Source organism: Mesorhizobium sp. M1329, from assembly GCF_040318035.1.
Taxonomy (GTDB): Bacteria; Pseudomonadota; Alphaproteobacteria; order Rhizobiales; family Rhizobiaceae; genus Mesorhizobium.
This window is the reverse complement of sequence record NZ_JAMYLN010000028.1, coordinates 1-85506: the sequence shown is the minus strand read 5'-3', so window position 1 is coordinate 85506 and position 85506 is coordinate 1. Positions and strand designations below refer to the sequence as shown.

The following is an 85506-nucleotide window of genomic DNA, read 5'->3' as shown; positions in this document are numbered from 1 at the left end:
GGAACGCTACTACGCCATGTTGGATGAACCAGCCATAGCCGCGTGACTCAAACGAAACGGCCTCCGGAAAACCCGGGGCGGTTCAGTTCACCACCGCTGAGATGGAAAAGATGCGGGCCTTTATAACCTTGAGCTATGGCGACGATGACGAGCCAGAGGACGAGGACATTATCACGAATCCGTTCATTTCGGCAGAATTTTTACTGGATAGGCTGGATGAGATAGGTGACAAAAAAGGCGCCGATCTGTCGGTTTTCAAGGCCATCCTCCGGGCGCTTCGGTTCTTGCCAGACATCGATGCAGTCCGACTGCTCGATAAGCATGCTGACCTGCTTTATTATGTACCCCGCGAGTATTGCCTCGCCCTGAGCGCGGCGTCAAAGCAGGATAATTTCCCTGCCGAGCTCGTAAAGGCCAGGGTTATAGCGTTGCTTGCTATGTCACCCTATTCGGACCTTGCTTATGTCAGATCGTGGCTGTTGAATCTGTTTGTTGACGGCTCACTGCCGGTTTCTCTTTCCGACTGGCAGTCCTACGATTTCAACAGGAGCATAATCGAGCGTCGTTCGAATTTCTTTTTCCGGGGTCTGGCGAACGACCGTGCATATTTCCGAGCACTTAAGACGCAGCTCGGCTCGCTTAGCGAATGGGACAAGCCAGCCGCTCTAATGGCGGGGATGTGTTTGCCCTTAGACGAATACAAAAACTGGCTGGCGGTCGCGCTGCCGCAGCTCACTACCCCATTTGCAGCCACATATGCCGCTTGGCTGAAGGACCGTCACGGCACACTGCACCAGTTACTTTCGGAGCCGCATGAGCCTGTGTGCACGTCCCTCTAGGCTCTCCAGCGGCGCATTACCCACGCAATATAAACCGCTGGTAGGCGTTCAAAAGATCATTGCAGGTCATGTCCGCTAGCTCGAGGCTCGTGACGGCGATTGAGGTTGGCCCCATGGCGTTGCGGATGTCCCTCTCAATGACGCGCTTATTGGAATGGGACAGTCCAAAGCTGGTGCCGAGTACGTGCCTTGGCGTAACTTCCTCTCGGATGCTCATCAGTTCCATGTTCATGTCGCCGTAGGAAAAGCCCAATAAACGACCATTTCGGCTTCCGCGATAACTCCGCGCATTCGCTCAAGCATCGTGTCATCGTCCACGCGCTCGGTGAATGTCCTTATCTGAGCGGCTATTTCTACAAGGTTTGCTGAGTGCGGTAGCGCCCCATACGGCACACCTTGTCCGGCGTTTGTTTGCCACGGCAGCCTACCAACCTGTCCGTAGGGATGAATGATATTGACACGGTTCACCAAGGCCTGTGCCTCATTGTGTGGCATACGCAAGTAGTTGGCCAGCGCCTGAGCTAGATAATGCTCGATGCAGCGATCATAGTTGAATGTTATGAAAGCCACATCGTCGAACATATTTTCAATGTTGGAACGCTTCACATTTTCCATCAGAATCTTGCAAAAGGTTGCGTGCCAGCTTTCAGGTATGCTGCCGAAGAGGATTCTATCGCTCACCTGAGGGTTGCAGAAAATCTTGCTCCCTTTTTCGGCGTGCAGGATCGACATGGCGATCCCGAGCTTGCCCATAAGCACGACCTTCTCGTCGTCGCTGTGGGTGTTTAGGTAATTGTCGATTGAGGGGGCCTGCGGCATCCCATCGGCAATGCTCCAACCCGCGTGAAGATAAGGGTTGATGTCATTTTTTCCAGTAGCGGCAACTATTTTGCGAAGCGCGTCGCTTATGGTAAAGTCGCCCGCCGATTGTTCATAGCCATTCTTGAATTGTATTCGCACTTTCTCTGCAATGATGCCTTTGAGTTCCTCGCCCATGGGCAAGCCGACCTCGCGACTGCCGCCGGCACCGACTATAAAAACAGTTTTTTTACTGAACACCCCAAAAGCCCCATAGTAAGATTAGAACGTTCGATCGGCGAGTTGCCGCTCGCTAGAATCGTATAGCAGTCGAGCAATTTTTTAGATTGAGTTTTGGCCATTTTCCCCATCTTACCGTTTCGCCCGGCGCGCTCCCTCCACCGCATCCAGCCGTTCCTGCAAATTCCCATTCAGCACGATCATCTCCTTGAGCGCCTTCACCGCATCGCCCTTATGCTGGGCAATGAACCTGTCGGCGATTGCCTGCAGCGCAGCCTCCTGGCGGCTGTCCAGTGTCACGATGTGGTCCATGGCGGTGCCTCCAGCGTTCCTGTTGAAATTGAACAAAACGGGAACAAAAATGTCAAGAGCGAATTGACTCTGCGAGGAATGCCTTCCTATTTGTCAGTGGGTGGGGCGGTTGCTCACAAATCGAGGAGAGCCGCGATGGGCAGACGAAAAAGCCGGTTTGACAGGCTGTCGGCGAGGGATGCGGAGGCGATCATCAGGGACGCTTTGAGCCTGCGCCGGACGGTGCTGTCGTCGCAGCTGCATCTGAAGGCGCATGGCGAGCTGTTCTGGCAGCTTTGCGGGCTTGTCGAGAAGTTGCACGAGGTGCTGGCCAGCGTAGCGGAGAAGGAGCCCGATTATCGGATGGCGGAGCTTGGCCTGCTTCCCCTGCCCGAGGATTACTCGACCCAGAAATGAGCCATGGCCGGGCCGATGGACAGCGTTGGACGTGCCGCCAAGGCCAACATGCTGCTTATCGTGGAGTGCGGCCACTGCTATCATGTCGGGCGCTTCAGGGCGAATGACGTGGCCCAGGTGGTGGGCTGGAACAAGCCGCTGGAAGCGATCAGGTTCAGGTGCAAGCGATGCAGCCGCAAGGACACGACGGTGAGGACGCAGTTCATCGACCAGGACCATCCGCCCAAGGGCTACATCTGGGTGCTGCAGAAATTCAAGCGCTAAAACAATGAGCCTTGCGCCGGCGCCTGCTGCGGAAACTTGATCTGTGTCGCCGGCTTGTCGACGATCACCAGCGCATCATCGGGCGCCGTGCGCTGCAGGTGCCTCGCCTCCGACCACGGCGCGGTGAGCCAGGTCTCGGTTTCTTCCGGCGTGGTCAGGATCACCGGCATCGCCTTCTCGTGGATCGGCGCGACCAGCGCGTTGGGCCTGGTCGTCATGAAGCCATAGACCTGGTGATCGCCGGGGCCGTCCTTGACTTTGCGAATGCCCTGCCAATGCGTCCACAGACCGGCAAAGAAGAACAGCGGGCGGTCCTCGCCGAGGGCAAACCAGTAGTTGCGCTGGATGCCGGTCTCGGGGTCCTTGTCGCCGGGCGTCGGGCTGGGCTCGGCGAAGCTGGTGACGGGCACCACGCAGCGGTTCTCGATGCCGAGATATTGCTGCCAATGGCCGTATTGCGGATTGCGGATGTTGGTGGTGCCGTAGTCGGCCTTGCCCTTCACCCGCTCCAGTGGCGTCGGCATGCCCCACAGCAGATTGGCCAATTCGCGTTCGCCGTCCGGCGCGTTGCGCACCACCGGGCCTGGCTGGTTGGGATAGATGTCGATGGAGGGTTCGAGATTGCCAAGGATGTCACGCAGGGCGCGTGTCCACTGGCGGATGGCCTCCTGGCTGGTCGTGATATTGTAAAGATTGCACATTTCAGGCCGTTCCCGGATGCTCACGCATCTTGTTGGAAACGGCCCGGAATTTCCAGCGCTGTCCGTTGGGTTGCTGACACGGCAGGCCGTGTCAGCAATGTTTGTGAGACCTACCGCGCCGATTGTCTCATGGCTTGTGCGGCTACCGCCGCCAGAAAAGCCCTCGCCGCGGCATCGCAGGCCGCTCGAGACGGGCCTTTGGCGAAAAGAAGAAGCTCGGCGGCTCGAATGTTGAGCCCGTGCTTCCTTGCGAATGTGGCTAGATCGTAAGGCTTGTTGTCGTAAGGTTCGTCGTCGTCGTAGTCGATCGTCAGATCGTAGTTTTCTTTCATTTTCTTCCTCCCTTAGCGATCTCCCCCCTCCAGTCGCTAACGCAAAATTAACGTCGATGGCGGCGGGCGAGTCCACCAATCAGAGATTGTGTAAAAAACGTACGAGCTCGGATGCTCGCCCTCGCAACGGGCCGCGAGCAATCGCCGCGGACCGGACCGGTCGAAAGAGCCGATTATGATGGCAACGTTGGAAAAGCCTGCCACGGCCTGGCGCCACGGGGGTGTCCGCGACGCCTAGCGTGCCTAATGGCCGTCATTTTCATCTTCCAGGCCCGGTCCGCAAGCCGGCCTCGTTGGGTTCGGCTAAAGAATAAATCCGGCCAATAGCACCGTAAGGAGCAGCGACAGCGGAACGGCCGCAAGACACCAGATCTCCAACGTGTTGTTTTGCAGCGGGTCCATCCTCAGCCTCACTTTTTAGTTTGTCACTGTGACACTAACGGTTGGCCGGAGGTAGCGGTTCCAAGCGACGCCGTTCATAGAGCACTGCCTGTGCTGCATATTAGCAACAGCTTGACGACCGCTGAGCCCGTACCGCTTGGACAACTTCACTTGGCGCCGGTGGATGCGTATTCCGCAGGACAAGTGCCCCTCCGCATCAGTCGTGCGGGGATCGATCGCCGCCCATGATCAGCGCCGAGCCGGTCATGCCCCGGAACCAATGGCTGCGTCGACCTCCGGCCGAGTTTCGCTACCACCGAGCCGATCCGATGTTCACTCACAGCCAGCGATGCCCGTTTATAGGACCTAAGTCTGACCTGCCTGCGCAATGGTCTCGTGTACGGCCGGCGTCGGGAACAACTGCGGCCGTTTTCAGTTGATGGCGTCACCTCCTCGAGGAGAGATCGGCGCAGAATCAGTCCCTTCATGCGCTGATTAGGGTCTGCCTGCCATAGCTGGATTTGGCAGGCGGACCCTTGGTTCCGTACGCTCCAGATGCAAAGCGGGTAAGCTCTGGATCACTCATCATCCCAGAAATCCTGCAGAGAGGCATGGCGGAGGGCTCCTCGCCCCTGAGATGGTTGGCCTTGCATCCGGCACGACGGCCAGAATGCGCGCAGCGGGGTCGCCCTCAGCCTTCCAGCGCCTCGTGCTGGTAAAGCTCGTCCATGCTGAGCGTCGCCAGCGCGGCGAACGGCGCCTGCTTCTTCACCCGGCCGTGGCTCAGGATCACCACGTCGTCGCAGAACGAGATGGTGCTGCGGTGATGGCTGATGACGATGGTGGTGCGGCGGCCGGCGCGCGACTTCAGCGTCTCGACGATTGCTGCTTCCGACAGGCCGTCCACCGCATTGGTGGCTTCGTCGAGGATGAGGATATCGGGATCGCGCACCAGGGCCCTGGCCAGCGCGATCCGCTGCCGCTGTCCGGCTGAAAGGTTGACGCCGCGGTAGCCTACAACGGTCCTGTAGCCTTGCGGCAGTTGCTCGATGAAGCCATGCGCTTCGGCCAGTTTTGCCGCGCGCTCGGCGTCGTCGGCCGAGGCCGCGTCCTGGCCGTAGATGATGTTGTCGAAAATCGTGCCGTCGACCAGTTCCAGCTCCTGGCTGGCGAGCGCGATGTGCTGTCGCCATTGGCTGGGGTCGATCCGGTCGAGAGGCGATCCATCGACGAGGATCCTGCCGCTATCCGGTTCGACGAAGCGGCACAGGAGATTGACGATCGTCGTCTTGCCGGCGCCCGACCGGCCGATCAGCGCGGTCGAGCGGCCGCTGTGCAGGTCGAAACTCGCCGCATGCAGCACCACCGCGCGCTGTTCCTCGCCGGTATCGGGGCCGGAATAGGTAAAGGTGACGTCCTCGAACTTGATGCCTTGGCTGAGCCCGGGGAACGCCGCGTCGCCTTGCGGCGGCTGGGGCTTGCCGGATGGGTCCAGCATCCACGTCACCTCTTCAAGCGATCCGCTCAGGCCCTGCAGCTGGCTCCAGGCCATTTGCAAAGACCGCATATAGGGCTGCAGCCGGTAGAGCAGAATGACGAAGGCGACGATCAACGGGAAGCTGACATTGGCGAACCAGGCGCCGATCACCACCGCCAGGAACAGCATGGCGTGCAGAACCTCGGTCAGCGGCGGCAACGCCCCCTGGCGCGTCAAAAGCACGAACGCCGCCCGGCGCACCGCATCCGATGCCTGGTCGAAGGCCGCCTTCTCGCGTTGCTCCTGGCCGAAAATGCGGATCAGCCGCCCGGCATGCACCAGATGCAGCATCTGCGATGCGAGCTGGCTGTTGCGGGAGGCGACGCTGCGGCTCGGCGCCTTCAGATTGGCCGACAGCATGGCGTGCGCGACCTGCACCAGCGCCAGGCCCAGCGTGACCAGCAGCGTCATCTGCCACGACAGGAGCAGCAGGAAGGTCAGGAGGATGATTGCGGCCGATGCGTTGACGATTGCCCCAAGCGTGATCTGGATGGCATCCGACGCCCGCCAGGATTCGTTGGAGATGATGTTGAGCAGCCGTCCAGGGCTTTGCTGCAGAAAGAACGGGTAGCCTACCCTAAGCAGCTGCTCCGACAGCGCGCTGCGAATCGAATGACTGGCCTTGCCGTAGATGAAGGTGGTCAGCAGCGTGTTGGCGTAGGCGAACAGGTTCTTCAGAACGATCGAGCCGAGGATGGCGACCGATATGACGATCAGCCGGTCGCGCTCGCTCAGGCTCGCTCCGACATGCTGGAAGACGGCGGAAAAGCCGGCCATGCCGGTCTGCCCCTGCCCCATGATTATGTTCAGCAACGGGATGATCAGGCCGATACCAAAACCTTCGAGCGCGGCGCTGAGCAGCCCGAGCACCACCACGGCGGGAAGCAGCCGCAACTGCTTTTGCCCGAGCGCACGGCGCAGCATCGGCAGGCTAGGCGGCATCATTCGCATGATAGCGGATCACCTCGCCTCGGCATTTGCCTGTTGCTCCTGTCGCATTTCCGTTGTCTTTGGCGATTTCGCCAGCAAAAGCACCGCGAACTTGGCCGCGCCGAGCAAATTCATGCCGATGATCGGCCAGTGCGACAGCTTGAGTTCGCGATCGAACAGCGGGCCTTTCCTCAGTTCGCGCAAGGCCGCCCTCATAGACCAGTAGAAATGCCGAAGCAGCCACGGCGCATGGCGGACATGTTTCAGGCAAAGCCCGCCATTGCCCATGCTGTAGTCGCGATGCAGCTTTTCGATGGCTTTGCGGTCGCGTCGGCCGTGATGGTGATAGATGGTCATGTCGGGCACATATTCGACCGGAATGCCGAGCAGCACCGCCCGGACGAGATAGTCCGTATCTTCCGCCGAGCGCAGCGGGCCGCCGGCGCCGAAGCGTTCGTCGAAACGCCCGATACGGGCGGCGACATCGCGGTGCATCGTCATGTTGCAGCCAAGCACGAAGCCACCGGGATGGACATCCGGCGTAAGCCGCGCGCGCACCGGCGACCGCTTGATGGTGAACGGCAGGTCGCGGGCATCTCCAATCTCGACGCGGCCGCCGCGGATGACCCGTTCGCCGGCCGCATAGTGCCGCTGCAGATCGCGCAGATAATCCTTGTGGACCGCGCAATCATCATCGACGAAGACCAGCACGCGGCCCCGCGCGCGCTCGAGCCCGGCATTGCGGGCGGCCGCCAATCCGGGTCGTGGTTCGCGAATAGCCGTGAACGGGATGTCCGAAAGTTCGGCGATGCTGGCCAGCCGTTTGGCCGTGCTGTCGGTCGAGCCATTGTCGACAACCACCAGCTCGGCGGCAAAGTCAGCATGGGCGGCACGCAGCCTGGATCGACTTTATGCAAGGCTCGAGCACGCTGACGCGGTCGCGTGTACAGACGATGAAGCTGACCGCCGGCGCCGGTCCATGCTGCGGCCGCGGCGACATGGCCGCCGGTACCGTCGAGTGGCCGCGCTGCTGAAGCTGGTGCGATTTGACGAACATGCGTTGCTAGCTCAACTCAAGGGAAGGCAAAACCGCCGCGGCCGGCACGGATTGCAGATAACGCGACAGGGCATCCACCTGCCTGGTGACCGACATCGAGGCGAGGCTGAAGCGCGGCGCGAAGGCACCGGTTCGAAACACGTATTGCTCGCGGCGCCGGATGAGCTTCCATTTCGCCGTCCGTGTCAGGAATTCGTGCATCAGCAGCGGCTGTCTTTCTCCCGATATCAGCTGATAGAGGAAATAGAACAGGTTCAGTGTGCCGGCCTGGTAGCTCGGCCGCGTCTCGGCCGGCAGGGCGGCAATCCTTTCTTCCAGCGCAAGGATCCATTCGGCGGCACGGCGAACCGTGCCAATCGACAGGACCTCACCGATGTCGCGGAGGCCTTGCGTCTCTTGTGCGAGCCCTTCGCGCTCTAGGTTCTCGGCGACGATCTTCAAATGCGTCCTGCGCATTTCGCGCTTGTGCCTGTTGGTCACGCTGTCGTCGTGGATACGATAGGCGATCAGGCTTTCGGGGATCATGGCCGCCGGGTAGCGGTCGGTCAGCCGCCTGAACAGGTCGAAATCCTCGGCATGCTTGTAGCTCGTGTCATAATATAGAACGTCTTCTTCTATGACATTCCTGTTATATACCACGGTGGAGTGCATGAAGATCGTGAAGAACATCGACAATATCCGCAAGCTATTGTCCTGGAATATCGGATCGGGCGAACCCCTGACGACGCGGTTGCCGAGCAAGGTGTCGAAGCCTGCACCGCACAGCGCAAGGTCAGGCTGCTGGTTAAATAGCGCGACCTGCCGCGACAGGCGCCGGGGATAGGCAATGTCGTCGGCATCCATCCTGGCGACCAGATCGCCGCGGGCCACCGCCAAGCCTTCATTGAGCGTTGCGATCAGGCCACGGTTTTCGCGTGAGATGATCGAGATGCGGCTGTCGGCCTGGCGATATTTCTGCAGGATCTGCAGCGAGTTGTCCGTCGAGCCGTCATTAATGGCGATGACCTCCACACGCTCGTAATCCTGGCGCAGGATGCTGCCCAGCGCAGCGGCGAGGTAAGGTCCCGCATTGTAGATCGGCAGCAGAACTGACACCAAGGGAGCAGCCATGATCAGCTCCTATCGGTTCGTTGCAGCTTGCGTGGCAACGGTGAAGTGCCACCATCAAGCGGCCTGCCCAGATATGCTCCCGCCGCGAGCCATCCGGCATTGCCCACGTCGATGCCTGCCGGGGTGGCGCCGCGGCCTTTTCGAGCAACATAGGGGAAATGGCGCTTGAGGCTGTTGAGCGGCTTCTCGAAAAGCAGCCACGAGACCAAGGCCAGCATGAGCGTCGCCGCTCCCGCGACCAGGAACCGTCCCGGCCCTTGTTCCGAGACGTTGAGCGGGATCCAAGGCTGCGATTTGACGGCGAGCGACAGCACTATGGGATGGTAGAGATAGACGCCATAGCTGATGCGGCCAAGGCCAAGCAGCGGTGGCAGTTCGAGAAGCTTTCCGATATAGCCGCCAACGCCTGTCGAACAGCTTGCAACGATGACCACCAGCGGCACGAGAGGCAGGATCTGCAACAGCAGCCAGCGGGCCCATTCCTGCCCCGGATTTGCCGGCGCCGGCGCAAACCACTGCAGAACGAAAAACGCCGCAGCGAGCCCCGGCCAGCCAACTCGAAGCCATTGCGGCAAGCCAGCAGCTCTTGACCGGTAGGCGGCAAGCAGCGCACCGGACGCCAGCGCGTCCATCGACGCCGGCGGCAGCAGGTCGCGCGCCAGGCTGGGCGTTCCAGCGATCGGCCAGTAAAAGCGATAGGCCAGCGACAGCAGTATGACGCCGGCGCAGATCGCTTCGAGGCGCCGGCGCGGCGCCAGCAAAACGATCAGCGGCCAGGCGATGTAGAACTGCTCCTCGATGCTCAGGCTCCAGAAATGGCAGAGCAGCCACGGCGTCCATTCATTCTGCGCTGCGTACCAGAAATTCGACAGGTAGAGCGCATGCCAGACCAGCGAACCCCTCGACTGCTCCAGGTCCACCAGCCAGACGAAACCCAGCACGGCGAAATAGGGCGGGAATATCCGCAGCGCCCGCCTGACATAGAAGGATTTCAGCGCCGGTCCGGTTTCGAATTCGGCGGCCGATCTGGCTTCGAGCAGCAGGCGGGTGATCAGAAAGCCGCTCAGCACGAAGAAAAGACGCACGCCGATATGGCCACAGAACGAGGACCCGCCCGCCGCAAAGAAATGGGAGTACAGCACCATCGTCACGGCGATGGCCCTCAGCGCGTCCAATTGGGTGTCGCGCGCGTTTCCCATTAGCGGCGTATGCCGGCGGGACGGCGAAACTGCCAATCGGTCAACATGGCGGCGTCGTTCACGGCGCATTTCCAATCGGAAGCGCCCCCCTCACGCAGAATAGGGCCACCGTTGTGCAACGCAACACAAAAAGTTGACACATTTGAAACAGGAACGTGAGGTGCGGCTAATAAAGGCCAAAAAACTGCAGGAAACAGCCCGAATTGTCCATTTTTGACGATTTTCGCGCGCTGCCTTGGCTCGCCGATATCGGCGGCAGGGTGCTGCGATGCAACATGTTCGCCGCCCGTACGGACCGATCCGATGCTCGGCGACCTTTCTGCTGCGCTGGCGCGGCAGCTGTTAGCGCAACAACAGCGGGAGCAAGCGCGCGAGCCTCCAGCCCGCCTCCGAGTTACGCCTCCTTGCTCGCGTTCGCGAGCGCCACTGTGCGACGCTCCGGGAGGCCCATTCCGACGAGCGCGCCGGCGAGCGAGAGCAGAGCGGAGACGTCGATTGCCGAGGTGAAGCCATCACTGAACGCGTCGGTGGACGCGAAGCTTCCGGTCCCGGCGAACACCGCACCGGCGATGGCGATCCCGGACACGCCGCCCAGAAAACGGAATGTGTTGAACGTGCCGGCGGCCTTGCCGACTTCCGGTCGCGCAACCGCATTGAGGACCGCGTTCTGCGCGGCCGGCATAGCCATCGACACGCCGGCACCGGTAATGATCAGCGGCGCGACTAGCTGGATATAGGGCAGATCAGGTGCTGCGATCTGCGCCAGCCAAGCCATTCCGGCTGCCTGCAGGATCAATCCGACCACGACAAGCCAGCGCTCGCCGACGCGGTTGATCAGGCTGCCGGCGATCGGTGCGACCACGAAAAGCGTGGCGGTCCAGGGCAGCAATCCCATGCCGGCGCCGAGCGGCCCACGGCTCTGGGAAAACTGCAGAAACTGCGGCAACAGGAATACGAGGCCGTACATGGCGGCGCAGAGCAGCAAGTTCGCCCCTACGCCCGAGGAGAATGCGCGCGCCCGAAAGAACCGCAAAGGCAGCATGGGCTCACGGGTACGCAACTGCCAAAGGACGAATGCGATGGCGAGAAGCAGTCCGGCAGTCAGCGCCGTCAGCACTTCAGAGCCGCTCCAGCCCACGATGTTGCCGCGCATCAGACCCCAGACCACTCCAAATGCCGCCGCAGTGACCAGCACGACGCCAAGGACATCGATTGCCGTGCCCGGCCCGTGACTCTCCGGAATTCGACGCATCACCAGCGGGATGAGAACGATGCCGACCGGGACATTGAGCCAGAAGATCCAGTGCCAGGAGAGGCCTTCGGAGATTGCACCGCCCGCCATCGGGCCGATGATCAGGGCCAGTCCGGTGATGCTGCTGAAGATACCCAGCGCCTTGCCTCGTTCCTCCGGGGGAAAAGCGACGCTCAGCAGCGCCATTGCCAGCGGCATGACCATTGCGGCACCCGCGCCCTGAACCGCGCGGGCCGCAATCAGCAATCCGGCATTTCCAGCGAGCGCGCAGGCAACGGACGCTGCGACGAACAGCGCCAATCCGGCGATGAAGATGCGGCGTCGGCCGAACCGGTCACCGAGCGCCGCCCCGGTCATGAGCAGGACGGCAAAACTCAAATTGTAGGCGTTCATCGTCCATTGCAGCGTCTCCAGCGAGGCATCGAGTTCGACCCGCATCGTACTTAATGCGGTCGCCACGACCATCGCATCGAGAACGACCATCAAGGAGCCTATCGACGTGAGGGCGAGAACCCAGACCTTCGTTGATGCCGCGCTTTGCTTGCTCATGACTATGGATGCCTCCGGCTTGAACAGAGGGCCCGCCAGGTTCGCGGGCCCACGATGCAGAGACGCGTAGGCACCACCAAAGGATTCCAGCTAAAGAAAGTTTTTTCGACCGAATCCTTTTGCCATCGTCGAGCGTCTATAGGACGCTGCGCCCGATGGCGGGCGCCTCTGCCTGGGAGATACGCATGAAATCGACCCTTGTGCGATGACCGGATCCGCAATCGGCACGCCAGAAGGACGGGAGCCGTTTGACCGGCTGCTCGGCGAATTGCGGCCGAAACTGCACCGTTATTGCGCCCGCATGACAGGTTCGGTGATCGATGCCGAGGATGTCGTTCAGGAAGCTACGGTCAAGGCGCTCGAGGCGTTCCCCGGGACCGGGCCGATAGCCAATGTCGAGGGCTGGCTGTTCCGCATCGCGCACAATGCAGCACTCGACCACCTACGCCGTCGCGCCAGGGTTGATGCCGCGCATGCCGTCGAGGATATCGACACGATACCTGACCCCGGCATGTCGGCCGAGGGCCGGCACACTGCAGCCGCAAGCCTGCGGACCTTCATGCGCCTGCCCGCAGCGCAGCGTAGCAGCGTCATCCTCATGGATGTGCTCGGCTATACGATCGAAGAGATTGGCAACATTATCGACAGCAGCGTTCCGGCGGTGAAAGCCGCACTGCATCGCGGCCGTCTGCGCCTGCGCGAAGTCGCCGGCGAGCCTGACGATCGGCCTGTGCCGGTGTTGGCCGAGCCCGAGCGGGCGCGTCTGGCAGCCTACGTGGAGCGGTTCAACGCCCGCGACTTCGATGCGATCCGCGACATGCTGGCCGAGGACGTGCGGCTTGACCTCGTCAACCGGCTCCGGGCGAGCGGCCGCACGAAAGTGGGCCGGTACTTCCACAATTACGCGGGTATCCACGATTGGCGGCTGCTTCCAGGCCTGGTCGATCGGCACCCAGCCATTCTGGTGATCGATCCGGATGACTCGGCCGGAGGGCCAAGATACTTTATTCTGCTGGAATGGGCGGGCGACAGATTGGCGAGAATTCGCGATTTCCGCTATGCGCGCTACACGCTTGATGGCGCCGAGGTGGTGGCCCTGCAAGCATAGCAACTCTCTTTCAGAATATCGAACCGAGCACGGGCCAGCCCGCTTTCTTGGAACGCACCAGCTATTTTGGATCGCGGCCGCTTGCCATCCAAGCGGCCGCCCTTTTCCGCCGATCCGGCTTTAAGCCGGTTGCAACTCCCTGCGCGGCAGCGGCGGGAAGGCGATCGCAATCGCCATCGCGCCAAGCCCGACAAGAGCCGAGCCGATGAACAGCCAAGAATAGCTGGCATAGGCATCGAACACCATGCCGCCGGCGAGCGGGCCGAAAGCCATGCCGAGGCTGGACAGCATGGTTACGGCACCGAACACCGTGCCGAGGATGCGCTGGCCAAAATATTCGCGCGCCAGCACCGCATAGAGCGGCATGACGCCGCCATAGGTGGCGCCGAAGATGACAGCGAGCGTGTAGAATTGACCAAGCTCGCTGACCGCCAGATAGGCTGCGATGACCACGGCCTGTATGGCCAGCCCGGTGATCAGCACCGGTTTGACGCCCAGCCGATCGGCAAGCACGCCGTAAAGCAGCCGGCCACCTAGCCCTGCCAGGCCCTCGATGCTGTAGATGCTGACCGCCGCCATCGGCGCTATGCCGCACAGCATGGCATAGCTCACCATATGGAAGATCGGCCCCGAATGCGCTGCGCAGCAGGCAAAGAAGGTCAGTCCCAACACGATGAATTGAGGCGAGCGCAGCGCCTGCGGAACCGTCATGCCGGCGCCCTCGGCGGCAACGCTTGGGGCAGCGCCGTCGGCAGCGGGCTTGGGCGGTTGGCGCACAAGAAGCGCGGCCGGCAGTAGCAGCACCCACGCCGTTATGCCGATATCGAACATTGCGGTACGCCAGTCGTAGGCCGAAATCAGCCAGCGGGCGAAGGGCGAGATGGTCATTGGCGCCACGCCCATGCCGGCCGAGACCAGCGAGACGGCGAGGCTGCGGTTCGTGTCGAACCAGGCGGATGTGAGCGCGATCATCGGCGCGAAGAAGGCGCTTGCCGCGAGGCCGACGAGCACGCCGTAGGCCAACTGGAAAACGAGCAGCGAACCGGTGCGGCTGGCCAGGACCAGCGCCAGGCCGAGCAGCACGGCGCCGGTCATGACGACGATGCGGGCGCCGAAGCGGTCGTAAATGGCGCCCCAGGCGAAGCCGCCGAGACCCATTACAAGGAAGTTCAGCGTCATGGCACTCGATATGCCGGCGCGCGACCATTGTGTGTCGAGCGCCATCGGTTCGAGGAAGATCGCCAGCGAGAACATCGCCCCGAGGGCGACACAGGTCATCAGCGCGCCAGCCGCGACGATAACCCAACGATAGGGAAGGCTCATTTCAAGTTTCTCCCATGCCGGAAGCGTTGATACGGCACGACCTTTTCGAGCTTCGCCGAGCCGCTTGCGTCCGAAGGACGTTGGACAACTTTTGAATCCGACAATCCGGTTGCATTTTTTATCCAGTCAGGAAATTGCGCCGCTCAATTGTTCCATTCCATTGACCGTGCATCGTCCTGAGCTAGATTTCCAGCCTGGCGATCAGGAGCTATCGGGCATGGAACTTCATCGCGGCCGTCTCATCGACCACATCCAGTTGGTGGTCAGGGATCTTCCGGCCAGCCGGCGCTTTTACGAGGCGGTTCTCAACGTGCTCGGCGTACCGATCGGTGGCGCCGGCAATGATTATTTCTGGGCCGACGAGCTGTTCATCTCCAGCCCCGACAGCCCGGCAGCCCAGGGAAAGCTGACCGGCCGCCATCACCTTGCCTTCCAGGCAAAGGACCGTGCGATGGTCGATGCCTTCTACAAGGCCGGGCTTGAGGCCGACGGCACCGACAATGGTGCGCCGGGCGAGCGGCAGCACTATCACCCCGGTTACTATGCCGCCTTCCTGCTCGATCCCGACGGCAACAATATCGAGGCCGTCCATCACGGCCCGGCCAACCGCAGCGCCGAGTCAGTGAAGATCACGTTCTGATGATCGGGTGATGGGGGCAAGAATCTTGCTTGCGACGGCGTCGGATCGGCTGCGGAGGCCATTCCGCCCCGCCCTATCGCGTCAGTGCCGCCATTTGGCCCGCCAGGAAGTCGACGAACAGCCGCGCCCGGACCGGCAGCTGCCGCCCGTAGGCATGGACGATGTGCACCGGCATGGTCGGCATCGCCACCTCGGGCAGGATGCGGACCAGGCGGCCCGCGTCGAGATCGTCCTGCACCGCAAACCGCATCAGATGCGCGATGCCGGCGCCAGCAAGTGCCGCATTGCGGATGGCGCCGCCGTCGTCGGTGTCTAACCGGCCATCCGGCACGATCATCGCGCCATCGGCAAACGTGACCGGATAAGGCCGGCCTGCCATCTGGTGGCGGACGAAATCATGATCCCGTAGGTCCTCGACCGATGCCGGACGGCCGCGCCGCTCGACATAGGCTGGCGATGCCACCAGCACGATCGGCAGATTGGCGATCTTGCGGGCAACCAGCCCGGTGTCCGACAGCGCCCCCATGCGCACGGCAACATCATAGCCTTCGCGGATCAGGTCGGCGTGACGGTCGGTGACGCTGAGCTCGAGTTTCACTTCGCCATGCTGCGCAAGGAACGCCTGCGCCCATGCGGCGATCAGGCCGCGCCCAAGTTCGACCGGCGCCGTAACGCGCAGCAGGCCGCGCGCCGTATCGGCCATCTGGACGATGTCCTCGGCATCATCCAGCGCCCTGAGCAGCGGCGCCACCCGCTCGTAGTAGGCGAGGCCTTCGCTGGTGAGCCCGAGCCGGCGCGTCGAGCGCTGGATCAGCCTGACGCCGAGCCGGCGCTCGAGCCGCGCCACGCTTTTCGACACCGCCGACGGGCTGGAGCCGACCAGCCGGCTGGCGGCATGGAACGAGCCGGCATCGACGGTTCGGACGAAGGCGACGAGACCGGCGGTCTTTTCGAGGATGGTGGTCATTCCGGAATTCCAGGCACGAAAGAACGGAGCGTAGGCATCCTAATACGCTTTTTGATCACCATTAGATACCGCTCATCGTCGACAAGGAGAGATTGATGAGCAAGCTGAACGGCAAGGTCGCCATCGTCACCGGCGCATCCAAGGGTATCGGCGCCGCCATTGCCAAGAGATTTGCCACGGCCGGCGCCGCGGTGATCGTCAACTACGCCTCGTCGCGAGAAGGCGCCGAGCGGATCGTCGCCGAGATCGAGGACCGTGGCGGCCGCGCCCTCGCCGTCCGAGGCGACGTGTCGCAAGCGGCCGACGTGTGTCGTCTTTTCGAAGTGGCAAAATCGGAGTTTGGCGGTCTCGACATACTGGTCAACAATGCCGGCGTCTTCGCATTCGAGCCGCTGGAAGCGGTGACCGAGGCCGAGTTTCACCGTGAGTTCGACACCAATGTGTTGGGCATCATTCTGACCACGCAAGCAGCAGTGAAGCATTTTGGCCCGGGCGGCGGCAGCATCATCAACATAAGCTCGGTCGCCAGCCGCAATCCGCAGCCGAATTCGCTTGTCTACGCCGCCGCCAAGGGTGCGGTGGACACGATCACGCTGTCGATGTCGCGGGAGCTCGGCGCCCGCAATATCCGCGTCAACGCCATCGCGCCCGGCGGTGTCGATACCGAAGGCCTCGCACGCATCGGCATCGTCGGCAGCGAATTCGAGAAGCAGATCGTCGCCATGACCCCGCTCGGCCGCTTCGGCCTGCCCGACGACGTCGCCCGCGTCGCGGTGTTCCTCGCTTCCGACGAGGCGTCATGGCTGACCGGCGAGCGCATCACCGCCTCGGGCGGCTGGCGATAGGCATCGAGGGCCCGGACCTGCCGTTTCGCGGACCATGCCCACGCCGCGCGACGCACTGCAATCGATGACGAGAGCGATCCAAGCCCTATGTTGGGGCGAGGGAGGAGCGCCGTGCGCTATCGATGACCGCGAGATGCCAAGGAGATAACGGATGACGGACGACGAAAAAGCAATCCGAACGCTGGTCGGGACGTGGATGGATGCGAGCAAGCGTGGAGACATCGCGACTGTCCTCAGCTTGATGACGGACGATGCGATCTTCATGGTTCCCGGCCGGGAACCCTTCGACAAGGAGATCTTCGCGGCGGCCGCGCAGGAGACGGCCGGCGTTCATATCGACGGCACCAGCGATATCGTGGAACTACAGCTTCTCGGCAATTGGGCCTTTATCCGCAGCCGCATCGACATGACCGCGACCCCGCCGAATGGCGAGCCGGTCCATCGATCGGGATATGCGCTGACGCTCCTGCGCAAGGAGGCCGATGGTGAGTGGCGGCTCGCGCGCGACGCGAACCTGCTGACCCTGCAAGGCTAGAGCCGGTCTCCGGCATCTCTGCATCGGAAGGCGCGCCAGGGGGAGCGATAAGGTGGCGAAGATGCGTTCAAGGTCGCCCTGAACAGCATACCCCTCCTCCATCTGATCACACCGGCAAGAGGGCATTCGGCTTGACATCGGCGATGGAGGCGAAAGTGTGTGTTTCGCGCACGCCGGGCAGAGGCAGAATAACCCGCTGCAGGAAATCCTGGAACACCGCCATTTCAGCGATCCGCGCCTTGACCAGATAATCGAAACCGCCAACCACCATATGGCACTCCAGAACCTCCGGAGCTTTCGCCACGGCTTCGGCGAAGCGGTCAAAGACATGCGGCGCCGTGTGGTCAAGCCGGACCTCGATGAACACCAGCGTTCCCCTGCCGACCTTGCGCGGATCGAGCATAGCCCTGACCGCGGTGATGAACCCGTCGCGGAACAGGCGCTTCACCCGCTGGCTGGTTCCGGTCGGCGACAGCCCGACACGCCCGGCAAGATCAAGCGTCGTCCGGCGCCCGTCCTCCTGCAGCAGCCGGAGCAGGCTGCGGTCTATCTGGTCGAGGTCGTCCATTCACAATCCACTCTATCTCAGGGATTTATGTGCTGATTTCACGCAGAGATGCCAAAATCAACGTATTTCATCACATCAAACTTCGCAATAGCCTGCGCTTCCCTCACCCACTCAAAGCAGATGTGGTGAGCCGATTTCGACGAACACAGGAGTGCAGGATGACCAGGGAAGCGTTCAGCCAAGCCGGCAAGAGTGCGGCGGAAATCAGCAAGGGAGCAACCGAGATCCTGGTGCTGAGCGAAGCCGACGTGATGGCGTGCATCGACCTCAGCCAGCTTCTCGATGTTCTAGAAGACGGCTTCAAGGCGCTGTCACAAGGCAAGGTCGTCAATCCACCCCGACCACAGCTCGACATCCCCGGAGCCGGCTACAGCCTCGCCATGCCGGCCTGGATGGAGGGCATGAACCTGACCGTCAAGGTCGTCAATGTCTTCGAAGCCAACCTGGCCAAGAACCTGCCCAGCCACCTCGCCACCATCAGCCTGTTCGATCCGCTGTCCGGCCTGCCGGTCTGCATCATGGATGGCACCTTCATAACCGCGGTGCGAACCTCCGGCTCCGCCGTGCTGTCGGTGCGCGCCCTTGCCCGCCGGGATGCCAGGATAGCGACAGTGATCGGCGCCGGCGTGCAGGCCAACCAACACCTGCATCTGTTGCCGCTGGTGCGCGACTTTGCCGAAATTCGGGTCGCTTCGAAGAGCTTCGACGATGCGGCAGCACTTGCCCGGCTGCATCCGTCGGTGGTGGCGGTCGCCGACCTCGAGGCGGCAGTGCGCAGTTCCGACGTGGTGTGCCTGGCGACCCACTCCTACCAGCCGGTGATCGACGCAGGCTGGGTCCAGCCGGGCACGCATGTCTCGTCGGTCGGGGTGGCACCGCCCGGCGGTGAAATGCCGATCGAGCTCATCGGCAAGTCCAGTCTTTTTGTCGAAACCAAGGATGCGTTCAAACCGACCCCGGTCGGTTCCTGCGAGCTTGCCGGCTTCGACCCGGATTTCGGCACCGAGCTTGGCGCCATGCTGCTCGACCGCGCGCCGGGTCGCGTTTCCAATCAACAAATCACCACCTACAAGGCGATGGGCATTGCGATGGAAGACATGGTCGCCGCCGATCTCGCCTATCGTTGCGCCAAGCGTCTGCGCAAGGGAAAGCTCATCGAGCTGTAGGCGCGTTGCCGCGAGCCAGGCGGGATCGACCTTCCTGACAATGGCCCCCTCGCGGAAGCGGCCGGACTAAAGGCGGCCTCTCAGGCCGGCTCGCGCTTCAGCGCCTGCGCCATGCAGTGGATGCCGCCCCCGGTCTTCGAGATTTCGCTCATATCGATGGCCGCCACCTCGAAGCCGCGCGCCTTGAGCTGGCCGATCAGCGTCTGGCTGGACGTCGGCGCGATCACCCGGTCCTTGCCCAGCGACATGAAGTTGCAGCCGAGCGCCATCGTGTCCTGGAACGGCACGTCGATGATCTCGTGGCCCTTGCCTTTCAGCCAGTCGACGATGCCCGGCTCCGTACAGGCAAGGCAGACGGCGGTCAGTTTTTCAGCGATCGGCACCACCATCAGGTCGATATGGACGTAATATTCGTCGATAAAGGCGATGCGGGTCTCCCAGCCCTCCTTGTCGAACCAGGCCTGCACCTGGCGGGCGCCCTCCTCCTGCGTGCGGGCGCCGCCGCAGCCGATCAGCACCACGCCATCCTCGATGACATTGAAGTCGCCGCCTTCGAGGGTGCCGGCGGTGACCATGTCGTAGATCGGGATGCCGAGCTTCTCATAGGTGCGGATCGCCGCGTAGTTCTCGCCGCGCCGCCACCACTGGGCCATGGCCGTGATGATGGCGCCGTAGGGCGTCATGACGCTGGAATCGCGCGAATAGACCTGCATCGGCAGCTCCGGCGTCGGCTCGTGCCAGTGGATGTTGACGCCGAAATGCTCGTAGGCGGCGGCCAGGTCCTTGTGCTGTGCCTGCGCGATCTGGACGTTGCAAGGCGCCTCGCGCAGATGTTTTCGCGACAGCGAGCTGGTCGAGAGATGGCGCAGGAAATTCGGCGAGCCGAGCAGCACGTCGGTCAGCACGTCGGTCTCGTTGGCGAAGCCCCAGGCGGTCAGCGGCTTGGTGCCGCCGGCCGGGTTGCGGCGCTGCAGCGAAAACGGCTCGGCGACGATGCGGTCATGGACGGTCATAGGGTTCTCCTCGTGAAGGGGGCGGCTTGGTTGATCATGCGGCTTGGTTGCCTGGTATCCACCAGTCCCGTCCGCGCGGGGTGGTGATGTATTCCGGCCAGCGAAATCCAATCGGCGGCTCGTAGTCGCAGAGCGGCGCGATCCAACTCGTGCCGCCGATCCCGCCGCCGGTGCGGGCGACGAATTCGTCCATCGCCGCATCGCGGGCGGCCTTGTCTTCCAGCAGGCGAAGTGCCGCGAGCGCGATCGTCTTTGCTGCGCAGGTGACCATCGGGTCGATGGTGACAGAAATGCCACCCAGCGCATTCATCGCCCAGGCCGGATAGGCGTGACCATTCTCCGAGCGCAGTGCCGGGCGGGCTACATAGAACCGCGCCGTCGGCGTGTGCCACGACATGTCGGTGTAGTCGTCTGAGGTGGAATTGAGCTGCGACGGCGGCAGGTCGCGGCGCAGCAGCGCCTCGGCCACCTGCGGCGCAATCAGCCGCTCCAGTTCATAGATGAATGGTTCCTCGGTCGCCTCGCCGCCGGCATTGACCTGGATTTCGCGGGCGATCGCCTTGGCCGTCTCGTCCCAACGCGGCGGCCCGACCGCCGCCAGCGCGTCGAAGGCAATGCCGGCCATGACGTGATTGGCCAGCCCCGGTCGCGACTTCGACACCCAGTGCCGCTCATGGCGGCAGCCGCTCATCCTGGCTGCGGCTTCCGCATTGCGGTCGAGCACGGCGGTGACCTGCTCGGCCATCGCCAGCGTCGGCGCGCGGATCATGTACTGGATCTCGCCCAGCCCGGCCGGCAGATTGTCGGCAGTCGCCTGGCCCGCCGTCAGGATCGCCTCGCTGATCGACCAGCCGCCCTGGTGCGGCAGCATGGAATCGCGCAGCGCCTTGGAGGCCATATACATCATCATGAGCGCGTCGTTGGCGCCGGGCGCCCTGACCGCCGAATGCGCCTGCGGGATGGGTGCTGCGGTGCCTGCCGCGCTCGCCCAATGTTCCGGCTCGTCGCAGATGAAGCGGTAGATCATCGCGTAGGCCGCACCGCAATGCGTGTCCCAGCGCGCCGTATTGCACAGCGGCAGCATGTAAAAAGGATGGAAGGAGACCATGCCCGCCAGCCCATCATAATAGCCCTTGGCGGCATGGATCGGCTTCGATCCCCTCACCTTCTCCGCCGGTTCGCCGGTGAAGCGCAGCGTGCCTGATATGCCGTGGCGCTGCATCGCCGCCTTGGTCGCCAGCAGCCCGCCCAAGCTGGCAATGCCGAGCCCGGAATGCGGATCGGTGTGGCCGCCGGCCTGTTCGCCGAGGCCCGGACGCGGTCGCTTCACCGTCGCCGCATCCTGGCAATTGCCCGGCACCGCGTCGTATTCGGCATACAAGCCGATCGTCGGGCCGGTCCCGTTGGTCCAGTGGGCGCAGAAGGCGGTCGGCATGCCGCCCGAGCCCTCCTCGACCGAAAACCTTTCGTGTTTCAGATGCTCGACATACCAGGCGGCCGACTGGTATTCGCGCCAGGCGGTCTCGCCGAAGTCGAAGATGGTCCGCGTCCACGCCGACAGCGACGGCTGGATGTCGTCCAGACAGGCAAGCGCGGTCGCTTGCGCCGAGGTCACCGGTTTCTCCATGGCGGAAAGAAAGCAGTGAAGCGCCCCGCCAAAAAGTGATATGTTTTCCCGGCTCATGCAAATTCGGTTCACCTCTTGAGAATTCCCTCGACGCAGGCGCTGCGCGCCCTCGACAGTTTTGCCCGCCACGGCAGCGTCTGGCGCGCCGCCGACGAACTGCATCTGACCCGCAGTGCCGTAAGTCATCAACTGCGCCTGCTCGAGCGCGATCTCGGCTTCGACCTGCTCGAGCGCATCGGCAAGGGCGTAGCGCTCACCCCGCGAGGCCAGCGCTATGCCAGCGATGTGCGCAAGGCGCTGACGGTGTTGGGTGACGCGGTGACGCGCCATGCCGGCACCGGCGTCGGCGGCTCGTTCAGCGTCAGTTGTACGCCGGGTTTCGCCTCGCTGTTCCTGTGCACCCATATCGGCGAGTTCCGGCAGATGTATCCCGATGTCGCGCTGCGCATCCTGACGCCGCGCCGCCTCGACGACGTCAGCAATGCCGAGGCCGACGCCTTCATCGCCTTCGGCGTAGGCAATTGGCCCAACCGCGCGGTCGAGCTGTTGTGCGAGATCTCGTTCACGCCGCTGTGCAGCCCGACGCTGCTCAACAAGATCGGCGGCTTCTCCAAGCCGGCAGACGTGCTGCCCGCCAATCTCCTGCATCTCGGCGATACCGAGGACTGGGCGCGCTGGCTGGCGCTGTCCAAGGTCGAGAACCCCGACCCGGAAGGCGGCATCTTCTTTTCCGACATGAACCTGGTCTTTTCGGCGGCGATCGCCGGCCAGGGCATCGCCATGGGCGACGAGCTGACCAGCGGCCGGGCACTGAGCGAAGGCCGGCTGGTGCGCCCCTTCGACATCGCGATCAATTCACCGCGCTCGTATTTTCTGGTTTCCGAGCACGCCAAGGCGGCGCATCCGGTGCTGGAAGCGTTTGGGCGGTGGCTGAGGTCGAAGCTGTCGGAGAACCAGCGTTAATCTCCCCCCGGAGGGGGAAGATTGGGGCATAGATGAATCAAATTTGCCGATCAGGCGAAAACTATTCGGTTGCGGTGAGCCGCCGCCCTGCCTACGATTTCGCCTACGCTAAGGAAAGGGCAGGATGCAGCAACCCGGCCGGGCCGCAGAGATCAAGGCAATCGGGATCGGCAAGAGCTTCGGCTCGTTCCGTGCGCTGGACGATCTGACGCTCGATATCGGCCGTGGCGAGTTCCTCACCCTGCTCGGCCCCTCCGGTTCCGGCAAGACTACCTTCCTGATGATCCTTGCCGGCTTCATTCAGCCGACCGACGGTCGCCTTTACAGCGACGGCGTCGACATCACCGAGCGGCCGGCCGAGCAGCGCGCCGCCGGCATGGTGTTCCAGGGCTACGCGCTGTTCCCGCATATGAGCGTCGAGGCCAACATCGCCTTCCCGCTCAAGGTGCGCAAGAAATCGGCGGCTGAGATCAAGCGCCGCGTCGGCGAGATGATCGAGCGCGTCGGGCTTAAGGGCCACGAGAAGAAACTGCCGTCGCAATTGTCCGGCGGCCAGCAGCAGCGGGTCGCGCTGGCGCGGGCGCTGGTGTTCGAGCCTGGTGTGCTTTTGCTCGACGAGCCGTTTTCGGCGCTCGACAAGGGCCTGCGCGGCCAGATGCAGGCCGAGATGAAGCGGCTGCACCAGGAGACCGGCACCACCTTCGTCTTCGTCACCCATGACCAGAGCGAGGCGCTGGCATTGTCGTCGCGCGTCGCCATCTTCAATCATGGAAAATTGCTGCAGGTCGGCGCGCCGGACGAGGTCTACGACCGGCCGGACAACCGCTTCGTCGCCGAGTTCCTAGGTGAGATCAACATGCTGCCGCTGAAGGGCGTGCGCCCGGCCGACAATGGCTCGACCGGCCTCTGCGAAGACCGCGCGATCAGCATGCGCTGCAAGGCCGAGAAGGTCCGTGGCGACGCCATCCTGGCGATCCGGCCCGAATACATGTCGATCGCGCCGGAAGCGGCCGCGGGCGAGAACGGCATTGCCGCCACTGCCGTTGCCTCGACCTATCTTGGCGCTGCGACGCGGCTCGATCTGACGACGCGCCAGGGCGCCAAGGTGACGGTGTCGGTGCCGAACGAGGTCGCCGCCTCCGCGCTCAGCAAGGGCAATTCCGTCTGGCTGACCTGGCCGGCGGAGAAAGGCTTCCTCCTTCCGAACGGAGGACAATGACCATCGGCGTGGCGAAGTCGCCAAGCTGACTTTCAGGAAATATCAACGACAAAAAAGGGGAACTGACATGACAAACCAAACCAAGAAAAATTCCATCGAGGCGCTGTCCGCCAGGGCAGTGCGCGGCGAGATCTCGCGCCGGCAGTTCACGCAGCTGGCAGCGCTGGTGCTGGCCGGCACGCCGATGCTGCTGCGCTCGACCGGCGCCTCTGCCGCGGCGAAAGAACTGGTGCTGGTCAACTGGGGCGGCGACGCCATCACCGCCTACGACGCCGCTTACGGCCAGGCCTTCACCAAGGAGACCGGCATCACCGTCAAGATGGACGGCTCCGGCCCGACGGAAGGCGCGATCGCGGCGCAGTTCAAGAGCGGCGCGCCGACCTGGGACCTGGTCGACGTCGATCCGTTCTCGGCGATCACGCTTGGCGCGCAAGGCATGCTCGAACCGATCGATTATTCGATCGTCGACAAGAAGAAGATGCGGCCGGGATTCGGCTGGGAATACGCAGCCTCGACCTATTTCTTCTCCTATGTCATCGCCTACGATGCCGAGAAATACGGCAGCCAGGCACCGACCGGCATGGCCGACTTCTTCGACGTGGCAAAATTCCCCGGCAAGCGCTCGCTCTACAAATGGGGCGTGTCGAGCTGGGAAGCGGCACTGCTTGCCGACGGCATCGCGCCGGCCTCGCTCTATCCGCTTGACCTGAAGCGCGCGCATGACAAGATCGCTGCCTTCAAGGAGAACGTCGTCGCCTATTGGGGTGGCGGCGCCGAAAGCCAGAGCGTGCTGCTCAATGGCGAGGCCTCGATGGCGATCGTCTGGTCGACCCGGGCTTCGCTTATCGAGCAGGATTCCGGCGGCAAGATCAAGTTCATCTGGGACCAGGGCCTGATCTCGCCCGGCGCGCTCGCCGTGCTCAAAGGCAATCCCGGCGGCAAGGACGCGGCGATGAAGTTCATCGCCAGCACGCAGGACCCGGAGAAGGAACTCATCATGTTCGAGAAGCTCGGCCAGGGTCCGGCCAATCCGGCCGCCGACGCGCTGATCCCTGCCGACAAGAAGCGCATCAACCCCGTCGATCCCGAGAACATGAAGAAGCAGATCCCGCTCGACATGGATTGGTACGCCAAGAACTACGGGGCGGCACTCGACGAATACACGAAGATCATCTCCGCCTGACAAGCCGGGATAACCGGATGAGAGCATACCTCTCCGACAGGATGGGCGCGGCGCTGTTGATGGCGCCGCTGCTCCTCTTTCTTGTGCTGGCCTACGCCTGGCCATTCCTTGGCGTGGTCAAATGGAGTTTTACGCTGCCCACGCCGGGGCTGGGGCAGTACAATGCGCTGCTCACGGATCAGTTGGTGCAGTCGGTCTTCATCCGCACGCTGCGCATCGCGGCGATCGTGACGATCGTTTCAGTTGCCGCCGCCTACGCCATCACCGTTGTCTGGGTGCGCGGCACGCCCGTGCAGCGTGTCGTGGCCGAATTCTGCATCCTGGTGCCGTTCTGGATCTCTGTGCTGACGCGCGCCTTCGGCTGGGTGGCGCTTTTGTCCAATCGCGGCCTGATCAACACCTGGCTGCAGGCGGTCGGCTTCATCTCGGAGCCGCTGGCGCTGGTGCGCAACGAGTTTGGCGTCATCGTTGGCATGACGCATTTCCTCATCCCCTTCGCGGTGTTTCCGCTGGCCTCTTCGATGCGCAGCCTCGACGACCGTGTGCTGCTGGCGGCGCGCGGCCTCGGCTCCAGCCGCATGCGCACCTTCTGGTCGGTGTTCGTGCCGATGACCCGCTCCGGCATCATCGGCTCGGCGCTGATCGTCTTCGTCTTTTCGCTGGGCTTCTTCGTCACGCCGGCGATCCTCGGCGGTGGCCGCAGCGTGATGATCGCCGAGCTGATCTATCTCCGCATCTTCCAGAGCCCGGACTGGGGCCTGGGTGCTGCGATCAGCGTGGTGCTGGTGCTGTTCGTCGGCGCGCTGATGGCGCTGCTGTTCCGCTATATCAGGCCAAAGCAACTGGTGTAGCGCGATGCCGACCTACCGCCCCGGTCCCATCTCGCTGATCCTCGCCGCCCTGGTCGCGCTGTTCCTGCTGCTGCCGCTGCTCGCCGTCATTCCGGTGTCGCTGACGCCGAGCCGCATGCTGGCGATGCCATCCGGCGAACTGTCGCTGCGCCATTACCGGGCGCTGATCGAGGATCCGCGCTGGATCAATTCGATCCTGCTCTCGATCAGGATCGGCGTCGTCAGCAGCGCCTTTTCCACGGTGCTGGCACTCTGCTTCAGCCTCGGCGTCTGGATGTTCCAGCCGCGCTTCACGGCAGCATTGGTCGGCTTCGTGCTGCTGCCGATGGTGGTGCCGCCGGTGGTATCGGCAATCACGCTCTATTTCCTGCTGACCTCGATTTCGGGGTTCTCGTCGTTCTTCGGCTATGACACCTGGCTCGGTGTCGCCATGGCGCATGCGGTGATGACTGTGCCCTTTGCCACGGTGCTGATCCTGGTATCGCTCAGCCAACTCGACCGCCGCATCGACCTCGCTGCCCGCGGCCTCGGCGCGACCGTGTGGGAACGCGCCACCCGCATCATCATGCCCAACATCAAGTTCGGCATCGTCACCGCGGCACTGCTCTCCTTTGTGCTGTCCTGGGAAGAGATCGGCGTCACCCTGTTCATCACATCGGTCAACGCCATCACGCTGCCGCGCTTGATGTGGATGGGCCTGCGCGACAACATCGACCCGGCGATCGCCGCACTCTCGGTGATCCTGATCGTCATTACGGTGCTGGTGCTTGTGGCGCGCAGCGTCGTGGTCAGGCTGCGCGAGGCGCAGTGAGGGCGGCCTCACGCCGTGGTGACTGGCGCGAATGAAACCTTGCGCTACGATTTTCGTTATAGGTAGTTCAACACGTCGAAGGCTTCGCCATGAACCAAGGATGGTTTTCCAAGCCGGTTGCGGTTGCGGTCGGCATCGTGGGAGATATCCGCAACATTTCCAACGCACGGCAGGCTGTCGAATTGCTGGAGGCCCATTGGCGCGACGCCGGCAGCGCCAAACACGGCTTGGCACTGCGCACATGCCGCCGCGCCATGAGCGACGACCGCTGGACCGAAGCCGCCAGGGACGCGTTCATCGAGGCCGCGCGGGAGGCGCATGTCCTGGTCGAGCGAGCCGTCGAACCGGAGGGTCGATCCCGGCAGCAGGGGCCGTGATCGCCACTAACCCATCGCATGGCGGATGGTCTTGGACAGGCGGCTCAAAAATGCCGGCCTCGACGACGCGTCAAGCTTCCACGACAGGACCGCGGTCGCCATTTTCCGCGGCAACACCCCGACCGACAGGAACCACGCGGCAAGGATGGCGCGCCGCCGCAGTGACGCGGTCATTTCAAGGCTGGCGACGGCGCCAGCCGCCCCGAGCGCCAGCCGGGAATCGTCGGCCACAGGGTGTCGGTCTCTGTCGGCGCAAAGCGACGCCAGCCGCTCTTCCAGGTGGACCGGATCGTGGCGCACGGCATCCGAGGGCACGATGGTCAGGCCGATCCCGGAGGCCTGGTCCGACAGCGCCTGCATGCGGCGGAAATCGTGGGTTACCCGCCAGCGTGCCCGCTCGGCGAGCTTTTCACCGAAGACCGAATGGTTGGCGCCATGGATCCGGTAGGCGCCGAGGCATTCGTCGATCGATTGGACATGCCCGTACATCGGCGCCAGCGTTGCCAGATAGCCGTCGGCGCCCTGGCGGAACTCCGGCTCCGGTATCGGCATGATCGATTCCAGGGTTGCACGGTCAAAGGCGAGCCCGCTGGTCACGGTGGTCTGATAGCGGCCTTTGTGCAGAAGTTTCGGCATGACGTCGCCACTGTCGAAGGGCAGTTCGGGCGGCGGAAAGACATCCTTGATGCGTTGCCCCTCGTCGACGATATGCAGTCTGGACTGCACCTGGGCGGTTGCCTCGTCCCAGGTGTCGACAATGGTGGAGACGGCGGTCGGATAGAGATAATCGTCGGCGTCGAGGAACAGGACGATCTTGCCCGAACTCGCCGCAAAGCCGGTGTTAAACGCCGCCGCGTGTCCGCCATTTTGCGCTCGCGGGCATGCGAGGATCTCGTCGCGATACGATTCCATGATTGTCGTGGAATTGTCCTGCGATGCATCGTCGACGACGATGACTTCAACATCCGCGTAGTCCTGCTCGAGGGCGCTGTCGATGCTGCGTTTGAGGAACCGCGCATAGTTGTAGTTCGGGATGATGATGGATACCGGAATCCTGTTTTGGACAGACTGCATCGCGTTTGACCTCGCATCTTGCTTTGGTTCGGCAAAGGCCCGCTCATGGGCCTGCCCCTCTTCAAGCGCCCCTCTTGGCGCGCAACGAGTTCCCTGGGAGAAAGCCTGCGCTTTCCACGAGGAGACCGGTCACGTTTCGCTTTGCGACTTCGTACTGAGGCCGCCATTGCCTTCGAGGCTGCTGCCATGGTCAGGGGTCGGCGGCAGCAAAAGCTCCGACGATTTCGGCAAGGATGAGATGCAACCGAGCCCGACGGAAATGTCTCGCCTCGCGATCAGGTCGGGAGCGAAGCGGACGGTGCCATGAAGGCATGGCGGATACTGGCCTTCAAATGCGGCTGGAACAAGCCCCGCGTCGAAAACAGAGCCACTTCAGGTTGCGTTTCAGGCGGCATGCCACGACCGCCGGTGCTTTTGCCCGGAGCCGGCGAACCGCCTCCGGGCTTATAGTCATGTGGCCTAAACAGTCAGGCGGCCTGCAAACCCGGCAGCGACAGGTCGACTTCCTCCGGCAAGTCGCCGGCCATGGCGGCGGCAAACTTCGTCTGGTCGAGTTCCCCCTCCCAGCGCGCCACCACCACTGTCGCCACGGCATTGCCGATGAAATTGGTCAGCGCCCGGCATTCCGACATGAAGCGGTCGACGCCGAGGATCAGCGCCATGCCGGCGACCGGTACGGTGGGTACGACCGAGAGCGTCGCCGCCAGGGTGATGAAGCCGGCGCCGGTGATGCCGGCGGCACCCTTGGAGCTCAGCATGGCGACGGCGAGCAGCAGGATCTGGTCGCCGTAGGTGAGCGGCGTGTCGGTCGCCTGCGCGATGAACAGCGCCGCCAGCGTCATATAGATGTTGGTGCCGTCTAGATTGAAGGAATAGCCGGTCGGGATGACCAGGCCGACCACCGAGCGGTTGCAGCCGGCGCGCTCCATCTTGGCCATGAGACCCGGCAATGCCGCTTCCGAGGACGAGGTGCCGAGCACCAGCAGCAGCTCTTCCTTGATATAGCGGATCAGCGCCAGGATCGAGAAGCCATTGTAGCGGGCGACCGCGCCGAGCACCACCAGCACGAACAGCAGCGCGGTCAGGTAGAACGTGCCGATCAGCATGGCGAGGTTGGCGATCGAGCCGATGCCGTATTTGCCGATGGTGAAGGCCATGGCGCCAAACGCGCCGATCGGCGCGGCCTTCATCAGGATGGCGACCAGGCGGAAGATCGGCGTGGTCAGCGCCTGCAGGAAATCGACGACCGGACGGCCGCGATCGCCGACCAGCGCCAGGGCGACGCCGAACAGCACCGAGAAGAACAGCACCTGTAGGATGTCGCCCTGTGCGAAGGCGCCGGTGATGGTGTCGGGGATGATGTTCATCAGGAAGCCGACGATGGTTGTGTCGTGCGCCTTCTCGGCATAGGCGGCCACCTTGGTGGTATCGAGCGTCGCCGGATTGATATGCATGCCGGCGCCGGGCTGGACGACATTGGAGACGACCAGGCCGACGACCAGCGCCAGCGTCGAGAACACCAGGAAATAGATCATCGCCTTGCCGGCGACGCGGCCGACCTTCTGCAGGTCGGAAACGCCGGCGATACCGGTCGTCACCGTCAGGAAGATCACCGGCGCGATCACCATCTTCACCAGTTTGATGAAGGCGTCGCCGAACGGCTTCATCGCCTCGCCGGTTTCGGGATAGAAATGGCCGAGCAGCACGCCGGCGGCGATCGCCGCCAGCACCTGCACATAAAGATGCCGGTATAAGGGTACTTTGCCGCGCGGCTCGGTGGCAGCGATTGTTGTCTGCATGACGTCCTCCATGGCGCCCCGATCGAAAGCTCGACTCCCCGGGGCAGTTGTTTTGACCAGCAGCCTCGCGACTGCTGAATTCGTGTTTGCAACAGCTGTGCCAGATACGCAGAAGAGCTTTTCATCATTGATTTTGTTGAGCATTCGCAAACGACTGCAGTGCGGGACGCATGGGCAAGTGCGAATCTCCGCATAGGTCGAATTGTGCTTTGTGCGAATTCATGCACAAATGGGCGATGCTGCAACGCCCCGCCGGTGCCTTGTCTTCGACCCCCGAGCAACTCGCCAGGCGGGCGCGCCGAGCCTGGCTGCTGTTTGCGGCCGTCGCCCTGCTGATCGTCACGGCAGCGCTCTATGGCGCCGGCCTTTACGGCCGCACCGCCGAGATCGGGACCCTGGCGGCGCAGGGGCGTACCGACGCCAATCTGAAGGTCGCGCTGCTGCGCGCCGTGCTCGAAAGCCCGCGCGCCCTGCCCCTGCTTCTGTCCGCAGACCAGCAAGTGCGCGACGCGCTGTCGCAAAAAAATGCCGCGGCAATCGATGTGCTGAACCGCAAGCTCGAGGGGCTGGTCTCCGGCACCAAGGCGTCGGTACTCTATGTCATCGGCACCGACGGACTGGCGATCGCCTCCAGCAACTGGCGCGAGCCGATCAGCTTCGTCGGCAATGACTACCGTTTTCGCGATTATTTCTCCGGCGCGATGCAGGCCGGAACCGCCGAATATTTTGCACTCGGCAATGTCAGCAAGCGTCCCGGCCTCTACATTTCGCGCCGCGTCGGCGATGCAGCCGCACCGCTCGGTGTCGTCGTCGTCAAGATGGAGTTCGACCAGCTCGAAGCCGACTGGCGCGAGGCGAACCGCCCGGCCTATGTCAGCGACGAGAATGGCGTCGTCCTGATCACCAGCGTGCCGTCCTGGCGCTTCATGACAACCGCGCCGCTGGCCGCACCTGAGCAGGCCGCAATTCGCGACAGCCAACAGTTCGGCGACGCGCCGCTTGTGCCGTTGCCGATCATGCACCCGCAGGCGCTCAGCCCGGATGTGTCGATTGTTCACGCGGTGACGCCCGGCGGCAGCGACGCGGAGTATCTCAGCCTTTCCACGCCGGTTCCTTCGACCCCCTGGCGGCTCGACTATCTCATCCCGGTCGAAGGGCCGATCGCCGCCGCCGTCCGCGAAATGCGGCTTCTTGCGCTCGGCGTCGTCGTCCCGCTGCTCGGCCTTGCCGCCTATCTGTTGTGGCGCCGGCAGTCGGCGCAGATGCGGATTGCCGCCGAACAGGCGGCCCGCATCGAGCTCGAACGCCGCGTCGTCGAACGGACCGAGGATTTGAGCCGCGCCCGCGACCGGCTGCAGGCCGAGATATCAGACCACCGCAGCACGGAAGCCAAGCTCCAAATCGTGCAGCAGGATCTGGTCCAGGCCAACCGCCTCGCCATCCTCGGCCAGGTCGCCGCCGGTGTCGCCCATGAGATCAACCAGCCGGTCGCCACCATACGCGCCTATGCCGACAATGCCCGCACCTTCCTCGACCGCAAGCAGACCGGGCCGGCCGAGGAAAACCTCGGCGCTATCGCAGCCCTTACCGAACGTATCGGCTCAATCACCGAGGAGTTGAAGGCATTTGCCCGCAAGGGCCGCACCGCCGCCGAGCCTGTCGAATTGCGTGGTGTCATCGAGGGCGCGGTCGTGCTGTTGAGGAGCCGCTTTGCCGGCCGGCTCGACGCATTGGCCATCGACCTGCCGCCGCCGAGCCTCAAGGTCATGGGCAATCGGGTCCGGCTCGAACAGGTGCTGATCAACCTCTTCCAGAACGCACTGGAGGCGCTCGACGGCCGCGACGACGCTCATGTGCAGGTTTCGGTCGAAGAGACCGCGGACGGCGTCACGGTCGGCGTGTCCGATAACGGACCCGGCATTCCGCCAGGGATCCTCAAATCGCTGTTCACGCCGTTCAACACCTCCAAGGAAAAAGGCCTTGGCCTTGGCCTCGTCATCTCGAAGGACATCGTCGCCGATTATGGCGGCCGTATCGAAGTTTCGAGCGACGACAGCGGAACCCGCTTCACCATTCATCTCCAGACAGCAGCGTAAGCCATCATGACGAACGACAATGCCGCGCCGGTGATCCTGATCGACGACGACCGCGATCTCCTCAAGGCCACCGCGCAGACGCTGGAGCTTGCCGGCTTCTCGGTCTCGGCCTTTGCGGTGGCCGCCGAGGCGCTGGCCAGGCTCGACGCCGGTTTTGCCGGCGTCGTGGTGTCCGATATCCGCATGCCTCAGATCGACGGCTTGCAGCTTTTCAACCGCATCCTACGGCTGGATGCCGACATTCCCGTCATCCTCATCACCGGCCACGGCGACATCGCCATGGCCGTCAAGGCGATCAAGGACGGCGCCTACGACTTCATCACAAAGCCTTTCGCCGCCGACCGGCTGGTGCAGAGCGTGCGCCGCGCGGCTGAAAAGCGCCGCCTGGTGATGGAGAACCGCGCCTTGCGCGAGGCGGCCGGAGAGGCGCAGGACGGCCTGCCGCTGATCGGTCAGACGCCGGCGATGGACAGGCTGCGCCGCACACTGCGCCAGATCGCCGACACCGACGTCGATGTACTGGTCACCGGCGAGACCGGCTCCGGCAAGGAAGTGGTGGCAAGCCTTCTGCATCGCTGGAGCCGCCGCGCCAAGGGCAATTTCGTCGCGCTGAATTGCGGCACGCTGCCGGAGACCGTCATCGAGAGCGAGTTGTTCGGCCATGAGGCCGGCGCCTTCACCGGCGCGCAGAAGAAACGGATCGGCCGCATCGAGCATGCCAGCGGCGGCACGCTGTTCCTCGACGAGATCGAAAGCATGCCGGTCTCGACACAGGTGCAGATGCTGCGTGTGCTGGAGATGCGCGAGGTCACCCCGCTCGGCACCAACGAGGTGCGGCCGGTGGATCTGCGCGTCGTCGCCGCCGCCAAGGTCGACCTCGGCGATCCGCGCCAGCGCGGCGCTTTCCGTGAGGACCTCTACTACCGGCTCAACGTCGTGACGATCTCGATTCCGCCGCTGCGCGAGCGCCGCGACGACGTAGCCCTGCTGTTCTTCTATTTCGCCGAGCGCGCCGCCGCCCGCTTCCACCGCCAGGTGCCGGCAGTGCCGGCGACGGTGCATCGCCATCTCAGCGACCATGACTGGCCGGGCAATGTGCGCGAACTGGCGCATTTCGCCGAGCGGTTCGTGCTTGGATTGGAGGAAGGCGCCGAAGCCCCTGCCCCGACCCAATCGAACACCGCCATGAAGCTACCGGAGCGGCTGGAGCGCTACGAGGCCGACATCATCCGCGAGACGCTTGGCCGCAACGAGGGCGACGTCAGGCGCACGATCGAAGCGTTGGGGATTCCGCGCAAGACCTTCTACGACAAGCTCCAGCGCCACGGCATCGTCCGCAGCGATTTTTCCAGGTAACCGCCGCCGGGCCTCGACCGGGCGGCTCGGTTACTTGGCGTCGTGGAAGATAATACCGACAGTGTGGCGCATGCCGGAGCGAAGCCGGCTGACGCCGTGCCTGAGATTGACCCGGTAATTGCCTCGTGTGCCCTGGACCGGACGATTGTGGACCGCGAAGGCGACGGCATCGCCCTGGCGCAGCGGCACCACCTCGACGCGGCTTTGCATGCGCGGACGCTGCTCGGTCAGCACGAACTCGCCGCCGGTGAAATGCTTGCCCGATTCGGACAACAGGATCGCCACCTGCAGCGGGAAGGCAAGATCGCCGTAGAGATCCTGGTGCAGGCAGTTGAAGTCGCCCGGGACATATTGCAGCAAGAGCGGCGTCGGCCGCGTCTGGCCCTGCTCGTGGCATTGCCTGAGGAACGCGGCGTGTTCGTCGGGATAGCGCTGCGCGATACCCATGCGCGCGTTCCAGTCGTTGGCGACCGCAGCGAGGCGCGGATAGAGCGCGGTGCGCAAGCCGCCGATCAGATCGGGCAAGGGATAGCGGAAATAGCGGTACTCGCCCTTGCCGAAACCATGCCGTGCCATCTGGACATGGCTGCGGAAATGGCTCTCGTCCGGATAGAGCCCGGCGATCTGCCGGCACTCCTGCGGCGTCAGCAGCTTTTCCATCACTGCGCAGCCATAGCCGCTCAGTTCATCGGCCAGCGTCCGCCAGTCATATCCGGCAACGCGCACCTCAGCCGATTTGACCGCCGCTTTCGCGCCTATCGAATGGATTGTCATGGCTCCGCCTCCTGTGGCTTCTCTGTCATTGAGATGGGTGAAACGGCGCGCGCGGACCACCCGTTTCTTGCAGGGTGAGCTCGTTAGCGATTGTCTCGCGGATTTCGTTGAATACAATGCAGCTGGACTTGCCGCGATGGGGGGCGAATTGATCGGACGGGTTCGACAAAGGGACGGGGCAGTCCCGCAATTCCTCGTTTGCCTCGTCGCGATACTGGTCTCGGCGCTCCCGGCCTTGTCCGCCAGCAGCGACTGTGTCAGCGATGACGAGGTCGAGGCAAGCACGCGGATCGCCGCCTGCACGCGCATGATCGAGGATCCCACGGAGCCTGTGGCCAACCGCGCGACTGCCTACTACAAGCGCGGCGAGGCACGGGCGTCACAAGGCGACTACGACCGCGCGATTGCAGATTTGGGCCAGGCTATCGACCTCGATTCGACATTTGCTGGTGCTTACTATGTCAGAGGCATCACAATGGTCGAAGAGGGCGAAAATGATCGCGCCATCGCCGATTTTGGCCAGGTGATCAGCCTCGACCCGACAAACCCCGAGGCGTACAACAGCCGAGGTGTCGCCTGGGAGCACAAGGGCGACTACGACCGCGCCATTACAGACTATGATCAGGCCATCAGCCTCGATCCGAAGCATTCCGATGCCCACAGCAACCGGGGTAACGCCTGGGCAGACAAGGGCGACTACGATCGTGCCGTCGCCGACTACGACCAGGCAATCAGCCTCGATCCTAAAAATGCGGGAGCCTATAACAACCGTGGCGTTGCCTGGAAACAGAAGGGCGAATACGACCGAGCCATCGCCGACTACGAACAGGCGATCAGTCTGAATGCGGAAGACGCCAAAGCCTACAGCAATCGTGGTGCTGTCTGGGTACTAAAAGGCGACTATGACCGCGCGATTGCAGACTATGATCGTGCGATCAGCCTCGAGCCGAAACATGCCGACACTTATGGAGATCGTGGCATCGCTTGGACACGCAAGGGCGACTATGACCGCGCCATTGTAGATTATGATCGTGCGATCAGCCTCGACCCGAAACATGCCGACACTTATGGAGATCGTGGCATCGCTTGGGCACGCAAGGGCGATAATGATCGCGCCCTTGCCGACTACGATCAGGCAATCGGCCTAGGTCTGAAAGAGGCCAGCACCTACTACAACAGAGGCGTGGCCTGGGCACGCAAGGGCGACTACGACCGCGCCATTGCGGATTATGACCAAGCGATCGGCCTCAATCCTCAGGACGCTAGTGCTTACAACAATCGAGGCGTTGCCTGGAAACACAAGGGCGATTACGACCGCGCTATCGCGGATTATGACCAAGCGATCGGCCTCGATCCCCAGGACGCCACCGCTTACAACAACCGTGGCATTGCCTGGAAGAAGAAGGGCGACGACGACCGCGCTGTCGCCGACTACACGCAGGCAATCAGCCTCGACCCAAAAAACGTTGATGCCTGGTACAACCGGGGCCTCGTCTGGTCTGACAAGGGCGACTATGACGGCGCCATCGCCGACTTCAGCCAGGCGATCACGCTCGATCCTAAAGACCCAACTGCCTACGACAACAGAGGCAATGCCTGGGCACACAAGGGCGACGATGACCGCGCCATCGCCGACTACAGCCAGGCGATCGTGCTCGATCCAGGACATGCCAAAGCCTTCAGGTACCGAGGCCGTATCTGGCACAAGAAGGGCGACAATGACCGCGCCCTTGCCGACTACGACAAGGCGATCAGCCTCGATCCGAAAGACGCCCGTGCTTACAATGGCCGGGGCGTTGTCTGGTCGGCAAAGGGCGACTACGCCCGCGCGACCGCCGACTACGATCGGGCAATCAGCCTCGATCCGAAATATGCCTATGCCTATTTGGGCCGCGGCATTCTCTCCTTCTATTCGAGCGCGCTGGCCAAGGCGCAAGCCGATTTCGAACACGCGGCCATGCTCAAGCCCGACAATGCCTATTTTGCGATCTGGCTGGAGATGACCGAGCGGCGCAACGGTGCGGTGAGCCACTTGCAGGAAGCGACTGAAAAGCTCGACATGACCAAATGGCCGGCGCCAGCGGTTCGCATGCTGCTTGGAGAACTAACGCCGGCCGAGGTGCTGGCGGCAGCCGACGACGTCGACCCGGCCAAGAAGCGTGGCAATTCGTGCGAGGCGAACCTGTTCATCGCCGAACTCGATCGGCTGCAACGCCATGACGACGAAGCCTTGCGGCTCTACCGGGTCGCTGCCAGCGATTGCCCTGGGGACTATTACGAATACGTTGCGGCCAAGGCCGCTCTGCACGAGTTGGGCGCGGTTCCGTGACGACAATTTCCAAGAGTTTTGATGACCCGAGGAGCGAATTGACCGGACCGGTTCGAGAACGGCACAGGTTTTTCTGGCGCACGCTGGCTGGTCTCATCGTCCTGCTTGTCACGGGGCTTCCGGCCTTGTCCGCCAGCAGCGACTGCGTCAGCGACGACGAGGTCGAGGCAAGCACGCGGATCGCCGCCTGCACGCGCATGATCGAGGATGCGACAGAGCCTGTCGAAAACCGTGGCATTGCCTATTTCAAGCGCGGCAATACCTTAACGGAACGAGGCGACTACGACCGCGCCATTGCCGACTACAGCGCGTTCATCGGCATCGCCCCGACCGTCGCCAGCGGCTACTATAACCGGGGCATCAGCTGGGTCTTCAAGGGCGACTACGACAAGGGCATCGCCGATCTGGACAAGGCGATCAGCCTGGACCCGAAATATGGCGATGCTTACTACAACCGCGGCGTCGCCTGGACCTTCAAGGGCGAGAACGACCGGGCTTTGGCCGACTATGACAGGGCAATCAGCCTCAATCCCGGAGACGGCAGAAATTACCACAATCGCGGGCTGATCTGGTCACGCAAAGGCGACGACGACCGCGCGATAGTCGACTTCGATCAGGCCATCAGGCTCAACCCGAACGACGCCGGGTCCCTGAACGATCGAGCCGATGCGTTGACCAGCAAGGGCGATGCAGCGCGCGCCCTGGCCGACTATGACAAGGTGATCGGCCTCGATCCGAAAAACGCGCATGCCTACTACCGGCGCGGCAACGCCCGGCTGACGGACGGCGATTTTGACGGCGCCATCACCGACTACAACCAAGTGATCAGCCTCGATCCGAACGATGCGAGCATCTGGTACAACAGAGGGGTGGCCTGGTCAGGCAAGAGCGACAATGACCACGCCATCGCCGACTACGACAAGGCGATCAGCCTCGATCCGAAAGACCCCAAAGCGTACTTCAATCGAGGTGTCGCCTGGGCTAGCAAGGGAGACAATGATCGCGCCATCGCCAACTACGACCAGGTGATCAAGCTCGACCCGAAACAGGCCCTCGCATATAATAATCGGGGCTTGGCCTGGATGGCAAAGGAGAACGATGTTCGCGCCTTCGCGGACTACAGCCACGCAATCGATATCGACCCAACACTTGCCATCGCCTATAGCAACCGAGGCTTTCTCTGGAACAAGCGAGGTGATTACGATCAGGCCATCGCCGAATACGACCGGGCGATTGGTCTCGATCCGAAAAATGCAAGAATTTACCACAACCGCGGCGTTGCCTGGATGGCAAAGGCCGGCGACGGTCGAGCCATTGCTGACTTCGACCAAGCGATCCTGCTCGATCCGAACTATCCGTACAGCTACTCAAACAGGGGTGTTCTCTATTTCTATTCTGGCTCGCTGGCCAAGGCGCAGGCTGACTTTGAAAAGGCGGCCGCGCTCAAGCCCGACTACGCCTATTTTGCCATATGGCTGGATATTGTTGAACGACGCAACGGTGCGGCGGGCCATTTGCGGGAGGCAGCTTCTAAGCTCGACATGACGAAGTGGCCGGCGCCTGTGGTTCGAATGCTGCTTGGCGAAAAGACGCCGACCGCGACATTGAACGACGTCGATGACTCGGATCCAACCAGGAAACACGGCAAATTTTGCGAGATCAGTTTCTATAGCGCGGAACTCAGCCGGCTCAAAGGGCACCGCGATCACGCCCTATGGCTTTACAGGCATACCGTCAGCCATTGTCCAAAGAGTTTTATCGAATACCGTGCCGCCAACGCTGCATTACGCGAGTTGGGTGTTTCGCCGTAACTCTGCCCGACGGATGTTCGTTTGCTAAGAAAACTAAGCCGAACAACACGATAGAGGTGCATTCTGCCAGACTGATTCAGGCTGTGCCGCGTCCGTATGTCAGGAGCCTTCGCCAGCGCGATTCCGGTTTTCACTGGCCCGCGCTAGACTGGCAGCAACCTTAACCGGGCCACCTCCATGATCGTCCAGACCTGCATCAATGGCGCGCGCAGCGCCGACTTCCACCCCAACCTGCCACTCGACGCGGAGGCCATGGCGCGTGACGGCGCGGCCTGCGTCGCTGCCGGTGCCGCCGAGCTGCATGTTCATGCCCGCGGGCTGGACGGTCGCGAAAGCCTGGCTCCGATGGCTATGGACCGGACGGTGCTGGCGCTCCGCCGCGCCTGCCCGGGGACGCTGATCGGCGTGTCGACCGGTGCCTGGATCGAGAACGACGACCAGCGGACACTGGCTGCGATCGCCGGCTGGGGCGAACTGCCCGACTACGCCTCGGTCAATCTCAGCGAAGACGCCGCCCCCGCCGTCATGGAGCGTCTGCGCCAGCGCGGCATTGGTATCGAGGCCGGGCTCGCCTCGGTCGCCGATGCCGAGCGGCTGGTGAGCCTCGACCATGGCAAACGCGTGCTGCGCATCCTGATCGAAATCTCCGAGCAGGAGCCGGACGCTGCGCTGGAGATCAGCGACGATATCGCCGCCGTGCTCGACGGCGCCGGAATGCGCCGGGCAATCCTGCTGCACGGCGCCGACGCCACGGTCTGGCCTTTCGTGCACCGGGCGGCGGGACGCCGTTGGTCGACGCGCGTCGGACTGGAAGACGGCAAGGAGCTTCCTGATGGAACGGTAGCATCCGGTAACGCCGCGCTGACAGCGGCAGCCGTCGCCATCTTCGAGGCCAGCCGTTAGCGCGGGGAAGCGTTGATGACGGCCAATCTCCTCTTCACGGGGAGATGCCAAGTTTTTGGCAACGAGGCAGGACAAAGTCGGGCGAGCCCAAGTGTGGCCGCGCGCCAATTTCAGTAAAACTTATCTAAAACTTTATATATTAATTAAACCAGCAGTTAATCAGCACACCAACGATCACGTGTGTTAAAGCTCTCCCGCACCGGGGACCATTTTTGATGAACATCATTCCACAGAATGATCACGCTGCGCCGCGTCGGGTTCAACAATATACATCGATACAGGTCCTGCGCGGGCTAGCAGCCCTCATGGTTGTTATCTATCATCTTCCGGCCGCACTGGGCATGCTCGATCTGCGTATTCCCGTTCTAAACAGTGGCGTCGACCTGTTTTTCGTCATCAGTGGTTTTGTCATGATTCTCTCGACGGAGAACAGACGTCGCGACCACCGAGCATTTTTGATGCAGCGGTTCACGCGCGTCGTTCCGTTCTATTGGGTCATGACCTTCCTCATGGTCGCCGCACTTTGGTTGTTTGCCGCTCGTGCAGTGTCTCTTGAGCAGATCAGCAATAGCCTGCTTTTCATACCCTATCTCGATACGGTCACAGGCTTTGTCCAACCGGTGCTTGGCGTGGGCTGGACGCTCAATCTGGAAATCCTGTTTTACATTCTGTTCGCGGCGACTATGCGTTTTGGCAGGTTGACGCAAATGGCCGCGGTCGGCGTTGTCTTTGCAATCGCCGTGGCGGCGCGCATCATCTTCAAACCCGCCGCCGACACTGTGCTGTTTTTCTATACCACGCCAATCCTGTTTGAGTTCCTTGCCGGCATGGCTCTCGGCCACCTGGTCGGCAGACTGGCGCGTTTGCCTGCCGTCCCGGGTGTCTCGGCAATCGTGTTCGGCATCGTGTCCATGCTGGTGATGGTACTTGGCTTCAACTTGCCGCGAACCCTTGCTCAGGGAATCCCGGCGTTGATCCTTGTCGCGGGTTGCATCAGCCTGGAAAGCTACTTCCGGCTTTTTGCTCCTCGCGTGCTGGCAAGGTTGGGTGACGCTTCCTACTCTCTCTATCTGACGCATCCTATTGTGCTGCTTGCGACTGCTCCTGTCGTTGCAAGCGCCAATGTATCACCATGGCTTGCTGGCATGGTGATTGTCGCCGCCTGCATTGCCGTCTCCCTGGCCAGCTACAGTTTTATTGAAAAGCCGGTTTTGGCCATTTCGCGGATGAGCCTCTCCGCCCGTCACGTGAAGGCATGAGTTGCAGCTGCGCCCCGCAGAACGACGCTATCCCGCCAACCTTAAACCGGCGGCGCTGAACCTTCAAAAGATCCGGAAACAAAAAACCCGCCTCGGGCGGACGGGTCGTTGGAGCCAATTGGCACCACACCCAAATTAGTAGCATAGCTGCCGGCACAAAGCAAGAACAAAATGTGGCATCTGCGACGAAACTACCGACAGGCACAGAGCCACGGCGGATGACATGGCTCTTGCCGTTGTTAAAAATCTCTCATAAGGTATTTTCATATCCGAAAGAAAATCCAATCGTTTCTTTCCCTTTATGAAAGCCTGAGCGTTTGCGGGAACATCTCGATCAGACCGACCGGCGACTGGTCAAGCTGCTGTCGCAGGATGCGCAGCTTGGCGTCAACCGCCTTGCCGAGAAGATGGCGATCTCGGTGCCGACGGTGCGCATGCGGCTGCGCAGTCTGCTCGACCGCAACCTGCTCAAGATCGTCGGGCTGCTCAACCTGACCGAGCGCCCCGAACTGATCTCGGCGATCGTCGGCATCAATGCGCAAGGGCGTGGTCGGGCGCGAGAACTGGCGCAGCGTATCTCGGAATTGCCTTTCGTGAACTCGGCCGCCGTCGTCACCGGGCGCTTCGACATCATCGTCGACGTGACCGTGGCCGGTGATGTCGCCGATCTCTACCGCGTCACCAGCGAGCTGATCCCCGGCGCCGGTGAGCCGGGCGAGGTCGTGCGCAGCGAGACCTTCGTCGTCATGGCGTCCTGCAACAAATGGGTCAGCCTGCCCGAAGGCTGCTGGTCGGACGAGACGCGAAAGGAAATGGCATGAAGATCGCGGTTCTCGGCGGCCTCGGCCTGCAAGGCCGGGCGGCGATCGCTGACCTCGTTGCCAGCGATGGTGTCGAGCAAGTGGTCTGCGTCGACACTACAACCGACGGCGCTGCACGGCTTGGCGGCCTGACCAACCTTGCCCGGGTGCGTTTCGTCGTGCCGCAGGGCGCGATCGGTCCGGCATTGGCCGATGTGATGACGGACGTCGATGCGGTCATCGACCTGTTGCCGCAACCGCTGATGCGCGAGGCGGTGCAGGCGGCGATCGCGACGCGCACGCCGCTGGTCACCACCAATTACGGCAAGGCGATCGCCGATCTGGCGCTGGAGGCCGAAAAGGCCGGCGTGTCGATCGTGACCGAATGCGGGCTCGACCCCGGCATCGACCTGGTGCTCTACGCACGCGCCGCAAGCCAGTTCGACACCATCACTGCGATCGATTCCTACTGTGGCGGCATTCCCGAGCCGAAAGCGGCGGTCGAGCCGCTGCGCTACAAGGTGAGCTGGAATTTCGACATGGTTCTGATCAGCCAGAACCGCGACAGCGTGCTGGTCGAGGACGGCAAACGGGTCGACGTGCCGGCCGCCCGCCAGCACGACAATCGCTTCATCCACGAAATCGAGGTGGCCGGACTGGGCAGGCTCGAAGCCTTCCCCAATGGCGACGCGCCACATTATGCCGGCATGCTCGCCGCCGCCAAGGGGCTGCAGCGCTCCGGCCGCTATTCGCTGCGCTGGCCCGGCTGGTCGGCGTTCTGGGTGCCGCTGAAGCGGCTCGGCTTCCTCTCCGAGGACAAGGTGCCCGGCACCGGCGTCAGCCCACGCGAATTCCTCGGCCGGCTGCTCGGTCCGCAACTGCAATATGGCGCCGACGAAAAGGACCTTTGCGTCATGCGCAACGTCTTTGTCGGCAGCGAACGCGGCCGCCGCAAGACGGTGACCTCGGAGCTGGTCATCGAACGCGACCTCGCCTCCGGCCTGTTCGGCATGAGCCTCGGCGTCGGCTATCCCGCCAGCATCGTGGCGCAGATGCTGGCACGGCGCGAGATCGCTACGCCCGGCCTGCTCAACCCGCTGCTGCATGTGCCGGATGGCCGCTTCCTCGATGAGCTGGCTAGGCGCGGCATCAAGGTTGCCGAAACGGTGAGCTGGGACTGAAGGATTTTCGAACGGTGGTTGCTGCCGGCAACGGCGCTGCCGCTCAAAAAGCACCTCGATGGGGTGAAACAACAAGTGGAACAACAAACGACAACAAGGAGGAATGCCCAAATGAAGATTGCCAAGCTTTTCATCGCCGGACTTGCGCTCGCCGGCCTCACCGCCGCCGCCAGCGCCGGAACGCTCGACGAGATCACCAAGCGCGGTGAGCTGCGCGTTGCGGTGCAGACGCAAGGACCGCCCTTCTCGCTGGTGGGTGCTGCCGGCGAACGCACCGGCAGTTCGGTCGAACTCGCCGAATTGATGGCCAAGGAAATGGGCGTCAAGATCACCTTCCTCGACTTCGACTGGGATGGCCTGATCCCGGCGCTGCTGTCGGGCAAGGCCGATCTTCTGGTCGCCGACATGACACCGACGCTGGCGCGTGGCATGAAGGTCGCCTTCACCAAGCCTTACATGTACACGGGCAGCACCGTCTTCACCAAGGCTGGGACCGCCTTCAAGTCCACCGAGGACTGCAAGGCCAAGGGCACCAAGATCGCCGTGCTGCTTGGCGCCACCGGCGAGAAGGAAGCCAAGGCCGCCTTCCCCGATGCCGACATCAAGAGCTACAAGGGCGGCGGCCCGCTGTTGCTCGACGCCGTCAACAACGGCCAGGCCGATTGCGGCGTCAACGACGTCTCGGCGGTCAAGGGCCAGTCGACCGCTTACCCGGCCGGCAGTTTCACCATCATGCCGGACATGCTGTCGAAGGAGCCTCTGGCCTTCGCCACGCGCTATGACGAGCAGGATCTGTTGACCTGGATGAACCTGTTCCTCGACCAGGTCAGCCTCGACGGCCGCCTGCAGAAGAACCTCGACTACTGGGTCAATTCCGACGCCTGGAAGAAGGATCACTGAGGAGAGTGAGTAGGGAGTAGGGAAGCGCGTCCGGGATGGCCGTTTCCCCTACTCCCCTACTCCCCTACTCCCCTACTCCCCTACTCCCCTACTCGCCATTCACCGCCACACCCATGCTCGAAAACTTCAGCTTCCGCACCATCGTCGAATATCTGCCCCTGTTCGGGCAGGGCCTCGTCACGACCGTGTGGCTGTCTGTCCTCTCCTTTGCCGGCGCGCTCGCCGTCGGCATCGTGCTCGCCGCCATGAACCTGCAGCGCGGCCGGCTGTTCCGCGTCCCGGCCAAGGCCTATATCGACGCCGTGCGCGCCACGCCGCTGCTGGCGCAGCTTTATTTCCTCTATTTCGGCCTGCCGCGGCTCGGCTTCGTCCTGCCCGAGCTCGTCGTCGGCATCCTGGCCCTGTCGCTGAACAGCGGCGCCTATGTCGCCGAGATCATCCGCGCCGGCATCCTGTCGATCCCGCGCGGCCAGGTCGAGGCCGGCGTCGCCTCGGGCATGACCTATATCCAGCGCATGCGCCTCGTCATCCTGCCGCAGGCGTTCAAGGTGACGATCCCTCCGTTGCTCGGCCAGGCGATTGTGCTGGTCAAGGATTCCGCGCTGTTGTCGCTGATCTCGGTCGCCGAGCTGACGCGCGCCGGACAGTTGCTCGCCTCCGACCGCTTCATGCCGGCCGAAGGTTTTATCACCATCGCCGCCTTCTACCTGCTGCTCTATTACGGGCTGAAGGGACTGGCGGCGCTCTCCGGGCGCTGGCTCGGCCTGGCGGGGGCACGGACATGATCTGGCAGCAGCTGCAAAGCATCGCCGGCAGCTATCCCCTCGCGCTGCGCGGCCTCGGCATGACCGTGGTGCTGTCGCTGATCAGCCTGGTGCTGGGCACGCTGCTCGGCTTCGGCCTTGGCATTCTGCGCACCCGCGGCAACCGGCTGATCAGCGGCGCGATCGGTGCCTGGGTCGACCTGATCCGCGGCACGCCGTTCCTGGTGCAGATCTTCCTGATCTTCTTCATCCTGCCGGAACTCGGCATCGAGCTCGACGCCTTCACCGCCGGCATCATCGCGCTGACCAATCTGGCCGCCTGCTTCATCTGCGAGATCGTCGTCGCCGGCATCCGCTCGGTGCCGACCGGCCAGGTAGAGGCGGCGTTGGCGTCCGGCCTGTCGCGCTGGCAGCGCATGCGCCAGGTCGTGCTGCCGCAGGCGATGCGCATCGTGCTGCCGCCGCTGGTCGGGCAATATGTGCTGCTGATCAAGGATTCCTCGGTGGTCTCGGCCATCGGGCTCACCGACCTCACGCGCGTCGGCTGGCTGGTGGTGCAGCGTGTGCCGAACGGCCTGCTCGTCTTCTTCCTCGTCGGCCTCGGTTATTTCATCGTCTGCTATCCCCTGATCATGCTGGCCCGCCGGCTGGAACAGCGCATGGGTGCGGCGCATGACGAGGTGCAGTTGTGACATCGAACCCCAAGGGTCCGGCAATATGACCAAAACCGGCATGATCGAATTTCGCGGCGTCAACAAATGGTTTGGCCAGCTCAATGTGCTCAGGGATATCACGTTGAGCGTCGAGCCGCGCGAAGTGGTCGTCGTCTGCGGGCCGAGCGGCTCGGGCAAGAGCACCTTGATCCGCTGCATCAATGGGCTGGAGACGATCCGCGACGGCGACCTTACGGTCGACGGCCAGCGCCTCGGCGACCCCGCCACCAACATGACGCGGCTGCGCACCGAGATCGGCTTCGTCTTCCAGTCGTTCAACCTCTACCCGCACAAGACGGCGCTCGAGAACGTCACGCTGGCGCCAATCCACGTGCGCAAGATCCCGCGCACCGAAGCCGAGAAGGCCGGGCGCGAGCTGCTCGCCAAGGTCGGCCTCGCCGACAAGGTGAATGCCTATCCCGCGCAGCTGTCAGGTGGCCAGCAGCAGCGCGTGGCGATCGCGCGCTGCCTCGGCATGCGCCCCAAGATCATGCTGTTCGACGAGCCGACCTCGGCGCTCGATCCAGAGATGATCTCGGAAGTGCTCGACGTCATGGTCGCGGTCGCCGAGGAAGGCATGACCATGATGGTGGTGACGCACGAGATGGGCTTTGCCCGCAAGGTCGCCCAGCGCGTCGTGTTCATGGACGCCGGCGCCATTGTCGAGAGCGGCACGCCGGACGAGTTCTTCTCGCACCCGAAGACGGACCGCAGCCGCGCCTTCCTGAGCAAGATCCTGCGGCATTAGGGTTCAAACTCAACTCAGCTGGCTGTCGTCGATGGCCAAGATGGATGGAAAGCGGTCCTTCGCTGGACGTTCCCTAATACGACAGATGCGCGCCGGGCTTCCTCTTAGGGCGGCCATTGCCGCACTTCCACCAGCCGCTTCCCTTATGCTGGCATCAAATCGATGACCCGCATGATCGCGACCGCACTGCTCGTGTTCTGGGTGCCTTCTGTCGTAGCGCCATTAGCGCAGGCCCAAACATCGCCCTTCTTGACTGTGAACTTTTGTTTGTTGTGAACGACCGAAAGTTCTCCCTCAGTCATGTGGCAGAGCATGTCGTTCTTCATCATGTTGTCAGTCGTCTTCGCTCCGGGCTGAATGACAACATCGCGCAGCTTCACCGTTGCATAGGCTGGTATGACCGACTTGCGCTCACCAAGCGCTACAACTCTGACGCCGGGTGAGACCTCCTTGCCCTCATCGGGGCCGTAAGTCTGGGCGGCTGCTGGTGTCCCCCAAGCGATCAGAGGCGTTGCGGCCAGTGTAAGACCGAGTGCAATTGTGGATCTACGATTGACGGCTTCCATGGTTTCCTCCCTGTTCAAAAGTTGGTCGGAAAGGTAGGCCAACAATCAACGATGGGCCGTTGCGGCGAAGAGTCAACTGACCTTCCGAGTTAGTTCAGTCTCGCTCGCGGCTAGCGAGTTTCACAAACCACTCGGGTCGCCGAGACGGAGAGGGGGAATTGCGCTGACCATGTCATTGCGTGCGACCTTGTCCCGACATCAAAGACATTTCATTCTTGCGAAGGCCCTCGCTGCCAAAGACCCCTCTCCGGCCGCTTTTGCGGCCACCTCTCCCACCGCTTGGCGGGGGCGAGGAACCCAAGCCTATTGCGCATCCGCGTGGGTGCTCAATTCGGCCCGCTTCTCATCCGAGACGACGGCGAGATCGAGGACCTTCTGCAATTCGGCCGCATGCAGGAATGACGGTTCGGCCTGGACGCCGTTGCGGACTGCATCGACGAAGCGCTGGTAGTTGGTCGCCACCGTTCCGGCGTCCAGAACCTGCCATTTGGCGTTCTCGACATCTTCGCCGAGGAAGGCATGACCATGACGGTGGTGACGCACGAGATGGGCTTTGCCCGCAAGGTCGCCCAGCGCGTCGTGTTCATGGACGCGGCGCCATCGTCGAGAGCGGCACGCCGGACGAGTTCTTCTCCAACCCGAAGACCGACCGCGGCCGCGCTTTTCTGAGCAAGATCCTGCGGCATTAGGGGGCATTAGGAGAAAGCGGACCTCAGACGATGCCGTGCTTTCTCAACAGCGCCTGCTCGTCGCCCGATATCCAGCCGAAAACCTTCGGCTCCCCGTCCAACTTCTGCACGAGGTAGTGGACGTCAAAATCTATCGCCACCTTCGATTGATCCTTGCGGGCATAGGTTGCCGTCCAGGCGACATGAGCCACGCAATGATGTTCGTCTATCGGCGAGAGCCGGACGTTGCGTATCCGCGTTTCCTTCGTCCCTATCGCGCGATAGTGCGCATAGCCTTGCGCCATGACCTGCTTGAGTTGCTCATCGTTCTTTCCGGTCATGACCCCGGCGGGCGAAGCCGCTATGAAGTCCGAGGCATACAGCGATGCGACCTCATCCATGTCCATGTCGCCGCCGAGGGACTGGTTGAAAAAGCGCTCATATCGCTCGAATAGCTTCCTTACGCTGGTCTCCATGATTTCATCTCCAGGTGCGGCTATGTTGGGTGGGACCAGGAAACGCTCCGCCGATCTCCGACATCCGCAATTGACCCTCAGCCATCATGACTTCGTCCCAGGGCGGAGCAAGAGCGAAGCGAGGCGGCAGGCGGCGGGAACGCTGCGTAAATCTCCGACATCCGTAATTTGCCTTCAGCCATCATGACTTCGTCATCCCAGGGTCTGCGCCGCGTCGCACCGCTCCTTGCTCCGTCCTGGGATGACGAAGGCGTGGTGCGACCCTGATTGTGCACGACTTCGACGCCACCCTTGTCGCCGATGCAACAGGCGAAGCCCTGTTGCTCGCCCCTCGTGATGGCGATCGCGCGGCTGTCGCAGGCGCGCTCGACCCATTTCAATTTGGGCGATCGGAGCTACAGCCGCGCACCTAGTCAAGCACGACAACGGCCTCCACCTCGAAGAGCATCGGGTCGATTGCAAGCTTGGGAACGGGAACCAGAGTCTGCGCCGGCAGTGCCTCGACGAACATCTCCTTGACGTTCTTGGTCAACACCTCGAGCTTAGACATATTGTGATCGACCACGAAGACCGTGAGCTTGGCGACCTGATCCGGCCTCGCACCGAGCGCATCGAGGGCGGTGCGCAAATTTGCATAGGCCTGCGCAACCTGGACAGCGAAGTCGGGCGACAAGGCTCCCGTGCTGTCCTGGCCGCCCTGGCCGGAGATGTAGGCCACCCGGGCTCCGCGGGGCGTGATCACTGCCGTGCTGTAGCCATTCGGTGACGGGTCGTAGAGGGTTTGTGGATTGACGATGGTCAATTTGAGATCTTTCTCATTCGCCGTCGCAGCAGTGGAAACTCCCATGGTCATAACAATTAACCCTCCGATAAGCAGGCGCTTGGCGCGTGGCATGATTTTCTCTTGGCTCTGCGGACCGCGAGCAACGTAACCCTCGCGGCCGCCATGATTGAACATTAACCGGTATCGGCGATCGGCTCGTACACCGCACGAGCCAGTCGCATGGTACGATGTACGAGTCAATCGTTCAGGATCGACATTCATCGCGTTGCCGGTCAAAATCGATGGCCTGAACAGCGGGGAAGACGGATGGCAGCCAAACGCAGCGGCGCCCGGAGCACGCGGTCTCAACGGACAAGCGGGCGGCTCCAGCCCGTGCAGGAGTCGCGCAGTGAACCGCCTTTGTCGCGGGAACGTATCGTGGCGACCGCGGTGGAGCTGCTGGACGCTCAAGGGGTCGACGGATTGACGATGCGTCGGCTGGCCGATCGCCTCGGCTCGGGCGTGATGAGCCTATATTGGCACGTCGACAACAAGGAGGATGTCTTTGATCTGGCGCTCGATTCGGTGCTCGAATATCGTGGACCGCAAATGGTTGAGTCTCGAGACTGGCGCGGGCAAGTCGTCCATATGCTCGAAGACTGGCGCGCCAGCATGCTGCGCCATCCTTGGTCGGCATCGCTGTTGCCGCGCCGGGCGCTCGGCCCGAACATCCTCGGTCGCCTGGAACTGCTGAGCAAGACCTTGTCCAGGGCCGGTGTGGCGGACGCAGATCTGAACGTCGCGATATGGTCGCTGTGGAACTATGTGATGGGCGCCACCATCAGCCGGGCGAACTTCGACCTCTCGGACGACGGCAGGGCCGCCACGCAGCAGCGCCATACGCGTCTCAGCGAACGCTACCCGACAATTGAGCGCTCCCGTCTGCTGTTGGATAACGATTGGGATGGTGCTTTCCGGAAAGGCCTCGGCTTCCTGCTCGATGGCCTCTCTTCAAGAGGATGAACTCTTCCTTCACAGGCGTCGCTTCCTGCCGTGAACGGCCGAGATTCGAACTCGGTCGTTCAAAGGGATCAGTTTGTTTCGACCCTGACTGCCCCGTCCGACGGCGAGGGAACCCAAGCCTATTGCGCATCCGCGTGCGTGCTCAATTCGGCCCTCTTCCCATCCGAGACGACTGCGAGGTCGAGGACCTTCTGCAATTCGGCAGCATGCCGGAACGACGGTTCGGCCTGGACGCCGTTGCGGACTGCATCGACGAAGCGCTGGTAGTTGGTCGCCACCGTTCCGGCGTCGAGAACCTGCCATTTGGCGTTTTCGACATCTTCACCGATGCAGGCTTTCAGCTCCGAGCCGGTCAGATTGTGCACGACTTCGATGCCACCCTTGTCGCCGTAGATGCGCAGCCGGAGTTCGTTCAAATGGCCGGTTGCCCAGCGGCTGGCATGGACGACGCCGAAGGCGCCGTTGCTGAAATCCAGCGCCATGGTGAAGCTGTCATTGGCGTCGAGCCCGTACTCGCCGATGCGGTTGCCGGGCGCCTTGTCGAAGGATCTCAGCCGGCAGAACACATGGTCGATGTCGAGCGCCGCGCCATAGCTGGCGAAATCGAGAATGTGGATGCCGACGTCGCCCAGCACGCCATTGGAGCCGTGGCCGCGCGACAGCCGCCACAGCCATTTCGGATCGGTGCGCCAGTCGCCCCAGAACTTGGACACCAGCCAGCTCTGCAGATAGGACGCCTCGACATGCCTGACCGTGCCGATCTCGCCGGCCAGCACCATGGCGCGCGCCCTCTGCAGCGGCGCGACATTGCGATAGGTCAGGTTGACCATGTTGATGATGCCGGCCCGCTCGGCGCCATCGGCCATTTCACTGGCCCGCTGGTAATTTTCGGCCAGCGGTTTCTCGCACAGCACCGGCTTGCCCGCCGCGATCAGCATCATGGTGGTCGGATGGTGGACGCGATCGGGCGTCACGTTCGCCACCGCGTCGAACTTGCCCCATGCCAGCGCCTCGTCCAGCGACGCGAAGCGGTTGCGGATGCCGTAGATGTCCGAAAACTTGTCGACGCGCGTACGGTCGAGATCGACGGCGCCGATCAGTTCGACGCCCTCGATCTTGCCGAACTGCCTGGCGTGCTCCTCCGCCATCCAGCCGGTACCGAGTATCAACAGACGCATGATTCTTATCCTTAGGACAGGGCTTTATCTTCTTGTTCGATCATGGATTTCCCGAACCAACGGTTCGAGATCGTAGCCTAGCGGAAGCCGGCTTCGCCCGCGGAATGCAGCTTTCCGCCACGCTCGACGATCGGCTCGAGCGCCTTTTCCACCGGCACGTTCGGCGCATCGAGGATGGCCGGATTGGCGCCTTGCGGGTTGTGCGCCCATTTCACCGCATTGCGCAGCACCTTCTGGACATTGGCGTCGTGATAGGTCGGATAGGTCTCGTGGCCGGGCCTGAAATAGAAGATGTTGCCGGCGCCGCGGCGATAGGTCAGCCCCGACCGGAACACTTCGCCGCCCTGGAACCACGAGATGAACACGGTTTCCAGCGGCTCCGGCACGGCGAACTGCTCGCCATACATCTCCTCGTTCTCGAGCTCGAAATACTCGCCGATCCCGGCAGCGATCGGGTGATTGGCGCTGGTCACCCAAAGCCGCTCGCGCTCGCCCGCCTCGCGCCATTTCAGCGTGCACGGCGTGCCCATCAGCTTCTTGAATATCTTCGAGAAATGGCCGGAATGGAGAACGATCAGCCCCATGCCTTCCCAGACGCGGCGCGCCACGCGCTCGACCACTTCGTCGGCGACGCCGCCATGGTCCTTGTGTCCCCACCACAGCAAGACATCGGTCTCGGCCAGACGGTCGGCCGGCAGCCCATGCTCCTTCTGCTCCAGCGTTGCCCACGATACCGAAATCTCCGGGTCGAGCTTCAGCGCATTGGCAATAGTCGCATGCATGCCCTCGGGATAGATGCCCGCGACCACCTCATTGGTCCGCTCATGGATATTCTCGCCCCAGACGACAGCGCGTATTGTCATGATGTCCTCGTGATTGTTTGAAGCTGGAGCCGCCCCGGCCGGTCAGTCATAATATCCTCGGCCGGGAATGAAAACCGTTTCGCGGCCAGCTACTGACAATCTGTTGGAAAGCGGGCGGGAACGTCCGGGCGGCAAAACCAGCGATGCCGGGGGGCGAAGGATCGCGACAAAACGGCTTTCGTATTGCGTCGCTGCCGCTACCGTCTACGCGCCGCGGCCCTCTTGGGCGACGCGTGTCAACGGCTTCGACAGGCGCGGCACCACGACGAGGCGCTTGATCTTGCCCTTCTTGTAGGCGGCGAGGAAGCGGGCATAGTCCTTGAAGACGACGCAACCATTGGATTCGGCGCGGCCGCCGCGCAGCATGTAGGTGTGGGCGAGCAGGCCGTCGCGGCCATATTTGTTGCTGCCGCTGGCAGGGGTGAGACGCAGGGCCTCGACGCCGTGGAAGCGTGATTCCCGCAGCGTCAGATTGTAGGTGTCGGGCGGCGTCGGACCGACATTCTTTTTGTGAACATAGCGCGGCTGGTCGACCATCGCGCCCAGTCCCGAATGCGCCTCCAGCCGCGAGCCGTCGGGCATATAGACGGTCTTGGCCGAGATGTCGTAGACGGCGACGCCGCTGCCCATGCCGGGCGTGGTGAACAGGTTCCTGAAGGCCCCGCCGAGACCACCGGAAGGCATGTCGGGCTTGGCGTAGGCCAGCATGTCGCCGCCCTGCGTCTTCGACCGTTTGCCCGGCTTGCCCGACACGGCCGGCACTGCCGCTTGTGACGAATTGCGCGGCGACAGGCTGCCGGGTTGCGTCTCGACCGGCGGAGCGTCGGCCGTCTGGACCTTGCTCGCCCTGGATGTCTGGGTCTTGGATGCCTGGGCCTTGGATGCCTGGGGCGGCTCCGTTTTTGCTGCCTGATCCTTTAGCGCCCGGTCTTTCGGCGCCCGGTCTTTCGAGGCTTGAGCCTGAGGCGCTGCCTCATCGATGTCCGCCCGCGGACGCAGCGTCGGCAGCGGAATGCTGTCGGGCATGTCGTCTTGCGGCGGCAGCGAGGCCAGCTGGATCTCGGGTTCTTGCGGCTCTTGCGAAGCCGCGGGCTCGCTTGCCGCGACGGCTGCCGGAAGCATGTCGATCATCTGCTCCGGCAATGTATTCGCCAGCGCTAGCGCCAGTCGCGACGAGCGTTCGATCTCCGCCACCTCCGGCCCGAAGCGCACCGATGCCGGGCCGTTCGGGTCGGGTATGCGTACCGGCTCGGCGAACCGGGCGTCGGCCGGCAGGCTTGCGAGCATGACGGGTGAGCCGGAGGAGGCACGGGCAAAGGCGGCGGCAAGCTTTTGCGGCGACAGCGCGGCTTTGGCCACCACGTCGTCGAAGCTTGGATGCCGCGATGCGTCGGCGACAGGCGGCACGGTATTGCGCTTGAGACGCGCCGATTTTCCCCGGTGAACGAAGTTCGATGCCGACCGCAGGCAGTTGGCATCGCATCCATGCTGCAGCAGCTGGGCCGACAGCGCTGCGTTTGCCGCGGCCCATGTCGGGGCCTGCGCCTTTGCAAGGCTGCGGCGAGGATCGGCGAGCGCGATGGTGCGCGGCGCGAGCAGGCTTTGCGGAAGACCGTTGGAAGCGGCGGTGAGCGAGGTTGCCATCGAATTGAGGCCGGCCAAGGTCGCTACCGACCATAAAGCAATGGCTGCGCCGACGGCCGGAACCGCGACCCAGCGCAGGCCGGGCCTCATCGAAGTCAATCCAGTTGCAGGACTGTCACCCCGGATTTTCGCACTTACAAACGCCATTCAACCACTCTCAATCGGCCGATGCCGGCTAGCGGATTTCGCAGCCGTGACATTCACAGTTCGCCTGGTGCCCCCAGCACACTTCGCGTCTGTTGCCGATTGATTCAAAAGATGGACAAAGTTGGTTAACCAATCCCTCTACCGACCGCCGATTGGGCGACGGTCACACCGAAAAACGCCCTCCAAAACCTGCATAGTTGGCAAAACTGCCCTCCAATGATGACTTTGCTGCCCGTTTTTGTCGGCCGAGTCAAGAAAGCGAAATGACTAGACCTTGCTGGGCGGAGTTGGCCATGGCTGCCAAAATGAAGTCGGGCCTTCCAGAATCGCGCGGCCGGCAGCCGCCGCCATCAAGCCCCGGCTATCGGTCAACGGCCACTTGTCGAACTGCCACTTGTCGACTGCCACGCGGGCGAATGAACGGTTAACGTCTGAGAATTTGGGATAGCGGCAAGATGTTTGCTGCATAGCAGCTGAATGTCGCGAAGGCTGGAACGGGATATTCAAACACCTAGGCTACAGCCATGATTATGTGAGCCTGAATTTTGGCAGCAACCTCGCCGCTGCCATGCCTGTCTGCAATCGCGGCTGCGGCATAATCGGTTGCAGCGTCCAGCTTTCCCGCCTCTCTGGCCTCGATTTCGTTGCGAAGCAGAGTACCCTGGCAATAAGCAACGGCCGGAAGGCGCGGCGAGGAGGCACGGCTTTGTTCGGCCCTCGTCTCGATCACCACACCGGAAAAACCTGCGTCCTCCAGCTCGCTGCGGATCAGTGCCGTATCGTGGTAGCCATGCGGCGTGCGTGCCAGAAAGCGCGGCGGATCGTTCGGAAAAATCCTCGCCAGAGCATTCGTCACATCGTCGGCAAATACATTCTCTTCGATGCGATCCCATACGCTGAATAGAAAATGTCCTCCGGGTTTCAGGACTCGCCGGGCCTCGCGGTAGGCAGATGAGCGGTTGGGAAAGAACATCGCACCGAACTGACAACAAACGAGATCAAAGGTCGCATTTTCAAACGGCAGCGCCAGAGCATCAGCTTGACGCCATTTGATGCGATCGTCGGGAGCTTGCCGCGAAGCGGCATAGTCGAGCATCGGCTGGTTGAGGTCGGTTACGACATAGCTTGCACCGGTGGACAGTTTTGGCGCCAATGCGCGGGTGACAACCCCGGTGCCTGCGGCGGTTTCCAAAACGGCGCTTGGCGACAACGACGCTGCTCGTCGTGCAAGATCTGCGGCGAACGGCTCGAAAATCAAAGGCACCATATAGCGGTCGTAGTTTTCCGGAATTGAGCCAGCGAACACCTTGTCCGTTTCCAACATTGCTATCCCCGTCGCCCGTTTGATGGCTCGCCAGCATAGCATGGAATTGTTTGCTATTCGGTCGCATTCGACCGCGAGGCGTTTCGCTCCCGGAAGCTCCGGAACGCCGTGCTGCAATTACCTGCATATGTGTTAATATATTGCGGCCATGCGCATTGGTGCATGGCCAATACAATGGGAGGATGCGATGAAAACCATAAATCGCAGGTCTGCAATCGCGCTCGGCGTGACGGCGGCCGCGGTAATGCCTTTGTTCACGCTGGCGGCTGCTGCAAAGGTCAAGAAATACGGCCCGAAGGAAGGCAAGGAGATAGCCCCTGGCGTCAGGCTCGTTGAGGTCGGCACGGGCAATTCCGATATCCCCGCCTACAAGAGCATCTCAATTGTCGATATCGTCTTTCAGCCGGGAGCAGCCGCTCCTGCAATGGTAATGGACAACGACATGGTGTGCACCATTACCGCCGGTGAATTCACCATCAAGAAAGCCGACAAGCAATTCAAGCTCAAGGAAGGTGACGTCTATACCTGCTCCAAGGGCAAGACCGACGAGGCAGCCAACACCAGCAAGGTGGTCGGCATCCACCGTATCGCCGTCTTGATACCTGCCTAGCGCATGCCAACGAAAACCGGCCCGCGCCCCTCTTCGGAGACGCGGGCCTTTTGATGATCTGCCTGGCCTAAGCGGCGCGCAAATTCTCCAGGGGACGCAAATTCTGGTTCATGCGGAACAGGTTCAGCGGATCATAGCGCTGCTTGATCTCCAGAAGCCGCTGATGGTTTCCGCCATAGGCGGCTGCGACCCGGTCGACTTCGTCGTCCGGCATGAAGTTGACGTAGACCGTGCCAGCGGCGAAGGGCCTCGTGCCTTCATAGATGCCGCGCGCCCAGTCGATGCAGGCGCGGTCCATTGCCGGTTCGCGCCAGCGCGCGTGAACATTCATGACGTAGTGCGCGCTGCGTTGCGGAAACGCCGTTGCATCCGCTGTCACACGGCCCGCGGCACCGCCGAGATGGGCGAAGAATATCTCGCATTCCGGCCCCGGAAGCCGGGGTATCGCGGCCGTGACGACCTCGATCGCGCTGTCGGACAGCTCGGTGAAGTCATGGCTCTTCCAGTAGTTTCGAGCGCCTGGCGCCAGCAGCGGATCGAATGCCTGCTCCCAGCCGGTGAACGGGTTAGGACCGACAACATCGGCAATCGGTGTGCCGATGGCGCGAAGCCTTTGCGTCGCCTTCTCGCCCTCCTGGAGGTCGCCGCAATAGCACATAGCCAGGACCAGCACCTCCTTGCCATGCCATTGCGCCGGCAGGAACGGCAGCGGCGGCGCCTGCCGCATGACCACCCAGCAGGTCAACTCATTGGGCGCCGCTTCAAGCGCCGCCCGGTACTCACGCAGCACGTTTTCTGCATCGGCAAAAGGATGAACGACAAGTCCCGACAGGACCTGTGGACCGACCTGATGGAGCTTAAACTCGAAGGCCGTGACGACGCCGAAATTGCCGCCGCCACCGCGCAGCGCCCAGAACAGGTCCGGATTTTCCGTCTGGCTGGCGCGCAAAAGCTTGCCGTCTGCGGTGACCACGTCGGCGGAGAGAAGACTGTCGATGGTCATGCCGAATTTCCGCGTGATCCAGCCGAAGCCGCCGCCCAGCGTCAGGCCTGAGATGCCGGTCGTCGAGTTGATCCCGGTCGGCACTGCCAGTTCAAACGCCTGTGTTTCCCTGTCCACATCGGCGAGCGTCGCTCCAGGTTCCACCCATGCCCGCCGCGTCGCCGGATCGACCCGCACCGACTTCATCGGCGACAGATCGATCACCAGGCCGCCATCGCACACGGCGTTGCCGGCAATGTTGTGGCCGCCGCCGCGGACCGCAAGCAGAAGCCGGTTTTCCCTGGCAAAATTCACAGCGGCGATAACATCGGCGGCGCCGGCGCAGCGCACGATCAGTCCCGGCCGCCGATCGATCATGGCATTCCAGATCGTCCGTGCTTCGTCATAGGCGGCATCGCCTTCCCTAAGCATGGTGCCACGCAACTGCGCCGAAAACGCCTCCAGGGCTGCGGCGTCGACGGTCGTCGTGCCGCGCTCAAGTGTGGTGAGGCTCATGCTGTCCATGGCTTTCCTCCCGATTTACTTATGAGCCGTTTCTCCCTCCGCCCGCTTTGCAAGTGTGCGCTTATATTAGAAATCACGCAAGTTTATGGATGACCGCAGACCGGTCTGCGGGCCTGCATTGGCGCCCCTGCATCGGCGCATTCGCAAGCCGGCGCCGCGCTGGACATTTGGCTTCACGAAACGGCTCGGTGTTCTTCCCGAGCGGCCTCCCAGACCTCGCGCGCGGCGTCTGCATTCAGTGCCGCGATTCCCAGGCCGACGATCAGATCCGGCCATGCCGATCGCCATAGGAAAGCCGTCACCAACCCGGCCAGTATGATCGCGATGTTGGCGACGGCGTCGTTGCGGGCCGAGAGGAATGCCGCTCTGGTAAGACTGCCGCTGTAACGGCGGTAGCGCGCCAGCATGTAGGCGCATGACAGGTTGACCGCCAAGGCGCCTAGCCCTGCCAGCGTCAGCGCCGTTGGCTGCGGCGGCACCGGCATGTTGAACTTTTCCCACGCGGTCCACAGCGTCGCCAGGCCGGGCACCAGCAGGATAAGCGCCAGCGCCATGCCGACCCGCGAGCGGGCACGCAGCGACCATCCCATGGCGAGCAGTATGAGGAGATTGACCGAGGCATCTTCCAGGAAATCGACGCTATCGGCGAACAGCGACACCGAGCCGATCGCCAGCGCCACGGCGAATTCAATGCCGAAATAGCCGAGGTTCAACAGCGCGACGACAAGCACCACCCGGCGAAGGCCGTCCGACGTAATGGCTTGCTGCATGGTCTGTCCCGATGTGATGCCGTTGGTGCTCTTACCAGTTGTTTTTCCAACGCAACAGCCGCACGGCATTCGCTGTCACCAGCACCGTCGCCCCGGTGTCGGCGAGGATGGCGGGCCAAAGGCCGGTAATGCCGGCGATCGTCGTCACCAGGAACACCGCCTTCAGCCCCAATGCCATTGTAATGTTCTGTTTGATGTTGGCCATGGTTGCTTGGGACAGCCTGATCATGGCGGCGACGTCACCGACGCGTCCATGCAGCACCGCTGCGTCAGCCGTTTCAAGAGCGACATCGGTGCCGCCACCCATGGCGATGCCGACATCGGCCGCCGCAAGTGCCGGCGCATCGTTGATGCCATCTCCGACCTTGGCGACCCTGAGCCCCTGCCCCTTCAACTCGACAACGATGCGCTGCTTGTCCTCCGGCATCAATCCGGCGAGCACCTCAATGCCGAGTTGTTTGCCGATGGCAGCGGCGGTGCGCTTGTTGTCACCGGTCAACATGACTGTTTTGATACCAGCGTCAGTCAGCGCCTTCAGCCCGGCGAACGCGTCCGGCCGGGGTTCGTCGCGCATGGCGATGAAGCCGGCAAGAGCGTCGTCGATTAGCAGCACCGACACCGATTTTCCTTCATCGTTGAAGGCCGCGATGCGTGCAACCTGGTCGGCCGGCAGCGGGCTTATCTCGCCGGCAGCGACCGTCGAGCCCAGAAACAGGCTTTTGCCGCCGACACGACCGATTACCCCTTTGCCGCCGAGCGCCTTGGCATCAGCCGCAGGCGGCACGGGAACCTTGTCGAAACCAGCCCTTTGGAGGATGGCCAAAGCGAGGGGATGGCTTGAGCCGGTCTCAAGCGCTGCCGCGAGGGAAAGGACCTGACGTTCACTGGCGCCCACTGCAACGACATCGGTGACCTGTGGCTTGCCGAGCGTCAGCGTGCCGGTCTTGTCGAGCGCCACGGCAGTGATAGTGCCGAGCCCTTCCAGCACCGCGCCGCCCTTCATCAGCAGGCCGCGCCGGGCGCCCGCCGAAAGCGACGCGGCAATTGCCGCCGGCACAGAAATGACCAACGCGCACGGACAGCCGATGAGCAGCAGCGCCAGACCTTTGTAAATCCATTCGTTCCAATCGCCGCCAAGGAGCAGCGGTGGCATGATCGCGACGAGCAACGCGACGGCGACCACGCCGGGCATGTACCAGCGTGAGAAACGGTCGATGAACCGCTCGGTGGGCGCCTTGCTTTCCTGCGCCTCCTCGACGAGCTTGACGACCCGCGCAATCGTGTTGTCGGCGGCGGCCGCCGTCACCTTGATGCGCAGCACGCCGTCGCCGTTGATAGTGCCGGCAAAAACCGTGTCGCCAACCTTCTTGCCCCCCGGGACGCTTTCACCCGAAACAGGAGATTCATCAATGGCGCTCCCCCCTTCGGTGATCTCGCCATCAGCCGGAATCCGGTCGCCCGGCCGCACCAGGATGATAGCGCCCACGGCCAGGCTTTCGGCCCGCACCTCGCGGCTCCTCCCATCCTCTTCGACCAGCGCGGTCTTGGGAACCAGTGTGGTGAGCGCTTGGATGCCGGAACGCGCCTTCCCGGCAGCCACCCCTTCCAGAAGCTCGCCGATTAGGAACAGGAGGACCACCGTCGCCGCTTCCTCGCCGGCGCCGATGATCACGGCACCGGCGGCCGCGATGGTCATCAGCATTTCGATTGTGAACGGAATGCCGGCGAGTGCGGCCATGACGGCCCGGCGCGCGATCGGCACCAGCCCAATCAGCATAGCGGCGATGAAAGCCCAGGAGTCAGTGGCCGGCCACATGTAATAAACCGCAAAAGCCACCGCTAAGGCGACACCATTGGCGATGGTCAAGCCGCCCTTGGCGCTGTTCCACCATGGCCCCGACATTGGCGCATCATCGTTGCCATGCAATCCCGCTAATTTCTTGTCGTGACTGTGCGTTCTGTGGTCATGGTCGGCCAATTGATCGGAGGCCGGCGCTCCAGACTTGGCGGTCACCGGTGCAACAGCGTAGCCGAGGCCGGTGACTTTCCTCTCGATCGCGTCAAGATTGCTTTCGGGAGTATGAAGGACCGTCAGAATGCCTACCGAAACGGATACGCTAACATCCTGCACACCAGGCATCCACCGCACGGCGGTATCGATTTTGCTGGCACAGCTGGCGCAATCCATGCCTTCCACCCGGAATTTTGTCTCTTGTCCGATCGCAGCCATCTCGCACCCCTTGTAACTTTCAACGCGACGCTACATCCTCTAGTGACTAGAGGAGCAAGCGAAAAAATGTCAGCAGGTGTGACCATCGGTGAAGCAGCCCGACGCAGCGGCGTGAAGGTTCCAACCATCCGCTACTATGAGCAGATCGATTTGCTTCCAGCCCCTGCCCGCAGCGAAGCTAATCGCCGGCATTATGAAGCGGCCGATTTGCGCCGGCTCGCCTTCATCAGGCACGCGCGCGAGCTTGGGTTCGACATCGAGGCCATCAGGACGCTGCTGACGTTGCAGGATGATCCCCACCAGCCCTGTGGAACCGCCGACGCCATCGCCCAAGCCCGTCTGGCCGAGGTCGTCCAGCGAATACGCAGCCTTACCGCATTGAAGATCGAGCTGGAGCTGATGGTTGAGGGCTGCCGCCGGGGGAAAGTCTGCGAATGCCGTGTGATCGAGGTGCTTTCAGATCACGATCAATGTGAGCATCCTCGTCATTGATTTGCCAGACCAGAGCTCGCAGCAGCGCCGATGTCGCAGCATGCGGAGCTTGCAAAAGCCGCGCTTTGCAGTCAACCTGAGCGGATGATGGCAGGTCTGTCGCCAAAACGCCTCCTGGTCATGCTGCTTGCGGTTCTCGTGACCGCCGGGTTCAGCCTGTCCGCCGCCCAGGCTGCCGTCATGTCGGCGAGGATGGCGATCGACAGCCGCATGATGATGGTCGCAGATGCCGGCACCACCGACATGGCCAAGATGGCCGATGCCAAGGGCGGCGACTGCAGCGCTTGCCTCAAGAGCTCAGCCGACAACGACAAACCGATGCAATGTGCGCCGACCTGCGTCGCACCGGTTCTGGCGGTGCTGCCGGAAGCTCTCCCTGTAACGGGACTGCCGCAGGCCGAGCTGCCGCCGGCGCTTCCCGCCGCGTTCCTGCATGGGCGAAGTCTGCTGCCCGAGCCATTCCCTCCAAGACCCAGCGCTCTCGTCTGACGCCGTTCTGCCGTTTCCGCGGTTGATTGACGGCGTCTGATCGCCCGCTTGCGTGTACCGCGCAGCGGGCGCGGCAGCAATTCAATCGATGTCGCGACGTTCGCCGTCGGTTACCGCAAGGGTCACAAGAGTGAATTCCGTTTCAAGTCCGCCCATAACGCGCCGCAAATTCCTGTTTGCGGCAGCGAGCATTGCCGCCTCCGCAGCGATCCGCCCTGCACTGGCTACCGACGAACACCGGATCAGGGTGGCGCCGGGCCAGGCACGGCTCACCGGCCCCGATGGTCCGCGCACTCCGGTATGGGCCTATGATGGCACGGTCCCGGGCCCGACACTGCGCTTGCGCCAGGGGCGGCCCGCTCGCATCGTCGTCGAGAACGGACTGGGCGAAGACACCACGGTTCACTGGCACGGCATCCGGCTGCCGAACGCGATGGACGGAGTACCCGGCCTGACGCAGAAGCCGATCAGGCCAGATGAAAACTTTACTTATGAATTCACCCCGCCCGATGCCGGCACCTTCTGGTATCACCCGCACGCCAACAGCCTGGTTCAGCTCGGTCGTGGCCTTGCCGGCGCGCTGATCGTCGAGGAGGCCGAGCCGATCGCCGTCGACCGCGACATTCTGTGGCTGCTGCAAGACTGGCGGCTTGCGGCCGATGGACAGATCGCCGCCGGCTTCGGCAGCGCGATGGATGCCGCCATGTCCGGCCGCGTCGGCGGTCTCGTGACCCTCAACGGCGCGCGCCCGGCGGACCAGAAGGTGCGGACCGGCGAGCGCCTCCGGCTGCGGCTGGCCAATGCATCGCTCGCCCGCATCATGGCCCTGAGCTTCGAAGGCCACCGGCCGGTTGTCATCGCCATCGACGGCCAGCCCTGCGATCCGCACGAGCCTGAAAGCGGCCGCCTGGTGCTGGCGCCTGCGATGCGCGTCGATGTCCAGCTCGACCTGCAGGGCGACCCCGGCAGCCGGCACGCGGTGATCGACGATTACTACGATGGCCTCGCCTACACCCTGACCACGCTCGCCTACGACGCCGGAGCGCCGCTGCGCGACCATCCTCTCGATGCGCCGCTTCGCTTGCCGGCCAATCCGCTGCCGGCCCCCGACCTGGCCAGGGCCGAACGGCATGAAATCGTCCTGCAGGGCGGCATGATGGGCGGCGGCAAGCTGGCCGGCGTCGGCGGCATGATGGGCATGGCGATGCCCGGCATGAACAGCGCCGCCTGGGCAATCAACGGCATGTCGATGACCGGCGATGGCCACGCCGGCATGGCGCCGCAGTTCACACTGTCGCGCGGCGCCACCTGCCGTCTCACCATGCGCAACGAAACCGCCTGGTGGCACCCCATGCACGTCCATGGCTTCAGCCTGTCGGTGCTTTCGCGCAATGGTTCGCCAGTGCCGCACCGGCAATGGCAGGACACGGTGCTGCTCGCCCCCAAGGACACGATCGAATGCGCCTTCGTTGCCGACAATCCCGGTGACTGGATGCTGCACTGCCATGTCGCCGATCACCAGATGGCCGGCTTGATGACAGTGTTCCGCGTGACCTGAAAGCTTTATCCAACCAAGGAGAACTGCAATGAAACTGACCTACCGCCTAACCGCACTGTCCCTGCTGATCGCAACGCCGCTGCCGGCCTTCGCCGCCACCATCAACGCTGTCATGTACAAGAACCCGCAATGCAGCTGCTGCGAATCCTACGCCAACTATCTCGAGCACAACGGCTTCAAGATCGACATCAAGCCGGTCGACAATCTCTCTCAGATCAGCAGCGATGCCGGCGTGCCGGCTGACCTCGAAGGCTGCCACACGCTGATGGTCGACGGCTATGTCGTCGATGGCCTGGTGCCGGTCGAGATCGTCAAGAAGCTTTTGACCGAACGCCCGGCGATCACCGGCATAACGCTGGCCGGCATGCCGACGGGCGCTCCGGGCATGGGTGGTGAGAAGCAAGGCCCCTTCGTCGTCTACGCCTTCACCAAGGACGGCAAGGCACCCACCGTCTACGCGACCGAGTGAGGCTGTTGTGAGCAAACTGGCCATGGTCCTGATTGGCATGCTGCTGGCATTTTTGCTGCCGGCATCAGCCGCCGAGCCACCGCAGAACTTTGTCGTTCACGAGGCGCCCGTCGCGGTGCCGGAAATCAGCTTCGAGGACGGCAACGGCAAGCCGAAAACGCTTGCGGATTTCCACGGCAAGGTCGTGCTGCTCAACATCTGGGCGACATGGTGCGCGCCCTGCCGCAAGGAGATGCCGACGCTCGATCGTCTGCAGGCCAAACTCGGCGGTCCGGATTTCGAGGTCGTCGCGCTGTCCATGGACCGTGCCGGTCCTGAGATTGTGAAGAAGTTCTTTGCCGAGATCGGCATCAAGCTCCTCGCCCTCAACATCGATGTCTCGGGCAAGGCAATGTTTGCCATCGGCACCGTCGGCCTTCCGGCAACCCTGCTGATCAATCGCGATGGCAAGGAGATTGGCCGGCTGATTGGGCCGGCCGAATGGGACGCGCCCGACATGGTCGACTTCATCCGCAGCCGCATCGCCTCCGAGTGAGAAAGGAACAGATATGTCCGGGTTGAAGGCTCGCTGCGTCGCATCGGCTTTGAACGAGTGGAGGTGTTTGCTGCTGGGCGTTATTGCCATTGCGCCGCTGGCCGTGGGCTTTTCGTATCAGGCCCAAGCCCACTCGCTCGACGAAATCGACGCCATGCTTGAGGGCGACGAGAAATATTTCCAGACGATCGACAAGCCGGCGCCTGAATTCACGCTGCGCACCGCCGATGGGCGTGTCGTGCGAACGGCAGACCTGCGCGGCAAGGTGGTCGTCCTCCACTTCATCTACACATCGTGCCCGGATGTGTGCCCCCTGCATGCCGAGAAGATCGCCGAAGTCCAGAAAATGGTGAACGGCACGCCGATGAAAGGTCAGGTCAGCTTTGTGACCATCACCACCGACCCGACTAGGGACACGCCGGATGTGCTCGGCAAATACGGGCAGGCGCACGGGCTCGATCCCATCAATTGGCTGTTCCTGACCACGACCCCAGATCAGCCGGAGGATGCGACCCGGAAGCTGGCGGAAGCCTTCGGCCACAAGTTCACGCTAACGGATGATGGTTATCAGATGCACGGCACCGTCACCCATGTGATCGACAAGGAGGGCCGCTGGCGGGCGAATTTCCATGGCCTGAATTTCGCCGCGGTCAATCTTGTCACCTTCGTCAATGCACTCACCAACAATGTCGAGCGCCCGCACCATGAGCCGGAAACGGGATGGTGGGCGAAGATCAAGGGCATGTTCTGAGGCACCATTCACATGCCGGCGGTCCGGCGAAACAGAGGGAAGGAGAACCCTGTGATCCACAAGTCCAACCCATTGCGCGGAGCCATCGGCAAAATGGCCCGTGCCTTCGTCCTGGCCGGCGCGACGGTCTGGCTGGCGCTCGGTCTTCACGGTCAGGCGATCGCCGCGGGCGAGATGTCCCAGGACCAGTTCGACCAGCGCATCCACGACTATATCCTCGCGCATCCCGAAGTCGTCATGGAGGCGCTGCAGAGCCTCGATGCCCGCCAGCGCGAGGCCGCGGCAAAAGAGGCGAAAGCCGCCCTGGCGGCCAGGGCCGACGAGATTTTCCGGGACCCGGCGAGCCCGGTCGGCGGCAACGCCGAAGGCGACGTCACAATGGTCGAGTTCTTTGACTATGACTGCCCCTATTGCCGGCAAGTTGCGCCGATCATGGCGCAAGCCATGGCCGACGATCCGCAGCTCAGGATTCGTCTACAAGGAATTCCCGATCCTCAGCACGGATTCCGTATTTGCTTCCAAGGCGGCTCTCGCCGCAGTGCGCCAGGGCAAGTACATGGCATTCCACAAGGCCTTGTATGCGGTGAAGACGCGGGTGACCGAAGCGGTCGTGCTGAAGGTCGCTGCCGACGTCGGGCTCGACGTGGCTAAAATGAAGGCCGACATGCAGCGGCCCGATATCCAGGCGTCGATCGACCGGAATACGCAACTCGCCCAGGCGCTGAAGATCAGCGGAACGCCAAGCTTCGTCATTGGCGAGCAGATTTTCCCCGGCGCGACCGACCTCGCAACAATGAAGAAACTGATCGAGCAAGCGAGGAACAGCAAATGAGCCGGATATGCTACCTAACCCGACGGACGGTTGTTCTGGGCAGCGCCTTTGGCATCGCTGCGGTCGTTGGCTTGCTCAAGAGGCCGGATTTGGCGATCGCCGCGGAGGATTCCGATCTGGTGCGCCGTTTCAAATATCTCAGCCAGAACGGCAACAGCACGTGTTCGGCCAAGTTCACTGAGTCGATCGCGACCATGCCGGCGATGTCGCGGATCACGGGCTCGTGCTGCAGCCCTATGGAGACGAAGCGCTATGCCGAGCAGGTGAGCGGCCTGGCCGAGTACCGCGAGATCGCAATGATCCCCAGCGATCCGTACGACATTCCGGCCGGCATCGCACAGAAGATGCTGCCCTACTACGATGTGAAACTCTCCGGCGACGAGCAGCAGGCCTATGACTATGCAATGGCCAATTCCAACGAGAAAGGCCCATGCTGCTGCGCATGCTGGCGCTGGAAAGTGTATGGCGGATTGGCGAAGTTCCTGATCCACGAGCATGGTTTCACCGGCAAGCAGGTCGTCGACGTCTGGGATCTCTCGGACGGCTGCGGCGGAGGTATGTGAGACGGCAAGGACAGGACACTTCCGGTTGGCAGGACACGGCGGCAGGGTGGCCGATCGGGGTTTCCTCGTCGTCTTGACCGAATTCCCCGGCGAGCTAATTGCCTTCGCAGTCGCCGATGCTTACCGACGAAGGCGGGCCTTCACTGACCGTAAAGGTGATTGCAATGATGAATGGTCCAATGGGTACATGGATGATGGGCGGCATGGCGCTCGTCTGGGTCCTGGTGTTCGTCGCGCTCTTGCTCGCGATTGCAGCGCTGGTCAAATACCTGCGAACCTGAAGTCGTAGATACCTTCAGGTATACGACTATGTGATGGCAAATTCCGGGGAGAAGGGGCAACCGCTGCCGTCTGTGGCGGTGGCATGTAAGGCAACCAGCGCAGCACGACGCCCCACCCTCGTCAGGCAAAGCCTGGAACCGGCTTGGTCTTGCCGCTCAGTTGCGCGCCCAATGTCAGTGCCTGCGGGAAATTCCGGACGATCGCCGCCATCAAGGTGGCGCTACCGGGGCGAAGGGCAATTCCGGCAAGAGCCGCGGCGGCGTAGACCCGCGTCGAAAACAGTTTTTTCCAGGCCGCCTCATAGCGTCTGGCGGCGGCCTCGCGCCCTGCCCGGCCACTTGGCGCGGATGCGAGTTCGCAAGCCAGCAACCAGCCGGACTGAAGCGCCATCGAGATGCCCTCGGCGATGACTGGGTGAGACTCTCCGGCCGCATTGCCGACGCGGAAGATGTCCCCTTCGTAGCAGGAGCGAATTCCCGGCCGGATCGGACCTGCGGCAAGCCACGGACCGTCGAGAAGCGCCGGTTCCAGGGCGTCTCTCACGCCCCGGCATGAGTCCACGAGATGGCGGAAGACCGCATCGGCGGCCGGCACATGGCTCCGGCGTTTGGGGCCATGTTGCTTGCGCAACCGCGCGAGCATATCGCGGCGAATGCAGCACGACACCGACAGCCGGCCGTGATCCGCCGAGACCATGCCGCCATAGCCGCCGGGAAAAGCCAGCAGAGGCATCAAATCCGGCGCCAGCGACGACCCGGTGAAATGCGCCTTGAAGCCGAGCAGGTCAGAGGGGCGATTTGCCTTTCCGAGCTGGCTGGACAGCGGCCCTGGTTCCCACGAGCCGTGTGCGGCGACAATCACCGGCGCACGCAACATGGTCGTTTCCTCCCCGGCCTGAATTCGCACCCGTTGCATCTGGCCATCCCGCTCGATGGCGACAGCGCGGCAGGGCTGAAAGATTTCGACACCCGCCGAGCGTGCCGCCTGCAAAAGCAGGGAATCGAGAATGTCCCGGCCGAGCGCCCGGCCGAAGCTATCTTTCGCACGAAGCCCAGCTCCTGCACGTGGCATTGCCGCCTCGACGTAGGTCTCGCCGGAAAACAGGCCGACGCGACGGATTTCGGGGCCGGCATTGGCATACCAGGCATCGCCGATCTCCAGCCGGTCCAGAAGCGCAAGATTGCTTGCCGAGATATATTCGCCGCAGACCTTGCGGCGCGGAAATGCGGTCTTTTCCACAATGGCCACGGCCCATCCGCGCCGGGCCAGCGAGAGCGCGACGGATGTGCCCGCCGGGCCGGCGCCGATGACGATGGCGTCATGGGTCGACAATCCGGTCATGGCTCGACACTGGCGCTGGCGCCGACGAAGATGTGGGAAAACAGACCGGCGCGTCGTTCCTCGACTGGCTTGCCGTTGGCCGCAAGCCAGAGGCCGGAAAGCTCGCTGCCGCGAAAGCCGGCACGCACGCTTTGCGCCGCGTCGTTTTGTGTGACGTCATTGGCGCCGATTGCCGGCAGAAGACGGGTCGCGGCCAGCGCCAGTTTGGCCCGCAGCGGCTCGGTCGCGATGAGCAACGGGGCTTTCGGCCTGATCAGCGAAAACAGGCGCACGAGCTGGGCATCGTCGAGATGGTGCAGAAACAGATTGACGGTGACGGCGTCGAACCGTGCGCCCTCGAACTTTCCTGTCCAGTCGAAGACATCGGCGGTGATCCCTTCAGCCTTCCATCCCAGCCTGTCAAAATCATCGCGCAATTGCGCGGTGACGAGGTCGACGCGGTCGAGCATTGCCAGTTCGACCCCAGGCCAATGCCTGGCCATGCGCCGAGCCACCGCAAGCATGAAGGAGCCATCGCCGGCGCCGATCTCCAGGATGCGGCGTGGCGGCTTTGGCACAAACCTCTTGAGCAACGACGTCATGATCGGCACCTGAAACATCAGCATGTTGATGCGCCGAAGGTCGCGGCGCGCGGTCAGCGCTCGCGGATCGTCGGCCGCAAGTCCGTCGAGGATTTCCGGCGCAAGCTGCCGATGCTCCAGGCCGCTCATGACACCGTTCGAAAGAGCATGGTTTCGGCAGTCAGCCCGGGCCCGAACGACATGCCGCAGCCGAGCAGGCCGGGTGGCGCCTTCAACATCTCTTTCATCACGAACATGACGGTCGCGGACGACATGTTCCCGTATTGGCGCAACACCGCGCGCGATGGTTCCAGCGCAGTGGGCTCCAGTTCCAGCGCCCTTTCGACAGCGTCGAGCACCGAACGTCCACCCGGGTGCACGGCCCAAAGGTCGATGTCTTCCGCCGATCGACCGCCGAGGATGGCGGCCTGGCTGTTCCGCAACGCTTCATGAATCGCTGCCGGCACCTGGCCGGAAAGAACCATTTCGAAGCCGTGGTCGCGAATGTTCCAGCGCATCAGATCCCGCCGTTCCCTCGCCACCAGACAGTGAAAGCTATCGAGCTCGATGCCGGCCGGCTCGGCAGTAATGAGCGCAGCCGCGCAGCCGTCGCCCCAAAGGCAGAACGACAGCAGTTTTTCCAGCTCGGTGGTTTCGCGCAGATGCATCGTGCAGAGTTCGATATTGACCAGCAGGACCTTGGCCTGCGGGTCGGAGCGGACGATGTGGCGGGCCAATTTGAGGCCGTTGATCGCGGCATAGCAACCCATGAACCCGATCATTGTGCGTTCGACGCTGTCCGGCAGCCCGCAGCGCGCAACCAGCTCGAGATCGATGCCCGGCGCCGAAAAGCCGGTGCAGGTGGTGACGATAAGATGGGTGATGCGGGAAGCGTCGTCGCCAAGCTGCAATCCGTCGATGCCCTTTTGCGCCAGAACAGGTGCGGCATCGTCGAACATCGCCATCCTCATGGCCGTTCCGGGAAACGCGCCGCGGATGAAGGTCCCGGCCAGGTCGGCGGACGGTCCTTCGGGGTTGGACGCCGGCGCAAAGCAGGAATAGCGGTGCTCGATGCCGGCAAGATCGGCCATGCGTTCGAAGAGCCTCCGGCGATCGGCCGCGAGCATGGAGGCCGCGAAACGCAGGTAGAATTGATGAACCTCGTGCTCCGGCACCGCTGTCGCGATCCGGTTGATATAGGCGTTGACGGGCATGTTCTGTCTCCTCGACGTCTGCACGGTGTAGCGTGCCGCCGGAGGGTCCTTGCTCATCGGCACCCGGAGTGGGCTCCGAGTTTGAGCGCTGTTCGATAAACGTTTCCGAAAACTGATTTCTTCCCGAAGGTCCAGTATGTGCTGTTGGCAGCAAACGGTTGGAGCCGGCGGGCGGTTGCGTCGGGCGTCCAAAATCGCCACATCATGTTGACCTTCCATCTACTGGAAGGTCTATTTCCTCCGACAAAGGAGATTTCCGCCATGAACATCGGCGTCGCATCCGAAAAATCCGGCCTGCCGGCCAAGACGATCCGTTACTACGAGGATATCGGGCTCTTGCACCCGGCCCGGACCGACAATGGCTATCGCGATTACTCGACGGCCGATATTCACCGGCTGCGCTTCCTGCAGCGCTCGCGCAGCCTGGGGTTTTCGGTCGACGAATGCCGCCAGCTGCTGTCGCTGTACCAAGATAGGGAACGTGACAGCGCCGACGTGAAGGCGATCGCGAAAGCCAAGCTGGTGGAGATCGACAGGAAGATCGCCGAACTGGTCGGATTGCGCGGCTTGCTCCACCATCTGGTCAGTCACTGCCACGGCGACGAGCGGCCGGATTGCCCGATCATCGACGAGCTGGCGGGACAAGGTGTGGCCCAGTGAGGCTCGCAGCCGCTGGAACGGTGCTGTCGCTTGCCTGCGTCTCTGTCGTGCTCGCTGCCGCCCATTCGAGCCGTGATGCGGTCATCGCGGCTCGCCAGGCCTCGATGAAGGAAATGGCCGCGGCGGCAAAGGCGATCGCCGGGATGTTCGACGGCAAGCGGGCGTACGACGCCGCGGCTTTCAAGGCGGCGGCCGAGACCATCCGCGCCCGCACCGGCCCTGCCCTGATTGCCGAATTCCCCAGCGCGACATTGGGTGCGCCTTCAGGCGCCAAGCCGGATATCGACCCCGCCCGCGCGGAGTTCGAAGCGCTGGCCCGTCACATAGGGACGCTGGCGAGCGCCCTGGCCTCCGACGCCGCGCGGGCGCCGCCGCGCATCACTGACGACATGAGAATGGGTTCCGGCCTGGCAATGGGCGGCGGCAGCCTGCTTGGCAAGCGACCGTCACTCGCGGAAGCCGATCCCACTAAATTGCCGGCGGAGCACCTCCTGCATCTCATCTTGCAGGATTGCTCGAGCTGCCATTCGAAATTCCGGCAAAAGGTCGAGTGATAGCGTCAGCTCCGCAGTTGCTGAGCCGAAATAAAATTGCGCCAGCCGCCGAAATGCGAAATCTCTTGCGCATCAGTAAGGCCGGCACTTTCGACGAGGAAGCCTTTCGGCGAAGTTCCATCATCGAGCAGAAGCGTGCCGATGCCGAGCGGCGGCGGGATCGCGCCGACGAAGCGGCCGAAGGCTTGCGGCGACAGCCGCCAGACTTCGACCTCGATCGCTGTGCCCTTGCCGTTGCAGCTGCGCTCGAGCCCCGGTCGCGGCACCGACTGGCCGGTGAGCGCGTAAAGCCGGTAGAGCGGCGCCGTTCTCGCAGCCCGGGCGAAAATCGCACCGAGCTGCTGCAACTGGCCGTTCAGCGCCATCCCCGACAGATGCGCGCCGACCACGGCCAGCTCGATCGTGCCTTCATCCACGTCCACGCAAACATCGCCACGCGGCGGCTGCGGCCAGCCGGTGGCGCCCAGCGACAGGCGGCTTGCCGCATGGATGTCGTGGGCAAGCGACGCCGTCAAATGGTCCTTGCCGGCCGCGGCAAGCAAGGTGACGCTCATCGGCAGACCGTCACTGCGTGTTCCGCTCGGTACCGAAATGCCGCACATGTCGAGCAGATTGACGAAGTTGGTATAGGTTCCGAGCCGGCTGTTGGTGACGATGGGGTCAGCCAACACCGCTTCGACTGTGTAATGCGTCGGCGCGGTCGGCACACAGAATAGGTCGACCGAGGTGATAACCGGCGCAAGCTTGGCCTTGTAGGCCTGCAAGGCATAGAGCCCGTTGAAGGCGTCCGCGGCTGAAAGTTTTCGCGCGCCGCCGATGATCGTTCGCGTCACCGGATGCATGGCCGCCTCGTTGGCGTCCATGAAGTCCTTGATCGCGGCGTAACGCTCGGCCACCCAGGCGCCTTCGTAGAGCAGGTTGGCCGTGGCGTAGAAATCACCGAACGGGATTTCGACCAGCCTGCAGCCCAGCGTCTCCAGCGAGGCAAGGGCGGCCTCGAAGCCCGCCTGCATCGCCTCGTCGCCGAAGAAGGTCCAGTCGGCTCTGGCCGGCACGCCAACCGTCAGCACGGGTGGGCGCGCAAGGCCCTGGACGCCGAGGTCACGCGAATAGGGATCGGCGTCGTCCTTTGCCGCCGCCGCCTCGAACACGTGGTAGGCGTCGTCGACGGTGAGCGCGAAGACCGAGACGCAGTCGAGCGTGCGGCAGGCCGGCACGACGCCGGTGGCCGACAGCGCGCCGACGCTCGGCTTCAGCCCGACGATGTTGTTGAGGCCGGCGGGGATGCGCCCCGAACCGGCGGTGTCGGTGCCGAGCGCGAACGAGACGATGCCACGCGCCGTCGCGACGGCCGAGCCGCATGAAGAGCCGCCCGGCACAAGTTTCGGGTCGATCGCATTCCTCGGGATCGGATAAGGCGTGCGCACACCGACCAGGCCGGTGGCGAACTGGTCGAGATTGGTCTTGCCGACGACCAGTGCGCCGGCGGCCTTGAGCCGCGCGACGACTGTGGCGTCTTTCGCCGGCAGGTAGGCATATTCGGCGCAGCCGGCCGTGGTCGGCATGCCGGCAACATCGATGTTGTCCTTGACCGCGAACGGTACGCCCCACAGCGGCTTTGCCACGGGGTCGAACGGGCCGAGCTTTTCTGCTTCGGCCAGCATCTCCGCCCTGCTCGCCAGATGGATGAAGATGCCGGGGTCATCGGCCGCTGCGAGCCGCGCATCGACCGCATCGATCACCTCGCCGATGCCGACGCCGGCCTGATAGGCGGCGTGCAGGCTCGCTATGTCGAAGCGGATGTCGCTCATTTGGCCTCGCCCAGAATGACTACCGGCAGGTTCCACTGGATGAGTACGACGCAGCCGTCTTTTGTCCACACCGAATGCTCGGTTCCGACCGGATTCAGGATCACGCTGCCCGCGGCATGATCGCCGTTCTCGTCGCTCTGGGTGCCTTCCAGCACGATGATCGTTTCCAGCCCGGCATGGCGATGGCGCGGCACGCTGGCGCCCGGCCGGTAGTTCAGGATCGCGACCGACGGTTCCGTCGGTCCGCCCTTGAGCAGCCAGTGCGCCGTAATGCCATCGCGGAAATGCCCGAACGCCAGATCGCGCCAGCCACCATTAAGGAGGCCGGCAAAGGCAAGGTTAGGCATTGGCAATCCCCTCGAGCACCTGGTCGGTTGTCGCCGTCCAGCCGACGATGGCACCCTGCGCCCTGATCATGGCCAGGGCGGCCGCCTTGAACTCGGCAAAATAACTCTCGGTGGCATCCTCCGCCAGCAGGCATTCATAGCCGCGGTCGTTGGCCTCGCGCATCGTCGTCTGCACGCAAACCTCCGTCGTCACTCCGGCAAAGACCAGTTGCTGTGCGCCGAGCCGCTTCAGGTCGTCGCCGAAGCTAGTGGCATAGAACGCGCCCTTGCCCGGCTTTTCGATGACGATTTCGCCGGGCAAAGGGGCAAGTTCATCGAGGATCGCCGTTCCCGGCTCGCCGACGATCAGCACGCGACCCATCGGCCCGACATCGCCGATCCGGATCGACGGATTGCCGCGGTTTCGCTTGGCCGGCGGCAGATCCGAAAGATCTGCTTTGTGGCACTCCATCGTGTGGATCACCGGCAGGCCAGCGGTGCGGAACCCCTCGATCAATCTCTTCACCGTCGGCACAATCGCCACCACCCGGCTGACGTCGTTGCCGAGGCTGGCGCCGAAGCCGCCGGGTTCAGCGAAATCTCGCTGCATGTCGATGACGACCAGCGCCATCGCCTCAGGCTTGAAGGCGAACGGAAACGGCAGCGCCTCGATCTCGGCCATCAGTGATGTCCCGCCATGTGCTCGCCGATCGTCTGTACGCTCGCCTGCGCGATCGGCGTCTCATAGACCAGCGCGCCGTCCGACATGACGAAGATGCGGTCCGAAAGCTCAAGCAGCTCGTCAAGGTCTTCCGACATAAGGAGCACCGCGGCGCCGGCGTTGCGCGCCTTCATGATGCGGGCGCGTATTTCGGCGACGGCGGAGAAGTCGAGGCCGAAGCAGGGATTCGACACGATGAGCAAATCGACCTCGCCGGTCAGCTCCCGCGCCAGCACCGCGCGCTGCACATTGCCGCCCGACAGCGACGAAATCGGCGAAGCGAGCGAGGCCGTCTTGACCTTGAACTGTTCGACCAGACGGGCCGCGTATTCCCTGATCGCACTCATCCTGATCCAGCTGACCGGCTTGCCGGCCTCGTTGAGGTCGAAGGTGCGGAAGGCCATGTTTTCCGCCACCGTCATCTTCGGTGCGCAGGCATTGCGCAACGGCTCCTCCGGAATGAAGCGGACATTGAGCGTGCGCGCCTCGCTGCGGCTGGCGCCATAGGGCGAGCCTTTCACCAGAACGTCGCCGCCATTGCGCGCCCGCTGTCCGGCAAGGACTTCGAGAAACTCCTTCTGGCCGTTGCCGGAGATGCCGGCGACGCCGACGATCTCACCGGACTTCACATCGAGCTCGCCGATGTCGATGGTTTTCAAGCCGGTGCGGTCGGGCGCCTTCAGCGACTTTACCGTCAGCACCTGCCTGGCGCCGGCCGGCACCGGAGCGCGGCTGTCGAGTGCTGCAATCGGCTGGTCACCGATCATCATCGCCGCCATCTGCTTGTGCGAAAGCTCCGAGACTTTGCCGGTTCCGGTCAGCCTGCCCTTCCGCAGCACAGTGATGTCGTCAGCAAAGGCCGTCACCTCGTGGAATTTATGCGAGATCATCAGCACGGTAAGGTCGCCGGTCCTGGTCATGTCGCGCACCAGGCCAAGCACTTCCTGCGCCTCGCCGGGAGTGAGCACCGAAGTCGGCTCGTCGAGCACCAGGAAACTGCGGCCGAGGTAGAGCTGCTTGATGATTTCGAGCTTCTGCTTCTCGCCCGCGGCAAGCTCGGCAACCTTGACGTCGAGCGGCAGCTTGAACGGCATGCGCTGCATGAATTGCGCAAGTGCGGCGCGCTCCTTGCGCCAGTCGATGACGCCGGGCACCTTCTCGCGCGAAATGACCAGGTTTTCCGCACCGGTCAGCGACGGGACGAGCGTGAAATGCTGGTAGACCATGCCGAGCGCGAGCGCCGACGCATCCTTGGGGCTGGCGATCGCGACCTCGCGGCCTTCGACCAGCATGTCGCCCGAGGTCGGGTGGTAAAAACCCATCATGCATTTGACCAGCGTCGACTTGCCGGCGCCGTTTTCGCCGAGCAGCGCGTGGAACGATCCCGCCGGCACCTTGATCGACACATCGTCCAGCGCGGTGAAGGCGCCGAAGCGCATGGTCATGCCGATGGTCTCGACGCCGACGGCTTTCTTGCCGATGCTTCCGCTCAAGGTCGTGTCCTCACGGCAGTTGCGCGACGAAGGATGCCGAGTTCGATACCGCGCCGAACACCCCGCCCTGCATCTTGATCATCTTGATTGCAGCGAGATGGTTGCCGTAGTCGGTCGCGCCGCAGCAATCCTCCAGCATGACGCATTCGAAGCCGCGATCATTGGCCTCGCGCATCGTCGTGTGGACGCAGACATCGGTGGTGATCCCGGTCAGCACGATGTTTTCGATGCCGCGCTGGTGCAGGATCAGCTCCAGGTCGGTGGCGCAGAACGAGCCCTTGCCCGGCTTGTCGATGATCGGTTCGCCCGCCGCCGGATAGAGGTCGGGGATGATGTCCCAGCCGGCTTCGCCGCGCACCAGGATGCGACCGCAAGGTCCGGGGTCGCCGATGCCGGCATTAATGCGGCGCGAGCGCCAGCGCTTGTTGGCCGGCAGGTCGGCGAGATCGGGCCGGTGGCCCTCGCGCGTGTGGATGATGGTGTAGCCCTTGGTCCGCATGGCTGAGAGCACCGACTTGATCGGCTCGATCGGCGCCCGCACCAGCGAAAGATCGTAGCCCATATGATCGACATAGCCGCCCGGCCCGCAGAAATCAGTCTGCATGTCGATGATGATCAGCGCCGTATTGTCGGGCCGCAGCTCGCCATTGTAGGGCCATGGATAGGGATCGGCATCGATGTAGCGCTGGGTGATCTCGGCTCTGGCGTTCATCGGGAAAACTCCAGTCATTTGGTGATCGACAACTCGCCCGGCGCGCCGGCAAGCGTGCGGCTCGGCGACGAGGTGGCGATCATGATGATGAGCGTGAGGATGTAAGGTGCGGCGTAGAAGAGATAATAGCCCTGCGTCACACCGACCGATTGCAACGCCGGGCCTAGCGCGCCCGCGCCGCCGAACAATAGTGCCGCGGCAAAGCAGCCGAGCGGATTCCAGCGCGCGAAGATGACCAGCGCCACCGCCATCAGGCCCTGCCCCGACGAGATGCGTTCGGTCCAGCTGCCGGGGTAATAGAGCGACAGATAGGCGCCGCCGATGCCGGCGAGCGCGCCGCCGACGCCTGTCGCAAGCAGGCGCACGGTGTTGGGATTGAGGCCCATGGCGCGCGCCGCATCGGAGCTGTCGCCGACGACGCGCACGATCAGGCCGGCACGGGTGTTGCGGAAGGCCCACCGCAGGAACACGGCAAGTGCCGCACCAATCAGGAACAGCACGTTGACGTTGAGCGCCGCTTGCACCTGCGGAATGTTCGACCAGCCACCGAAGGCGATGGCCGGCAGGTCTGGCGCCGAGGGCTGGATGAACGGCTTGCCGAAGAAGAAGGCGAGACCCGAGCCGAACAGCATCAGCGCGATACCGATGGCGATGTCGTTCACCCCGCGGAATTTGCAGATCCAGCCGTGGAACAGACCGAAGCAAAGACCGGCACCTGCGGCGGCCAGCAGGCCGAGCCATGGCGAGCCGGTCATCACCGCTACGGCATAAGCGGTCATGGCGCCGAAGACCAGCGTGCCTTCGAGGCCAAGATTGATGCGGCCGGAGCGCTCTGTGATCGCTTCGCCCAGCGAGACGAAGATGAAGGGCGTCGAGACGCGGATGGCGCCGCCGAGAATGGCGAGCGGCACGCCCCACAGGCCGATCTCGGTCGCGTCCATCAGGAGCCCCTCTTCCACAGATCTGGATTGAAGACCTTGAAGCGCCCGTAAAAGGTTTCGCTGAACAGGATGACGACGAAGAGCATGCCTTGCAGCACCAGCACGGTGGCGTCGGGTAGGTCCATGCGGCGCTGGATCAGCCCGCCGGATGCGCCGATGCCGCCGAGCAGGAAAGCGACCGGAATGATGGCGAGCGGATTGTGGCGGGCGAGGAAGGCGACGAGGATGCCGGTATAGCCATAGCCGGCGGCAAGCGAGGCGTTGGCGCTGCCTTGCACGGCGCCGACCTCCAGCATGCCGGCCAGCCCGGCGAAGCCGCCGGCCAACCCGGTGAAGCCGACGATCAGCGGCCCGACGGCAAGCCCTTGCACCTGGGCCGCCCTGACATTGCCGCCGGCGATGCGGGCGGCAAAGCCCCAGCGCGTCTTTTCGATCAGCAGCCAGGACAGGACGCAGGCGAGAATGCCGACGACCAGGCCCCAGTGCACGTCCATGCCTGGAATGTTGCCGATGCGGTAGGCATCCACCAGCGGCTCGGTCGAGGGTTTGTTGAGCGAGGCCGGATCGCGCAGCGGCCCTTCGACAAGATGGTTCATCAACGCGATGGCGATATAGGCCATCAGCAGGCTGGAGATGGTTTCGTTGACGGCGCGGTAGTGGCGGAGTGCGCCGACGGCACCGATCCAGATGCCGCCGGCGACCACGCCCGCCACGCCCATCAGCAGGATGACCAGAAAAGCCGGCGCGCCATTCGCCGCGACGCCGATGGCGGCGGCGGCAACGCCGCCCAGCACGATCGCGCCTTCGCCGCCGATGACGGCCAGGCCGAGCCGTGCCGGCAGTGCCACGCAGAGCGCTGCCAGTAAAAGCGGTGCTGCTCGCGACAGCGAGTTCTGGATCGAGAACCACGAGCCGAAGCCGCCGCGCCACATCGTCTCGTAGAGTTGCACCGGCGATTTGCCGACCAGCGCGATGAACACGCTGAACAGCGCCATGCCGACGATCAGCGCCGCGAGCGGTATGACGAAGGCTTCCGCCCGCCGCGCCGCCCATTCGAGCGCCGCCGGATAACTCCTGGCGCCAAACAGCGCCGGTGCGCCCGCAGTGCTGACCGTGTCTGCCATTGCCCCGTCTCCGATCCGGTTCAGGCGGTCGAACCGACGACGCCCTCGACCAGGTAGTCCATGCTTTCGAGTTCAAGCGCGGTCTCGACGAAGGCCTGGCCCTCGGTCGCGACGACGACGCCCTTGTTACTCTTCAGCGGACCCTTGATGACCGAAAATCCGCCTTTCATCATTTCGGCCAGCGTGCCGTCGAACTGCTTGCGGGCGGCGTCGCCAACAGCGGGGCCGAGCGGGCTCATCTTGACGAAGCCGTCGGCCAGGCCGCCGCGCGTGAAATTGGGCAGCGGCGTGCCGCCCACCAGATCGTCGACGAACATCTTGTAGACCTTGGCCCAGTTCCATTCCGCGCCGGTCAGGTATTTTTCCGGTGCCAGCGGGCTCTGGTTGGCATGATAGCCGCAGACGAAGGCGCCACGCCCGGCCGCCGTCTCGACCACCACCTTGGGGCTGTCGACATGACAGGTGATGACGTCGGCACCCTGGTCGACCAGCGCGTTGGTGGCCTCGGCCTCCTTGACCGCCAGCGACCACTCGCCGGTGAAGATCACCTGGCAGGTGATTGTCGGGTCGACCGAGCGCGCGCCGAGCAGGAAGGAATTGATGTTGAGCAGCACCTGCGGGATCGGCTTTGCCGCGACGAAGCCAAGCTTCTTGGTCTTGCTGGTGTGGCCGGCGACGACGCCGTTCAGATACTGGCCCATGCCGATATAACCGAAATAGGAACCGGCATTCATCGGATGCTTGTCCTTGTTCCACATGCCACCGCAATGGCGGAACTGCACGTCGGGGAATTTCGCGCACATGGCGAGCATGTGCGGATCGAAATAGCCGAACGAGGTCGGGAAGATCAGCGACGCACCGTCGAGATTGATCATCGATTCCATCGTCTTCTGGACGTCGACCGTCTCCGGCACGTTCTCCTCCTCGACGACGGAAATGCCTTCGATCCCCTTCAGCGTGGCGGCGCCTTCGGCATGCGCCTGGTTGTAGCCGTAATCGTCCTTTGGCCCGACATAGATAAAGCCAACGGTGGCCGTCGCGGCGAAGGCCCTGCTGATCGGAAACGATGCGGACGCAAGGCCGAGCGCCGCTCCGGCGGCGGAGGTCTTGAGCAGGTCGCGGCGGCTAAGCATGAATCTCTCGGACATTGAATGCTCCCTCTGTGGGGCCTTTGGGGCCGGTTAACACCTCAATGAAAGAAGTGTATGCAATCAGCGTGCCAGTTTCAGAATCAGGATTTATTCAGCAATATCAATGAGTGTGCCGATGTGGGCTGCACAAAGCCGGAGCAATTGCATACACTTTTTGCCTTCAAAATCGTCAATTTGACATGAAGGCTAAAACATAGGCATACAGAGCTGCGGAGGAATCGAGGCCGGTGAGTGGCTCTCGGCTCTAGCGAGAGGACTGGACGGAGGAGACGTGTCGGGAAAGCGCAATTTGATCAGGTCGGGCACGACCGTCGATCAGATGGTGAGGGCGATCAGCGACCGGATCGTCACCGGTTTCCTGCGCCCAGGCGAAAAGCTCGACGAGGCCTCGCTCGCCGCCCGCTTCGATGTCTCACGTACGCCGATCAGGGAAGCGCTCAGCCGGCTCAGCGCCATGGGACTGGTCGAAAGACGGCCGAACCGTGGCGCCACCGTCGCCGTGGTGACGCAGGAGCACCTCGCCTCGATGTTCGAGAGCATGGCCGAGCTTGAAGCGATCTGCGCGCGCTTCTCGGCCGAGCGCATGACGGCCGGCGAGCGCCGCACGCTGGAGGCCGAGCATCAGGCATCGGCGCGCTTGGTGCAGCTCGGGGTCGAAGAAGAGTATGAGCTTTTCAACACCGAGTTCCACACCCGGCTCTATCGCGGCGCCCACAGCAAGCACATTTATGAGTTGACCGTCATGACCCGCGGCCGCCTCGCGCCGTTCCGGCGCGCGCAATTCATGCTGCCCGGGCGGCTGGCCCAGTCCTGGCAAGAACATGACGCCATCGTCACCGCAATCATGCGCGGCGACAGTGCGGCGGCCGCAACAGCCGCCAAGGATCATGTCTCGATCGTCAGTGAGGCGAGCGCCGTCTTTGCCATCGGCGATCCCCCCAAAGGCAAGGCCGAGCCGTTCCCGACATCGGCTTCCTGACCGTCAATCGACCAACACGGCGACAACGGCAGCGCAGTCGCCGGCCTTGACCAAGCCCGGAAAATGCCGCGCCGCCAACAGACCGGACATTTTGGCCCTGATCTCCTGAGGAGCGCCGCCGGTGCGGCCTATGGAATGGATGCGTGCCAGCACCTGGTTTTCTGCCACCGGCTCGCCGAGATCGATCATCGTTTCGATCATCCCGTCGTCCTCGGCGAACGAGAAGCAATCGCCCGACGGCATGTCGAGCCAGCGGGTCGGCTGCATCTCGACCGCGCCGGCGACGATGCCGGCATGGCGCAGCACGTTGAGCACGCCGCGACGCGCGATCCGCACCGTTTCCGCGCGCGAAGTCCCGCCACCGCCAAGCTCGGTGGTGATGAACAGCTTGCCCATCTCCTCGGCGGCAGTGTCGAACATGCCGACCGCGTCGATCTCCAGCATCTTCATCGACCATGGTGCGGAGAACGCTTCGACCGCAGCAAACCCTTTCTCCTCCAACACCTTGTCGGGCCGGATGTGGGCGGCGCAGAACGGCACGAAGTCGAGCGTCTTGCCGCCGGAATGGAAATCGAGCGCGATGTCTGTACGGGGCAGAAGTTCGCGCTGGAAATAATCGGCGATCTTCTCGGTCACCGTGCCGTCGGGCCGGCCGGGAAAGCTGCGGTTCAGATTGCCCTTGTCGATGGGAGAGGTGCGCGTGCCGGCGCGGAACGCCGGATAGTTCATCGCCGGCACGATGATGACCGTGCCGCTGACTTGCTTCGGGTCGAGCGTACGGGCGAGATCGTAGAGCGCCAGCGGCCCCTCATACTCGTCGCCGTGATTGCCACCGGTGAGCAACGCGCTCGGCCCGTTGCCGTTGCGGATGACGCAGATCGGGATCATCACCGATCCCCAGGCGGAATCGTCGCGGCTGTAAGGCAGGCGCAAGAAACCGTGCTGCACGCCGTCGCGCTCGAAATCGACGCTCGGCGTGATCGGTGATGGACGAAGGCTGGACATCGGGCTCAATTCTTCACCACCAGCTTGCGCGGCACATTGGCCAGGCACTCGACGCCCGTCTCGGTGATCAGGATGGATTCGGTGATTTCCAAGCCCATCGTCTCCAGCCACAGGCCGGTCATGAAATGGAAGGTCATACCGGGCTTGAGCTCGGTGCGGTCGCCGGGACGCAGGCTCATGGTGCGTTCGCCCCAGTCCGGCGGATAGCTAAGCCCGATCGGGTAGCCGGTGCGGTTGTCCTTGACGATGCCGTACCTCTTCAGCACCGCGAAGAAGGCGTTGGCGATGTCCTCGCATGTGTTGCCGGGCTTGGCGGCGGCAAGTCCCGCCTCCATGCCTTCCAGCGTCGCCTTTTCGGCATCGAGGAATTCCTGCGTCGGTTTGCCGAGGAAGACGGTGCGCGACAGCGGGCAGTGATAGCGGTTGTAGCAGCCGGCAATCTCGAAGAAGGTGCCCTCGCCCGATTTCATCGGCCGGTCGTCCCAGGTCAGATGCGGCGCCGACGCGTCGGCCCCCGACGGCAGCAGCGGCACGATCGCCGGATAGTCGCCGCCGATGCCGTCGACGCCGCGCGTGCCGGCATCGTAGATCTCGGCGACCAGGTCGCATTTGCGCATGCCGACCTCGATCTTGTCGACGATGCGCTGGTGCATCGCTTCGACGATCCGCGCGGCTTTGCGCATGTAATCGATTTCGGTCGGGCTCTTCACCGCGCGCTGCCAGTTGACCAGTGCAGTGGCATCGACGAAGCGGGCATTGGGCAAGTGCTTCTGCAGCGATGCGAACGCAGCGGCCGAGAACCAGTAATTGTCCATCTCGACACCGATGCTGAGCTTCCCCCAGCCGCGATCGGAGAGCACGCTGGACAGAAAATCCATCGGATGGCGCTCGGTCGACTGCACGTAGTTGTCGGCATAGCCGACGATGTTGTCGTGCGCGAGATAGGCGGTGCGCTTTGCGCCGTTGGCGTCCTGGCCGCGGCCGTACCACACCGGCTCGCCCGACGGCGGCACGATGACGGCCTGGTGCACATAGAATGACCAGCCGTCATAGCCGGTCAGCCAGGCCATGTTGGACGGATCGCTGACGATCAACAGATCGACGCCCTTGGCCTCCATCGACTTCCGCGTCTTGGCGAGGCGCTCCGCATATTCGCCGCGCGAGAATTTCAAATTGGGCTGCATTGTTCTTGGTCCTCGTTTGTTGGGCCTTGCGGCCAGCATCAGCTTTCGAAAATCGTACCGGTCTTGGCCGCACGCGCACGGTCGCGGGCGAGCGTGGCGATCGCCGTGTCCTGCACGCCGGTGCCGGTCAGGTCGGCAATGGTGATGTCGCTGTCCGAGCGCCGGCCATGCCTTTCGCCGGCGATGATGTGGCCAAGCTCGGTGATCTCGGCGTCGGCCGCCATCACGCCCGCCGCGATGGCATGGTGCAGTTCGCCCAAGCGCCGCGTCTGCTTGGCGCTATCGGCGACGTAGAGATCGGCCATGCGCAGGATCGCCGGCGCGATCTCGTTCTTGTGCTCGGCGTCCGAGCCCATCGCGGTGATGTGCTGGCCGGCGGAGACGAAACCGGCCTTGATCAGCGGCTCGGTCGACGGTGTCGTGGTGACGATGATGTCGGCATCGGCGGCTGCCTTTGCCGCGTCGGGCTCGGCGTGAACGGCGATGCCCAGTCTTTCGGACAATGCGTCCGCCGCGGCTTCGGCCTTGGCGGCATCCCTTGCCCAGATGCGAGCCTCGGTGATCGGCCGCACCAGCATCAGCGCCTCGAGCTGCAGTCCGGCCTGAACACCGGCGCCGAAGATCGCGGCAATGGAAGAGTCCGCCCGCGACAGATGTTTGGCGGCGACCACGCCGGCGGCGGCCGTGCGGATGTCGGTGAGATAGCCATTGTCGAGCAGCAGCGCCTCGACCAGCCCGGTTTTCGCCGACAGCAACACCATCATGCCATTGACGCTGGGCAGGCCGAGCTTGGGATTATCGAAAAAGCCGGGGCTGATCTTGATCGCAAAACCATCGATGCCCGGCACATAGGCGGTCTTGACGTCGACCTCGCCGCGATGCTCTGGAATGTCCAGCCGCAGGATCGGCGGCATCGCCACCGGCAAGGTAGCGAGCGCCCGGAACGCGTTCTCGACGCAGGCGACGGCATCGAGATCGAGCTTCACGATCTTGCGCAATTCGGCTTCGGTGAGAATCGTCATACGGCTCATGCTGCGCTCTCCGCAATTGCTTCGCCGCAGATGATCTTGCGGTGCAGTGTCATATCGATGTTGCGGCCGGACAGAACGAGCACCGTCGGGCCATTCGCCTTGGCCTTGCCGGCAAGCACGGCCGCGATGCCGACCGCGCCGGCGCCTTCGACGATCTCGCGCTCCTGCTCATAGGCGTGGCGGATGCCGGTGGCGATCTCGTCCTCGCCGAGCAGGATCACATCGTCGAGCAGGTCGTGGCACATGGAAAAGGTCAGCCGGTTGTCGAGGCCGATGCCGCCGCCGAGCGAATCGGCCAGCGTTGGCAGTTCCTCAACCAGCACCGGATGCCCGGCATCGAGGCTTGCCTTCATCGCCGCACCGCGCGCCATTGAAACGCCCACCACCTTCGTCGCCGGGCTGACGCCCTTCACGGCAGCAGCGACGCCCGCCGCCAGCCCACCGCCGGAAAGCGGCACCAGCACCAAGGCGGCGTCCGGAACCTGTTCGATTATCTCCAGCCCGAGTGTGCCTTGCCCGGCGACAATGGCGGGATGGTCGAAAGGCGGCAGCATGATCAGCCCCTCTTCCGCGACCAGCCGTTCGACCTCCCGCTGCGCATCGTCCTGGCTGTTACCGACGATGCGGATCTCGGCGCCGAGCCGGCCGATTTCGTCGAGCTTGTTCTCAGGCACCAGCCGCGACATGCAGATCGTTGCGCGAATACCTTGCAGTTGAGCGGCATAGGCAAGCGCCCGGCCGTGGTTGCCGGTAGAGGCAGCGACGACGCCACGCGCCCTCTCCTCTCCTGTCAGCGAGGCGATAGCGTTCGAGGCACCACGCAGCTTGAAGGCGCCGGTGGTCTGCCGATGTTCGAGCTTGAGATAAACAGCAGTGCCCAAGTGCTGGGAAAGACTCCGGGAAGTGACGGTCGGCGTACGCTCGACCTTGCCTGCGATGCGCTCGCGCGCGGCGCGGATATCGGAGAGGCTTATCCTGGACGTGGTCATGGCTCTGCAATCAGTTCAACGGCAGCGTCATCAGACGGCCGAATTCAGGGCGCGACATCTCATCTCCGCAGAGCCGCAGGCAATTCCAGGCCGTCGCCTGGTTGCTGGTGACCACCGGGCGACCGATAGCCTCTTCCATGCCGACAACTGCCGCCGCCGACCGCAGCGCCGTGCAGGACACGAACAGCGCGTCGGCCTGCGGGGCCGTCATCTCGCGGGCCAGATCGACCAAGGATTTCGGTGCAATCCGCGCCATCTCGCGGTCGTCCTCGAAGCCGAGGCAAGTGAAGCTGACGATTTCGAATCCATACTCGGTGAAATAGTCCGCCATCGGCCGGCTGGTCTCGACCGTATAGGGAGTGAGGATGCTGATCGTCCTGGCGCCCAGCGCCTTCAGGCCGCGCACCCCAGCCATCGGCGGCGTTACCACCGGCACGCCGGGCTTGGCGGCCCGCACCGCCGCCTCGATTTCGGCATCGCCGATCACGACGGAAGCCGAGGTGCAGGAATAGCAGATCGCATCGAGCGGCTCGTCGGGCAGGATCAGGCCCGCGGCCGCCGTCAGTGACGGCTGCATCTTGCGCAAATTCTCCGGCGTCGTCGGATTGGCGTACGGAATACGCGCGACATAGACGCCGACACGGTCGCTTGCCACCATACGCTGAAAATCCGGCTCGCTCGTGTGGTCGGTTGCGAGGATGATCAAGCCGACCCGCTGTTCCAGCGGACGCGCGTCGAGCGCCGGCCGGGCCGAATGCAGGCGGATTTCGGGTGCAGCGCTCATCGTTCGATCCGCCCATAACGGTGTTCCAGCCAGCGCAGCAGCACCACCGAGAACAGGCTGATGGCGAGGAAGAAGGCGCCGACCAAGGTGATCGGTTCGATATACCGGTAATAGGTATTGGCGACGCTCTTGGCCTGGTTCATCAGTTCCAGCACGGTGATCGCCGACAGCAGCGGCGTCTCTTTGAACATGGCGATGAAATAGTTGGCAAGCGCCGGGATCATCGGCGGAATTGCCTGCGGAATGATGATGTGCGTCCAAGTCTGCGTGGCGTTCAGATTGCAGGCCTTGGCCGCTTCCCACTGGCCGCGCGGCACATTGTCGATGCCGGCGCGGTAGACCTCGGCCGTGTAAGTGCCGTAATGCAGCCCGAGACCGATGACGCCCGCCACCAGCGGCGGCAACAGGACGCCGAAATCCGGCAGCACGTAGAAGATGAAATAGAGCTGCACCAACAGCGGCGTGCCACGGATGAACTCTGCAAGAAAGCCGATCGTGCGCGACAACGCCCTGTTCGGTGACCGGCGCGCCAACGCGATGCCCAGCCCAACGATGGCCGCCAGCACCGAGCCGAGCAGCGTCGCCAGGATGGTGATCTTCACCCCCTCGATCAGCGTCGGCAGGATCTGCCGGACAAAATCCCAATCCCATTCCATTATCAGGCCCGATCCATCATACGCGCACCCCGTCGAGGCCGCGCGCCATGCGGCGTTCCAGCGACCGCACGCCCCATGAGATGAGCAGCGCCAGCACGAAATAGATGACGAGGATGGTGCTGAACGGCACCAGTGTATTGCCGGTCTGCGAGCGCACCACCTGCGCCTGGAAGGTCAGGTCGGCGAGCGAGATCAGCGAAACGACGGCGGTGGCCTTGAGCAGCTCGATGGCGTTGTTGCCGAAGGTAGGCAGCATCACCAGAAGCGCCTGCGGTAGGATGATATGGCGCATGGCTTGCCAGCGGCCGAGATTGAGCGCGGTGCAGGCCTCATATTGTTCGCGGCCGATAGACTTGATGGCGCCACGCACCACTTCCGCTGCATAGGCCCCGACATTGAGGCCCAGCGCCAGCACCCCGGCCTGCAGCGGCGTCAGCGAAATGCCGGCAAAAGGCAGCACGAAATAAGCCCAGAACAGCTGCACGAAGATCGAGGTGCCGCGGAAGAACTCGATATAGGCCGTGGCCAGCGCCCGTAGCACGAAAAATCGCGACAGCCGCCCCAGCCCGGCAAGAAAGGCCATGACCAAGGCAAGCGCCGACCCCATCAACGTCAATTCGATGGTGACAAGGGCTCCTTGCAAAATCAGGCCGAAATAGCCAGACCATTGGGTCATGAAATTCGAAAGTTCCTAACGCTTGCGGTTGTGCGAGGCAGGTGGCCTTGGATCCTTCTCCCCGTTGACGGGGAGAAGATGCCGGCAGGCAGATGAGGGGCAGCGCGAACTCACGAAAGTATGGCGCTGCCCTTCATCCGTCACTTCGTGACACCTTCTCCCCGTGAACGGCAGGGGAATCGCATGTGGCGATTTTGGGGTTGAGTTTAGGCTGAGAAAGGATTCTTTGGAGAGGCAGTTGAGCGAAGGAGCGA

At 63.1% G+C, this 85506-nt stretch carries 83 protein-coding genes and 5 pseudogenes; 42 read left to right on the top strand and 46 right to left on the bottom strand.

The genetic code is table 11. The features are described from left to right. Positions 1-101 precede the first annotated feature (101 nt). A complete protein-coding gene (locus tag NKH21_RS24780) occupies positions 102-839 on the top strand; it encodes a hypothetical protein (protein WP_352868072.1) in 738 nt (245 codons plus the stop codon). Positions 840-1067: 228 nt separating this feature from the next. Here NKH21_RS24780 and NKH21_RS24775 read toward each other — a convergent pair whose 3' ends face one another. Then, complete coding sequence (locus NKH21_RS24775; protein WP_352868070.1) at positions 1068-1898, bottom strand: hypothetical protein; 831 nt, start codon at positions 1896-1898, stop codon at positions 1068-1070. A gap of 111 nt (positions 1899-2009) precedes the next feature. Next, a complete protein-coding gene (locus NKH21_RS24770; RefSeq protein WP_352661646.1) occupies positions 2010-2189 on the bottom strand; it encodes a hypothetical protein in 180 nt (59 codons plus the stop codon). A 135-nt stretch (positions 2190-2324) separates the two neighbouring features. Between NKH21_RS24770 and NKH21_RS24765 the strand changes: the two genes are divergently transcribed. Both NKH21_RS24765 and NKH21_RS24760 read left to right on the top strand, forming a co-directional pair. Continuing rightward, positions 2325-2585 carry a hypothetical protein gene (locus tag NKH21_RS24765; protein WP_352661649.1) on the top strand — a complete coding sequence of 87 codons (261 nt, stop codon included), beginning with the start codon at positions 2325-2327 and terminating at the stop codon, positions 2583-2585. A 3-nt stretch (positions 2586-2588) separates the two neighbouring features. After that, positions 2589-2849, top strand: coding sequence for a hypothetical protein (locus tag NKH21_RS24760; protein ID WP_352661652.1), 261 nt, complete (start codon positions 2589-2591; stop codon positions 2847-2849). On the opposite strand, the gene NKH21_RS24755 is transcribed toward NKH21_RS24760, so the two are convergent. The 7 genes and pseudogenes from NKH21_RS24755 to NKH21_RS24725 all read right to left on the bottom strand — a co-directional run bounded on the left by NKH21_RS24755 (position 2846) and on the right by NKH21_RS24725 (position 11897). Next, complete coding sequence (locus NKH21_RS24755; RefSeq protein WP_352661655.1) at positions 2846-3550, bottom strand: SOS response-associated peptidase; 705 nt, start codon at positions 3548-3550, stop codon at positions 2846-2848. The two genes, NKH21_RS24760 and NKH21_RS24755, sit on opposite strands and share 4 nt — an antisense overlap. A gap of 110 nt (positions 3551-3660) precedes the next feature. Further along, positions 3661-3882, bottom strand: a complete 222-nt coding sequence (locus tag NKH21_RS24750; RefSeq protein ID WP_352661657.1) for a hypothetical protein — start codon at positions 3880-3882, stop codon at positions 3661-3663. Positions 3883-4954: 1072 nt separating this feature from the next. Next, the gene (locus NKH21_RS24745) at positions 4955-6751 is read right to left on the bottom strand and encodes an ABC transporter ATP-binding protein (protein WP_502903352.1); all 1797 of its coding nucleotides are present in this window, start codon (positions 6749-6751) and stop codon (positions 4955-4957) included. 9 nt (positions 6752-6760) lie between these two features. Next, a pseudogene (locus tag NKH21_RS24740) lies at positions 6761-7730 on the bottom strand (glycosyltransferase family 2 protein). A gap of 63 nt (positions 7731-7793) precedes the next feature. After that, positions 7794-8897, bottom strand: a complete 1104-nt coding sequence (locus tag NKH21_RS24735) for a glycosyltransferase family 2 protein (RefSeq protein ID WP_352661660.1) — start codon at positions 8895-8897, stop codon at positions 7794-7796. Positions 8898-8899: 2 nt separating this feature from the next. Then, positions 8900-10096: an acyltransferase family protein gene (locus NKH21_RS24730; RefSeq protein WP_352661663.1), complete on the bottom strand. Its 1197-nt coding sequence runs from the start codon at positions 10094-10096 to the stop codon at positions 8900-8902. A gap of 394 nt (positions 10097-10490) precedes the next feature. Continuing rightward, positions 10491-11897 (bottom strand): MFS transporter, encoded by a 1407-nt coding sequence (locus NKH21_RS24725; RefSeq protein WP_352868065.1) that lies wholly within the window; start codon positions 11895-11897, stop codon positions 10491-10493. A 205-nt stretch (positions 11898-12102) separates the two neighbouring features. Between NKH21_RS24725 and NKH21_RS24720 the strand changes: the two genes are divergently transcribed. Further along, positions 12103-13005, top strand: coding sequence for a sigma-70 family RNA polymerase sigma factor (locus NKH21_RS24720; protein ID WP_352868063.1), 903 nt, complete (start codon positions 12103-12105; stop codon positions 13003-13005). Positions 13006-13125: 120 nt separating this feature from the next. Here NKH21_RS24720 and NKH21_RS24715 read toward each other — a convergent pair whose 3' ends face one another. Further along, positions 13126-14328, bottom strand: a complete 1203-nt coding sequence (locus NKH21_RS24715) for an MFS transporter (protein WP_352451471.1) — start codon at positions 14326-14328, stop codon at positions 13126-13128. 217 nt (positions 14329-14545) lie between these two features. Between NKH21_RS24715 and NKH21_RS24710 the strand changes: the two genes are divergently transcribed. After that, positions 14546-14968, top strand: coding sequence for a VOC family protein (locus NKH21_RS24710; RefSeq protein WP_352661672.1), 423 nt, complete (start codon positions 14546-14548; stop codon positions 14966-14968). A 73-nt stretch (positions 14969-15041) separates the two neighbouring features. Here NKH21_RS24710 and NKH21_RS24705 read toward each other — a convergent pair whose 3' ends face one another. Then, positions 15042-15935 carry a LysR family transcriptional regulator gene (locus NKH21_RS24705; protein WP_352661675.1) on the bottom strand — a complete coding sequence of 298 codons (894 nt, stop codon included), beginning with the start codon at positions 15933-15935 and terminating at the stop codon, positions 15042-15044. 95 nt (positions 15936-16030) lie between these two features. Between NKH21_RS24705 and NKH21_RS24700 the strand changes: the two genes are divergently transcribed. Then, positions 16031-16780 carry an SDR family NAD(P)-dependent oxidoreductase gene (locus NKH21_RS24700; RefSeq protein ID WP_352661678.1) on the top strand — a complete coding sequence of 250 codons (750 nt, stop codon included), beginning with the start codon at positions 16031-16033 and terminating at the stop codon, positions 16778-16780. 151 nt (positions 16781-16931) lie between these two features. After that, positions 16932-17315 (top strand): YybH family protein, encoded by a 384-nt coding sequence (locus NKH21_RS24695; protein ID WP_352868059.1) that lies wholly within the window; start codon positions 16932-16934, stop codon positions 17313-17315. Positions 17316-17421: 106 nt separating this feature from the next. On the opposite strand, the gene NKH21_RS24690 is transcribed toward NKH21_RS24695, so the two are convergent. After that, a complete protein-coding gene (locus tag NKH21_RS24690; RefSeq protein WP_023720584.1) occupies positions 17422-17883 on the bottom strand; it encodes an Lrp/AsnC family transcriptional regulator in 462 nt (153 codons plus the stop codon). Between the two features lie 158 nt (positions 17884-18041). Between NKH21_RS24690 and NKH21_RS24685 the strand changes: the two genes are divergently transcribed. Continuing rightward, a complete protein-coding gene (locus NKH21_RS24685) occupies positions 18042-19049 on the top strand; it encodes an ornithine cyclodeaminase family protein (protein ID WP_352661684.1) in 1008 nt (335 codons plus the stop codon). Between the two features lie 80 nt (positions 19050-19129). Here NKH21_RS24685 and NKH21_RS24680 read toward each other — a convergent pair whose 3' ends face one another. After that, positions 19130-20062, bottom strand: a complete 933-nt coding sequence (locus NKH21_RS24680) for a dimethylarginine dimethylaminohydrolase family protein (protein ID WP_352661687.1) — start codon at positions 20060-20062, stop codon at positions 19130-19132. Between the two features lie 34 nt (positions 20063-20096). Beyond that, positions 20097-21689: a zinc-binding metallopeptidase family protein gene (locus NKH21_RS24675; protein WP_352662372.1), complete on the bottom strand. Its 1593-nt coding sequence runs from the start codon at positions 21687-21689 to the stop codon at positions 20097-20099. A gap of 75 nt (positions 21690-21764) precedes the next feature. Between NKH21_RS24675 and NKH21_RS24670 the strand changes: the two genes are divergently transcribed. From NKH21_RS24670 to NKH21_RS24645, 6 genes are all read left to right on the top strand, one after another. Then, the gene (locus NKH21_RS24670) at positions 21765-22652 is read left to right on the top strand and encodes a LysR substrate-binding domain-containing protein (protein WP_352661690.1); all 888 of its coding nucleotides are present in this window, start codon (positions 21765-21767) and stop codon (positions 22650-22652) included. A gap of 124 nt (positions 22653-22776) precedes the next feature. Next, positions 22777-23871 carry an ABC transporter ATP-binding protein gene (locus NKH21_RS24665; RefSeq protein ID WP_352661693.1) on the top strand — a complete coding sequence of 365 codons (1095 nt, stop codon included), beginning with the start codon at positions 22777-22779 and terminating at the stop codon, positions 23869-23871. A 67-nt stretch (positions 23872-23938) separates the two neighbouring features. Next, a complete protein-coding gene (locus tag NKH21_RS24660) occupies positions 23939-25054 on the top strand; it encodes an ABC transporter substrate-binding protein (RefSeq protein ID WP_352661696.1) in 1116 nt (371 codons plus the stop codon). A 17-nt stretch (positions 25055-25071) separates the two neighbouring features. Beyond that, complete coding sequence (locus NKH21_RS24655) at positions 25072-25905, top strand: ABC transporter permease (protein WP_031194462.1); 834 nt, start codon at positions 25072-25074, stop codon at positions 25903-25905. A 4-nt stretch (positions 25906-25909) separates the two neighbouring features. Continuing rightward, entirely contained in the window at positions 25910-26716 is an 807-nt protein-coding gene (locus NKH21_RS24650) for an ABC transporter permease (protein ID WP_352661699.1), read from the top strand. Positions 26717-26805: 89 nt separating this feature from the next. Beyond that, the gene (locus NKH21_RS24645; RefSeq protein ID WP_352649646.1) at positions 26806-27093 is read left to right on the top strand and encodes a DUF982 domain-containing protein; all 288 of its coding nucleotides are present in this window, start codon (positions 26806-26808) and stop codon (positions 27091-27093) included. A gap of 6 nt (positions 27094-27099) precedes the next feature. On the opposite strand, the gene NKH21_RS24640 is transcribed toward NKH21_RS24645, so the two are convergent. Continuing rightward, the gene (locus NKH21_RS24640; RefSeq protein WP_352661702.1) at positions 27100-28167 is read right to left on the bottom strand and encodes a glycosyltransferase family 2 protein; all 1068 of its coding nucleotides are present in this window, start codon (positions 28165-28167) and stop codon (positions 27100-27102) included. A gap of 467 nt (positions 28168-28634) precedes the next feature. Next, on the bottom strand, positions 28635-29966 hold the full coding sequence (locus NKH21_RS24635) for a dicarboxylate/amino acid:cation symporter (protein ID WP_352661705.1): 1332 nt from the start codon (positions 29964-29966) through the stop codon (positions 28635-28637). A gap of 236 nt (positions 29967-30202) precedes the next feature. Here NKH21_RS24635 and NKH21_RS24630 point away from each other — a divergent pair, with 236 nt between their 5' ends. Further along, complete coding sequence (locus tag NKH21_RS24630; protein WP_352661708.1) at positions 30203-32062, top strand: sensor histidine kinase; 1860 nt, start codon at positions 30203-30205, stop codon at positions 32060-32062. Between the two features lie 6 nt (positions 32063-32068). Continuing rightward, a complete protein-coding gene (locus NKH21_RS24625) occupies positions 32069-33418 on the top strand; it encodes a sigma-54-dependent transcriptional regulator (protein ID WP_352661711.1) in 1350 nt (449 codons plus the stop codon). Positions 33419-33448: 30 nt separating this feature from the next. On the opposite strand, the gene NKH21_RS24620 is transcribed toward NKH21_RS24625, so the two are convergent. Further along, on the bottom strand, positions 33449-34192 hold the full coding sequence (locus NKH21_RS24620) for a 2OG-Fe(II) oxygenase (RefSeq protein WP_352661714.1): 744 nt from the start codon (positions 34190-34192) through the stop codon (positions 33449-33451). Positions 34193-34427: 235 nt separating this feature from the next. On the opposite strand from NKH21_RS24620, the gene NKH21_RS24615 reads away from it, so the two are divergent. From NKH21_RS24615 to NKH21_RS24570, 10 genes are all read left to right on the top strand, one after another. Continuing rightward, complete coding sequence (locus NKH21_RS24615) at positions 34428-36521, top strand: tetratricopeptide repeat protein (RefSeq protein ID WP_352661717.1); 2094 nt, start codon at positions 34428-34430, stop codon at positions 36519-36521. Positions 36522-36559: 38 nt separating this feature from the next. Then, positions 36560-38332, top strand: coding sequence for a tetratricopeptide repeat protein (locus NKH21_RS24610; RefSeq protein WP_352661720.1), 1773 nt, complete (start codon positions 36560-36562; stop codon positions 38330-38332). A 177-nt stretch (positions 38333-38509) separates the two neighbouring features. After that, complete coding sequence (locus NKH21_RS24605) at positions 38510-39235, top strand: 3-keto-5-aminohexanoate cleavage protein (RefSeq protein ID WP_352661723.1); 726 nt, start codon at positions 38510-38512, stop codon at positions 39233-39235. Between the two features lie 215 nt (positions 39236-39450). After that, positions 39451-40494, top strand: coding sequence for an acyltransferase family protein (locus NKH21_RS24600; protein ID WP_352661726.1), 1044 nt, complete (start codon positions 39451-39453; stop codon positions 40492-40494). 317 nt (positions 40495-40811) lie between these two features. Continuing rightward, positions 40812-41315, top strand: coding sequence for an Lrp/AsnC family transcriptional regulator (locus NKH21_RS24595; RefSeq protein WP_352661729.1), 504 nt, complete (start codon positions 40812-40814; stop codon positions 41313-41315). Further along, positions 41312-42475: a saccharopine dehydrogenase family protein gene (locus NKH21_RS24590; protein WP_352661732.1), complete on the top strand. Its 1164-nt coding sequence runs from the start codon at positions 41312-41314 to the stop codon at positions 42473-42475. Before NKH21_RS24595 ends, NKH21_RS24590 begins: the two co-directional genes overlap by 4 nt. A gap of 111 nt (positions 42476-42586) precedes the next feature. Next, a complete protein-coding gene (locus NKH21_RS24585) occupies positions 42587-43375 on the top strand; it encodes an ABC transporter substrate-binding protein (protein ID WP_352661735.1) in 789 nt (262 codons plus the stop codon). Between the two features lie 113 nt (positions 43376-43488). Beyond that, complete coding sequence (locus tag NKH21_RS24580; RefSeq protein ID WP_352661738.1) at positions 43489-44160, top strand: amino acid ABC transporter permease; 672 nt, start codon at positions 43489-43491, stop codon at positions 44158-44160. Continuing rightward, positions 44157-44831, top strand: coding sequence for an amino acid ABC transporter permease (locus NKH21_RS24575; RefSeq protein WP_352868045.1), 675 nt, complete (start codon positions 44157-44159; stop codon positions 44829-44831). The genes NKH21_RS24580 and NKH21_RS24575 overlap by 4 nt, the downstream gene beginning before the upstream one ends. A 25-nt stretch (positions 44832-44856) precedes the next feature. After that, complete coding sequence (locus tag NKH21_RS24570) at positions 44857-45600, top strand: amino acid ABC transporter ATP-binding protein (protein WP_352661744.1); 744 nt, start codon at positions 44857-44859, stop codon at positions 45598-45600. Between the two features lie 143 nt (positions 45601-45743). Here NKH21_RS24570 and NKH21_RS24565 read toward each other — a convergent pair whose 3' ends face one another. Together NKH21_RS24565 and NKH21_RS24560 are read right to left on the bottom strand one after the other, a co-directional pair. Beyond that, the gene (locus NKH21_RS24565) at positions 45744-46166 is read right to left on the bottom strand and encodes a hypothetical protein (RefSeq protein ID WP_352475654.1); all 423 of its coding nucleotides are present in this window, start codon (positions 46164-46166) and stop codon (positions 45744-45746) included. Positions 46167-46469: 303 nt separating this feature from the next. Next, positions 46470-46685: pseudogene (locus tag NKH21_RS24560) on the bottom strand (Gfo/Idh/MocA family protein); the annotation flags it as partial. Here NKH21_RS24560 and NKH21_RS24555 point away from each other — a divergent pair. Continuing rightward, a pseudogene (locus NKH21_RS24555) lies at positions 46674-46855 on the top strand (polar amino acid ABC transporter ATP-binding protein); the annotation flags it as partial. The pseudogenes NKH21_RS24560 and NKH21_RS24555 sit on opposite strands and share 12 nt — an antisense overlap. Positions 46856-46878: 23 nt before the next feature. Here NKH21_RS24555 and NKH21_RS24550 read toward each other — a convergent pair. Continuing rightward, positions 46879-47310: a DUF6841 family protein gene (locus NKH21_RS24550; RefSeq protein ID WP_352661750.1), complete on the bottom strand. Its 432-nt coding sequence runs from the start codon at positions 47308-47310 to the stop codon at positions 46879-46881. A gap of 409 nt (positions 47311-47719) precedes the next feature. Continuing rightward, a complete protein-coding gene (locus NKH21_RS24545) occupies positions 47720-48205 on the bottom strand; it encodes a RidA family protein (RefSeq protein ID WP_352661753.1) in 486 nt (161 codons plus the stop codon). 195 nt (positions 48206-48400) lie between these two features. On the opposite strand from NKH21_RS24545, the gene NKH21_RS24540 reads away from it, so the two are divergent. After that, positions 48401-49096, top strand: a complete 696-nt coding sequence (locus tag NKH21_RS24540) for a TetR/AcrR family transcriptional regulator (RefSeq protein ID WP_352661756.1) — start codon at positions 48401-48403, stop codon at positions 49094-49096. 119 nt (positions 49097-49215) lie between these two features. Here NKH21_RS24540 and NKH21_RS24535 read toward each other — a convergent pair whose 3' ends face one another. From NKH21_RS24535 to NKH21_RS24520, 4 genes and pseudogenes are all read right to left on the bottom strand, one after another. Continuing rightward, positions 49216-50274: a Gfo/Idh/MocA family protein gene (locus NKH21_RS24535; protein ID WP_352661759.1), complete on the bottom strand. Its 1059-nt coding sequence runs from the start codon at positions 50272-50274 to the stop codon at positions 49216-49218. Between the two features lie 77 nt (positions 50275-50351). Next, positions 50352-51137, bottom strand: a complete 786-nt coding sequence (locus tag NKH21_RS24530) for a ThuA domain-containing protein (RefSeq protein WP_352661762.1) — start codon at positions 51135-51137, stop codon at positions 50352-50354. Positions 51138-51341: 204 nt separating this feature from the next. After that, a pseudogene (locus tag NKH21_RS32845) lies at positions 51342-51857 on the bottom strand (DUF2778 domain-containing protein); the annotation flags it as partial. A gap of 1582 nt (positions 51858-53439) precedes the next feature. Beyond that, positions 53440-54252: a class I SAM-dependent methyltransferase gene (locus NKH21_RS24520; RefSeq protein WP_352661768.1), complete on the bottom strand. Its 813-nt coding sequence runs from the start codon at positions 54250-54252 to the stop codon at positions 53440-53442. A gap of 187 nt (positions 54253-54439) precedes the next feature. Between NKH21_RS24520 and NKH21_RS24515 the strand changes: the two genes are divergently transcribed. Further along, positions 54440-54862: a hypothetical protein gene (locus tag NKH21_RS24515; protein WP_352661771.1), complete on the top strand. Its 423-nt coding sequence runs from the start codon at positions 54440-54442 to the stop codon at positions 54860-54862. 67 nt (positions 54863-54929) lie between these two features. Here NKH21_RS24515 and NKH21_RS24510 read toward each other — a convergent pair whose 3' ends face one another. From NKH21_RS24510 to NKH21_RS24500, 3 genes are all read right to left on the bottom strand, one after another. Next, positions 54930-56369, bottom strand: a complete 1440-nt coding sequence (locus NKH21_RS24510) for an FAD-binding oxidoreductase (protein WP_352868039.1) — start codon at positions 56367-56369, stop codon at positions 54930-54932. Between the two features lie 173 nt (positions 56370-56542). Then, positions 56543-57139 (bottom strand): cation efflux transmembrane domain-containing protein, encoded by a 597-nt coding sequence (locus NKH21_RS24505; protein WP_352661777.1) that lies wholly within the window; start codon positions 57137-57139, stop codon positions 56543-56545. Positions 57140-57170: 31 nt separating this feature from the next. Beyond that, positions 57171-59369, bottom strand: a complete 2199-nt coding sequence (locus NKH21_RS24500) for a heavy metal translocating P-type ATPase (RefSeq protein ID WP_352661779.1) — start codon at positions 59367-59369, stop codon at positions 57171-57173. Between the two features lie 66 nt (positions 59370-59435). Between NKH21_RS24500 and NKH21_RS24495 the strand changes: the two genes are divergently transcribed. The 10 genes and pseudogenes from NKH21_RS24495 to NKH21_RS24450 all read left to right on the top strand — a co-directional run bounded on the left by NKH21_RS24495 (position 59436) and on the right by NKH21_RS24450 (position 65339). Beyond that, positions 59436-59861 carry a MerR family transcriptional regulator gene (locus tag NKH21_RS24495; RefSeq protein WP_352661782.1) on the top strand — a complete coding sequence of 142 codons (426 nt, stop codon included), beginning with the start codon at positions 59436-59438 and terminating at the stop codon, positions 59859-59861. 87 nt (positions 59862-59948) lie between these two features. After that, positions 59949-60350, top strand: a complete 402-nt coding sequence (locus NKH21_RS24490; protein ID WP_352661784.1) for a hypothetical protein — start codon at positions 59949-59951, stop codon at positions 60348-60350. 130 nt (positions 60351-60480) lie between these two features. Continuing rightward, positions 60481-61908, top strand: a complete 1428-nt coding sequence (locus NKH21_RS24485) for a multicopper oxidase family protein (protein ID WP_352661786.1) — start codon at positions 60481-60483, stop codon at positions 61906-61908. Between the two features lie 28 nt (positions 61909-61936). Then, positions 61937-62377, top strand: a complete 441-nt coding sequence (locus NKH21_RS24480) for a DUF411 domain-containing protein (RefSeq protein WP_352661789.1) — start codon at positions 61937-61939, stop codon at positions 62375-62377. 7 nt (positions 62378-62384) lie between these two features. Next, positions 62385-62912, top strand: a complete 528-nt coding sequence (locus tag NKH21_RS24475) for a TlpA family protein disulfide reductase (protein ID WP_352661792.1) — start codon at positions 62385-62387, stop codon at positions 62910-62912. A gap of 13 nt (positions 62913-62925) precedes the next feature. Beyond that, positions 62926-63663, top strand: coding sequence for an SCO family protein (locus tag NKH21_RS24470; protein WP_352868034.1), 738 nt, complete (start codon positions 62926-62928; stop codon positions 63661-63663). Between the two features lie 12 nt (positions 63664-63675). After that, positions 63676-64056, top strand: a pseudogene (locus NKH21_RS24465) (hypothetical protein); the annotation flags it as partial. 4 nt (positions 64057-64060) lie between these two features. After that, positions 64061-64495, top strand: a complete 435-nt coding sequence (locus NKH21_RS24460) for a DsbA family protein (RefSeq protein ID WP_352868031.1) — start codon at positions 64061-64063, stop codon at positions 64493-64495. Continuing rightward, positions 64492-65058: a hypothetical protein gene (locus NKH21_RS24455; protein WP_352661801.1), complete on the top strand. Its 567-nt coding sequence runs from the start codon at positions 64492-64494 to the stop codon at positions 65056-65058. Before NKH21_RS24460 ends, NKH21_RS24455 begins: the two co-directional genes overlap by 4 nt. A gap of 116 nt (positions 65059-65174) precedes the next feature. Further along, positions 65175-65339: a hypothetical protein gene (locus NKH21_RS24450; RefSeq protein ID WP_023720633.1), complete on the top strand. Its 165-nt coding sequence runs from the start codon at positions 65175-65177 to the stop codon at positions 65337-65339. Between the two features lie 121 nt (positions 65340-65460). Here the strand turns inward: NKH21_RS24450 and NKH21_RS24445 are convergent, their stop codons facing one another. From NKH21_RS24445 to NKH21_RS24435, 3 genes are read right to left on the bottom strand one after another with little or no spacing between them, the layout of a single operon-like run. Beyond that, on the bottom strand, positions 65461-66681 hold the full coding sequence (locus NKH21_RS24445) for an NAD(P)/FAD-dependent oxidoreductase (protein WP_352661804.1): 1221 nt from the start codon (positions 66679-66681) through the stop codon (positions 65461-65463). Beyond that, positions 66678-67391 carry a methyltransferase domain-containing protein gene (locus NKH21_RS24440; protein WP_352661807.1) on the bottom strand — a complete coding sequence of 238 codons (714 nt, stop codon included), beginning with the start codon at positions 67389-67391 and terminating at the stop codon, positions 66678-66680. Before NKH21_RS24440 ends, NKH21_RS24445 begins: the two co-directional genes overlap by 4 nt. Then, on the bottom strand, positions 67388-68512 hold the full coding sequence (locus tag NKH21_RS24435; RefSeq protein WP_352868028.1) for a type III polyketide synthase: 1125 nt from the start codon (positions 68510-68512) through the stop codon (positions 67388-67390). The genes NKH21_RS24440 and NKH21_RS24435 overlap by 4 nt, the downstream gene beginning before the upstream one ends. A 204-nt stretch (positions 68513-68716) precedes the next feature. On the opposite strand from NKH21_RS24435, the gene cueR reads away from it, so the two are divergent. Beyond that, the gene (gene cueR / locus NKH21_RS24430; protein ID WP_254819466.1) at positions 68717-69115 is read left to right on the top strand and encodes a Cu(I)-responsive transcriptional regulator; all 399 of its coding nucleotides are present in this window, start codon (positions 68717-68719) and stop codon (positions 69113-69115) included. Then, the gene (locus NKH21_RS24425) at positions 69112-69669 is read left to right on the top strand and encodes a cytochrome c (RefSeq protein ID WP_352661813.1); all 558 of its coding nucleotides are present in this window, start codon (positions 69112-69114) and stop codon (positions 69667-69669) included. The genes cueR and NKH21_RS24425 overlap by 4 nt, the downstream gene beginning before the upstream one ends. Before the next feature lie 5 nt (positions 69670-69674). Here the strand turns inward: NKH21_RS24425 and atzF are convergent, their stop codons facing one another. From atzF to NKH21_RS24385, 8 genes are read right to left on the bottom strand one after another with little or no spacing between them, the layout of a single operon-like run. After that, positions 69675-71480, bottom strand: coding sequence for an allophanate hydrolase (gene atzF / locus NKH21_RS24420; protein WP_352661816.1), 1806 nt, complete (start codon positions 71478-71480; stop codon positions 69675-69677). After that, a complete protein-coding gene (locus tag NKH21_RS24415) occupies positions 71477-71827 on the bottom strand; it encodes a cupin domain-containing protein (RefSeq protein WP_352661819.1) in 351 nt (116 codons plus the stop codon). The genes atzF and NKH21_RS24415 overlap by 4 nt, the downstream gene beginning before the upstream one ends. Next, positions 71820-72488 (bottom strand): cysteine hydrolase family protein, encoded by a 669-nt coding sequence (locus NKH21_RS24410; protein WP_023677214.1) that lies wholly within the window; start codon positions 72486-72488, stop codon positions 71820-71822. Before NKH21_RS24410 ends, NKH21_RS24415 begins: the two co-directional genes overlap by 8 nt. Beyond that, positions 72488-74020, bottom strand: coding sequence for an ABC transporter ATP-binding protein (locus NKH21_RS24405; protein WP_352661822.1), 1533 nt, complete (start codon positions 74018-74020; stop codon positions 72488-72490). The genes NKH21_RS24410 and NKH21_RS24405 overlap by 1 nt, the downstream gene beginning before the upstream one ends. Before the next feature lie 10 nt (positions 74021-74030). Continuing rightward, a complete protein-coding gene (biuH, locus tag NKH21_RS24400; protein WP_352661824.1) occupies positions 74031-74732 on the bottom strand; it encodes a biuret amidohydrolase in 702 nt (233 codons plus the stop codon). A 14-nt stretch (positions 74733-74746) separates the two neighbouring features. Then, positions 74747-75673 (bottom strand): ABC transporter permease, encoded by a 927-nt coding sequence (locus tag NKH21_RS24395; protein WP_352661826.1) that lies wholly within the window; start codon positions 75671-75673, stop codon positions 74747-74749. Continuing rightward, positions 75673-76797: an ABC transporter permease gene (locus NKH21_RS24390; RefSeq protein WP_352661829.1), complete on the bottom strand. Its 1125-nt coding sequence runs from the start codon at positions 76795-76797 to the stop codon at positions 75673-75675. The genes NKH21_RS24395 and NKH21_RS24390 overlap by 1 nt, the downstream gene beginning before the upstream one ends. A 20-nt stretch (positions 76798-76817) precedes the next feature. Beyond that, a complete protein-coding gene (locus tag NKH21_RS24385) occupies positions 76818-77945 on the bottom strand; it encodes a BMP family ABC transporter substrate-binding protein (protein WP_352661832.1) in 1128 nt (375 codons plus the stop codon). 322 nt (positions 77946-78267) lie between these two features. Here NKH21_RS24385 and NKH21_RS24380 point away from each other — a divergent pair, with 322 nt between their 5' ends. Beyond that, positions 78268-78927: a GntR family transcriptional regulator gene (locus tag NKH21_RS24380; protein WP_352662374.1), complete on the top strand. Its 660-nt coding sequence runs from the start codon at positions 78268-78270 to the stop codon at positions 78925-78927. 3 nt (positions 78928-78930) lie between these two features. On the opposite strand, the gene doeB is transcribed toward NKH21_RS24380, so the two are convergent. Genes doeB through ehuC form a run of 7 tightly spaced genes read right to left on the bottom strand, consistent with a single transcriptional unit; the run spans position 78931 to position 85252 of the window. Continuing rightward, positions 78931-79932, bottom strand: a complete 1002-nt coding sequence (doeB, locus tag NKH21_RS24375) for a N(2)-acetyl-L-2,4-diaminobutanoate deacetylase DoeB (RefSeq protein ID WP_352484021.1) — start codon at positions 79930-79932, stop codon at positions 78931-78933. A 5-nt stretch (positions 79933-79937) separates the two neighbouring features. Continuing rightward, complete coding sequence (gene doeA, locus NKH21_RS24370) at positions 79938-81116, bottom strand: ectoine hydrolase DoeA (RefSeq protein WP_352661835.1); 1179 nt, start codon at positions 81114-81116, stop codon at positions 79938-79940. A gap of 38 nt (positions 81117-81154) precedes the next feature. After that, entirely contained in the window at positions 81155-82147 is a 993-nt protein-coding gene (locus NKH21_RS24365; protein WP_352661838.1) for a cyclodeaminase, read from the bottom strand. Next, positions 82144-83136: a hydroxyectoine utilization dehydratase EutB gene (gene eutB, locus NKH21_RS24360; RefSeq protein WP_352868020.1), complete on the bottom strand. Its 993-nt coding sequence runs from the start codon at positions 83134-83136 to the stop codon at positions 82144-82146. The genes NKH21_RS24365 and eutB overlap by 4 nt, the downstream gene beginning before the upstream one ends. A gap of 10 nt (positions 83137-83146) precedes the next feature. Next, positions 83147-83920 carry an ectoine utilization protein EutA gene (gene eutA / locus NKH21_RS24355; protein WP_352661844.1) on the bottom strand — a complete coding sequence of 258 codons (774 nt, stop codon included), beginning with the start codon at positions 83918-83920 and terminating at the stop codon, positions 83147-83149. Continuing rightward, the gene (gene ehuD, locus NKH21_RS24350; protein ID WP_352661847.1) at positions 83917-84576 is read right to left on the bottom strand and encodes an ectoine/hydroxyectoine ABC transporter permease subunit EhuD; all 660 of its coding nucleotides are present in this window, start codon (positions 84574-84576) and stop codon (positions 83917-83919) included. The genes eutA and ehuD overlap by 4 nt, the downstream gene beginning before the upstream one ends. A 16-nt stretch (positions 84577-84592) precedes the next feature. Then, the gene (gene ehuC / locus NKH21_RS24345) at positions 84593-85252 is read right to left on the bottom strand and encodes an ectoine/hydroxyectoine ABC transporter permease subunit EhuC (protein ID WP_352661850.1); all 660 of its coding nucleotides are present in this window, start codon (positions 85250-85252) and stop codon (positions 84593-84595) included. Positions 85253-85506 lie beyond the last annotated feature (254 nt).

Excerpts from the sequence above, each read along its gene's own strand:
- NKH21_RS24780 (WP_352868072.1), top strand. The coding sequence starts at position 102 with ATGGAAAAGATGCGGGCCTTTATAACCTTGAGCTATGGCGACGATGAC.
- NKH21_RS24770 (WP_352661646.1), bottom strand. The coding sequence starts at position 2,189 with ATGGACCACATCGTGACACTGGACAGCCGCCAGGAGGCTGCGCTGCAG.
- NKH21_RS24765 (WP_352661649.1), top strand. The coding sequence starts at position 2,325 with ATGGGCAGACGAAAAAGCCGGTTTGACAGGCTGTCGGCGAGGGATGCG.
- NKH21_RS24760 (WP_352661652.1), top strand. The coding sequence starts at position 2,589 with ATGGCCGGGCCGATGGACAGCGTTGGACGTGCCGCCAAGGCCAACATG.
- NKH21_RS24755 (WP_352661655.1), bottom strand. The coding sequence starts at position 3,550 with ATGTGCAATCTTTACAATATCACGACCAGCCAGGAGGCCATCCGCCAG.
- NKH21_RS24750 (WP_352661657.1), bottom strand. The coding sequence starts at position 3,882 with ATGAAAGAAAACTACGATCTGACGATCGACTACGACGACGACGAACCT.
- NKH21_RS24745 (WP_502903352.1), bottom strand. The coding sequence starts at position 6,751 with ATGCGAATGATGCCGCCTAGCCTGCCGATGCTGCGCCGTGCGCTCGGG.
- NKH21_RS24735 (WP_352661660.1), bottom strand. The coding sequence starts at position 8,897 with ATGGCTGCTCCCTTGGTGTCAGTTCTGCTGCCGATCTACAATGCGGGA.
- NKH21_RS24730 (WP_352661663.1), bottom strand. The coding sequence starts at position 10,096 with ATGGGAAACGCGCGCGACACCCAATTGGACGCGCTGAGGGCCATCGCC.
- NKH21_RS24725 (WP_352868065.1), bottom strand. The coding sequence starts at position 11,897 with ATGAGCAAGCAAAGCGCGGCATCAACGAAGGTCTGGGTTCTCGCCCTC.
- NKH21_RS24720 (WP_352868063.1), top strand. The coding sequence starts at position 12,103 with ATGACCGGATCCGCAATCGGCACGCCAGAAGGACGGGAGCCGTTTGAC.
- NKH21_RS24715 (WP_352451471.1), bottom strand. The coding sequence starts at position 14,328 with ATGAGCCTTCCCTATCGTTGGGTTATCGTCGCGGCTGGCGCGCTGATG.
- NKH21_RS24710 (WP_352661672.1), top strand. The coding sequence starts at position 14,546 with ATGGAACTTCATCGCGGCCGTCTCATCGACCACATCCAGTTGGTGGTC.
- NKH21_RS24705 (WP_352661675.1), bottom strand. The coding sequence starts at position 15,935 with ATGACCACCATCCTCGAAAAGACCGCCGGTCTCGTCGCCTTCGTCCGA.
- NKH21_RS24700 (WP_352661678.1), top strand. The coding sequence starts at position 16,031 with ATGAGCAAGCTGAACGGCAAGGTCGCCATCGTCACCGGCGCATCCAAG.
- NKH21_RS24695 (WP_352868059.1), top strand. The coding sequence starts at position 16,932 with ATGACGGACGACGAAAAAGCAATCCGAACGCTGGTCGGGACGTGGATG.
- NKH21_RS24690 (WP_023720584.1), bottom strand. The coding sequence starts at position 17,883 with ATGGACGACCTCGACCAGATAGACCGCAGCCTGCTCCGGCTGCTGCAG.
- NKH21_RS24685 (WP_352661684.1), top strand. The coding sequence starts at position 18,042 with ATGACCAGGGAAGCGTTCAGCCAAGCCGGCAAGAGTGCGGCGGAAATC.
- NKH21_RS24680 (WP_352661687.1), bottom strand. The coding sequence starts at position 20,062 with ATGACCGTCCATGACCGCATCGTCGCCGAGCCGTTTTCGCTGCAGCGC.
- NKH21_RS24675 (WP_352662372.1), bottom strand. The coding sequence starts at position 21,689 with ATGGAGAAACCGGTGACCTCGGCGCAAGCGACCGCGCTTGCCTGTCTG.
- NKH21_RS24665 (WP_352661693.1), top strand. The coding sequence starts at position 22,777 with ATGCAGCAACCCGGCCGGGCCGCAGAGATCAAGGCAATCGGGATCGGC.
- NKH21_RS24660 (WP_352661696.1), top strand. The coding sequence starts at position 23,939 with ATGACAAACCAAACCAAGAAAAATTCCATCGAGGCGCTGTCCGCCAGG.
- NKH21_RS24655 (WP_031194462.1), top strand. The coding sequence starts at position 25,072 with ATGAGAGCATACCTCTCCGACAGGATGGGCGCGGCGCTGTTGATGGCG.
- NKH21_RS24650 (WP_352661699.1), top strand. The coding sequence starts at position 25,910 with ATGCCGACCTACCGCCCCGGTCCCATCTCGCTGATCCTCGCCGCCCTG.
- NKH21_RS24645 (WP_352649646.1), top strand. The coding sequence starts at position 26,806 with ATGAACCAAGGATGGTTTTCCAAGCCGGTTGCGGTTGCGGTCGGCATC.
- NKH21_RS24640 (WP_352661702.1), bottom strand. The coding sequence starts at position 28,167 with ATGCAGTCTGTCCAAAACAGGATTCCGGTATCCATCATCATCCCGAAC.
- NKH21_RS24635 (WP_352661705.1), bottom strand. The coding sequence starts at position 29,966 with ATGCAGACAACAATCGCTGCCACCGAGCCGCGCGGCAAAGTACCCTTA.
- NKH21_RS24630 (WP_352661708.1), top strand. The coding sequence starts at position 30,203 with ATGCTGCAACGCCCCGCCGGTGCCTTGTCTTCGACCCCCGAGCAACTC.
- NKH21_RS24625 (WP_352661711.1), top strand. The coding sequence starts at position 32,069 with ATGACGAACGACAATGCCGCGCCGGTGATCCTGATCGACGACGACCGC.
- NKH21_RS24620 (WP_352661714.1), bottom strand. The coding sequence starts at position 34,192 with ATGACAATCCATTCGATAGGCGCGAAAGCGGCGGTCAAATCGGCTGAG.
- NKH21_RS24605 (WP_352661723.1), top strand. The coding sequence starts at position 38,510 with ATGATCGTCCAGACCTGCATCAATGGCGCGCGCAGCGCCGACTTCCAC.
- NKH21_RS24600 (WP_352661726.1), top strand. The coding sequence starts at position 39,451 with ATGAACATCATTCCACAGAATGATCACGCTGCGCCGCGTCGGGTTCAA.
- NKH21_RS24590 (WP_352661732.1), top strand. The coding sequence starts at position 41,312 with ATGAAGATCGCGGTTCTCGGCGGCCTCGGCCTGCAAGGCCGGGCGGCG.
- NKH21_RS24585 (WP_352661735.1), top strand. The coding sequence starts at position 42,587 with ATGAAGATTGCCAAGCTTTTCATCGCCGGACTTGCGCTCGCCGGCCTC.
- NKH21_RS24580 (WP_352661738.1), top strand. The coding sequence starts at position 43,489 with ATGCTCGAAAACTTCAGCTTCCGCACCATCGTCGAATATCTGCCCCTG.
- NKH21_RS24575 (WP_352868045.1), top strand. The coding sequence starts at position 44,157 with ATGATCTGGCAGCAGCTGCAAAGCATCGCCGGCAGCTATCCCCTCGCG.
- NKH21_RS24570 (WP_352661744.1), top strand. The coding sequence starts at position 44,857 with ATGACCAAAACCGGCATGATCGAATTTCGCGGCGTCAACAAATGGTTT.
- NKH21_RS24565 (WP_352475654.1), bottom strand. The coding sequence starts at position 46,166 with ATGGAAGCCGTCAATCGTAGATCCACAATTGCACTCGGTCTTACACTG.
- NKH21_RS24550 (WP_352661750.1), bottom strand. The coding sequence starts at position 47,310 with ATGGAGACCAGCGTAAGGAAGCTATTCGAGCGATATGAGCGCTTTTTC.
- NKH21_RS24545 (WP_352661753.1), bottom strand. The coding sequence starts at position 48,205 with ATGCCACGCGCCAAGCGCCTGCTTATCGGAGGGTTAATTGTTATGACC.
- NKH21_RS24540 (WP_352661756.1), top strand. The coding sequence starts at position 48,401 with ATGGCAGCCAAACGCAGCGGCGCCCGGAGCACGCGGTCTCAACGGACA.
- NKH21_RS24535 (WP_352661759.1), bottom strand. The coding sequence starts at position 50,274 with ATGCGTCTGTTGATACTCGGTACCGGCTGGATGGCGGAGGAGCACGCC.
- NKH21_RS24530 (WP_352661762.1), bottom strand. The coding sequence starts at position 51,137 with ATGACAATACGCGCTGTCGTCTGGGGCGAGAATATCCATGAGCGGACC.
- NKH21_RS24520 (WP_352661768.1), bottom strand. The coding sequence starts at position 54,252 with ATGTTGGAAACGGACAAGGTGTTCGCTGGCTCAATTCCGGAAAACTAC.
- NKH21_RS24515 (WP_352661771.1), top strand. The coding sequence starts at position 54,440 with ATGAAAACCATAAATCGCAGGTCTGCAATCGCGCTCGGCGTGACGGCG.
- NKH21_RS24510 (WP_352868039.1), bottom strand. The coding sequence starts at position 56,369 with ATGGACAGCATGAGCCTCACCACACTTGAGCGCGGCACGACGACCGTC.
- NKH21_RS24505 (WP_352661777.1), bottom strand. The coding sequence starts at position 57,139 with ATGCAGCAAGCCATTACGTCGGACGGCCTTCGCCGGGTGGTGCTTGTC.
- NKH21_RS24500 (WP_352661779.1), bottom strand. The coding sequence starts at position 59,369 with ATGGCTGCGATCGGACAAGAGACAAAATTCCGGGTGGAAGGCATGGAT.
- NKH21_RS24495 (WP_352661782.1), top strand. The coding sequence starts at position 59,436 with ATGTCAGCAGGTGTGACCATCGGTGAAGCAGCCCGACGCAGCGGCGTG.
- NKH21_RS24490 (WP_352661784.1), top strand. The coding sequence starts at position 59,949 with ATGGCAGGTCTGTCGCCAAAACGCCTCCTGGTCATGCTGCTTGCGGTT.
- NKH21_RS24480 (WP_352661789.1), top strand. The coding sequence starts at position 61,937 with ATGAAACTGACCTACCGCCTAACCGCACTGTCCCTGCTGATCGCAACG.
- NKH21_RS24470 (WP_352868034.1), top strand. The coding sequence starts at position 62,926 with ATGTCCGGGTTGAAGGCTCGCTGCGTCGCATCGGCTTTGAACGAGTGG.
- NKH21_RS24460 (WP_352868031.1), top strand. The coding sequence starts at position 64,061 with ATGACTGCCCCTATTGCCGGCAAGTTGCGCCGATCATGGCGCAAGCCA.
- NKH21_RS24455 (WP_352661801.1), top strand. The coding sequence starts at position 64,492 with ATGAGCCGGATATGCTACCTAACCCGACGGACGGTTGTTCTGGGCAGC.
- NKH21_RS24450 (WP_023720633.1), top strand. The coding sequence starts at position 65,175 with ATGCTTACCGACGAAGGCGGGCCTTCACTGACCGTAAAGGTGATTGCA.
- NKH21_RS24445 (WP_352661804.1), bottom strand. The coding sequence starts at position 66,681 with ATGACCGGATTGTCGACCCATGACGCCATCGTCATCGGCGCCGGCCCG.
- NKH21_RS24440 (WP_352661807.1), bottom strand. The coding sequence starts at position 67,391 with ATGAGCGGCCTGGAGCATCGGCAGCTTGCGCCGGAAATCCTCGACGGA.
- NKH21_RS24435 (WP_352868028.1), bottom strand. The coding sequence starts at position 68,512 with ATGAGCAAGGACCCTCCGGCGGCACGCTACACCGTGCAGACGTCGAGG.
- cueR (WP_254819466.1), top strand. The coding sequence starts at position 68,717 with ATGAACATCGGCGTCGCATCCGAAAAATCCGGCCTGCCGGCCAAGACG.
- atzF (WP_352661816.1), bottom strand. The coding sequence starts at position 71,480 with ATGAGCGACATCCGCTTCGACATAGCGAGCCTGCACGCCGCCTATCAG.
- NKH21_RS24415 (WP_352661819.1), bottom strand. The coding sequence starts at position 71,827 with ATGCCTAACCTTGCCTTTGCCGGCCTCCTTAATGGTGGCTGGCGCGAT.
- NKH21_RS24410 (WP_023677214.1), bottom strand. The coding sequence starts at position 72,488 with ATGGCCGAGATCGAGGCGCTGCCGTTTCCGTTCGCCTTCAAGCCTGAG.
- biuH (WP_352661824.1), bottom strand. The coding sequence starts at position 74,732 with ATGAACGCCAGAGCCGAGATCACCCAGCGCTACATCGATGCCGATCCC.
- NKH21_RS24395 (WP_352661826.1), bottom strand. The coding sequence starts at position 75,673 with ATGGACGCGACCGAGATCGGCCTGTGGGGCGTGCCGCTCGCCATTCTC.
- NKH21_RS24390 (WP_352661829.1), bottom strand. The coding sequence starts at position 76,797 with ATGGCAGACACGGTCAGCACTGCGGGCGCACCGGCGCTGTTTGGCGCC.
- NKH21_RS24385 (WP_352661832.1), bottom strand. The coding sequence starts at position 77,945 with ATGTCCGAGAGATTCATGCTTAGCCGCCGCGACCTGCTCAAGACCTCC.
- NKH21_RS24380 (WP_352662374.1), top strand. The coding sequence starts at position 78,268 with ATGGTGAGGGCGATCAGCGACCGGATCGTCACCGGTTTCCTGCGCCCA.
- doeB (WP_352484021.1), bottom strand. The coding sequence starts at position 79,932 with ATGTCCAGCCTTCGTCCATCACCGATCACGCCGAGCGTCGATTTCGAG.
- doeA (WP_352661835.1), bottom strand. The coding sequence starts at position 81,116 with ATGCAGCCCAATTTGAAATTCTCGCGCGGCGAATATGCGGAGCGCCTC.
- NKH21_RS24365 (WP_352661838.1), bottom strand. The coding sequence starts at position 82,147 with ATGAGCCGTATGACGATTCTCACCGAAGCCGAATTGCGCAAGATCGTG.
- eutB (WP_352868020.1), bottom strand. The coding sequence starts at position 83,136 with ATGACCACGTCCAGGATAAGCCTCTCCGATATCCGCGCCGCGCGCGAG.
- eutA (WP_352661844.1), bottom strand. The coding sequence starts at position 83,920 with ATGAGCGCTGCACCCGAAATCCGCCTGCATTCGGCCCGGCCGGCGCTC.
- ehuD (WP_352661847.1), bottom strand. The coding sequence starts at position 84,576 with ATGGAATGGGATTGGGATTTTGTCCGGCAGATCCTGCCGACGCTGATC.
- ehuC (WP_352661850.1), bottom strand. The coding sequence starts at position 85,252 with ATGACCCAATGGTCTGGCTATTTCGGCCTGATTTTGCAAGGAGCCCTT.